General features: G+C 38.7%; 122 protein-coding genes and 6 pseudogenes (2 of these 128 cut by a window edge). 95 read left to right on the top strand and 33 right to left on the bottom strand.

From position 1 onward, the window contains the following. Positions 1 to 770, top strand: the end of a protein-coding gene (locus MUN87_RS12550; protein ID WP_244740584.1) for a DEAD/DEAH box helicase. Its footprint begins 2,050 nt before the window's first position; the window shows 770 of its 2,820 coding nt (coding positions 2,051–2,820); the start codon falls outside the window, past its left edge; the stop codon is at positions 768 to 770. A 63-nt stretch (positions 771 to 833) separates the two neighbouring features. Here MUN87_RS12550 and MUN87_RS12545 read toward each other — a convergent pair whose 3' ends face one another. Next, positions 834 to 1,244, bottom strand: a complete 411-nt coding sequence (locus MUN87_RS12545; protein ID WP_244740582.1) for a (deoxy)nucleoside triphosphate pyrophosphohydrolase — start codon at positions 1,242 to 1,244, stop codon at positions 834 to 836. 449 nt (positions 1,245 to 1,693) lie between these two features. On the opposite strand from MUN87_RS12545, the gene MUN87_RS12540 reads away from it, so the two are divergent. Both MUN87_RS12540 and MUN87_RS12535 read left to right on the top strand, forming a co-directional pair. Further along, on the top strand, positions 1,694 to 2,416 hold the full coding sequence (locus MUN87_RS12540; protein ID WP_244740580.1) for a 3-ketoacyl-ACP reductase: 723 nt from the start codon (positions 1,694 to 1,696) through the stop codon (positions 2,414 to 2,416). Positions 2,417 to 2,846: 430 nt separating this feature from the next. Continuing rightward, positions 2,847 to 3,517: pseudogene (locus MUN87_RS12535) on the top strand (aldo/keto reductase). Between the two features lie 481 nt (positions 3,518 to 3,998). On the opposite strand, the gene MUN87_RS12530 reads toward MUN87_RS12535, so the two are convergent. The 7 genes from MUN87_RS12530 to MUN87_RS12505 form a co-directional block, all read right to left on the bottom strand. Continuing rightward, complete coding sequence (locus MUN87_RS12530) at positions 3,999 to 4,970, bottom strand: aromatic acid exporter family protein (RefSeq protein ID WP_244740579.1); 972 nt, start codon at positions 4,968 to 4,970, stop codon at positions 3,999 to 4,001. A gap of 182 nt (positions 4,971 to 5,152) precedes the next feature. Further along, positions 5,153 to 5,656, bottom strand: coding sequence for a hypothetical protein (locus tag MUN87_RS12525; protein ID WP_244740577.1), 504 nt, complete (start codon positions 5,654 to 5,656; stop codon positions 5,153 to 5,155). Then, positions 5,640 to 6,320 carry a pectin acetylesterase-family hydrolase gene (locus tag MUN87_RS12520; protein ID WP_244740576.1) on the bottom strand — a complete coding sequence of 227 codons (681 nt, stop codon included), beginning with the start codon at positions 6,318 to 6,320 and terminating at the stop codon, positions 5,640 to 5,642. The genes MUN87_RS12525 and MUN87_RS12520 overlap by 17 nt, the downstream gene beginning before the upstream one ends. A 44-nt stretch (positions 6,321 to 6,364) precedes the next feature. Beyond that, positions 6,365 to 7,762 carry an alpha/beta hydrolase gene (locus tag MUN87_RS12515; RefSeq protein WP_244740574.1) on the bottom strand — a complete coding sequence of 466 codons (1,398 nt, stop codon included), beginning with the start codon at positions 7,760 to 7,762 and terminating at the stop codon, positions 6,365 to 6,367. Between the two features lie 161 nt (positions 7,763 to 7,923). After that, positions 7,924 to 8,058, bottom strand: coding sequence for a hypothetical protein (locus MUN87_RS22305; protein ID WP_255840629.1), 135 nt, complete (start codon positions 8,056 to 8,058; stop codon positions 7,924 to 7,926). A gap of 71 nt (positions 8,059 to 8,129) precedes the next feature. Next, on the bottom strand, positions 8,130 to 9,107 hold the full coding sequence (locus MUN87_RS12510; protein ID WP_244740572.1) for an alpha/beta hydrolase: 978 nt from the start codon (positions 9,105 to 9,107) through the stop codon (positions 8,130 to 8,132). Continuing rightward, positions 9,104 to 9,244 (bottom strand): hypothetical protein, encoded by a 141-nt coding sequence (locus MUN87_RS12505; protein ID WP_244740571.1) that lies wholly within the window; start codon positions 9,242 to 9,244, stop codon positions 9,104 to 9,106. Before MUN87_RS12505 ends, MUN87_RS12510 begins: the two co-directional genes overlap by 4 nt. A gap of 159 nt (positions 9,245 to 9,403) precedes the next feature. Between MUN87_RS12505 and MUN87_RS12500 the strand changes: the two genes are divergently transcribed. Then, positions 9,404 to 9,910 (top strand): TetR/AcrR family transcriptional regulator, encoded by a 507-nt coding sequence (locus MUN87_RS12500; protein ID WP_244740569.1) that lies wholly within the window; start codon positions 9,404 to 9,406, stop codon positions 9,908 to 9,910. A 90-nt stretch (positions 9,911 to 10,000) separates the two neighbouring features. After that, positions 10,001 to 10,198 (top strand): DUF6440 family protein, encoded by a 198-nt coding sequence (locus tag MUN87_RS12495; protein WP_244740567.1) that lies wholly within the window; start codon positions 10,001 to 10,003, stop codon positions 10,196 to 10,198. Positions 10,199 to 10,325: 127 nt separating this feature from the next. Here the strand turns inward: MUN87_RS12495 and MUN87_RS12490 are convergent, their stop codons facing one another. Further along, entirely contained in the window at positions 10,326 to 11,243 is a 918-nt protein-coding gene (locus MUN87_RS12490; protein WP_244747966.1) for a LysR family transcriptional regulator, read from the bottom strand. 151 nt (positions 11,244 to 11,394) lie between these two features. On the opposite strand from MUN87_RS12490, the gene MUN87_RS12485 reads away from it, so the two are divergent. The 3 genes from MUN87_RS12485 (at position 11,395) to MUN87_RS12475 (ending at position 13,876) form a co-directional block, all read left to right on the top strand. Next, entirely contained in the window at positions 11,395 to 12,417 is a 1,023-nt protein-coding gene (locus MUN87_RS12485) for an alpha/beta fold hydrolase (protein ID WP_244740566.1), read from the top strand. A 389-nt stretch (positions 12,418 to 12,806) separates the two neighbouring features. Further along, entirely contained in the window at positions 12,807 to 13,472 is a 666-nt protein-coding gene (locus MUN87_RS12480; RefSeq protein ID WP_244740565.1) for a PadR family transcriptional regulator, read from the top strand. 29 nt (positions 13,473 to 13,501) lie between these two features. Then, positions 13,502 to 13,876 carry a VOC family protein gene (locus MUN87_RS12475; RefSeq protein WP_244740563.1) on the top strand — a complete coding sequence of 125 codons (375 nt, stop codon included), beginning with the start codon at positions 13,502 to 13,504 and terminating at the stop codon, positions 13,874 to 13,876. Between the two features lie 286 nt (positions 13,877 to 14,162). On the opposite strand, the gene MUN87_RS12470 is transcribed toward MUN87_RS12475, so the two are convergent. Both MUN87_RS12470 and MUN87_RS12465 read right to left on the bottom strand, forming a co-directional pair. After that, a complete protein-coding gene (locus tag MUN87_RS12470; RefSeq protein WP_244740561.1) occupies positions 14,163 to 16,796 on the bottom strand; it encodes a UvrD-helicase domain-containing protein in 2,634 nt (877 codons plus the stop codon). Between the two features lie 1,116 nt (positions 16,797 to 17,912). After that, complete coding sequence (locus tag MUN87_RS12465) at positions 17,913 to 18,482, bottom strand: lysozyme inhibitor LprI family protein (protein WP_244740560.1); 570 nt, start codon at positions 18,480 to 18,482, stop codon at positions 17,913 to 17,915. Between the two features lie 247 nt (positions 18,483 to 18,729). Here MUN87_RS12465 and adh point away from each other — a divergent pair, with 247 nt between their 5' ends. The 11 genes from adh to MUN87_RS12410 all read left to right on the top strand — a co-directional run bounded on the left by adh (position 18,730) and on the right by MUN87_RS12410 (position 33,074). After that, positions 18,730 to 20,250 (top strand): aldehyde dehydrogenase, encoded by a 1,521-nt coding sequence (adh, locus tag MUN87_RS12460; protein ID WP_244740558.1) that lies wholly within the window; start codon positions 18,730 to 18,732, stop codon positions 20,248 to 20,250. 165 nt (positions 20,251 to 20,415) lie between these two features. Beyond that, positions 20,416 to 20,751: a DUF779 domain-containing protein gene (locus MUN87_RS12455; protein WP_244740556.1), complete on the top strand. Its 336-nt coding sequence runs from the start codon at positions 20,416 to 20,418 to the stop codon at positions 20,749 to 20,751. A gap of 527 nt (positions 20,752 to 21,278) precedes the next feature. Then, the gene (locus MUN87_RS12450) at positions 21,279 to 22,640 is read left to right on the top strand and encodes an IS4 family transposase (RefSeq protein ID WP_244740141.1); all 1,362 of its coding nucleotides are present in this window, start codon (positions 21,279 to 21,281) and stop codon (positions 22,638 to 22,640) included. A gap of 238 nt (positions 22,641 to 22,878) precedes the next feature. Further along, positions 22,879 to 23,634 (top strand): HIRAN domain-containing protein, encoded by a 756-nt coding sequence (locus MUN87_RS12445; RefSeq protein WP_244740555.1) that lies wholly within the window; start codon positions 22,879 to 22,881, stop codon positions 23,632 to 23,634. Between the two features lie 161 nt (positions 23,635 to 23,795). Then, positions 23,796 to 25,268, top strand: a complete 1,473-nt coding sequence (locus MUN87_RS12440) for a TIGR02677 family protein (protein ID WP_244740554.1) — start codon at positions 23,796 to 23,798, stop codon at positions 25,266 to 25,268. 3 nt (positions 25,269 to 25,271) lie between these two features. Continuing rightward, a complete protein-coding gene (locus MUN87_RS12435) occupies positions 25,272 to 26,438 on the top strand; it encodes a TIGR02678 family protein (protein ID WP_244740552.1) in 1,167 nt (388 codons plus the stop codon). Then, entirely contained in the window at positions 26,431 to 30,540 is a 4,110-nt protein-coding gene (locus MUN87_RS12430; protein ID WP_244740550.1) for a TIGR02680 family protein, read from the top strand. The genes MUN87_RS12435 and MUN87_RS12430 overlap by 8 nt, the downstream gene beginning before the upstream one ends. A 13-nt stretch (positions 30,541 to 30,553) precedes the next feature. Next, a complete protein-coding gene (locus MUN87_RS12425) occupies positions 30,554 to 31,819 on the top strand; it encodes a TIGR02679 family protein (RefSeq protein WP_244740549.1) in 1,266 nt (421 codons plus the stop codon). Positions 31,820 to 31,881: 62 nt separating this feature from the next. Beyond that, positions 31,882 to 32,187 carry a hypothetical protein gene (locus tag MUN87_RS12420; protein ID WP_244740547.1) on the top strand — a complete coding sequence of 102 codons (306 nt, stop codon included), beginning with the start codon at positions 31,882 to 31,884 and terminating at the stop codon, positions 32,185 to 32,187. Between the two features lie 438 nt (positions 32,188 to 32,625). Then, positions 32,626 to 32,829 carry a hypothetical protein gene (locus MUN87_RS12415; RefSeq protein ID WP_244740545.1) on the top strand — a complete coding sequence of 68 codons (204 nt, stop codon included), beginning with the start codon at positions 32,626 to 32,628 and terminating at the stop codon, positions 32,827 to 32,829. 59 nt (positions 32,830 to 32,888) lie between these two features. Beyond that, complete coding sequence (locus tag MUN87_RS12410) at positions 32,889 to 33,074, top strand: hypothetical protein (protein WP_244740543.1); 186 nt, start codon at positions 32,889 to 32,891, stop codon at positions 33,072 to 33,074. Positions 33,075 to 33,293: 219 nt separating this feature from the next. On the opposite strand, the gene MUN87_RS12405 is transcribed toward MUN87_RS12410, so the two are convergent. From MUN87_RS12405 to MUN87_RS12395, 3 genes are all read right to left on the bottom strand, one after another. Next, on the bottom strand, positions 33,294 to 34,058 hold the full coding sequence (locus MUN87_RS12405) for an alpha/beta hydrolase family protein (protein WP_244740541.1): 765 nt from the start codon (positions 34,056 to 34,058) through the stop codon (positions 33,294 to 33,296). Between the two features lie 61 nt (positions 34,059 to 34,119). Next, entirely contained in the window at positions 34,120 to 34,539 is a 420-nt protein-coding gene (locus MUN87_RS12400; protein ID WP_244740540.1) for a DUF3237 family protein, read from the bottom strand. Positions 34,540 to 34,689: 150 nt separating this feature from the next. Beyond that, positions 34,690 to 34,989 carry a hypothetical protein gene (locus tag MUN87_RS12395; protein ID WP_244740538.1) on the bottom strand — a complete coding sequence of 100 codons (300 nt, stop codon included), beginning with the start codon at positions 34,987 to 34,989 and terminating at the stop codon, positions 34,690 to 34,692. Positions 34,990 to 35,999: 1,010 nt separating this feature from the next. On the opposite strand from MUN87_RS12395, the gene MUN87_RS12390 reads away from it, so the two are divergent. The 26 genes and pseudogenes from MUN87_RS12390 to MUN87_RS12265 all read left to right on the top strand — a co-directional run bounded on the left by MUN87_RS12390 (position 36,000) and on the right by MUN87_RS12265 (position 53,031). Continuing rightward, positions 36,000 to 36,938, top strand: a complete 939-nt coding sequence (locus MUN87_RS12390) for a metal ABC transporter solute-binding protein, Zn/Mn family (protein ID WP_244740536.1) — start codon at positions 36,000 to 36,002, stop codon at positions 36,936 to 36,938. Position 36,939: 1 nt separating this feature from the next. Next, on the top strand, positions 36,940 to 37,710 hold the full coding sequence (locus MUN87_RS12385) for a metal ABC transporter ATP-binding protein (protein WP_244740534.1): 771 nt from the start codon (positions 36,940 to 36,942) through the stop codon (positions 37,708 to 37,710). Then, positions 37,685 to 38,611, top strand: coding sequence for a metal ABC transporter permease (locus MUN87_RS12380; protein WP_244740532.1), 927 nt, complete (start codon positions 37,685 to 37,687; stop codon positions 38,609 to 38,611). The genes MUN87_RS12385 and MUN87_RS12380 overlap by 26 nt, the downstream gene beginning before the upstream one ends. Beyond that, on the top strand, positions 38,608 to 39,498 hold the full coding sequence (locus MUN87_RS12375) for a metal ABC transporter permease (RefSeq protein ID WP_244740530.1): 891 nt from the start codon (positions 38,608 to 38,610) through the stop codon (positions 39,496 to 39,498). The genes MUN87_RS12380 and MUN87_RS12375 overlap by 4 nt, the downstream gene beginning before the upstream one ends. Positions 39,499 to 40,260: 762 nt before the next feature. Continuing rightward, positions 40,261 to 40,593: a DUF3221 domain-containing protein gene (locus MUN87_RS12370; protein ID WP_244740529.1), complete on the top strand. Its 333-nt coding sequence runs from the start codon at positions 40,261 to 40,263 to the stop codon at positions 40,591 to 40,593. Positions 40,594 to 40,875: 282 nt separating this feature from the next. Beyond that, positions 40,876 to 40,980: a putative holin-like toxin gene (locus MUN87_RS12365; RefSeq protein WP_369413927.1), complete on the top strand. Its 105-nt coding sequence runs from the start codon at positions 40,876 to 40,878 to the stop codon at positions 40,978 to 40,980. Positions 40,981 to 41,345: 365 nt separating this feature from the next. Further along, on the top strand, positions 41,346 to 41,678 hold the full coding sequence (locus MUN87_RS12360) for a MazG nucleotide pyrophosphohydrolase domain-containing protein (RefSeq protein ID WP_244740525.1): 333 nt from the start codon (positions 41,346 to 41,348) through the stop codon (positions 41,676 to 41,678). A 112-nt stretch (positions 41,679 to 41,790) separates the two neighbouring features. Next, entirely contained in the window at positions 41,791 to 42,012 is a 222-nt protein-coding gene (locus MUN87_RS12355) for a DUF3953 domain-containing protein (RefSeq protein ID WP_244740524.1), read from the top strand. A gap of 364 nt (positions 42,013 to 42,376) precedes the next feature. Beyond that, positions 42,377 to 42,673: a YolC/YozM family protein gene (locus MUN87_RS12350; protein WP_244740522.1), complete on the top strand. Its 297-nt coding sequence runs from the start codon at positions 42,377 to 42,379 to the stop codon at positions 42,671 to 42,673. A 43-nt stretch (positions 42,674 to 42,716) separates the two neighbouring features. Further along, complete coding sequence (locus tag MUN87_RS22450; RefSeq protein WP_369413926.1) at positions 42,717 to 42,980, top strand: P-loop NTPase family protein; 264 nt, start codon at positions 42,717 to 42,719, stop codon at positions 42,978 to 42,980. Between the two features lie 329 nt (positions 42,981 to 43,309). Further along, positions 43,310 to 43,717 carry a hypothetical protein gene (locus MUN87_RS12340; protein ID WP_244740520.1) on the top strand — a complete coding sequence of 136 codons (408 nt, stop codon included), beginning with the start codon at positions 43,310 to 43,312 and terminating at the stop codon, positions 43,715 to 43,717. A gap of 251 nt (positions 43,718 to 43,968) precedes the next feature. After that, entirely contained in the window at positions 43,969 to 44,751 is a 783-nt protein-coding gene (locus tag MUN87_RS12335; RefSeq protein WP_244740518.1) for a helix-turn-helix domain-containing protein, read from the top strand. 177 nt (positions 44,752 to 44,928) lie between these two features. Further along, positions 44,929 to 45,210, top strand: a complete 282-nt coding sequence (locus MUN87_RS12330) for a hypothetical protein (protein ID WP_244740517.1) — start codon at positions 44,929 to 44,931, stop codon at positions 45,208 to 45,210. A 207-nt stretch (positions 45,211 to 45,417) separates the two neighbouring features. Next, positions 45,418 to 45,603, top strand: coding sequence for a hypothetical protein (locus MUN87_RS12325; RefSeq protein WP_244740515.1), 186 nt, complete (start codon positions 45,418 to 45,420; stop codon positions 45,601 to 45,603). 122 nt (positions 45,604 to 45,725) lie between these two features. Further along, positions 45,726 to 46,628, top strand: a complete 903-nt coding sequence (locus MUN87_RS12320; protein ID WP_244740513.1) for a M23 family metallopeptidase — start codon at positions 45,726 to 45,728, stop codon at positions 46,626 to 46,628. A gap of 258 nt (positions 46,629 to 46,886) precedes the next feature. Beyond that, positions 46,887 to 47,189: pseudogene (locus MUN87_RS12315) on the top strand (cytidine deaminase); the annotation flags it as partial. A gap of 284 nt (positions 47,190 to 47,473) precedes the next feature. Beyond that, positions 47,474 to 47,890, top strand: coding sequence for a hypothetical protein (locus MUN87_RS12310; protein WP_244740512.1), 417 nt, complete (start codon positions 47,474 to 47,476; stop codon positions 47,888 to 47,890). 114 nt (positions 47,891 to 48,004) lie between these two features. After that, entirely contained in the window at positions 48,005 to 48,547 is a 543-nt protein-coding gene (locus MUN87_RS12305; RefSeq protein WP_244740510.1) for a hypothetical protein, read from the top strand. A gap of 107 nt (positions 48,548 to 48,654) precedes the next feature. Continuing rightward, on the top strand, positions 48,655 to 49,500 hold the full coding sequence (locus tag MUN87_RS12300; RefSeq protein WP_244740508.1) for an SDR family oxidoreductase: 846 nt from the start codon (positions 48,655 to 48,657) through the stop codon (positions 49,498 to 49,500). A 79-nt stretch (positions 49,501 to 49,579) separates the two neighbouring features. After that, positions 49,580 to 49,852, top strand: coding sequence for a DUF4190 domain-containing protein (locus MUN87_RS12295; RefSeq protein ID WP_244740507.1), 273 nt, complete (start codon positions 49,580 to 49,582; stop codon positions 49,850 to 49,852). A 51-nt stretch (positions 49,853 to 49,903) separates the two neighbouring features. After that, the gene (locus MUN87_RS12290; protein ID WP_244740505.1) at positions 49,904 to 50,329 is read left to right on the top strand and encodes a YrvL family regulatory protein; all 426 of its coding nucleotides are present in this window, start codon (positions 49,904 to 49,906) and stop codon (positions 50,327 to 50,329) included. A gap of 440 nt (positions 50,330 to 50,769) precedes the next feature. Continuing rightward, complete coding sequence (locus MUN87_RS12285; protein WP_244740503.1) at positions 50,770 to 51,177, top strand: hypothetical protein; 408 nt, start codon at positions 50,770 to 50,772, stop codon at positions 51,175 to 51,177. Between the two features lie 75 nt (positions 51,178 to 51,252). Continuing rightward, positions 51,253 to 51,486 (top strand): hypothetical protein, encoded by a 234-nt coding sequence (locus MUN87_RS12280; protein WP_244740502.1) that lies wholly within the window; start codon positions 51,253 to 51,255, stop codon positions 51,484 to 51,486. Between the two features lie 76 nt (positions 51,487 to 51,562). After that, on the top strand, positions 51,563 to 51,787 hold the full coding sequence (locus MUN87_RS12275) for a DUF3953 domain-containing protein (protein WP_244740500.1): 225 nt from the start codon (positions 51,563 to 51,565) through the stop codon (positions 51,785 to 51,787). Positions 51,788 to 51,852: 65 nt separating this feature from the next. Then, positions 51,853 to 52,251 carry a disulfide bond formation protein DsbD gene (locus tag MUN87_RS12270; protein WP_244740498.1) on the top strand — a complete coding sequence of 133 codons (399 nt, stop codon included), beginning with the start codon at positions 51,853 to 51,855 and terminating at the stop codon, positions 52,249 to 52,251. 126 nt (positions 52,252 to 52,377) lie between these two features. Continuing rightward, positions 52,378 to 53,031 (top strand): YesK family protein, encoded by a 654-nt coding sequence (locus tag MUN87_RS12265; RefSeq protein WP_244740496.1) that lies wholly within the window; start codon positions 52,378 to 52,380, stop codon positions 53,029 to 53,031. A gap of 62 nt (positions 53,032 to 53,093) precedes the next feature. On the opposite strand, the gene MUN87_RS12260 is transcribed toward MUN87_RS12265, so the two are convergent. Next, entirely contained in the window at positions 53,094 to 53,729 is a 636-nt protein-coding gene (locus MUN87_RS12260; RefSeq protein WP_244740494.1) for an alpha/beta fold hydrolase, read from the bottom strand. A 222-nt stretch (positions 53,730 to 53,951) separates the two neighbouring features. On the opposite strand from MUN87_RS12260, the gene MUN87_RS12255 reads away from it, so the two are divergent. From MUN87_RS12255 to MUN87_RS12190, 13 genes and pseudogenes are all read left to right on the top strand, one after another. Then, positions 53,952 to 54,374 (top strand): hypothetical protein, encoded by a 423-nt coding sequence (locus tag MUN87_RS12255; protein WP_244740492.1) that lies wholly within the window; start codon positions 53,952 to 53,954, stop codon positions 54,372 to 54,374. Between the two features lie 46 nt (positions 54,375 to 54,420). Beyond that, a complete protein-coding gene (locus MUN87_RS12250) occupies positions 54,421 to 55,026 on the top strand; it encodes a GNAT family N-acetyltransferase (protein WP_244740490.1) in 606 nt (201 codons plus the stop codon). Positions 55,027 to 55,029: 3 nt separating this feature from the next. Further along, complete coding sequence (locus tag MUN87_RS12245) at positions 55,030 to 55,317, top strand: hypothetical protein (RefSeq protein WP_244740488.1); 288 nt, start codon at positions 55,030 to 55,032, stop codon at positions 55,315 to 55,317. An 83-nt stretch (positions 55,318 to 55,400) separates the two neighbouring features. Beyond that, the gene (locus MUN87_RS12240; RefSeq protein WP_244740487.1) at positions 55,401 to 55,820 is read left to right on the top strand and encodes a hypothetical protein; all 420 of its coding nucleotides are present in this window, start codon (positions 55,401 to 55,403) and stop codon (positions 55,818 to 55,820) included. A 979-nt stretch (positions 55,821 to 56,799) separates the two neighbouring features. Further along, the gene (vanR, locus tag MUN87_RS12235; RefSeq protein ID WP_244740485.1) at positions 56,800 to 57,495 is read left to right on the top strand and encodes a vancomycin resistance response regulator transcription factor, VanR-F/VanR-M family; all 696 of its coding nucleotides are present in this window, start codon (positions 56,800 to 56,802) and stop codon (positions 57,493 to 57,495) included. Further along, positions 57,488 to 58,588 carry a sensor histidine kinase gene (locus MUN87_RS12230; protein ID WP_244740483.1) on the top strand — a complete coding sequence of 367 codons (1,101 nt, stop codon included), beginning with the start codon at positions 57,488 to 57,490 and terminating at the stop codon, positions 58,586 to 58,588. The genes vanR and MUN87_RS12230 overlap by 8 nt, the downstream gene beginning before the upstream one ends. Positions 58,589 to 58,717: 129 nt before the next feature. Further along, a complete protein-coding gene (gene vanY, locus MUN87_RS12225; protein WP_244740482.1) occupies positions 58,718 to 59,593 on the top strand; it encodes a VanY-A/VanY-F/VanY-M family D-Ala-D-Ala carboxypeptidase in 876 nt (291 codons plus the stop codon). Positions 59,594 to 59,855: 262 nt separating this feature from the next. Beyond that, positions 59,856 to 60,293, top strand: a complete 438-nt coding sequence (locus MUN87_RS12220; protein WP_244740480.1) for a VOC family protein — start codon at positions 59,856 to 59,858, stop codon at positions 60,291 to 60,293. Between the two features lie 470 nt (positions 60,294 to 60,763). Beyond that, positions 60,764 to 62,016 (top strand): annotated as a pseudogene (locus MUN87_RS12215) (aminopeptidase). 21 nt (positions 62,017 to 62,037) lie between these two features. Further along, positions 62,038 to 62,768, top strand: a pseudogene (locus tag MUN87_RS12205) (class I SAM-dependent methyltransferase). A 140-nt stretch (positions 62,769 to 62,908) separates the two neighbouring features. Next, positions 62,909 to 63,277, top strand: a complete 369-nt coding sequence (locus tag MUN87_RS12200; RefSeq protein ID WP_244740477.1) for a hypothetical protein — start codon at positions 62,909 to 62,911, stop codon at positions 63,275 to 63,277. Further along, positions 63,229 to 64,014 (top strand): membrane protein insertase YidC, encoded by a 786-nt coding sequence (yidC, locus tag MUN87_RS12195; protein WP_244740475.1) that lies wholly within the window; start codon positions 63,229 to 63,231, stop codon positions 64,012 to 64,014. The genes MUN87_RS12200 and yidC overlap by 49 nt, the downstream gene beginning before the upstream one ends. 354 nt (positions 64,015 to 64,368) lie before the next feature. Further along, positions 64,369 to 65,178: a CPBP family intramembrane glutamic endopeptidase gene (locus tag MUN87_RS12190; RefSeq protein WP_244740473.1), complete on the top strand. Its 810-nt coding sequence runs from the start codon at positions 64,369 to 64,371 to the stop codon at positions 65,176 to 65,178. Positions 65,179 to 65,210: 32 nt separating this feature from the next. Here the strand turns inward: MUN87_RS12190 and MUN87_RS12185 are convergent, their stop codons facing one another. From MUN87_RS12185 to MUN87_RS12175, 3 genes and pseudogenes are all read right to left on the bottom strand, one after another. Then, positions 65,211 to 65,675 carry a DMT family transporter gene (locus MUN87_RS12185; RefSeq protein WP_244740471.1) on the bottom strand — a complete coding sequence of 155 codons (465 nt, stop codon included), beginning with the start codon at positions 65,673 to 65,675 and terminating at the stop codon, positions 65,211 to 65,213. 11 nt (positions 65,676 to 65,686) lie between these two features. Further along, positions 65,687 to 66,117: pseudogene (locus MUN87_RS12180) on the bottom strand (DMT family transporter). A gap of 88 nt (positions 66,118 to 66,205) precedes the next feature. Continuing rightward, a complete protein-coding gene (locus MUN87_RS12175; RefSeq protein ID WP_244740470.1) occupies positions 66,206 to 66,520 on the bottom strand; it encodes an ArsR/SmtB family transcription factor in 315 nt (104 codons plus the stop codon). Between the two features lie 307 nt (positions 66,521 to 66,827). On the opposite strand from MUN87_RS12175, the gene MUN87_RS12170 reads away from it, so the two are divergent. From MUN87_RS12170 to MUN87_RS12135, 8 genes and pseudogenes are all read left to right on the top strand, one after another. After that, the gene (locus MUN87_RS12170) at positions 66,828 to 67,184 is read left to right on the top strand and encodes an MmcQ/YjbR family DNA-binding protein (protein ID WP_244740468.1); all 357 of its coding nucleotides are present in this window, start codon (positions 66,828 to 66,830) and stop codon (positions 67,182 to 67,184) included. Positions 67,185 to 67,290: 106 nt separating this feature from the next. Continuing rightward, on the top strand, positions 67,291 to 67,446 hold the full coding sequence (gene sspO / locus MUN87_RS12165; protein WP_244740466.1) for a small acid-soluble spore protein SspO: 156 nt from the start codon (positions 67,291 to 67,293) through the stop codon (positions 67,444 to 67,446). A 174-nt stretch (positions 67,447 to 67,620) separates the two neighbouring features. Then, positions 67,621 to 67,779 (top strand): VOC family protein, encoded by a 159-nt coding sequence (locus MUN87_RS12160; protein ID WP_369413924.1) that lies wholly within the window; start codon positions 67,621 to 67,623, stop codon positions 67,777 to 67,779. Positions 67,780 to 67,875: 96 nt separating this feature from the next. Next, positions 67,876 to 68,121 (top strand): annotated as a pseudogene (locus MUN87_RS12155) (VOC family protein); the annotation flags it as partial. Positions 68,122 to 68,461: 340 nt separating this feature from the next. Then, entirely contained in the window at positions 68,462 to 68,983 is a 522-nt protein-coding gene (locus tag MUN87_RS12150; protein WP_244740464.1) for a TetR/AcrR family transcriptional regulator, read from the top strand. A 324-nt stretch (positions 68,984 to 69,307) separates the two neighbouring features. Beyond that, complete coding sequence (locus MUN87_RS12145) at positions 69,308 to 70,258, top strand: SDR family oxidoreductase (protein WP_244740463.1); 951 nt, start codon at positions 69,308 to 69,310, stop codon at positions 70,256 to 70,258. A 213-nt stretch (positions 70,259 to 70,471) separates the two neighbouring features. Continuing rightward, on the top strand, positions 70,472 to 71,107 hold the full coding sequence (locus MUN87_RS12140) for a pentapeptide repeat-containing protein (RefSeq protein WP_244740461.1): 636 nt from the start codon (positions 70,472 to 70,474) through the stop codon (positions 71,105 to 71,107). A gap of 318 nt (positions 71,108 to 71,425) precedes the next feature. After that, positions 71,426 to 71,650, top strand: coding sequence for a DapH/DapD/GlmU-related protein (locus MUN87_RS12135; protein WP_439649628.1), 225 nt, complete (start codon positions 71,426 to 71,428; stop codon positions 71,648 to 71,650). A gap of 163 nt (positions 71,651 to 71,813) precedes the next feature. Here MUN87_RS12135 and MUN87_RS12130 read toward each other — a convergent pair whose 3' ends face one another. The 3 genes from MUN87_RS12130 to MUN87_RS12120 are packed head-to-tail and all read right to left on the bottom strand — an operon-like array spanning position 71,814 to position 75,236. Continuing rightward, a complete protein-coding gene (locus MUN87_RS12130; protein ID WP_244740459.1) occupies positions 71,814 to 72,440 on the bottom strand; it encodes a YesL family protein in 627 nt (208 codons plus the stop codon). Between the two features lie 15 nt (positions 72,441 to 72,455). Continuing rightward, positions 72,456 to 73,454 (bottom strand): response regulator, encoded by a 999-nt coding sequence (locus MUN87_RS12125; protein WP_244740458.1) that lies wholly within the window; start codon positions 73,452 to 73,454, stop codon positions 72,456 to 72,458. A gap of 39 nt (positions 73,455 to 73,493) precedes the next feature. Then, positions 73,494 to 75,236 (bottom strand): sensor histidine kinase, encoded by a 1,743-nt coding sequence (locus tag MUN87_RS12120; RefSeq protein ID WP_244740456.1) that lies wholly within the window; start codon positions 75,234 to 75,236, stop codon positions 73,494 to 73,496. A gap of 140 nt (positions 75,237 to 75,376) precedes the next feature. On the opposite strand from MUN87_RS12120, the gene MUN87_RS12115 reads away from it, so the two are divergent. The 5 genes from MUN87_RS12115 to MUN87_RS12095 all read left to right on the top strand — a co-directional run bounded on the left by MUN87_RS12115 (position 75,377) and on the right by MUN87_RS12095 (position 82,186). Continuing rightward, positions 75,377 to 76,672, top strand: a complete 1,296-nt coding sequence (locus MUN87_RS12115; RefSeq protein WP_244740454.1) for an ABC transporter substrate-binding protein — start codon at positions 75,377 to 75,379, stop codon at positions 76,670 to 76,672. A gap of 34 nt (positions 76,673 to 76,706) precedes the next feature. Continuing rightward, on the top strand, positions 76,707 to 77,576 hold the full coding sequence (locus tag MUN87_RS12110) for a carbohydrate ABC transporter permease (protein ID WP_244740452.1): 870 nt from the start codon (positions 76,707 to 76,709) through the stop codon (positions 77,574 to 77,576). A 16-nt stretch (positions 77,577 to 77,592) separates the two neighbouring features. Then, positions 77,593 to 78,474 carry a carbohydrate ABC transporter permease gene (locus tag MUN87_RS12105; RefSeq protein WP_244740450.1) on the top strand — a complete coding sequence of 294 codons (882 nt, stop codon included), beginning with the start codon at positions 77,593 to 77,595 and terminating at the stop codon, positions 78,472 to 78,474. Between the two features lie 25 nt (positions 78,475 to 78,499). Continuing rightward, the gene (locus MUN87_RS12100; RefSeq protein ID WP_244740448.1) at positions 78,500 to 80,854 is read left to right on the top strand and encodes a glycoside hydrolase family 2 TIM barrel-domain containing protein; all 2,355 of its coding nucleotides are present in this window, start codon (positions 78,500 to 78,502) and stop codon (positions 80,852 to 80,854) included. 711 nt (positions 80,855 to 81,565) lie between these two features. Next, positions 81,566 to 82,186: a DUF4352 domain-containing protein gene (locus tag MUN87_RS12095; protein WP_244740447.1), complete on the top strand. Its 621-nt coding sequence runs from the start codon at positions 81,566 to 81,568 to the stop codon at positions 82,184 to 82,186. A gap of 239 nt (positions 82,187 to 82,425) precedes the next feature. On the opposite strand, the gene MUN87_RS22445 is transcribed toward MUN87_RS12095, so the two are convergent. After that, positions 82,426 to 82,665, bottom strand: a complete 240-nt coding sequence (locus MUN87_RS22445) for a response regulator (protein WP_369413923.1) — start codon at positions 82,663 to 82,665, stop codon at positions 82,426 to 82,428. Between the two features lie 325 nt (positions 82,666 to 82,990). On the opposite strand from MUN87_RS22445, the gene MUN87_RS12090 reads away from it, so the two are divergent. The 4 genes from MUN87_RS12090 to MUN87_RS12075 all read left to right on the top strand — a co-directional run bounded on the left by MUN87_RS12090 (position 82,991) and on the right by MUN87_RS12075 (position 87,948). Then, complete coding sequence (locus MUN87_RS12090; protein WP_153403725.1) at positions 82,991 to 83,086, top strand: putative holin-like toxin; 96 nt, start codon at positions 82,991 to 82,993, stop codon at positions 83,084 to 83,086. A gap of 578 nt (positions 83,087 to 83,664) precedes the next feature. Next, positions 83,665 to 85,566 carry an endonuclease MutS2 gene (locus MUN87_RS12085; protein ID WP_244740445.1) on the top strand — a complete coding sequence of 634 codons (1,902 nt, stop codon included), beginning with the start codon at positions 83,665 to 83,667 and terminating at the stop codon, positions 85,564 to 85,566. Positions 85,567 to 86,361: 795 nt separating this feature from the next. Then, positions 86,362 to 87,153 carry a formate dehydrogenase accessory sulfurtransferase FdhD gene (gene fdhD, locus MUN87_RS12080; RefSeq protein ID WP_244740443.1) on the top strand — a complete coding sequence of 264 codons (792 nt, stop codon included), beginning with the start codon at positions 86,362 to 86,364 and terminating at the stop codon, positions 87,151 to 87,153. Positions 87,154 to 87,171: 18 nt separating this feature from the next. Beyond that, the gene (locus tag MUN87_RS12075; protein WP_244740442.1) at positions 87,172 to 87,948 is read left to right on the top strand and encodes a formate/nitrite transporter family protein; all 777 of its coding nucleotides are present in this window, start codon (positions 87,172 to 87,174) and stop codon (positions 87,946 to 87,948) included. Between the two features lie 194 nt (positions 87,949 to 88,142). On the opposite strand, the gene MUN87_RS22300 is transcribed toward MUN87_RS12075, so the two are convergent. Genes MUN87_RS22300 through fdhF form a run of 4 tightly spaced genes read right to left on the bottom strand, consistent with a single transcriptional unit; the run spans position 88,143 to position 91,998 of the window. Continuing rightward, positions 88,143 to 88,265 carry a hypothetical protein gene (locus tag MUN87_RS22300; protein WP_255840628.1) on the bottom strand — a complete coding sequence of 41 codons (123 nt, stop codon included), beginning with the start codon at positions 88,263 to 88,265 and terminating at the stop codon, positions 88,143 to 88,145. Positions 88,266 to 88,320: 55 nt separating this feature from the next. Further along, on the bottom strand, positions 88,321 to 88,539 hold the full coding sequence (locus MUN87_RS12070) for a heavy-metal-associated domain-containing protein (protein WP_244740440.1): 219 nt from the start codon (positions 88,537 to 88,539) through the stop codon (positions 88,321 to 88,323). Then, the gene (locus MUN87_RS12065) at positions 88,536 to 89,033 is read right to left on the bottom strand and encodes a helical membrane plugin domain-containing protein (protein WP_244740438.1); all 498 of its coding nucleotides are present in this window, start codon (positions 89,031 to 89,033) and stop codon (positions 88,536 to 88,538) included. The genes MUN87_RS12070 and MUN87_RS12065 overlap by 4 nt, the downstream gene beginning before the upstream one ends. Further along, positions 89,008 to 91,998, bottom strand: a complete 2,991-nt coding sequence (gene fdhF, locus MUN87_RS12060) for a formate dehydrogenase subunit alpha (protein ID WP_244740436.1) — start codon at positions 91,996 to 91,998, stop codon at positions 89,008 to 89,010. The genes MUN87_RS12065 and fdhF overlap by 26 nt, the downstream gene beginning before the upstream one ends. A 243-nt stretch (positions 91,999 to 92,241) precedes the next feature. On the opposite strand from fdhF, the gene MUN87_RS12055 reads away from it, so the two are divergent. From MUN87_RS12055 to MUN87_RS12040, 4 genes are all read left to right on the top strand, one after another. Continuing rightward, positions 92,242 to 93,087 (top strand): CPBP family intramembrane glutamic endopeptidase, encoded by an 846-nt coding sequence (locus MUN87_RS12055; RefSeq protein WP_244740434.1) that lies wholly within the window; start codon positions 92,242 to 92,244, stop codon positions 93,085 to 93,087. A gap of 150 nt (positions 93,088 to 93,237) precedes the next feature. After that, on the top strand, positions 93,238 to 93,954 hold the full coding sequence (locus MUN87_RS12050; protein WP_244740432.1) for a dihydropteridine reductase: 717 nt from the start codon (positions 93,238 to 93,240) through the stop codon (positions 93,952 to 93,954). Positions 93,955 to 94,600: 646 nt separating this feature from the next. Continuing rightward, positions 94,601 to 94,918, top strand: a complete 318-nt coding sequence (locus tag MUN87_RS12045; RefSeq protein WP_244740430.1) for an ArsR/SmtB family transcription factor — start codon at positions 94,601 to 94,603, stop codon at positions 94,916 to 94,918. A 140-nt stretch (positions 94,919 to 95,058) separates the two neighbouring features. Beyond that, positions 95,059 to 96,003: an alpha/beta hydrolase gene (locus MUN87_RS12040; RefSeq protein WP_244740428.1), complete on the top strand. Its 945-nt coding sequence runs from the start codon at positions 95,059 to 95,061 to the stop codon at positions 96,001 to 96,003. A 57-nt stretch (positions 96,004 to 96,060) separates the two neighbouring features. Here the strand turns inward: MUN87_RS12040 and MUN87_RS12035 are convergent, their stop codons facing one another. Then, positions 96,061 to 96,927 (bottom strand): AraC family transcriptional regulator, encoded by an 867-nt coding sequence (locus tag MUN87_RS12035; protein WP_244740426.1) that lies wholly within the window; start codon positions 96,925 to 96,927, stop codon positions 96,061 to 96,063. Positions 96,928 to 97,100: 173 nt separating this feature from the next. Then, complete coding sequence (locus tag MUN87_RS12030; protein ID WP_244740424.1) at positions 97,101 to 97,307, bottom strand: hypothetical protein; 207 nt, start codon at positions 97,305 to 97,307, stop codon at positions 97,101 to 97,103. Positions 97,308 to 97,497: 190 nt separating this feature from the next. Here MUN87_RS12030 and MUN87_RS12025 point away from each other — a divergent pair, with 190 nt between their 5' ends. Together MUN87_RS12025 and MUN87_RS12020 are read left to right on the top strand one after the other, a co-directional pair. Next, complete coding sequence (locus tag MUN87_RS12025; protein WP_244740422.1) at positions 97,498 to 97,689, top strand: DUF6933 domain-containing protein; 192 nt, start codon at positions 97,498 to 97,500, stop codon at positions 97,687 to 97,689. Further along, positions 97,686 to 98,621 (top strand): plasmid pRiA4b ORF-3 family protein, encoded by a 936-nt coding sequence (locus tag MUN87_RS12020; RefSeq protein ID WP_244740420.1) that lies wholly within the window; start codon positions 97,686 to 97,688, stop codon positions 98,619 to 98,621. The genes MUN87_RS12025 and MUN87_RS12020 overlap by 4 nt, the downstream gene beginning before the upstream one ends. Before the next feature lie 241 nt (positions 98,622 to 98,862). Here the strand turns inward: MUN87_RS12020 and MUN87_RS12015 are convergent, their stop codons facing one another. Beyond that, complete coding sequence (locus tag MUN87_RS12015) at positions 98,863 to 99,258, bottom strand: hypothetical protein (RefSeq protein ID WP_244740419.1); 396 nt, start codon at positions 99,256 to 99,258, stop codon at positions 98,863 to 98,865. A 354-nt stretch (positions 99,259 to 99,612) separates the two neighbouring features. On the opposite strand from MUN87_RS12015, the gene MUN87_RS22440 reads away from it, so the two are divergent. After that, positions 99,613 to 99,684 (top strand): DUF6440 family protein, encoded by a 72-nt coding sequence (locus tag MUN87_RS22440; protein ID WP_369414028.1) that lies wholly within the window; start codon positions 99,613 to 99,615, stop codon positions 99,682 to 99,684. A gap of 323 nt (positions 99,685 to 100,007) precedes the next feature. Here the strand turns inward: MUN87_RS22440 and MUN87_RS12010 are convergent, their stop codons facing one another. Next, positions 100,008 to 100,898, bottom strand: a complete 891-nt coding sequence (locus tag MUN87_RS12010; protein WP_244740417.1) for a LysR family transcriptional regulator — start codon at positions 100,896 to 100,898, stop codon at positions 100,008 to 100,010. 135 nt (positions 100,899 to 101,033) lie between these two features. On the opposite strand from MUN87_RS12010, the gene MUN87_RS12005 reads away from it, so the two are divergent. The 11 genes from MUN87_RS12005 to MUN87_RS11955 all read left to right on the top strand — a co-directional run bounded on the left by MUN87_RS12005 (position 101,034) and on the right by MUN87_RS11955 (position 111,832). Further along, a complete protein-coding gene (locus MUN87_RS12005; protein WP_244740415.1) occupies positions 101,034 to 101,207 on the top strand; it encodes a lysine biosynthesis protein LysW in 174 nt (57 codons plus the stop codon). Positions 101,208 to 101,211: 4 nt separating this feature from the next. After that, the gene (locus MUN87_RS12000; RefSeq protein WP_244740413.1) at positions 101,212 to 102,087 is read left to right on the top strand and encodes a RimK family alpha-L-glutamate ligase; all 876 of its coding nucleotides are present in this window, start codon (positions 101,212 to 101,214) and stop codon (positions 102,085 to 102,087) included. Continuing rightward, the gene (locus MUN87_RS11995) at positions 102,080 to 102,721 is read left to right on the top strand and encodes a degT/DnrJ/EryC1/StrS aminotransferase (RefSeq protein WP_244740411.1); all 642 of its coding nucleotides are present in this window, start codon (positions 102,080 to 102,082) and stop codon (positions 102,719 to 102,721) included. Before MUN87_RS12000 ends, MUN87_RS11995 begins: the two co-directional genes overlap by 8 nt. After that, a complete protein-coding gene (locus tag MUN87_RS11990) occupies positions 102,690 to 104,009 on the top strand; it encodes a DegT/DnrJ/EryC1/StrS aminotransferase family protein (RefSeq protein ID WP_244740410.1) in 1,320 nt (439 codons plus the stop codon). The genes MUN87_RS11995 and MUN87_RS11990 overlap by 32 nt, the downstream gene beginning before the upstream one ends. Beyond that, positions 104,006 to 105,046, top strand: coding sequence for an N-acetyl-gamma-glutamyl-phosphate reductase (gene argC, locus MUN87_RS11985; RefSeq protein WP_244740408.1), 1,041 nt, complete (start codon positions 104,006 to 104,008; stop codon positions 105,044 to 105,046). The genes MUN87_RS11990 and argC overlap by 4 nt, the downstream gene beginning before the upstream one ends. After that, positions 105,043 to 106,923: a M20/M25/M40 family metallo-hydrolase gene (locus MUN87_RS11980; RefSeq protein ID WP_244740406.1), complete on the top strand. Its 1,881-nt coding sequence runs from the start codon at positions 105,043 to 105,045 to the stop codon at positions 106,921 to 106,923. Before argC ends, MUN87_RS11980 begins: the two co-directional genes overlap by 4 nt. Continuing rightward, positions 106,895 to 107,710 (top strand): thiamine pyrophosphate-binding protein, encoded by an 816-nt coding sequence (locus tag MUN87_RS11975; RefSeq protein WP_244740404.1) that lies wholly within the window; start codon positions 106,895 to 106,897, stop codon positions 107,708 to 107,710. The genes MUN87_RS11980 and MUN87_RS11975 overlap by 29 nt, the downstream gene beginning before the upstream one ends. Beyond that, positions 107,707 to 108,636 (top strand): transketolase family protein, encoded by a 930-nt coding sequence (locus tag MUN87_RS11970; protein WP_244740403.1) that lies wholly within the window; start codon positions 107,707 to 107,709, stop codon positions 108,634 to 108,636. Before MUN87_RS11975 ends, MUN87_RS11970 begins: the two co-directional genes overlap by 4 nt. After that, the gene (locus tag MUN87_RS11965) at positions 108,630 to 109,865 is read left to right on the top strand and encodes an ATP-grasp domain-containing protein (RefSeq protein ID WP_244740401.1); all 1,236 of its coding nucleotides are present in this window, start codon (positions 108,630 to 108,632) and stop codon (positions 109,863 to 109,865) included. Before MUN87_RS11970 ends, MUN87_RS11965 begins: the two co-directional genes overlap by 7 nt. A gap of 182 nt (positions 109,866 to 110,047) precedes the next feature. Then, positions 110,048 to 111,262, top strand: coding sequence for an MFS transporter (locus tag MUN87_RS11960; protein WP_244740400.1), 1,215 nt, complete (start codon positions 110,048 to 110,050; stop codon positions 111,260 to 111,262). Next, positions 111,263 to 111,832 carry a flavodoxin family protein gene (locus MUN87_RS11955; protein WP_244740398.1) on the top strand — a complete coding sequence of 190 codons (570 nt, stop codon included), beginning with the start codon at positions 111,263 to 111,265 and terminating at the stop codon, positions 111,830 to 111,832. Positions 111,833 to 111,876: 44 nt separating this feature from the next. Here the strand turns inward: MUN87_RS11955 and MUN87_RS11950 are convergent, their stop codons facing one another. Further along, the gene (locus MUN87_RS11950) at positions 111,877 to 112,065 is read right to left on the bottom strand and encodes a hypothetical protein (RefSeq protein ID WP_244740396.1); all 189 of its coding nucleotides are present in this window, start codon (positions 112,063 to 112,065) and stop codon (positions 111,877 to 111,879) included. Positions 112,066 to 112,251: 186 nt separating this feature from the next. On the opposite strand from MUN87_RS11950, the gene MUN87_RS11945 reads away from it, so the two are divergent. Continuing rightward, positions 112,252 to 113,415, top strand: a complete 1,164-nt coding sequence (locus MUN87_RS11945; protein WP_244740394.1) for an SEC-C metal-binding domain-containing protein — start codon at positions 112,252 to 112,254, stop codon at positions 113,413 to 113,415. A gap of 375 nt (positions 113,416 to 113,790) precedes the next feature. Next, positions 113,791 to 114,597, top strand: coding sequence for a MurR/RpiR family transcriptional regulator (locus MUN87_RS11940; RefSeq protein WP_244740393.1), 807 nt, complete (start codon positions 113,791 to 113,793; stop codon positions 114,595 to 114,597). A gap of 29 nt (positions 114,598 to 114,626) precedes the next feature. On the opposite strand, the gene MUN87_RS11935 is transcribed toward MUN87_RS11940, so the two are convergent. Both MUN87_RS11935 and MUN87_RS11930 read right to left on the bottom strand, forming a co-directional pair. Then, entirely contained in the window at positions 114,627 to 115,319 is a 693-nt protein-coding gene (locus tag MUN87_RS11935) for an N-acetylmannosamine-6-phosphate 2-epimerase (protein WP_244740391.1), read from the bottom strand. 2 nt (positions 115,320 to 115,321) lie between these two features. Next, a protein-coding gene (locus tag MUN87_RS11930) for a PTS transporter subunit EIIC (RefSeq protein ID WP_244740389.1) crosses the window boundary here: on the bottom strand, positions 115,322 to 115,343 show its end. 1,529 nt of this gene lie beyond the right edge of the window; the window shows 22 of its 1,551 coding nt (coding positions 1,530–1,551); its start codon lies off the right edge, out of view; the stop codon is at positions 115,322 to 115,324.

Genomic DNA, 115,343 nt, shown 5'->3' with positions numbered 1-115,343 from the left:
TACGTTATTTGTTAACACATCATGAGATTTCGTTAGAAAGAGCTCAACATGAAATACAAAAAGAAATAGAGTATGTAGATGATGATAGTGTATTACATGCTTTCCAATGTTTAAATCAAGATTTTTATGATAGTGTGCAGATCAACAATCGCCCCAAATTATGTATGCATGAGAAACACATATTAAAGAGATCAGATCTTTTTCAAAGATTGATTACGGAAAACGAGCAAATGAGAAAATTCATAGAAGATGTTATTCACTATGGTATTTTCCGATACAGAAAAGAATTTCAAAATAAATATTATGGCGTGCCTTTCTTAAAGCTCTATGAACAATATAAAATGGTGGATACAGCAATATTATCGAATTTTCGAAAGATTCATAGTTCATTTAGGGGACAGGGTTTGCTAGCTAATGGAAGTGAGTTTTTCCTATTTATCGATTTACACAAAGAAGAAGATATAAAGGATAGTATTAAGTATAATGATAAGTTTATTGATCAGAAATATTTTCACTGGGAGACACAAAATAATACAAAGCAGTCCTCGGATCGTGGAAAAGATATTATTTTTAATCAAGAACGAGGGATTAATTTACATTTGTTTGTGCGAAAGTATAAGAATATTGAAAAAAGTAAAACAGAACCCTTCATTTACATTGGCAAAGGAAATACGGTAGATTATGAAGGAGAGCAACCTATTCAAGTAACGATTGAATTAGAGCAGGAAATACCAGCTAGACTATATACGGAATTCACAGAAAAAGTATAATATTCTCTCTGTGGGGAAAAATATTTACTTGAAAAGATAGCGTAACAGCAAAGAGCCATTCAATTACGAATGTGCTCTTTCTGTTTGTTTGATTAACGTTTCAACGGCTGGAATATCTGCAGGAGCCCAAATAACGGAATCAAGATTCTCCTTTGGTAACCAAATTAATTTGGCATGCTCGGTTGCTACTGGTGTTCCAGAGACAATATTGGCTTCCAGTGCAATTAAATTAATAATAAAGCTGTCATATTCATGTGTATGATCATAAATAACATTTTCCGCTTTAATATCACACCTCAACTCTTCCTGAATCTCACGCTCTAAAGCTTGTTGCAAATTCTCCCCTTCTTCTACCTTTCCACCAGGGAACTCCCATTTGTTTGGGATAGACATATCATGCGCTCTTAGTGCACAGAGTACTTCTTCTTGATTGTTTTCTATTACAGCTGCTACTACTTTTACTTTCTTTTTCATAGGAAACCTCCAACGTTTATGGTAGTAATTTAATTTTAGCATGGAAAGGGGAGATCGACTAGGGACATAGAATTTTCTTTATACTTATCTTAATGGTAATCTCATCTGCCATATTAATGAAAATTCGCTAATACGTGGTAAACTTGTGTTCTTATACATATTCTACTGTTAAATCTCTATCGGTTAATGAAAATGACTTTCTTAAAAAGTTAGCCCATATACTGTGTATAGCTTTGCCTCAACCACCATAAAAAATGCGTAATTTTCTACAAGACTACTTTAACGAATTGTTCATTTATAGAAGCGTATATCACAAACTTTAAAACAGTTTAACATCTTATGATGTAATCCACTTTAAACCAAAGTCACATCTCAAACCACTTTATTGGATTCCAAACGCATTCAACCCTACAATTAGGATAGAACCACTAATGAGGAGGATGTTTTGAATGGGACAAGAAATTAAAGAAAAAGTGGCCTACATTACTGGTGCAAGTAGCGGTATTGGCCGGGCTACTGCACTTGCTTTTGCTAAAGAAGGTATCCATGTAGGCTTAATGGCTCGAACGGAAAGCAAATTAAAAGAAGTGGCACAACAAGCAGAAGCGTTGGGTGTAAAAGTAGCAGTGGCACCAGTAGATGTAGCGGATATGGAAGCAGTAGACCAAGCTGTTACTGGGTTGGAAAAAGAGCTTGGACCAGCAGATATTTTAATCAACAATGCCGGAATGGGTTTAAAAGGAAGTTTACTGGAGATAGATCCTGCTGACTGGAAGCGTACGTTTGAAGTTAATGTGTATGGTACTTATCACGTGACACGTGCTGTATTACCACATATGGTTGCGAAAGATCGCGGAGACGTGATTAACATTTCGTCTAGTAATGGATTGAAGGCTACCGCGGGTTCCACCTCTTATAGTGCTAGTAAATTTGCTATTCAAGGCATGACAGAAGCATTGATGCAAGAAGTTCGTCGTAACAATATTCGTGTTTTCACCATGAACCCGAGCCTGGTTGCAACAGAAATGGGAATGGGTGACAAAGTCGAGGAATATGATAAAGAGAAATATATGCAACCAGAGGATCTTGCCGAATTTATGGTTGCTCAATTAAAACTTCATCAACGCATCTTCATTAAACAATCCTTGCAATGGGCGACAAACCCGTTCTAATAGAAGTATGGATTCGCAATACAGTACGTATCACCTCTTCAGATCGGAGAGGCGGTACGTACTTTTTTTTACTGCACAATTCTGGGCATAGTACCTCAATAAGAGAGATTCTAGACCCGGCTTGAGTGAACATGTGAGTGAAGATGTTTATAGCCCAAATAACATTCATTGATCTGTTTTCATATAGAGGATAAATTAGTGCTTATCTTTTTAACGTGTCTGTCACCTATGTTGCATTTTTAGAAAGTAATAAATATCTAGTGTGTTTCATTTATAGTTGGGACTCTCTGAGGTCTATACAATCGTTTGAATCAGGGATCAGACAATCAAATGTACTAAAATAAGAACCGCTGCACTCCTTCTCCATGTTTACCACAGCCCCAAAGCGGAAAAATATTAATATAGCATTAACAATCAAGGAGGAATTTCAATGAAGTCGCTAGAACAAGCACTTAAACATAAAGTAGGTCTCGGAACCGCACCATTAGGCAATATGTTCAGAAACGTTCCGGAAGAGGAAGCCCAGCAAACTATCCAAACTGCTTGGGATAAAGGAATTCGCTATTTTGATACGCTTTTCGTGTCTTAAGTCGCCTTCGTGAAGAAGGAGTGATTCAATCATGGGGACTTGGTGTCAATACAATAGAACCTATTGAACGAGTGATGGAATTGGAAGAAGCGCAGCCGGATGTATGCTTATCTGCTACACAATATACGCTTCTGCAACATGAGGATGCTTTACAGCGTATGCTGCCGAAAGCAGTGGGTAAAGGGATCGATATCATTGTAGGCAGTCCATTCAATTCTGGTGTGCTGCTCGGAGGAGATCATTATAATTATGCGAAAGCCGATAGTTATATAGTAAATAAAGTAAAACAACTCGAAGACATTGCGAAAAGTCATGATGTCAGCCTCAAAGCAGCAGCCTTACAATTCTCAACGGCACACTCAGCTGTGAAAGCTGTCATCCCAGGTTCCACACGACCGGAACATATTACAGAAGATGTAGAGATGATGAAGGAGGAGATCCCAGCATCCTTCTGGAATGAATTAGTGGAGAAAGGATTTATTTCAGCCCACGCGCCATTGCCAAGTAAATAACGGCAGGTTTTATTGCTCGAGACAGGTGCCGGACCCACCAAAAGACAGATGGTACCGATTTGTATAGGAGGAGAGAACAATGTAAGTGTAGTTGTTTTTTCTTCCTCAAGTTAAATGGATGAACGGTTTTCATACAGACGATAAAGTATTGCTTATGTCTTTTTAGAGGGTCTGCTCCCAATATGAATTAGAATATTTTTCTAATTTTATGTGTGCTTCTGAATAAACTGTAGTATAATATAAACAAAGTTGGCATAGCATATAAAAAACCGCAGACGCTCCAACGTCTACGGTTACAAGAGACCGAACCCCGATAAGAGGGGCGGGCGTTTAAGAGAATAACCCCTCAGAGCCGTGCAAAGCATATGAGGGGTTATTTTTTATTGTTTTTATCGGACATGATAAACGCCACCAGTGCTCCGAAAGAGTATTTCGACATCATTTTTAAATCGGTAATGCTTTAAGGGTCTGGCCCAATCTACTATAACCGCTTATTTCGCTTCGGATCCGGTCTAAACTTCTTCTTAATCGTCAAATAATTCTCCATCTCATACAATAAATGAAATAATGCCGATCGCACTTCAAACTCTCTTCTTGTATGCGGCAACTCCATTCCCCGAAATTCATCGGTCATTTCCTCTAACTTTTTCAAATAAGAGATGGCGGTATTGCCTGGATGAACGGCATGACTCAGTTCTTCCATAAATTCCGCTATTTTCTGACTTTGCATGACGGTGTAATCTAGCGTTGATATCAGCGGTAGCATGCGTTCCATAATGTCAAGCAGGCTTTCTCTCATTTTAAAATATTGATAAAAGTAATCATCATGGCGAAAGATATGGTTATCGGTTGCTCTTAATGCTTGTGCAAGTCCCTCATCAATTTTCTTAGAAGCGATGATGAGTTCCTCCCCGCTCCAATCGGTGCTATTTTCCCGTAAATAGCGTGCATATTCATACCAGACTTTTTGAAAACATTGCTCGATTTCTCCTTGGATGTTTCGCATTTGTTTTTCATTACTTGGCATATATGTATTCATGAGCAATGCCGCTCCAACCCCAATCACTAACAGCAGCATTTCATTGAGCAGAATGCTGACTGTCACATGTTCCAATGTGTATAGATGAAGGATGAATACCGTGCTTGTCACAATGCCTTTCTTTGCATTCACATACACGACGATCGGAATGAACAGCAGCAGTAACGCACAGAGCACGATCACGTTATAGCCGAGCAATTCGAACAGGACAGTCGCTAATGCCATTCCAATCACACAGGCAACGATTCTCTGCCAGGAAGCTAATAGAGAGTCTTTTCTTGTTACCGATATACAAAGTATTGCAGTAATACCTGCAGATACATAAAAATCAAGCTGCAGCTGCTCTGCGATGAATATGGCAAGTGCAGCACCTAGTGCCGTTTTTATGGTGCGATAACCAATGATGTTCAACATATGTACTTTCCTCTTTTCGTGAAATACAGTAGAGTTTTGTTTCTATTATAATTCAAATGAGGAAAAGTTTAAAACCGTTTAGAAAATGTATTGGGGTGACCGTTATTTTATTCTGCTCAAATAACGGACCACGGTATAAAGTAAAGGAAATGCTCTATCCACCGTAATGATTGTTGCATTATTTATTCTTCATCAGTCGAAGGGTACGCCTTGTCAACTAAATCGAGCCCGTAATCTTCCAACCTGCCATTAACGGCATTTATTGTCCAATCGCGAATGGACATATCTACATTTTCAAATTTGTTATGAAACTCAGGTGTTGCGATTATGGTATGCATGGTTAAATTTCGTGGATCGTCGTACCAAGGTAATCCATCCCAAATAAATAAATATGCCCCAGCTTGTTCTTTGAATTCCGGTATCGTTTCCTTTAACATCTGCTGATATATATCTGCTCTTTCTTCATCTGTCTCCATATTCCCTGTATCAAAATAATTTTGTACCTTTGCTAAATCTCCATCTCGGGTGGATGAGTCAAATAAAATAGTGACCTCATCTTCCCATTTTTCATGTAATGCAGTTAAACTGTCTAACGTGATATTATTAGATACTAATCTATCAGATAGATGTTTGGGTGATTGCCAAACATCTGTTGCAATACTATGCCAATCATTGCCAATCATCATTTAGAAGCAAAGATGAATCTGCTAAAACCGTCTTACTCTTTGCGTTTGGGAAATAATTGCTAAATACATCATCGGCAAGTAAAGATGCGCCAAATCCACCGGCACTGTAGCCTGTAACTAAAACCGAATCCGGATTATCGATACCGGCATGTTCCATAGCTTCTTTCATCGCACCTGTGAAATTGGTATATCCATTATGGTAGAGCGTTTTTTCATTTCCGTCTTTGTCTGTATACTTGAATTCTCCGGTTCCTGCATGAAAATCGCCTGTTGCATAAGGGAACGCAATAACAGTCCAGTCTTTAAAAGGATTATCATCTGTTGCGGTTGCGATTCCGCCCATGTTCATGGTGAAATTTGCCACAGCATCTATAAAGAATCGTTTTGTATTATAGGTTTCTTCCCTGGCCATTTCTTCATTAACGCTGACTCCGCCACCTGCGAAGTAAACCATCACTTTATTTTCACTGCCTTTTTTGAACAGTGCACGATACTTGCTTCCATCTGATGATTTCATTTCATCAGTTGTAATACGGTACCATTTGTCAACTTTTGGATCATTTTTTAATTCGGGATATTGCAAAACAAATAGATAAACACCCAACAAGACAACTAAAATGAGAGCCAGTATAACACTCAGGATTTTCAATACTTTTTTCATCATGATACCTCCAATAATTTTACAGGCATTATAGGTATCCAGATATTCTACTCCATACGTGCCTTTATTTCATTCCATACTTTTGTATATTGTTCTTTATCTGTGCTGATTGATAGTGCCTCCTGCATTGCAGAATCCATTTCTTCCAATGAATGATTTTCTACCCATGTACTTAGTTCATCAACGACTTCCTTCTGGTAGATGGCAAGAGAGCCATAGACCGTATCATCGATTCCCTTGTGTGCGGGCAACTGTTTGCTATTGCCTGCATACCTTTCTAATAACAAGAGCAGCTTCTCTGGAACTAGCTTTTCAGTATTTCTTAAAGTTTTATCCATCCTATCCTTTAAGTATGGCATGGTATCAAAGCCGCCTGTTGTAGTAGGTGCTGAATGACTTCCTTTTGCACTGATAGGACCGTCATCAATCACGTTGATGGTTAATAACTTTTCACTATATGGCATTTCGCCCGTTACTACGTTGTTCTCCAATTCATATTTATTAACGGACAATTCATTCGGGTCTGCTAATTCTTCAAGCGAAGAACTTAATATCCCCGGATAGTTGTCCTCTAGGCTGGCATTAAAACCTTTCGGCAATGTTCCGTCATTATCGTCATAGGTGTATTTCTTTGTTATTTGGTCGACAGGTACCAATATGTCAGCTGTATGATGGTTTATAACAACTGGACTGCTGAAGGCTTTCGCCATACTAACTGGAGATAATGCTTCCCATAAAGGGTCATTTTCATCTGTGAGAATGTTATTAATAGGCTGAAACGATTTTGATATCATGCCCTGAACAGGCATTCTGAAATCAAGTAATCCGGAGTTACGGTTAATCTCATCAGCCTTTGGAAAATAAACATGAGCATTAAAGTAAATATTTGCGATTGGTGCATTGGCAATCGAGGCAACCGTCCCCATGTGAAGTTGACTCAGCATTAAGGTCGTGTATCCTCCTGCGCTGCCTCCGACCATCGCTATTCTTTGCTTATCAATTCCATTCATAGTTCTCAGCGTATATAGTGCAGCATTATTGAAAACCAAATCATCTGTAGCTAATATTCCGTTATATTCATTCTTCACATTATACGGTGAAGCTGCAGCCCAGCCGTTTTTTATATAAGCTACAAAATCAGCAGTATTTTCATCTACTGCATAATGCGGAACAAATATAACGGGAACATCCCCTTGCGCATTTGCCGGCTTGTATAAAACAATCTGCCTTGTACCGATTTCGCCATTAGCTTTGATGTATTTAATATCAATGATTTCTTTTTGAATTTCATCGTCTGATAAAGTCTCGATGGCATCATTTCCTTGTAATGTAAATGCCGCAACCAGATCTTCACCAAAGATATCTTTGAATTTGGAAAAAGCAGATAATCCAAACACACAACAAAAAACAAACACACACAAAATAACCCATAAGAGCTTTTTCATAAAATTGCCCCCTTTATCACAGTGCTAACCGTCCGTAATACCCCCACTTCAAGATTCGAGAGATACATAAGAAGCTAAGTGGGGATAAACGGACGATAACTTCCTGATAAGTTTCACTAGCAATCAGTGGGGGTCAAAACCCCACTGATTGAAGTCTCACTTTATAGAAAAATGATTTTTAATAATGCTGGAACAGAGATTTGACCTAATATCCAAGCTGCTGCAATAATAACTGCCAATGTTACTATTGCTTTCTTTTTAGCCTGCAAAAACATTGTAACCTTATTCATGTTCAAGCTTGGCATCCTCCTTTAGCCTGTGCTCCCTTTTTAATTTATCGCGGCGCTAACCCGTCCATACTACCCTCTCATTTTATCGGCATATAAGTATCCAGATATTCTTCCACTGTCTCCATATACTTGACATACAGGTCATTATCATTTTGAAGTGCATGTCCTGAATGCGGAAATTCAATGTACTCATGCGGTACGTTGTTTTCTTCTAATGCATGGATCAAATGTTTCACTGTATCAAACGGGGCCACTTTGTCATATACACCATAGGCGGCGACAGTAGGTACCGAATTCTCATTTACCCACCTATATGCTGAAATTGGTTTGATTGCCTCTTCATAAGCTTCCGTGCCGAACATGTCCACCGTAATTTCAGTACCGGACATGACGGAAAATAAATCGGCTGCTGCTTCCGGATTCTGATCGAGACCGTATGGAGACCAGTCTTCCGGATAGAAACTCGACGGTCCTACAGCTTCAAACAGCATCTTCACTGGAATAGGTGATTCATCCGCATCACGGTATGCATAGAGCATTGCCAGTGTTCCACCTGCAGAGCCTCCGGATATTGCCATAGAATCGAGGTTGTATCCTAATTCTTCAGCTTTTTCGACAACAACGGGGATACTGCTTTTAATGTCCATGGACTGTGAATAAACACTAGCCTCAGGGTGCTCGTCATCGCGCAGTGTGTAATTGATTCCTGCTGCTACATAACCTTTAGAAGCAAGCCACTGCAGCATGCCGGCATCATCCGATTTATCACCCGTCGTGAACCCTCCCGCATGGAGGTATACGACAAGACCATATGTTTCTTTTGTATCATCAGCAGGTACATATAAATCGAATTTATTTGCTTCGCCGTCTCCGTAAGCAATATCGGTATAAGTCGTCCCGATCTCATCGTTCCAGTCTACCGAATATTCTTTTAATGCTGGTGAAGTATAGTTCATTTTGAAGATAGCTGATCCTGCAAAAGAAACGATAAACGCCCCTACACACAGCAGAATAAACATGCCTGCTTTGTTTCTTTTCTTTTTATCTTTTCTCATAGGAAATTGCCTCCGAACAATGATCCGCCGACCATCAGATTAATAAACATTCGTACGGCCATTCTTCCTAAAAGCAGGCCGGCAATAATTACTATAACGAGAATAATCTTTCGTTTCATCGTAAGAAAATTCATCATATGTTGCTCCTTTATCTCTTTATTTTCAAGTGGCATCATTGTCCCTTGACAAACGATTGCAACAAGTATACGTTAATGATGTAACAAATGTATCAGCTCTTTTCTGTAAGATCAATATCCACTAGAAAAATGGTACAAATAAGGAGGGAATGTACCATCATGAATAACGAAGAAAAAAATACGTTTGTAATGGACCAGATTACCGAAGCTACCATAAAACTATTAAAGGAATATCGACTTTCTCAAATAACAATAAGTCAAATAACCACCAAAGCGCAGGTGAGCAGAAATTCTTTCTACCGGAATTATGTCGATAAAGAGGATATCTTACTAAAACATATTAACCATCTAATTTCGAGGTGGGATGCGGATTATCAACTAGTAAATAATGAATCTAATGCAGAACTGTTTGGCAGCTTGTTTAAACACTTAAAAGAACATAGCGATTTTTATCTTATGTTAAAAAAACAAAATTTATTTCATCTGTTTTTAAGCGTTTTTATCGAGCTTTATGGTGCCAAAACCGAACATGACAATATGGCTGCCTATGTTACATCTTTTATAACCTATGGAACGTACGGCTGGATTGAAGAGTGGATTGGTCGAGGTATGCAAGAATCAGCCGAATCTATGTCGGCACTCCTTTCGTCACATGGGATGAAATAACCGGAAAATTCACCGGCTAGAATGGACACGCAGTATAATTTGATCATTAAAGGAAAATTTAAATGAAGTATTTATAAGGAGTGGTTAATAATGTTCAATAAAAAAGATGATAACCGTTTTGATGAAAAGTTGATACAAACTTCTCAACAGGGGAGCCTCATATCTATATGGGTTGATCGCCAAACAGGTGTTAACTATTTATACACATGGAGTGCGCAAGGGTGCGCTCTCACACCATTGTTAGATGAGAATGGTAAAGTAATAGTGGAACAGATAGAAGCTAATTAATGATTTTACGTCTAAAGCAACCATTCATTAAGTGAAAATTAAGAAGACGATTACGTTCATCAAGTGATCGTCTCTTTCTTCGTATTTGAGTAAATACGAAGAAGTAATAACGATTGGACGATTCACGTTAATTAGCAGACCATTTTGACACATTGTCTTCTTTAGCTAGTACCTCTCTTGCTGCTTCAATGAAAGATAATATAATCGGTGAAAGCCATTTGTCTTTATGCCATGCCATATGTGTATACACATCCAAGTTTGGAAACCGCCATGGAAGAGCAACAAGATCGCCACGTTCCACTTCGACTGCGGTTACTATTTTCGGAAGAAAGGCAATTCCGATTCCTGACATTGCGCATTGTTTAATGGCTTCTGCACTTTGAAACTCTAAAGGTGAAATACTATCAATGTCTCCATTATTAAACGTTCGATCAAACATTGTTCGATAGGGACAACCCTTTTCGTTAATCAGGAAGACTTCACCATAAAAATCTTCAAGCTGTAATGTCGTTTGGTTAGCAAGTGGATGGTCTGGAGCAACGAAAAAGCGAAAATTTTCTTCTGTCAATGGCTCCACTGCAAGTCCTGTTGATTTAATGTGTTCGTCGAGTATAAAGGTGACATCTGAGGTTCCCTCTAAGAGTGTTTGTTTGAGTTGCAGATTTGGAACTGAACGAAAGATAAGACGAACACCCGGATACCGCGAACGAAAAAGCTTAAAGACATCTGGAAGTCGATAGGCGCAAACAACTTCGTTAGCACTAATCGTTAAGGTACCACTTAAAATTTCATTGTCATGAACAACGCTGCGAGCTTCGTCCAATTTGTTTAGAATATCCTGGACGTGAGTTAAAAAACGTTTGCCCGCAGTTGTGAGAACAAGCTGCTTTCCCAAACGATCAAAGAGACGAACATCTAGTTCTTCCTCCAATGCTTTTATTTGCATCGTGACATTGGAGGGGACGTAGTTTAGTGCTTCAGCAGCTCGACTGAAATTTAATGTTGTTGCCACTGTGTTGAACGTATTCAGCTGGCGCAATTCCACCATCATTCACCCCTTCTTTTTACTTTCAATTATATTGAATGCTATGTTCTGTTTTCTTCACTTTTATTGAAAGTAACACGACTTTATACTTAATACAAGAAATGCATTCTTAAATGTTTGTGTTTCATTTAAAAAAGGAGGGACATACGCAATGGATCAGTATGAGATTTTTAATTTAGGTGATATAACCCTGCAACAAGGGAGGACGTTACCAAACGCATTCCTTGCTTACAAGACTTATGGGGAATTGAATGAAAGTAAAGATAATGTTGTCATTTACCACACCGCTTTTGGTGATCAGCATGTTAATAATGAATGGTTGATTGGAGACGGTATGGCACTAGATCCGCAAAAATATTTTATTATCGTTCCAAATCTAATAGGGAACGGCTTATCTTCGTCTCCAAGCAATACTCCTGCACCATTCGATAAAGCTAATTTTCCTCAGGTAACCATCTATGACAACGTTCAATTGCAATATCGGCTGGTGACTGAGAAATTCGGCATTCAGAAAATCGCTCTTGTAGTTGGATGGTCAATGGGAGGTCTTCAAGCCTTCCAATGGGGGACCAGTTATCCTGACATGGTGGATCGAATTGCCTCTTTCTGTGGAAATGCAAAGACTTGGCCGCAAACCTATGTGGTCCTCGATGGTATGAAGGCTGCGCTCATGGCTTCCATTGGCTCGGACCCTGCTAAAATAAATCAGTTGTCTTCTGAAGACATGCGTGCAGTGGGCCGTGTCTATGCCGGATGGGGATTATCACAAACCTTTTATAAAGAGGAGCTTTATCGTGAAATGGGATTCGAGGAATTGGAAGATTTTATGATCGGAGTTTGGGAAAATAGCTTTATGAATATGGATCCCCACAATGTTCTAGCCATGTTATGGACAGGCCAGCATGCAGATATTAGTGCAAACGCAGCATTTGATGGAGCGTTTGATGAGGCGCTCAAAAGCATTAAAGCGATTACCTGTATCATGCCAGGAAGTACCGATCTCTTCTGTACAGCAGAAAGTAATGAATATGAATCCAAGCTTGTGCCTAAAGCTGAATATCTACCTATCAAATCCGTATGGGGTCATTTTGCCGGTCGTGGAATTAACAGTACCGACAATGCATGTATTAATGAGAATCTAAAACGTTTATTGAAACAGGTAGGCTGTTTGTGATATGTCATAAATGTCGAGTGGATAACCGGAAATAAATTTATTCATTTTCAATGTAAGTAAAATAAAGAAATTTAATAACTACTCCCCAAGTCGAACATGATTCAGGGCTTATGGTATACTTTCGTTAAAATGTTGGCAGTTCCACTCTTGTAATTACATGTTAAAGTCAAAGTTACCCTACAAACAGGCGCTATCCTTGAATAAGGATAAGCGCTTATTTTTCATTATAGGGCCTGAATAAGAGAAGGCATTATTCTAAATAAAGCGTGTTATAGGTAAGATGAACTGAAGAAAATATATTCACCATCTTGACAGTTAACGATATATCGGTTATTCTGAATTAACGATATATCGCTATTTTAGAATAAAATCAACAGGAGGTTGTGAATATGTACAAAAGACCCGATATGCCCCAATATCCTTTTTTAAAAGGACAAGGTCATTTTTATCATCATGGTGTTTTTAAAGGCGACAGATTCGACGCGGAATTTGGGATGGAAAACGGTAATTTTGACGGGCAAGGCGGACCTCATATATTCGCAGGCAAAGAATCTGATGGGGATAATAGTGGTGAACGGTTTTTCGGGCGTGGTGATCTCAAGATTGTCTTATTAAAATTGTTACAAGAACAATCAAGACATGGATATGGATTAATTAAAGAGCTTGAGGAAAGGTTTAAGGGGTTTTATTCGCCTAGTCCTGGTTCCGTTTATCCTATTCTACAGATGCTTGAGGATCAAGATCTAGTTAATGTAATCAAAGAGGGGCGGAAAAAAGTTTATCATCTTACAGATGAGGGGCAAGCCTTTTTGAAAAAAAACCAAGATGAAGATCCTTTCACCTCAAGGATGAATTTGCTTGAAAATGTGAATCTAGACGAAATTCAGACTTTAAGATCTGACATTCAGGGTTTATTCCATGAATTTTTCAAGGTGGGCCGTCAAGCTATAGAAAAGCCTGAAAAAAAGGAACAACTACAAAAGCTTCTCGAAAAAACACGGGCAGAGCTTTTGAAAATAGGTGATGACGAAGAGAAAAACTCAGATGGACAATAATTCTTAAAAATATAAAAGGAGACTTTAAATTGACAATTACACTTGACCACACAGTGGTATTCGCTAAAGATAATGATAAAGCTGCACACGAATTTGCAGAGAATATGGGCCTTAAACTTGATGGTTATGAAGGGATAGACAATAAGTTTGCGGAAGTGCAAGTTAATGACGATCTTTCTGTTTTCTTTATGACAATCGAGGACGATACTCCACAACAGCATTTGGCTTTCAGTGTTGATGGACATACTTTTGACCAGATTCTTGACCGACTTTGTAAAAGGAATGTCGCCTTCGGGAACAGCCCGTTTGAAACAGACAATCAACGCACAGATCACCCTTTTGCTTCCCGTGGGGTGTTTTGGACAAATTTAGATGGTTGCCTATTTGAAGTTATGACTGATTAGCTATAACCAATGTTGATAAAAACGTTGAATATTGCGAATATGGACACTATGGTTCTGCCGCAATCGGGCGCGTTTGTTGAATAAGTAAGATGGTAAACAGGTGGAAGACAAGTGTATAAAACCGCGGCAACTGCTGGTAAAAGCACGATGTGTTACGTTCTTGTGGCTGTACTCTGACGGAATGCAAGGACCTTATCTAAGAGTAGCTATACTAATGACGCCTGTCACTCCCCAAAAATTGCTGATTTCCTTAATAAAAATCAACAAAATCAGGGAGTGACAGCCACTACCGCTTCACCGTCACCTCTTTTTCCCCCTTCTCCATCACCTCACCACAAACCGGGCACTGCTTTTCTTCCAGTAGGCTCTCTTCATGTGACGTAATCCGTACCCAGGCAGGACAGGAGGTACTTGTGCAATCCCATGCTAATACCGTTGCGGTTTGTTTCGTTACCGTACTCGTCGATTTATTCTCTTTCGGTGAGGCAGGCTTTTTGTTAATGGCCACCCTTTTTCTCTGAGCTTGTTGTTCCTGATTCGAGAATACTTCCTTCATAAATCTGGACACATCTGCTTTACCACCTCTATAGGTAGCGGGTGAACTGACATATAATACTTGTTCTGCTCTGGTGATGGCTACATAAGCAAGGCGCCGTTCTCCTTCGATGCCCTCGTCGTCCGTGACAGAGCTGTGTGGTAAGATTTTTTCAGAAGCGCCTATCAGATAGACAACAGGGAATTCTAATCCTTTCGCTTTATGAATCGTCATCAGTCGAATGGCGTCTGCTTCAGGGTCTTTGCGGATTTCTTCCATCCGCTTGTTCTTTGCGATAATTTCATCTACAAAGGCTAAAAAAGCGGCAATCGTGTCAAAACGTTTTGCTGCGGATTCGATTTCCAACAAGGTTTCCTTCAGCATTTCTTTATGAACGGTCATGTTCTTGCGCGGATTGGCTTCTATATACTTGTCATATACGGTACGGATTGCTCGGACTGCCTGCACGGGCTTCATCTCTTTCAATTTCTGGATAAGCTTGATCCGGTCAACAATCTGAGCCTTTTGAAATGCTTTTAAGTTTGGATAATCGATCGCATGCATTAATACCCTTTTCTTAGGATTTGCTTGTTCTTTTTGTTGAATAAAGCTGGTCACTCTCTCGCGATTCAAATAGAGAGAAGGTAACAATCCCTGGACCGCTTCGATATCTGTACCATCCATGGCTACTCGTAAGTGATCAATGACCGGCTTCACAATCGATTGTTCATAGAAAGTATTGGCATTCCCATACGTAATAAAAGGGATCTCCTTTAACACCAATTGATCAAAAATGGCACGGTTGTAACTATGGGTGCGGTAAAGGATCGCATAATCGCTGAATTGACGCTTTCCTTGTTGCACAGCAAGCAGCATGTTCTCGATAATAATTTCTGCCTCTTCATCCGATGAATCTGGCCGGATAAAGCTAGGGGCATGGCTGCTTTCTTTTGTTGCGGTTAACTTTTTTTGATACCGCTTGTTGTTAAACGCGATGACTTTGTTTGCTAGCCCGACAATACTGGTTGTCGAACGGTAATTGATAGGTAAATGAAACGTTTCTGCTTTCGGATAATCCTTCGTAAAGTTTAAAATGATCGAGGAATCGGCACCATTGAATTCATAGATGGTTTGATCATCATCCCCGACGACAAATAAATGATTCTGCGGCTTTGCGATCATCCGCACCAATTGATATTGGATAGGATTCGTGTCCTGCCATTCATCACATAATACAAAGGCGAATCTTTGTTGAAGCAATGATAGATAGTTAGGATGCTGTTGTAGAAAAAAATAAGCATCGAGCAGGATATCGTCAAAATCCATAAAGCCATTCGCTCGTTTCATTTGTTCATATCGTTGCAAGATATCTTTTACTTCCTTGTCATTGGCTGAATGAACCGGGATCTCCTCAACAGGAGTCATGTTATTTTTATGATGCGACAGGATTTCCAGTAAAGACTCTGGCTCATAGTCATCGATTCCCATTTCTTTCATTATGATTTTCAAGGAAGTGTGCTGGTGCTTTTCCGCTGTTATGATCCTTCTCGTATCTCCTTGACTTCTTAGTATTTTGAGGAAGATAGAATGATAGGTACCACTGGTCATCCTGCCTGCCATTGCTGGTGTAAGGCCAGGTAATCCCGACATTCTTTCTTTCATTTCCCCTGCCGCTTTTTTGGTAAAGGTCAGCAGCAAGATCTGTTTGGGATTGACCTTATGAACAGAAATCAAATAGCCAGCTCTTGTAGAAAGAACCCTAGTTTTACCACTTCCGGCCCCTGCTAAGACTAAACAGGAACCTTGAAAATGGCGAACCGCATCCAGCTGAGGCTGGTTCAACTTTATACCTTCCTGCTCGAGAGCCCTGAAATAATATCTGTCTGGTTCATCGTCTGCTACCAATTCTACCGTTGTTTTCGAATCGGCTATTGGTGCTTTTGCTATCTCTTTTTTACTGGCACCGACTGGAAAAGTAGGCAGCGAAGATGGTGTCCCGCTTGCTATCAGAGCGGACCACTTCTTTGCAATATGTGCAGCGATAGACTGGTTGTAATCTTTCGGATCTTGTTCTTGGATGGATGCCATTAACGCTACATCCTGTTCGGTAATCTCGTCTATGTTCAACGGTAACGCATGGATCGCCTTTAACGTGTATTGACGTACTTGAGACTTTTCCGATGATAGATTTTGCAAAAGAAAAGGAAGAGCCTGCTTACATGCAGTTGAAAATGGCTTGGCGAGCTTTTCAATCGCTGATGCTGCTAATCTCTTTTCATTGTCTTTTCCTTCTTGTAAATAGGTTAATAGAAAGGGAATCGCTTCCTGATCGTTCGTTTCTCCTAATTCATATGGTGTTAATGTAGAAAAATCTGGTGTGTTCAAGGTAATCCTCCTGGGACTTTAGGATATCATCCATATTAACACGATTTGTTGGTGACGGGATAGCTTCATTTGGTTAGGGGGGAGAATTTCTTTTTCTGGCTTTATTTGATACTTATCCTGTCATAAGTGTTTAAAAAATTTTGAAGATCAAGTATAGAAGAACCATTAATTAATATTGAAAAACGATTGAGAGTTTCAGCAGCATGCATATCAATACTATAAGAATCACTATCAAATTAATGAAAGTACAATTAAAGAACTCAACTTTCGCAGGCTAAAATAGGCAGGTAAGCCCTAATATAGTTGGATAAGCCTACAATTCAGTGTTGGACGTTGATTTTTGATTAGTTTGCTGTGTTTCAAGGCATCTTCAAGAAGCTCAATTACGAACGGCCGTGTAATTATTTTTGGAGTATGTATATGGAGGATAGGGAAGATGTATGTTTAATATTTTCTTTCATTTTTCATACTTTTTCTACAGAAGGCAAAAGGGGGAATGATAAATGACAATGACGAAAGATGAAGCCAAAAACTTGGCCAAAAAAGGGATAGAGCATAGCAAAAAATACGGAATACCGTTAAATAAGAAAAAATGAAGAAGGCTTAATGATTCTAAGTAAAAGATTATCCAATTTATTGTGTCGTTTTGAGAAAATGTGGTATAATATAAATAGAGTTGGCGTACCATATAAAAAACCGCAGACGCTCCAACGTCTACGGTGACAATAGACCGAACCCCATAAGAGGGGCGGCATTTCAGAGAGATAATCCCTCAGAGCCTGTCCAAAGCATATGAGGGGTTATTTTTTGTTGTTTTTGTCGGACATGATAAACGCCACCAATGCTCCGAAGGAAATCATCAGTGTTAATACGTTCTCGATATCCATAGGCGTCACCTCCCTCCCGGAAAGTCTCACGATAAGACTAACGGCAGGACAACAGTGCGCCACCCCTCATATGAAGTCGATCTATTGCTATGCCTATTATAGCATGTATATACGCTCAATAGAGTATTTCGACATAGTTTTTATTGTTATCATTAAATTATTTCTTATCGCTGTAGCAAAGACTGCCAGTTGAATCATGTTAAGCAAAGACCTGTGAGGACAACTGCACCTATTCCATATATCCTTCAACAAGCTCATAACATCTATCTTTTGTCAGATCTGCAAGAACCGTCACATACTCCAATTGCTCCATCGTACCACCCTCATACTTCAGTGACGCTTCCTTCGCCGTTTCATCTCTAACTGCTATCCAATCACGCTGTGCCTCTCTTAATTGTGTCATCTCTTCAGCAGCTAGCTGTTCTGCCAAAACGCCATAAATCTCGTTTAATAATTTATCCCACGTCTCATACTGTTTATGTGCGACATCCTTTAAAGCATAGGTAGAACTGTCCGTTGCTTCGATATTTTCTGTTTTTTTCGTTGTCTCGTTCAATTTGTTCAGGTATGTTTCTTTTAGCTGGCCCTCTGTATCGTCAGCCGGTGTTTGTTCCACTTCTTCTGATTCCTGATCGGCACTCTTATTCGTTTCTGTTGCATCTTCCTTACTAGCGATTTCTCTATTGGAACTATGATGTAATTGGCTGTCTCCATTATTACTCGCTTCGGCTGATGAATCATCGCAAGCTGCCAGCATCATCAGGCACACCAAAATAAAAATAGATGTATACTTTTTCATAGTTATTCCCCCTATTCTATTAACCTAATACTAACATAATTTTCCTTATGTGAGAATAAGCGCACCAGTATACATGGTTGATCGTATCGCTAAAACCTAGTAACCTATACGTATAACATCTTCCAAAATCCACCTTTTATAACCGTCATATTTTCCATTGCTAGTTAGTATAGTATAAATAGGTGTAAGTCAAATGCGCAATCAATTGTAAGCGCTTTTAAAAAATAAGGTTAGGGGAGGAATAAGTATGAAATACGAAGCACCCAATCAACCAGGTTCGCTAGTCAACTTCAAGGAAAAATACGACAATTATATTGGCGGGGAGTGGACGCCGCCGGTAAAAGGGCAATATTTTGAAAATGTCACACCGGTTACAGGACAAGTTTTTTGTGAGATTGCCCGTTCTACTGCTGAGGATGTCGAGCTTGCACTGGATGCTGCCCACAAAGCGGCTCCGGCATGGGGAAAAACATCGCCAGCGGAACGAGCCAATATGCTAAATAAAATAGCCGATCGTATCGAAGAAAACCTGGAAATGCTAGCTGTCGCAGAATCATGGGATAATGGAAAAGCAGTACGGGAAACGTTAGCGGCAGACATGCCATTGGCGGTTGATCATTTCCGTTATTTTGCTGCAACGATTCGGGCGCAAGAAGGCTCTATCAGTCAGCTCGATGAGGATACTGTCGCTTATCACTTTCATGAGCCCCTTGGCGTTGTCGGACAAATCATTCCGTGGAACTTTCCAATATTAATGGCAACGTGGAAACTTGCACCGGCACTTGCTGCAGGTAATGCGGTGGTCATCAAGCCGGCGGAACAAACTCCTGCATCGATTCATGTTTTACTGGAACTTGTCCACGATTTACTGCCGCCTGGTGTACTGAACGTTGTAAATGGATTTGGCTTGGAAGCAGGTAAACCGTTAGCGTCAAGCAGTCGTATTTCCAAAATTGCATTCACTGGTGAAACCACAACAGGACGCCTTATTATGCAATATGCTTCTGAGAACATTATTCCCGTAACATTAGAGCTAGGTGGAAAATCACCTAATATTTTCTTCAAAGACGTCATGGCAGAAGACGATGACTTTTTAGATAAAGCGATTGAAGGGATGGTCATGTTCGCCTTAAACCAAGGGGAAGTTTGTACATGTCCGTCGCGTGCGTTGATTCATGAGGATATTTATGAGGCATTTATCGAGCGAGCGACAGAGCGAGTGAAAGCGATAAAGATTGGCCACCCATTAGACACAGAAACGATGATGGGCGCGCAGGCATCGGCAGAGCAATTGGAAAAAATCTCATCCTATTTAGATATTGGGAAACAAGAAGGAGCAGAGGTGCTCATTGGCGGGGAACAGAACCAATTGGACGGAGAGCTTTCCAATGGCTATTATGTTCAGCCAACAATGTTCAAAGGTCATAATAAAATGAGAATTTTCCAAGAGGAGATTTTTGGTCCGGTTCTTGCTGTTTCCACCTTTAAAGATGACGAAGAAGTGCTGGATATTGCCAATGACACGTTATATGGATTAGGTGCAGGTATCTGGACACGTGATTTTCATAAGGCTTATCGCTTCGGTCGTGGTATTCAGGCGGGACGTGTATGGACCAATACCTATCACGATTACCCAGCACATGCTGCCTTTGGTGGTTATAAGAAATCAGGTATTGGAAGAGAAAATCATCTCATGATGCTATCTCATTATCAACAAACGAAGAACTTACTCGTAAGCTACAGTACGCAGCCAAAAGGATTCTTTTAATCACGGTGCTAACCGTCTGTAAGATTTCCACTTCAAGCTTCGAGTATCACAAGTAGGAGTAGTAAACAGACGCTAACACCCTGATAAGTTTCACTAATGATCAGTTGGGGTCAAAAACCCCCACTGATCAAAGTCTCACTTTATCCAAAGAAAGGAGGCGGGTGCATGACGCAACAGGAGAAAGTCTTAGCAACGGATGAAGCAGTGGCGTTAATGGATCTGTTAAAAGAGAAGCATGGTCCTTTAATGTTCCATCAGTCTGGTGGCTGCTGTGACGGAAGTTCGCCGATGTGCTATCCAAAGGGAGAATTTCGAACCGGTCAATCAGATGTTTTACTAGGCTATGTCAATGATGCCCCTTTCTACATGTCGAAGGATCAATATGAGTACTGGAAGCATACCCAGCTGATTATTGATGTGGTAGAAGGCCGCGGTGGGATGTTCTCGCTTGAAAATCCGGAGGGGAAGCGGTTTTTGATTCGATCGCGGGTGTTTGGGTAAGTTGGTTACGGGGAAATGGAGATGACTCGTTTCTTTAGAGGATGTTAAACCATAACATTTTTATATGCTGAATTGGAAAGCCATTGGTGTGAACTGGTGGCTTCTTTTTTTACATATCTACTTAAAATCAACGTTTCTTTTAAACGGAATATTTATTCACTAGTAAATTACAATAAAAGCTTACCAGTCAAGTTCAGCGTGCGAAAGTTGAATAATTACGAAACCTAACAAGTATAAAGGACGTCTATTATATAATTAATTACTTACCTATCCTAAGCCCTATTCACAGTTTTTTATGTTTGTTGCAGTGATTGGCAAAGCTTTTACGTTGCCATATTTTATTTCTTTAAAAAATACTAACTCAACTTTCGCAGCTAGAAAAAAGCACTCAATATAACTAGCTGCAAAGCTTATTACTGTTCAAATATGGTCATTGACAATCGAATTAGGTATAAAAAAACACCTCAACATTTGGTATAGTGTAATTGACGAGAAAACACTACCAATACAGAAGAGGTGTCTCCTATATGATAGCGAATAATGACCTAAATAAGCAACTACCAAATGAATTAAAATCAACATTTAGAGAATTGGACGTGTTTAAACATCTTAGAAAAGCTGGTATTACAAAGTCTGTAGGCTTTACTTGTGCCTATCTTTTTCAATTGATTTTTTGTTTGATCTTTGAAAATAAGAACTGGTATCAAGTACTTCAAAGTACCAAAGCGAATGATTGTCCAGAAAAGAATGCCGTCTATCGTTTTTTAAACAAGTCAACATTTGCTTGGAGAAGGTTTTTACTGTTTCTAAGTGCTCATACCATTGGAAAAGTAACCAACTTAACGAGTCATGATCGCCCGAAAGTATTGATTGTAGATGATTCTTCGTATGATCGTAATCGCAGTAAATCGGTTGAATTATTAGCGCGCTGTTTTGACCATGCATCCCAAAAAATGCGCTTCTATAAAGGGTTTCGTATGCTGACTCTTGGCTGGTCAGATGGTGCCACATTCATTCCAGTGGACTTTTCTTTATTGAGCTCGAAGAAAAGCCAAATTAATGGTATATCATCAAAAGTTGATAAGCGTAGTTCCGGTTATAAACGCAGAGTAGAAGCATTACAAACCGCACCTGAGCAACTACCAGGTATGGTTAAACGCGCAATGAATGCCGGTATTGATGCTTCCTATGTGCTGATGGACTCTTGGTTCACGTATCAGCCTCTCGTTAAGGAAATAAAAGAGCAAGGACTTGAGGTCATTGGCATGGTAAAGAACTTGAAGCAGCGTTACCTTGTGAATGGCCAACGTGTAAGCTTAAAGGAACTTTATCGTTTTGCGAAACCAACAGGTGGAAAGAAAAGCATTCTTCGTTCGATTCATACGACACAAGCGAATGGCGTGCCTATTAAAGTGGTCTTTGTGCGTAATCGAAATAAAAAAAGCGAATGGTTAGCTATTTTAAGCACCGACTGTACCCTAAGTGATCAAGAAATCATTCGTATTTATGGGATACGCTGGGACATTGAAGTTTTTTTCAAAACAACAAAGTCTCTTTTGAAACTCCAAAAAGAGTTCCAAAGTCGTTCATATGACGGCTTAATTAGTCATACGACCATCGTATTCGCACGATATATTATTCTCTCGTGGCAAAACCGATGTAGCACAGATGAGAGAACACTTGGCGGCATGTTTTATGAATTAAGTGATGAAGTTCATGATCTTGATTGGGCTGTGGCACTTCAGCAGTTGATCGAGCTTCTTGAAGATGCCTTGAAACAGAGCAACAAGAAGGTACAAAAATTAATCAAAAGTCAAGTCCAACACTGGATCGCAGGCTTACCCAACTATATCAGGGCTTACCTGCCTATTTCAGTGTGCGAAAGTTGAGATACTAAAATAAAGGTTGGAGCAATAGCGATATCATTTGTGTTAGGGTTTCTAATAATATTGTTTACTTCATTTAACATGTAAATCATAGTTTTATTTTGAACTTCCTTATACTATTATCTATAGTAAATGATATTTCAAATGATATAATGGGCGAGTTAGACAAAGAGTGGGTGATCCGTTTTTTACTTTATCGAAAGGAATGGATCTTAAATTGGTTTGGAGGGAGTGTAAAAGCATGAGTGAGAGACCGTTTGAGCTGTGGTTGATCTGGCAAAATGTGGAGACGCGACAACGATACCATATTGGCAGGTTGCTTCATGAAGATGGCGTCTATACATTTTCATATGAAACAAAAGGATATAGACGAAAATTGGCAGAGGCTATGGACAATGGCTATCGACCTCATTTAGCATTTCCGGATACCAATAGGACATATACTTCCAAAAATCTATTTGGTCCGTTTGCACGTCGTCTACCAGACTCGCGAAGGCCGGACTATTCATCGGTACTTGGGGAATTAGGCCTTTCGGCAGAGTGTACAGAAATGGATGTTCTACGTGTCACAGGCGGAATTTTAGCGACAGATTCTTATGAGTTTGTTTCACCAATCTTGATTGAGAACAACACATTTGATTTGGATTTCTTTGTTGCAGGATGGCGTTATTATAAGGGGGAACAGGTAGTTGACCAGCTCCAAGTTGGTGACATTGTAGAATTTTCTTTGGACCCCGAAAACGATCATGACAATAAAGCAATCGTAGTTAAGTCTGTTGATGGAGAGAAGCTAGGATTTATTCCGGCTTTTTATAGTGGTTGGATGTATGAAGTGATCGAGAGAAGATGTAACTATCAAGCGAAAGTATGGGCAGTTAATCCACAAGCGGTTCCGCATCGGAAAGTCAATATTACGATTGTTGGCGAGATAAATCAATTTATGGACATTCAGGAATTGTTAAATGATAAAGAAGAATTACGGCTAGTGATGTGTTAAAGAGATTGAATCATTCATAGAATCAAATATCAGATGAATTTATGAGACCTTCCTTTTTGGGGAAGGTCTTTTTATATTACCAATTTAACAATACTGCAGGCAGTAATCAGCACAATGAATATGTTAAAATAAAGCTAGAATCATAGGCAGAGGTGTAAATCATGTTTAAACGTGTAAAAGAAGCAACCTATTTAACCGCAGAGAAGGCTTGGAGCTATCGGGCAATTCTGCGTTATTTTTATATTCAGCATGAGCGGATGAGAGAATTCTTGTTCCCTGAAGAGATTTATGATTATCTAATTCAATCAGAAGAATTTAGCAATTATACATTGGAAATGCTCCACATTGACCTGGATGCACTTGTAAAGTGGGGGAATCTGATCGCACGTCAGGAGCTGGGGAAATCCAAAACAATTGATGAATTTAAGAAGAAACGCTTTCGTTATCAGTGCACACCCTACACGGTTGAATTCGAGCGAATGTTACTGGAGCTTGAAGGCATTGGCGAAACATTTGGCGGTTCACTTGAACGCACTCAATTTGAAAGGTTATACGAAGCTTTAGTCAAGATCGAACAAATCGCCTCTGGCAAAAGGAAAGAAAAGCGGGAAGAAAGTGCCCAGATCTGGGAGGATGTGCTTTTATACTTCCGCCAAATCACTCAGAACACCTCCGATTACATTGCTTATATTAACAGTGAGGATGTAGAAGAGCGAATGCAGACGGAAGCGTTCTTAGTATATAAAGATCAGTTCACCACGTATTTACGAGATTTTATTATCGCCTTGCAAGCGACGGCTCTGCAGATACAAGGATTAGTAGATAGTCTTAACAAGCAGTTGCTGCGTGGCTTTTTTGATCAGGTTATGCAACACGATCAGCAAGTGTTTCGTTTTGATGAAAAGGAAACAGCTGATCCATATTTGGAATATGAAGAAAAATGGAACAGCATGAAAGCTTGGTTTCTTGGAAATGAACATGGAACAAGTGAATATGAAATGCTCCAGCAGCGCACCAACGAATCGATTAGGCGGATCACACGAGTGGTACAGCGGTTAGGAGAGCGGCATCAGTTTTTTCGAAGTCGTAAGAAAGACTACCTCCATCTTGCCAAATGGTTTGATGCAATCGATACGGTTGAAGAGGCGCATCAGTTGTCTTCAGTAGCATTCGGAATCTTTCATACACGACATTTTCATGTTGACCATAGTCCGACAGACGATATTTATACGGATGTATGGGAAGAGGCGCCGATGGAGCACGAGACAAAACCGATTGTCCGCCATTACCGTGAGAAGGTAAGAGCAAGTGCAATGACGAATAATCAGGATAAGAAAGAGGAAATGAAACGACGCTATTTAGAAGAGCGCAGGCAGGAAAGAGCCAAGATTGAACAGTATATAAGGGATAATCAAATTGTTGTGTCAGAACTGGCGGTTGTAGAGACTTCAGTAAGGAAATTATTATTAGTCTGGTTAGGTAAAGCAATGGCAAGTAAGGATCGAACGGTTAAAACAGAACTAGGTAAACGAGTCCAGGTGATCATCGGAGATGGGCGTGTTACGTTGGAATCGGAAGATGGTTTTTTAGAAATGCCAAATGTCACTTTTCATTTCATAGAAGACGAGGTGTAAAGAATGGTTCAATCGGAATGGAACGAGCAGACACAGGAAGCACTATCGATCCTGTTTGAACAATTTTGGGTATTAAGGGCAGAGGATCCTTCGGCATACCAGCTGATCAGAGAGCGTGAAAAAGCACTGAAACGATATCTGTCAGATAAATTTGGTTTTGATTTAATTATTCATCAGCATTTTATTAAATTGGAGAAAATCCCGGTTGATCCTAAATCCTGGATGGGCATACAGGATTTTACCGAGCCAAGGGATTATGCGATCTTTTGCTGCGGTTTAGCATTTACAGAACAGAAATCAATCGATGAGCAGTTCCTTTTATCGGATATTGCAGAGGATATTCAGGACATATTCCCCGGGGAATTTTCGTTGGACTGGACGAATTATCAGCATCGGAAATCATTAGTCCGGACCTTGAAGAAAATGGTTGATCTTCGTCTGATTCATGCGATTGATGGCGATGTGGACTTGTTTGCAACAGATGAAGAGCAGGAAGTTTTATACGAAGTCACCGTCTATGCCCGTTATTTTATGCGTTCTTATCCTGATGACCTTTTCCGTTATCGGACAATGCGGGAGATATTGGACAGTGAATGGGAACGACATCGTGAAGACATGCGGAGAAAAAGGGTGTATCGCAAGCTGTTATTCTCGCCGGCTGTTTATCGCGAGAGTGAAGAAGATCCTGATTTCGCCTATATCCGTAATTATCGTAATCGACTGCGCGATGATTTAGAAGAGAATACGCCTTTTCAACTGGAGGTATTCAAAAATACAGCTATGCTGGTATTACCAGAGCGAAAGCAACGGTACACACTCTTCCCTGATCAGAAAGCAATCAGTCAAATTGCTTTGCATTTCCAGACATATTTACGGGATAATTTTCCGGCGGATAGCATTGATCCGATGGGTGAGGTGAAAGTAACCAATGCAGATTTTAAGCAAATGGTGGAAGAAATCAAATCCGTCTATGGGGAAGGCTGGGGTAAACGTTACCGCGATATGACTGCCGCGAGTATTGCCGCTGAACTATTGCAACTATACCAGGAATGGGAGCTGGCAGAAGTAGAACCCGATACAGGGATGCTTGTCTTAAAGCCGGCTATTGCACGAATGGTTGGGCATTATCCCGACGACTTTACTACGGAGGTGAATAACAAAGATGAATAAATGGAAAATGAATCGAGCAGGCTTGCTAAATTTCTGGTATTACGATGAAGAGACCTTCACGTTTGCAGACGGGAAACTTTTGCTGCGTGGAAGCAATGGATCAGGGAAATCTGTCACGATGCAAAGTTTCTTACCTGTTTTATTGGACGGGCGAACGTCACCAGACCGCTTGGATCCATTTGGGTCTAAGGCACGTCGCATGGAAGATTATTTGCTGGGCGAGAAGGAAATCGTCAATCGCGATGAGCGGACAGGTTACCTTTTTCTTGAATGCAAAAGAGAGGAAACCAATCAATATGTAACGGTCGGTATCGGACTGCAGGCGAAGCGGAACAAGCAAATGAAATTCTGGGGTTTTGTTATTACCGACAATCGAAGAATCGGAGAGGATATCTTTTTATATAAAGAAGAGAATAGTGCGGGGAAAAAGCAAAAGATTCCACTCTCCCGGATGGAACTCGAGAACCGTTTGGCTGACGGTGGACAAGTTGTGCAGACAAAAACAGAATATATGAAGTTAGTAAACAAATACTTATTTGGCTTTGAAACAACAGAGGCGTATGAAGATTTAATTAAGCTGCTCATTCAATTACGAAGCCCTAAGCTATCCAAGGATTTCCGGCCGACGGTTATTTATGACATTCTGGAAGCGGCATTACCGCCATTGACCGATGAAGATCTTCGGCATTTGTCGGATACCATTGAGCAGATGGATCAGACCAAACAACAGATCGAGCAATTAGATCGCGAAGTAAATGCCCTGAAGAGCTTAAACCATGTATATGATATGTATAATCAACGTATCTTGTATGACCAGGCAAGCGGTTATCTGTCATCTAACAGAAAAAGGAAACAGGAAGAGAGACAATTCGAGCAACAGAATGAGGAGCAGCAGCGATTACAACAAGACATTGATCAGCTTTATGCGGATACGCAGGATTTACAAATCAGGGAAGAAACGAATCGTAAACAAGAAGAACGCCTCCGATCGCATAAAGTCTGGAATCTGGAGAAAGAGCGCAGAAGTGAAGCAGACAAGCTGGCACAGCATCAGACAGCTTTTAACAAGAAAGAAGACCAATGGCAAGATCGTCGTCGCAAGGAGCAACGTCTTCTGTCTGACCAGCAAAAGCTCGAAGAACAGTTGCATGAGCGGGAGCAAATGATGGAAGACAGCTTAATGGATTTGGCTAATGACGCGGAAGAAGCAGCTTTTGCCGATACTCATGCTATCAACCAACAAGATTTTGTCCGCCATCAAAAACAACGATTTGACTTTCAAGTTTGGCAAAAAGAAACCGATCAGCATATTCACTCCCTGGAAGAGATAACCGAGGATTTACGAACGTTTGATCAGCTGAAAAGAAAATATCAGGACAAAGATAAAGAGTTAGCGGATGAAAATAAGCTGTTAGATGAAGCTAGCTATCAAGAGCAAGAATGGACGCGACTATTTGAAGAGGATAAAGAGAAGAAGCTGAACGAAATTCATACATGGATCCAGACAAATGAATGGCTGGAGATACCAGAAGAATTAAAGCAAGAAACAGCAAGGCAATTGCGCTCCTTATACGAACCAGTCATCTATGACCAGCTGAAAGAGCCTTATCGCACGGCTACATTTGCATTCGAACAATCGAAGGGGAAGCGGTTATCTCAACTAAATTTTGAAAAAGAGCAGCTTGATCATGCTTTAAATAAGAAAAAGGAGGAAATTTTCGAATGGAAGGCCAAAACGGACCCAGAGCCGTGGATGGATGAGCAAACGAAGACAGCCAGACAAGCATTAGCTGCAAAAGGGGTTACACATCTGCCTTTATATGCAGCCATTGAATTTCAGGAACATGTGAAGCCGGAGGTAAAAAGGCGGATAGAAGCTGCTTTGATTGACAGTCAGTTGCTCGATGCTTTAATTACAGAGGATGCGATTTCTGTTACACATGATCGCATTTTAATGCCACAGCCAAATATGATGGCACATACTTTAGCAGATTATGTCGATCCGGACGTACCAGATGACAGTACCATTTCTTCACAAGCAGTAGATGACATCTTACGCAGTATTGTCATGGGAGACGATGCGTCATCCTCTATGTCCATCACAGAAACTGGGGGTTATCAGCTTGGTTTATTAAAAGGGCATGCTGTGGAAATAGAAGAAGTTCGTTACGTCGGCAAGAATGCAAGAGCAAGATTCCGCGAAGAACAGATTGCTAGATTGGAGCAGGAATATCAGGATTTAACGGCGCAGCAAGAGGTAACCATCCAAGCTGTACGGGAGGTCAAAGAGGCCATCTCACAAGCGAAGGATGCCTTAGAGCAATTCCCGAATGATCATGATTTGCAAGAAAGCTTCCGCCAAATTCAGGGTCTCAGGTTTGATATTACTAAGCACCAATCTACCGTACAAAAGTTGTCTGATGAGCTGAAGCAGATTCATTTGGAATATAGCCAGATCAAACATCAGCTTGATCAAAAAACGCGGGAATATTCATTGGAATTATCTTTACAAGCTTACCAGACAGCAGTGTCGGTAATGAAAAGGTATGAGAAGGATTTATCAGGCTTAGAGAAAACACACCTGCAGTTTAGCCATGATCATGAACGCTTGACAGAAGTGAAGGAAAGATTGGCTGAAATAGAAGAAGAAATACTCGAATTTCAGGGAGAACTCAATGTGGAGGAAGCTCAGATCACGACACTGAAGCAGAATATTGCGCAGATTGAACAACAATTGGAGCAGGAAGGTGCTCAGGATATTCAGCAACAAATTGTGGAGGTACAGCATGAACTGGAAGAGCTTGCAAAAGAGTTAAAACAAAAAGAAAAGGAATTAACCAGAAAAGAGACCGAGACAGGTCATCTAAACGAACGATTAGTAGAAAGTCAAAAGAAATTGAATTTCTGGAAGCAGTTATCTAATATCTGGCGAGTTTCTTTGAAGGAAGAAGCGGAGCGTGGATTTGTGGTGAAAGAGGCTTACGAAGATATGGATATGTTAGCCAAACAAGTAACCGAATCCTATCATTCTTCAGGAAAAGATAAAGATCGCAGTAAACTGACTTCGCAATTGTCACAGGAATATTATAAACAGCTAAGCGACCTGATGGAATACAGTATGACGAGCTTTGTCGCTCCCTATCACATTCCTGAGTGGATGAACGAGATAGAGGAGGAAGATTTTAAGCCACATGTGGAGAGATGGCACCAAACGATGTCCCGACAAGTGATTGAAATGAATTTCCAAGGTAAACAGACTACACCTTATCTCGTACAAGAGCAGATTGAATTAGAACAAGCTCGACAGGAAAGCTTTTTGGATGAGCAGGATAAGTCATTGTATGAAGAAATACTGTTCCATTCGGTTGGACAGAAGCTGCGAGCGCGTATTCGCAGGGCCGAGCAATGGGTGAATAAAATGAAAGACTTAATGGAATCACGTGATACCTCATCGGGGCTATCTTTTTCGATCAAGTGGAAACCGCGTACAGCAGATACTGAGACAGAATTAGATACCATGGATTTAGTCAAATTATTACGTCAGGATCCGAAGTTGTTAAAAGAAGAAGACTTAGATAGCATCACCATGCATTTCCGAACCAAGATTCAGAAGGCGAAAGACATGATGGAGGGGAGTAATGAAATGCAGACATTACTCCAAGTATTAAAAGAAGTGCTGGATTATCGTAAATGGTTCTCTTTTGTTCTGTACTTTCAGCGGGAAGGTGAGCAAAAAAGGGAGTTAAACAACAACCAGTTTTATAAATTCAGTGGTGGTGAGAAAGCGATGGCGATGTACATCCCATTGTTTACGGCCTGCTATTCCAGATATTTAGAAGCCGATCCAGAGGCTCCATATATTATTTCGCTTGATGAAGCATTTGCGGGAGTTGATGAGCGAAATATTCGTCAAATGTTTGAAGTGGTGGAGCAACTGGGTTTCAATTATATTATGAACTCTCAGATACTGTGGGGAGACTATGATACCGTAAATAAGCTGGCGGTCAGTGAATTAATCCGACCAAAAAATGCCGATTATGTTAGTGTTCTTAACTATCGATGGAATGGTAAGAGCTGGCATGTAGAAAACCCCGTAGAATAGAGGAAGTGTTAATGTGAAAAGCGATGCAGTAAAATATTTTAAACAGGAGCCTGTGTACAATCAATTATTTGAATTGTTTAAGAAAAAATACGAATCTTTAGGGAGAATTGGTGGTACTGTAAAACTGAACCAATTCACGGCAGAGGATCTGGAAGTCATTGCGCGATTTTATGGACAAACCGCCGACTCGTTAAATAAAAAAGGAAAGCTGTCATTAGAAGCGTTTGAAATTCAGTTACAAAAAACCAGGTTTGCACCACTTGATTTGAAGACATTGCTCGAGGCTTTTTTTGATCAATTGCTAATTTCGAAAAAAGAACAGAAACAGCTGGACTATCACAACCAGCTTCGTGTATTAGAAGAATTGGAACGTACCTATCCTAATCTGGGAGATTGGCTGACTGCGCTCAAAGCAAAAACACCAGATACGTATTGGATCTATCGCTTGATTGGGCTGTCACATGAGGCGTTTAAACAGATGGCAGTCCCTCTCTCCACCGCATTAGCTAACATGCCGACGGAATATGAACGATTACCCATGTTCAGTCAGCGGGTTACTCGTAATCCGCATGCGTTTGATTTAAACACAAATGTTGGCAGGCTCTGGATCCACCTGCTGTCGGTACATTATGCAGTAGAGATGCCGTCAAGTACAGAGGCCATTAATGATCTGCTGTTAAAAGCGCACATCATGCGTGATGATATTACCAACTTTGTTACATGTGCTAATGTAATAGCAGAGACAGACAAAGGAATCCACCCAATGTGGCAGTCTGCGAATGAGGCCGGCAGTGTGATGAATGTTCCATTAAGAGAGCTTGTATCTCTGAAGAGCGTTTATCCTGCAGATAACAGGAAACAGGTCTATATTGTCGAGAATTCAGGTGTGTATTCCAGTATATTGGACAGGGTCCCGGATGCCCCGTTAATATGCACTCATGGACAGTTCAAACTGGCAGGGTTAATGTTATTCGATTTACTAGAAAAAGCAGGATGTACGCTTCATTATGCCGGTGATTTTGATCCGGAAGGGATAAAGATGGCACAGCGATTACTGGAACGACATCCCGATCATGCAAAACTTTGGAAAATGGATGTCTTTTCGTATCATAAGGCCTTGTCAATGGAATCTATGTTGTCAGAAGAAAGGTTGAACAAGCTGCAAGCTGATATGTCCGAACTATTTATTCCTGTGATTAAGATGATGAACAGGGTTAAGCGGGCAGGCTACCAGGAGGCGCTTGTAGATGACATGGTGCAGGAGCTAAAGGAAAGATAACGGCATATTCTTAATTCGAGGGATTCAATCATGTATTCAGTGGAAAGGTGGAGGGTCTTTTTATGAAAAGCATTATATTGTTTGTCCTATTAGCTGTATTAACCTTTTTATCCATAAAATATATTGATTTCGATGCTGCATATTTTCAAGGTATGATGTTTGTACTAGCAAGTTGTATTTATACATTTTTGCTTTTTAGAACAGGATTTAGTGGGCCAAAACTAGTGGTTGGCAGCTTAGTTCTGTTAGTGGTATTAATTTTAATTGCATTTACTACGGAGATAGAAATAGGAATTGTTGGATTAATTATATTTTTGCTTTTTTTTAGTGAGGGTATGAGGGCCAGATCCCGCAAGAATACAGCATGAGCGTGTAAGGGCAGTTTTATCAAGCTGCCCATTTTACTTTAGCAGTCACAAATTACAGTTAGACGATAAAAACTAAACGAGTACTATATTTTATGTTAGTCAAGGTGTCTGCGAAGGTTATTATAATTAGTTCTATATAAGAAATCCTTGTGTAACTTTTTATAAAGTTTTCACGTCATTTACATAGAAAATACTATTTACTAACAATCAATTTTTGGTGGAGCCATTAAAAAAGAACTGTATTAACTTTTTTAACTGTCTCTGGTAATGGGGGAGTAGTTCAATGAATGTAAGGTGGACCTCTTGTGAAAAAATCAATAGTTCTCGTTGGTGCACAGCACTGCAATAGAAAATGATCTTCCGCAATCGGGTGCAATTCCTAAATAGTGGGCAGCGCCTATATTGCATATAAGGGCTAGATTGCAAGGAGGGATTTTTTTGATTGGTTTATTAGAGAATATATATCAAATATCTGGTGTTGTGCTTCTCCTATGTGCCGTTTATTATTATTTTCATTTCAGAAGAATCAAGAGAAAAAGGAAATTAACAAAGGTTGAATTCTCCTTTTATATAATTACCCAAATAGCATTTTTACTTTGTGCAGGCAGTTATTTACTTATGATTTTAGATAAGGTTTCTTAAACAAAAGAGCGTTCTTCCCGACAAGGGCTGGCGCTACTATCGTGTAAGGGGTGAGGTAATTGAAATATATAAATGGATTGTATATATCGCTTGTATTGATCATGGCAGTTATTCTGATTAATACTACAGTATTTAACGATAAGTATTCAGGAATAGCAATGTTTGTTTCTTTGGGTATATTCATAGTTGGGAACGCATTTTTTATAAGTGCAAGACAGTTGAAAGGCAACGAAAAAGAAGAATAATACGAGGGATCTTCCTCATTTGTAGGTGTTAAAATCATAGTCCTATTCGCTACGCAGTACAAATATGCTATGCAATAGAATATCAAAAATATGTCCATTTAAGTGCGTTAATATCTTGGTGAAGCCAAAACATACATGATTTTATGCATTAAAATGTATATTTTGGCACTTTGTTATGTATCTTTAGGTACAAAGTGTATGACTATCACGTCAATAAGTTCAAGATAGGGAGATATTTGCTTTTACAAATTCATATGTCATCTCCGCAACTTTTTTATTACCTGCTTCTGAAAAACCATGGCCTTCTCCCGGGAAAACTTCCATTCTAGCATGTGGATATGCCATTTCTGCTCTCTTCCCATAATCAATGGATACTATTTCATCCTGATCTCCATGAAGAATCAGAACGTTTTTGTTGAATTGTCCAATATGATCGAAAATATCATAATCATGAATCGATTCAAAATATATTCTACCTAACCGAACTCCCCATAACTCATGTGTATCTGGGATGCTGTTAAGTGTTGGATACTTTTGATTCCAGTCATCTGCAATACATAAGGCTGGATAAAGCAATAAGAGCCCTTTAATATCCGTTATATATTCTTCTGCTACTAATGCGGATACTAATCCTCCTTGGCTGCCTCCAAATAAAAAGATTTGATCAGGATCAATATCTTTCCAATTTTTAATTGTTTCTATAACAGCAGACAGGTCATCTTTTTCTGTAAATATAGACATCTCTTCCGTCTTGAGATCACTCTTTGAATAGATCGAGCCACCACAAAAATCGAAGCAAACGGCGCCTATACCATGTTTGGCTAAATAGTCACTGTGCATAGCAAAGTCTTGATTCGTTCCATTAAAACCGTGGCTGAAGATGACGACAGGGTGCTTTCCCTCACGACCAGGCATGTAAGAGATACCATGAATTTCTCTCCCCTGATGTTTTATCTTCACCATTTCTTTTTGATAACTGCTCATTGTTAAACCTCCATGTTTTAGGAATTACATATCCGGTTAGCCAAACTGGATAACCTGAGCTTTATTTTATTCTGTATATGTTAATATCTAAACCGGACGCTGTTGATTGACCTTCTGCAACTAACATGTCATCATTCAAAAAAGCTAATGCCTTACTATTCGTTATGATTTTTGGATAGGATCTAAATAATCCGTTTAGCAACTTGTTGTTTATACTACCGTTATTCTCAATATATATTTTGCAAGGTTTCCCTGTATAATCCGTTCCTTCCAGCATATATCTGGCCGATAGCGTATGGCGATCATCAAACCTTCCGATGATCTGCGTGTCGACGCCTCCGTCAAGGATCTCTCCTTTAAAGTAATCGCCCGTTACATGGCCTTGAAACGTAATCATCGTGACGGAATCACCATCATTATTATTTAGTGCGATCGTATTCTCTATTTGAACATGTACCGTAAGTATTTCTTCGACATCCATTTTTCCAATCCTCCTTTGTAAACGTCACATTTTTTGAAATCTGATGTCGTGCCCCTTCACAAAACAAACGGCATGATTTGGTTTGTACGGGGGAAGAGGACGGTTAGAAGATAAATAGTTTAGATGGGTGTTCGGAATAATTTAATAGATTTAAGTTGCCTTACGATGAGATACTTTAATCTTACTAATAATTCCCCAAATAACAAGCAGAATACCTAAAAAGCCTGAGAGCGGTCCAAAGGTCCAATAGATAACTTTGAATAAAATAGGAGCAATAAACTCTGCTAGTTTAAGAACGAGGAAGATGAAGGTAAGTATACTACCCGTAATCATTTTCGTAATTGCTTGCTTGTTTTTCATAAACAAAATGAAAAACACACAAACCAGGATCGTAATAATAAGAATGGTCCCACCGAAGATCAGAAGGACTAGAGCACCAAGTGTCAGCAAGGAAAAGCTCCCCTTTCCTTAGTATGTATACAGGAATTATTGATTATTTAATTCTTAACAGATCGATTGAATGATGTCAATAATTTCCTGTTAAGTAGCTCTTCCTTCTATTCTTGATCACCTCCCTCTGTGGGAACCGCTACTCCATAATCCGTAGTGACCGCTGCGGGTTATTTTTGTGCATTTTTTACTGGAACTATAGCATAAACCGTATGGGAGGTTACACTTGCGAGAAAGGGACCAAAAGTGGAAAGCAGTAGCCAGAGATTTGTATCGTTTAGCAAGAAAGGAACCAAAAGTGGAAGGGAGCAGCCCAAGATTTGTATCGCTTAGCAAGAAAGGAACCAAAAGTGAAAAGCAGAAGCGAGAGATTTGTATCGTTTAGCGAGAAAGGGACCAAAAGTGAAAAGCAACAGCCCAAGATTTGTATCGTTTAAAAAGAAAGAAGACAAATGATGGTGTTCTCAGACTGGTTTCGTCTCCTTAAAGAGTCTGTACCATAGCGCGGACCGACACATTGACTCCCGCAGGACGAAAAAGTGATTGGATTTCAAGATGACCGCTATGGCCCACTTAACTACAGGTGTATCACGGCGCTAACCGTCCGTAATACCCCCCTTCAAGATTTGAGAGATAACTAAGAAGCTAAGTGGAGGATAAACGGACGATAACTTCCTGATAAGTTTAGCTAGCAATCATTGGGGGTCACAAAAACCCCAAATGATTGAAGTCTCACTTTATGTTAGAACCGGGTGCGCTTGGCTTCCCAAGCTCGTCTCATACCTAACGAACCTCTGCTTGATCGCCCTTCGTCTATCACTATGTCTCATTCATCATATGAAAAAAGTGTCACAAATATGGGCTATGTGCTTATAATGAAAAGACCTAAAAAGTTTCCTTGAAGAAATAAAATAATACTTACGAAAAACACTTGACAATAGGAAAGAATTGCGTTATTTTTTTGATATCACAAAAAAAGTTAGACGAGGGAAAACGAGAGGAGATTAGCAATGAAAAAAATAATGAGTTTTATTTTGGTTGTAGGTGTTGCACTCTTTTTAACAGCATGTGGCGCAAACGAGGGTTCGTCAAGTGAAGCAGACAGTAACGATAAAGTGAAAGTGGTAACAACTATTGCTCAAATAGGAGAACCATTATCTGTTATTGGTGGCGATCGTATCGAAGTAGAGAGTTTAATGGGGCCATCCGTAGATCCGCACTTATATAATCCGACCCAGAGTGATGTTGCGACGGTTGATGGGGCAGATGTTATCTTGTATAGTGGCTTACATTTAGAAGCAAATATGATCGAGATGTTTAATAAAATAAGCGAATCAAAGCCAGTTCTGGCAGTAGGTAGTGTAATACCAGAAGAATCATTATTAGCGGATGCGGAAGGTGTAGTAGATCCACATATTTGGTTTGATATCGATCTTTGGAAACAAGCCCTTGACGCTGCAGTAGAGGAATTAAAAGATTATTCCCCTGATGATGCAGATTATTTTGAAGAGAATAAACAAGCATATTTTGCGAAATTAGATGAATTGAAAGAAGAAGCAGAAGTACTGCAAGATATCCCGGAAGAGCAACGGGTTCTTGTAACAGCACATGATGCATTTGGTTATTTCGGTCAGATGCATAATATGGAGGTTATTGGACTGCAGGGGTTAAGTACAGAAGATGAAATTGGTGTTTCGGACATTAATGACACGATTGAAACGATACAAGAATATTCTGTCCCAGCGATATTTGTCGAAAGCAGTATTAATCCTGATTCGATCGAGGCGGTTATTGAAGGAGCACAGGATCAAGGGGTAGATGTATCATTAGGTGGAGAGCTTTATTCTGATGCAATGGGAGATCCAGACTCAGAAGAGGGGACCTATATTGGCATGTACCGTCATAATCTAGAGACTATTTATCAATCATTAACAGAAGGAGATGAGTAATGTGACAAAACCAGCACTGAAAATCGAGAATTTAGCCGCATCATACCGAAAAAATAATGTATTATACGATGTTAATTTCGATGTAGAAGCTGGATCATTAACAGGTGTTGTTGGTCCTAACGGTGCAGGTAAGTCTACATTAATCAAAACCATTCTAGATCTTCATCCAGCTTTAACAGGTAACGTCGAATTTTTTGGCTTACCATTTAAAAAGGCAAAGAAGAAAATTGGATATGTACCACAACGCGGTTCCGTTGATTGGGACTTTCCAACAAATGCGTTGGATGTAGTCACGATGGGCTTATATGGCAAAATCGGTTGGTTAAAACGTCCTTCTCGGAAGGATAAAGCAAAAGCCTTCGAATCCTTAGAAAAAATGGGAATGGAAGGCTATGCAGATCGTCAAATAAGTGAACTTTCCGGTGGCCAGCAACAACGGGTATTCTTAGCGCGGGCATTAGTGCAGGATGCTGCATTGTATTTTATGGATGAGCCATTAGCAGGTGTAGATGCAGCGACAGAAAAAGCAATCATGAACATTCTGCAGGAACTAAAAAGCTCCGGTAAAACAGTAATGGTTGTCCATCATGATCTGCAAACGGTGGAGGAATATTTTGACCATGTGCTTCTATTAAATAAGACCGTTAAGCACCATGGAAGAACAGAAACGACCTTTACCCCCGATCACATCGCAGATACTTACGGTGGAAATATGCGCTGGATTAACGCAAGAAAGGATGACAAACATGTGGTCGGCTCTGTTAACAAGTAATACACAATGGGTGCTTGTCAGTACGATGGTGTTAGGGATTGCGGCAGGTGCAATCGGATGTTTAGCTTATTGGAAGAAGCAGAGCTTAATGAGTGACTCGTTGGCTCATGCTTCCCTTCCAGGGGTGGTCATTGCCTATTTATTATTTGCAGAAAAAGATTTATATATTTTAATTGCAGGTGCTGCGGTTAGTGCATTAATTGGAGCGGTGTTTATTCAATGGATACGCCAAACGACAAGAATAACAGAAGATACGGCGATGGGGATGATTCTCTCCGTTTTCTATGGTCTTGGCATTATGCTGCTGACGATTGCGAATCGCTCAGCTGGAGGAAATCAGGCTGGCTTGGATAGTTTTATCTACGGGCAAGCAGCCGCAATGGTCCGTTCCGATGTCTGGACGATGCTTATTCTGGCACTTGTCTCCATTCTCATTGTCGTGATTGGTTTTAAAGAGTGGAAGCTGTATCTGTTTGATCCCGATTTTGCTAAAGGGATCGGTCTATCATTAAAAGGGATGAACATTTTATATACTGTAGCCCTCGTAACGACAATTGTTATTGGTATTCAAGCTGTCGGGGTTATTTTGATTGCTGCATTAATTATTATTCCTTCCGTAAGTGCCCGATATTGGACACAATCCTTTAGATTAATGATAATTCTGTCCGCGTTGTTCGGCGGAGTGGCAGGTGCAGCAGGGACTGCCATAAGTGTGGTAGGAAACGGCTGGCCAACAGGTCCGTTCATTGTCATTTGTGCTTCTGCACTGTTCATTATTTCCCTTGTCTTTGGTAAACAAAAAGGGATTTTAGTCCGTCATCTGCAATTTAAAAAACGTCAAAAGTTAGCGAAAATACAAAATAGCAATACGACAATGGAAATGCAGGGGGTGAGCAAATGACGTATACAGCATGGATCATCTTAACTGCTTGTCTGGTTGGTGCAACGTCGGGATTAATTGGGGTCTTTTTAATATTAAGAAAGATGGCAATGATGGCGGATGCGATTAGTCATACGGTTTTGTTAGGTATTGTTGTTGCTTTTATCATTACTCGTGAATTAAGTGGACCTCATATGCTAATTGGTGCAATAGTTGCCGGTTTATTGACGACATTCTTAGTACAATGGCTTCACACTCTGGACATAGAGCAACATGCTTCGATGGGAATAGTTTTCACAACCTTGTTTGCGATAGGGGTTATATTAAATGCTACGTCGATTGGAAATGCCCATCTGGATGTAAAACACTCGCTAATGGGAGAAATCACCTTTATTCCGTGGAATACGATGACATTGCCATTACTGGGAGATGTACCAGTGGCGACGACTATGCTGGGCTTTGCCTTTATTATTGTGCTATTTTTTATTATTGCTTTTTATAAGGAATGGAAAATTACTTCCTTTGATCCAGCCCTTGCAGCCAGTTTAGGTATTCCAGTGCTAGTTATGCATTATGTATTTATGAGTCTTGTGTCGATTACGACAGTTGCAGCTTTTGATGCGGTTGGAGCTATTATGGTGGTAGCAATGTTAATTACCCCAGCTGCTTCTGCTTATCTCTGGACAGATAAATTATCTGTCATGCTTCTTATCAGCAGTTTGATGGGGATTCTACCTGCTGTACTAGGTTACTTGATTGCGACCTGGATCGATACGTCGATATCAGGATCAATGGCTTTCGCGACAGGGATTATCTTTATTATCAGCTTTTTCTTTTCACCAAAACATGGCCTTATTTCAAAGTATTTAAAGCCGGCAAAAACGGATATATTGGCGAAGGATGTATAAGGGAGCAGATGTAACCGTGGAGTTGGGGTTTTTATGGAGTATGGGGAGTGAATGATTTTTCGTGCTATAAAAATAGACCTCCCTCATAATCATCTAAAGTAGTAGGAGAAGTCTAGCCTTTTGGTTAGCAGATTCCTTTGTGGGAATCGCTTATCTAACCCGTAGTTCCAGCTGCGGGTTTTTAGTATACGCATTTCTTACTGACATTATGGCATAAAATGAAAAAAAGTCACAATATCAGTTGGCTTTCTAGTGTTTATGTAGGTCTAGTCAAAGAGGTGCTGCTCATAGTCGTCAGCCTAAAATAGTATTTAAATCGTCTTACATGTTCTCTCCTATCGTATAATCCATTCTTATGGACAGTTGAGAAAGAAAAGAGTAAAAGTCGTCCATAAGAGTCAATTGTATGACCACCCAAGGATATCAAAGGGACTCTTGTGCTAATACTTGTGTAGTTTCGAAACCGACAATACTGCAAGGAATAGCTTTTATAAATGGTTTCCTATCTTTTGCCACGGCGCTAACCGTCCGTAATAGTCACACTGATTGAAGAAGCCTCACTTTACCAAACTCATAAAAAGTTCCCTGCCCATAGGTAATCTCTATTATTTTTAAAAAGCCTTAGTTTAACTTAAAGACTATAGGGGTGCTGCTTTAGTCCGTCACCATTATTACATAAAACTTAGAACAACAAATGAATCAAATAATGAAACCAAATAATGCTAAATTCGTCTTATCCTATAAAGGGAAGGAGTGCATCGAATGAAAAGAAAATTAATTACTGCTTTTACTGTTATCTTGTTCAGCATTTCAATCGCAGGGTGTGGCAATGCTGATATGGAAGGTATTATTTTAGAAGTAACAGAGAATGAGATAGTACTTTCAAAGAATCTTTCTCTGGACAAGTATGAAGAGATACAAGATAAATCCATTTCAGAGATACAGGAAGAGGAAAAAGGTATTTCTTTGATATTTTTAACATATGACCATGCAGAGGAATGGTCGAAAGGGGATGAAGTGAAAGTATGGATTGATGGAGATGTACTTGCTTCCTATCCTGAGCAAGCTAAGGCTAAGAAGGTCCAATCTAAATAATAAGCTTCTCTACATTCCCATTTGAAACAAAATGAAGCTCAGGATTCAGATCTGAGCTTTTTTGTGATGGTTATCTATAAATACGCTCTTTTTTAACAGGTGAAGTACATTTCGTTCTGTTTGAGCTCTCTCTCAAACCCTGGTGTGGTAACCAAATATGCAGCATAGATTTTTATTGTGAGAAACGCTTGAAAAAGGCATAATTGTTTGTATTTGTTATGTTATACTAAATATGGATAATGTTTTCAAGGAAAGGTCGACTAAATCCCCTTAACGGAAGGAATGATAGCTATGAGTCTAGCTGAAAGTTTTTCCCTATTATTTAGTTTTGGAGCTTTCTTGATCGCATTGCTCGCTTTGGTCATTTCTTTGGTGAAAAGGAAATAGATCATTCTTTTAAAAACTGCTTTTCTGTAGCCCGTGGTGTTTTGCTGCGGGTTACAGTGGCTTGTTTTTCTTGGGAGACAGTATTATAGAATGAAAAACCAATTACATACGCTATGTCTATTAACGTGCTTGCGGATGAAAAAGAGTTGTAACCGCTTAATAGATTAACGCAGTTTTTTGCTTGTTAATATGAGATACATTTTTTTCAGTTGCAATCATAATAATTATATTGGTGATAAGGTTGGAAAAAGCAATGAAGCGTGTATATGGCGTTATTTTTATGCCTATTTAAGGAGAAGTTTCTATTCATCAAACGGGCCATTTTGTGGCATAGTGGATAAAAAATATTAAAAGTGAGGGCTAACATGGATCAATTAACATTGCACGAGTTACAGAACTACCTAGCATTAAAATATAAAGAAGGACGTAATTCAACTGGGTTGTTTATAAAACTAGTAGAAGAAATTGGTGAGGTAGCAGAGGTGTTAAATAAATTGGAGGGACGAAAGAAAAATGCAGGAAATACTTCCTTAGAAAATGAGTTAGTCGACGTCATACATTATGCAGTGGCTATTGCAAGCATAAATAACATTGATTTAACAAAAGCCATTATTTATAAAGACAAACAAGCAGCAATCAAATATAATCAATCTCCCAATTTAGAGGAATTTATAACAGTTCAAAATAAAGAAGATTAGCCTTAAAAGTTCCGCAAACGGGCGCATACCCATAATAAAGAACAGCGCCCATCCTATATATAAGATCCATAGTATAGAGTATTTGAATGTATTTCTTTGAGGAGGAGCACTGGTGAAAATACTTAGAATCATTTTGGCTATTGTTGTAGTTTCTTTCTCCTGTTATGGTTTAATAGTTGGCGAAAATGGAAATGTATTGCCATTCACTTTACTTTTAGCAGGGTTAATGCTCTTTTTTGTGGGCGTTGTTGAATTTAAAGAACGAAAACCAATCGCTTTTACTACCTTTCTTGCAGCTGGATTTAGTCTTTTCGTTGGAATTTATACATTGTAAAGCTATCGGGTGATTTTCTTAAAAAGATCTGCGTATATATTAATATTGTGCATAGCCCATTTTGTGGGAAACGGAATGATAATGTTTTAATCAAGCAGTAAAAAAAGGAAGTGTTGATATCCTAAGCTTCATTATTTCAATTATTGTTGTATTGCTTGTAACTATTATTAGTTCAGTTATTTTCAAAGGAGAAAATAAAGTAGATAAAGGTTTTAAAATTAACTACTTCAGACTATCTTAACTGACGTACTGAAATCCGAATAGAAATAAATTAAAATAAAACCAAAAATTATCATGGGTAGACTTATTACGCAAAATTAAAAAATAAATAAACAAGTTACGGAAAAGCAAAGGAGTTGGAAGAATGGCTGTAAAGATTAAGTGGGGAATGTTTATTTTTGTTGTAGCTGCTGTATTAACGTTTGGGTTATCGTCGCACCACGTAGAATCATATAGTACAGAAAGCGCTATACAGTCTGTGTGGGAAAAGTATGATGTGCAAAGTACTATGATAGGTGAATCCGATTCTGTAATTTGGGTGGATGTTTACGATAAAAAAGAAATACCAGAAATTAAAGAGTACTTACAAAACCGATTATCAAAAAAAGATATGGAAAAATATAAAATAGAAGTGTTTTCTAATAAAGGAATAACTTATTAAATCCGTATTTCACAAGAGGGCAAATTGGGAGTTGTTCAGTACAATGAATCGCATTATGGTGATTGGAGTTTCAGCAGGTGTAGGGAAGTCTACATTTGCAGCTGATCAGAAGAAAATTGTAACTTTAGATCAATGGATTTTTGAGGGCAATTATAGTAATACATATGACATTCGAGTTCAGAATGCAAATATGATTATTTATTTGGAACTTCCTTTAAATCTATGTGGTAACGCGTTATTAAACGCTGGATTCTTAACATTGGGAAAACGAGATCTGACATGGGGAAAGGGTGCAAGGAAAAATTAGAATACAAATTTCTTAAGTTTATCTGTACTACTTACTATTCTCGCAAGAAAAAAATAATGAGAACCAGACTTCAAGGAATGAGTTCTCAAAAAAACATTATTAAATTGACGAATAAGAAAGAAATCCAATCGTATTTACAAGCTTTAACTAATTAAATTTTTTAATTCCCTAGAAAAAGGAAGGGGTCGGATTGTGGAGCTGGAATATATAAGAGACTATGCGATGTACACAGCGATTTTCGGTATGTTTAGTTTTGTTTGGTTCGGTTCGGTTGGGCTCAGGAGAATCCTAGAAAAAAATGGCGCAAGTATATTGGGATTGCTTCCGGAATGGCGATGTTAGTATGCTTGATTGGCGTATACTTAAGCGTGACACACTGGGATGCGGCTAGTACCTTGTCAGAAAAGGACACGTTCACTACCTACTTAATTGTTTTCTACACTGAAATTATTATAGCGGGCCTTGGTGCTTTTTTGTTGATCCGAATTAAAAAAAAGGATTATGTTGCGCCGTGGATTGCATTTATCGTAGGTACTCACTTTTTCTGGCTGGTAGATATCTTTAAAGATCCCAGTCTGTATATGTTAGCGATACTTATAATAGCAATTACGGTAATATCCCCATGGCTCTCCAAAAAATGGGGAGTTGCCAACAGTGCAATCACTGGTATAGGATCTGGCACGGTTTTATTTTGTTTTGCCATATTGGGACTGATTCGCTACTTATTGGCATCTTAGAGATTCAGGTTTACCTTCATCCATTGATTATAATATTCCATTAAATAAAAAGGGAGATGTTTTTCATCTCCCTTTTTATGCAAACGCAAATTTCGAACAAATTATTTTCAAAGATACATAAGAAAAAGGCTTTAAAAGCATGGTATATCAATAATGCAATCACAAGTTGACAATGTGCATTCGCTGCGTGATAGAAAGAAAAGAAATGCTTTTATACACTATAACTATCAAAATGAAAGGAGTTGAAATGAATGGAATTTGGTGAAAAACTTTTTAAGCTTAGAAAAGAAAAAGGATTCTCTCAAGAAATTTTAGCTGAAAAAATAAACACTTCAAGACAAGCAATAAGCAAATGGGAAAATGGTCAAGGATTTCCCGAAACAGAAAAGCTCTTAATGATTGGAAATATCTTTGAAGTATCTATTGATTACTTATTGAAGGATTCTGTTGAGAACAATGAAGGAAATGAAGAAGGTTATTATGTAAGCAGGGAAATGACAGAAGGCTTTTTGTTAAGTACACAAAAAACGGCTAAACATATTGGGTTAGGATTTGGGCTATTGGCATTGGCGTTTGAACCGTATTTAATTATGGGGACAAATTCAATGTTAGGGGTCCTCCTGATCATTGTCATTGCCACATTAGGGGTCATTTCTTTTGCTACATTAGGTTTTGATACAGGGCAATATACAATTCTCAAGAAAGAAGTATTATTGTTTGATTCAAATTACCTTAAAGAGCTAAAGATGAGATACGAGGGCTTTAAAAGAAAAAATTCAGGAATAATGGTAATTGGAGCTTGTTTACTGGCGGTGGGATTTTTAGCTTTTGCCCTGGAGAACAAAATAGAGATGGGAATCTTGGTTCCATATTATCCGATTTTTGTGCTTTTAATAGCTGTTGGTCTATATATGTCAGTGTATACTCTTACCATTCTATCTGCGTATCAACTGTTGGTAAATAATGATAATCATACAAGTCGATTTAGTTTTAGACTTAAGCAAAAGGTAATGAAAAAATTCGATGATTTTTAAAGATAAATATTTTCACAATATGGTATGTTCTGTGCCTTTTTTATTGGGCGCTATAGTTCAGTAACTCTACTATCTAAGAGGAGTCTTTTATATTGGCTCCTCGTTATTCCCTATTCACGTACGAAATTTAGATTAGGATTAATATATGGTAAAAGGCCGAAAAATGGAGGAATAGTTATGTGGATCATATTAGGAGTTATTGCAATAATAGTAACTTTTATAAATCTTTATATGTATACGGCAGGAAAGGATTATAAACTTGCAATGGCGCTGGGATTATCATTTACAGCATTAACACTTTGTGCAGAATACAGTCTTGTATCAGAATGGGCAATAAAGGAAGATTGGGCAGCTTTAAGAGAAGTACCTAACTACGAAAGGGTATTATGGTTTGTGACAATTGTTTCTATCCTGCTGAATATAGCACCTGTACTTTTAGAACGAAAAAGTAAAAAATAACAACTTATTGACACATCATTTATCACGCTTACAACCGTCCGTAATACCCCACTGATTGAAGTCTCACTTTATCTAGATATTTTCCTATTTGTTAAAATCTGACATCCTTGATTAAAAGGTGCGCGTCCTTAAGAGAATCCGAGTATGAAACCTTCTGGCAGATGTAAACGTATTAGTATAATGATAGCATTATTGAGGTGGATTAATATGAACATAGGAAACATTGACCGGGCTTTGTTTGCAGGTTTATTTGTAGCAACGATCATTTTTATTTCTGAATTCTTTTTTCCTGAAACCAATTCTTTTATATCAATATTAATAGGAGCACTAGCAGCATTGTTCGGCTATTTGATTGGAGATAAATTATTCCTAAAAGAAAAAGAGGAAAAGTAAGGAAACGAGATGCATAGAAAAAGGGAGCTACTCCGGAAAGGTCTTTTTTGTTTTCTAGCGCAATTTAGCGGTATAAATAGGAACTGATCAGTTTCTAGACCAAAAGAAAGAAGGTGAATGAAGTGACGTTGGCAATTATACAGCTGGTTATTTTTCAGTTGATTTTACCAATTATATTTATCCTTTCTCTGCTGAGAGGCAAATTTAAAGGGAAAACGGATTGGGCTTTGCAAGCTTTCATGTATAGCCTTTATATCTCTTGGGTGTTTTTCTCTGGAAGATGGGATTGGACCATTTATTATTTGCGTTTTTTGTGGCCGGTATTATTGATGATCGCCCTGTACATTAGTTGGCGCGGAATTCGGTCAAAACCATTGGAAAGGTCATATACAGGGAAAGACAAGTTGTCTTTTGCCTTCTGCTCCTTGCTGGCATTAGTATTTGCTTTCTACCATGTTCCGATTTTTGCAGGTTATTCCACGAATGATAAAGCAATTGAACTGGAATTCCCGTTGCAAAACGGCACTTTTTATGTTGGACACGGCGGGGCTTCCACGCAGATTAATTACCATCACGCACATCCAGAGCAGCAATACGCGGTGGATATGGTCCAATTGAACATGCTGGGTGTAAGAACGGCGGGAGTTTATCCTGAAGAGTTGGAGCGCTATGAAATCTATGGTGCAAAGTTGGTTAGCCCTTGTTCAGGAGAGGTGGTGGACGTACGAACGGATATGTCCGATTTGAATCCACCTGAAACAGATTCGGAACAGCCAAAGGGTAATTATGTTCAGATTCAGTGTGAGGAGGATGAGGTCAACGTCTTCATCGCTCACATGCAGGAAGACAGTGCAACCGTCGAGTCTGGCAATATGGTGGAGGCAGGCCAACCAATCGGTCTCGTAGGAAATTCAGGCAATACCTCAGAGCCTCACCTGCATATCCACGCAGTGAAAAATGGACAGGGTGTGCCTATTACATTTGACGGCCGGTTTCTTGTGCGGAATAGCTTAGTATGGAATTGAAGCAGATGGTGACCAAAATCGAAAAAGGAGGTAAAGAGTGAACAAATCAAAAAAGAAAATCCCTAAGTGGTTGAGTACTACATTGGGAGTTGTCCTTGGAATTGCTATTTATCAAATCGTAAAAAGTGTGTTTTTTTAAGGTGATAATCTACTATTCACCGATCAGGTGCCATTCTTGAATAATGATCACACTCAAATATACATCTAAACGGCGCTTTTACCTAATGCTACAAATCTTATTTACTAAGGGGAATAACAATGGATATAGAAAACAAATTATACGATTCAGCAGTTGAATTAATCAAAGAAAAATATCCTTCTGATTGGGGCGGTGCCGCAGCAGTTTCATTAGAAGATGGTACCATTCTAACAAGTATAGCACCTGAAGTCATTGTTGCTTCCTCTGAACTCTGTATAGAAACAGGTGCCATTCTTGAAGCACATAAAATAGGAAGAAAAGTAACACATTCAATATGCGTAGTACGTAATAATGAACATTCAGAATTCAAAGTATTGTCCCCGTGTGGAGTATGCCAGGAAAGGTTATTTTACTGGGGACCGAATGGATAGGCCCAAGCGGAAATGATTTTGTGTTGGAATGGAAAGAAACAAATATAATTGAAATTAACAATTTAACATCATCAATTCCTGCTCTTACATTAAATGTAAAACATGATAAATATGATTTTAGAGAAGGTCTTTTTTTAAATGGGACGGTTGAGGAGTAACTGCTACGCTTCAATTGCACAAGACTATGAATCAATTTATCCTTCTAAATTAGATATTTAAAATAAAAGATAAAGATAAAGTTGTAATATAAAGGTAATAAAGGAGGGGAGACAAATATGCCCCTGAAGCTCTTGGTATTATTGGTAAGCTCATTACTATTGCTAGCAGCCTGTGGTGTAAGTGACTCCACAATGTTTCGTTTTTCTGAAGAGACAGAAAACTGGTCCGCCCAATTAAAAGTTACTCAAACCAGTGATGATTATGAAACGCAGGATTTTGTACTTGAATACATGGGTGATGATGTTGACGCCATTGGAGAGATTACCTATAGCGTCGATAGTGTTGGAAGCTTTGCGAGAAGTGGTGTGTCATTAGCGGAAGATGGTACGCTCAGGGATAGTAATAAAACAAATACAACGAATGCAAAAGTTACCGAAAATACAGAAGTCAAGGTAACCGTGAAAAGAAATGGTAATACAGAAAGTTTTAAATTAGACATGGATGTGCAATCAGAAATTAGGCGAAAGAAGTAAGGTATGCGGTGTGTTTATTCTTACTTTATTATGTGGAACTAACGGACGCAGTGGGGGAGTGACAGACGCTCTTCAAAAAGGCCATTATATCGAGAAATAAAGGAGAGGAGTCAGATGTTTCAACCTAAAGCTTTATTTGAATCTGGTTTGAAAATTATCGGAGTTCTTACGATTATTTGGAGTTTCACTCAAATTACTCCAGTGGTTTTTCAATTTTTTTCTGTTTATAATCAACCAGATATGATGTCGAATAACAATCTGAGTTATTATCGATTTTCTCTTATCTTTCGAGTAGTGTATCCGATCATACTTTTTATTATTGGAATGTATTTGCTTAAAGGTGGAAAGGCCATTGTTGAATTGGCTTTCCGCGAAATGTATCCGAAAAATGAAGACAAGATGGGTTGGTTGTTCTTCTTATTTATGAAAATGGCAGGGTTAGTTTTAGTTATCTATGCCCTCCCAAAAGCATTTCAACTGATATCCAATATAATGTTCACTTCATCCGTTAACGCGATAGACACAAGTGAACAAACAAAATTTATTGTTCAGAATCTCGTTACAACCGTTATTAATTTAGTGTTAGGTTTCTATTTACTAACGAGCGGTAAGCTTTTTTACAAACTGGGATTCAGTAATACTAACGATGTAGAATGATGGGAGTCTAGGGCAAGGAACGGTCCCCTGTCCCATGTTTTTTAAAAAAAGATGAAAATGGGACACAAAAACCGTCCCCTGTCTCAAAACAGAAAGGTGGTTATTAGTTGAAACAAAAAACAGCAATCGTAACGGGAGCGAATTCAGGAATGGGTCTCTCAACGACCATGGAATTAGCGCAAAAAGGCTACCACGTCATCATGGCGTGCCGAAATAGTGAACGTGGGGAAAAAGCATTGCAGCATGTCAAACAGCAAAGCCAAACGAATAGTGTGGAATTAATGACATGTGATTTGGGATCTTTGGAGAATATTCGCAGCTTCGCCGATCAATTTAAGCAGCGTTATCAAACACTTGATGTGCTGGTCAATAATGCTGGGGTGGTCAGCCTGAAACGTGAAACCACGTCTGATGGATTTGAGAGTATGATCGGCGTTAATCATCTCGGTCACTTCCTTCTGACTAATCTGCTTCTGGAACCATTGAAAAATGCGGAACAAGGGAGAATTGTCACGGTTTCCTCAGGTGCCTACAAAGCAGGAAACATTCATTTTAAAGATCCTCATTTAACCAAAAGATTCAACGTGGTCAAGGGCTATAGTCAATCTAAGCTGGCAAACATTTTATTTACCCGTGAGCTAGCCGATCGTCTTCAAAACACATCAGTGACAGCAAATTGTCTTCACCCTGGTGCAGTGTCAACAGATCTGGGCGTTAATCGCAAGAACGGATTTGGTAAAACTGTTCATGCCATGTTACGGCCGTTTTTTCTCACCGCTGCAGAGGGCTCTGACACAGCTGTTTATCTAGCAACAAGCCCTGATGTGACCGATATCAGCGGGGAATATTTTTATAAAAGGCAAATCGCGTCCATCCCAGCGAAGGCAAAGGACAAAGCGCTTGCTGAAAAGCTTTGGAAGTGGAGCGAGCAGGAGGTTGGCGGGTTATCTTAAGAATTGAACGTGAATGCAAAAGTATTGTACTGAATCGGGCGAAATTATCGATAGAATTAGAGGGAGAGGGCGAGACAAAATGACTGCGGTAACGGAAACTAATAGTAATTCGACAATATCATTAACATTAGGTATACTTTCTATCGTGCTACCAGTTATTGGAATAATGCTTGGTGTTATCGGAATAGTATATGCTAGAAAAGCAAAAAGGGTCAATGTTAACACAAATGAGGGTGGTAAAGGATTGGCAACAGCTGGAATAATCTGTAGTGTGACAGGGATTAATATTCAACTTTTTATTCTGCTCCTTGTTATATCAAACATAATAGCCTCTTCTTTTCTATTTTCCTAATACCGCGTTAAGACGGTGGAGCTGTTAAAGGAGTGGGGGATTAATCAATCCATGAATGAAAAAACAAAGAACATAATCGGAATAACAATCTTCTCTATATGTATAATGGGAATTTTAATGGGGGTTTATTTCCTGGTAATAACCGGACTTTTTGAAATATTTAATGTCCAGTATTCATCAATCTGGTCATTACTTCTTTTTGTGATAAGTATCTGTATTTTGGGTTTGCCGGTTGATTTGATTTTTGGTGCTATGGCTGATATATCTGTTGAAAAAATGCGCGGAAAGGTTCCGGCATTTGTTATACAGTTCATTTTTGGATTTGTGACAAATTTACTCGTTATTTCTATAGTGGATGCATTTATGAGCGGCATTAATCTTTCACCCGGAGCAAAGTTTGTCATCATAATAATATTAACCTTAATTGAGTCGGTATTTGAAGATGGAAAAAATAAAGACAAAGAAGCAGCGGCTTGAGAAGTTTTTATGAATAACTGGCAAGGTTACCTATTAAGAAGCTTGAATCAAAAACAGGAGCTACATTGTTGAACAAACACGTTTCTTAGCTTGGATGAGGTAAATAAATGCTTAAAAATTTCTTGTTTTTCTTAGCAATATTAGTTGTTTTGTTGATCATGAACCTCACACTACCGTTCTATGATCAGTACATATTAGAGATATTAGGTATTTCAGTCATTGCTACATTTTTTAATTGGTTTATTAGATTGCCAGCTCTTAAGAAATCGGGGGGAAACTAATCGTTTTTCTAGACGCCCAATGCTGAAAAAGCCAAGGGCTAACTCTGGCTTTTCTTCAACGCTAATTCTATATTAACAAACTAATATTTGGATAAATATGTTAAAGTATAGGGGGGGATAATAGTTTCTTATTAGCCATCTTATAGAAGGAGATTTAATTTGAAGAGAATAATTTTTTTCGTCTTCCTATTGTTATTACTATTACTAACATATTGCACCCTGAATAAAGTGCCCCATAATGAAGAATTAAGGGAATCGGTTTTTTTTATAGTGAAAGATAAAAGTAATACTGAAATTAGTATGAATACTTTAACTGACTTTGACTGGGATAAAGGTTTTCTGATCCCGCCTTATAGTTCTCAAGAAAGCATAGATAAACAATTAGGTGTTCATTTTAGTGACCCAAGTAGTATAGATTTTAGAGATGATATATATTTGTTCGTTTTCATGAAAGATAATGAAGTTGTTCAATACGTAGAAATGGATGTTCAAGATGCTAAATTTACATTAGGGGGAAGGAAGTATCTTACACCTTTAGATGATGTAATCATTATTGAAAGGTATTAAACGTATCTTTGCTTAATCTACGATAAAAAGACGCTAATGAAAGTGAAACAATTTATTGAATTAGAGGTGATTTCAATGGAAAAACGTATAGTGAAAACTGGAATATATACTTTTATTGTTTCGTTCTTTTTGTTGTTTGCACTTAAACCGAGGAGCTGGAATACGACGGATGTAAATGGCATGACTTCGAGTGTAATTATTCCCTATCCTGAATTTTTCTTCACCATAACTCGTTATTCCATTATAATTTCGATTGTTGCAATTATCGTTATGTATTTTATTCAACGTTTTAACAAAGTTAAAGAATAGCAGATGTATGTAATTTGTTTCAGACTTAGGTGTTTTTTCTAAACAATTCAAGATTTCAAAGGTAGGGGATTGTATATTGTTGTTGAACATAATAATAGCCCTTTCGTCCATTGCAGTGATTTCCGGATCGATTTATAGTTTACTAGCTGGTGAATATGGAATTCAGCCTTATCTCAACTTACTTTTAGGTTTAACGATTTTAGCTTTGGGAATAAAAAATTTCCAAAAGAATAGGGCAATTGCTGCTTTTTGTTTTCTTGCAGCTGGATTTAGTCTATTCGTTGGCACTTATATGTTATAAAGCGTTAGGCGCGGTAACTGATTAATGGACGAACTGAATATCCATTTGTTTATGGGAGTGGTTAAGTGAATAAAAAAATCTTTCATATATTCGGCTGGGTCCTGCTTTTGGGAATGGCTGTGTCGTGGATAGGGTTTGGCTATTCCAGCTGGTACCTATTATTAATCCCGATGGCGTCTGTTTCTTTTTCCATTAACGATGGCAGCATTAAAAAAATACAGAAGATAAAACAAATGTCCATACGTCAAATGCTTCTAATCCTGTTTGCATTTGTTGTGTCAGTAGGCATCGCATTTACTCTTATTCAATTAGCTAATTATTTAATAAACGATCTCTTACACCTAACGGGAGGGATAAAGACATTCATCGCGTTTATTGCTGTGATTCTTTCCATATATCCTGTTAAGTTTACCTTCGGCAGTGTGGTTTATAAAGTAACAAGGGATTTGAACGTTATAAAATAGAAAAGTGTGACGTTTGAACGTCAGATACCCATGCGCAAGTGATCTCTCTTATCATCGATGCGATTATTATTTTGTTTATGGACCGTTTGGTAACACTTTTCATCTAACAAACGCGGGGGTGTGTCTATGTTGTTTGTAATTATTTTCTTTGGAATGTTTTTTGGACTAATCATTTTTGTTTTTACTTTGATTGCGTCTAAGAAAAAAGGTAAATTCTATTTAGCACCAATCGTTACCTTCTTAACTTGTCTAGGAGTAACAGCTTATGGGCTTATTAAAGTTGGCGGATTTGAAGGAATGGCTTACGGCATATTAGGAGCAGGTATTCTAATTATAGCAGTCATTGGAACCGTAGTCCTCCCATTTATCGTTAATAAAATAGGTGATAAACAATGGAACAAGAAAGATAAAGGGATTTTAGTCATAGCACCGGTGATTCTTTTTGCAACTATAGGATTGGTTTTATACACTGATGATAATTATTGGGTGGTTGATGAAGGCTTTACATCTAGTGAAAATCAATCTTTTGAGAGCTACTATAAAGTTTCCACCATATCTGAAGGTAAAAAACAAATTCACATTAATTTAGGTAAAGCGTTTACAGGAAAAGAAGTTGAAGTGGAAAATGTTGATACGATAGGAAGTACTGAAATCACTTTGGAAATAGTTGACGGTGGTGAAAGTAATCACATACCCTACATTCAAATAGGCGTCGATCAAATAGTTGAGCCATTAAAAGTCCAAACAACGGAAGGAGAAGTTATCGATTCTTATAATTAGAAACATTATCATAAGGACCTTCACGTACAATAACATCAGTGTGAAAGGGCATTGAAAAATCACTAGTTTTTATGACAGTCTGTTCCCCAAAATTCAGTAACAAGTTCCGCAAGCTTGCCAGGATTATCTGTGTTTAATTCGTGTCCCGCATCTTCTACCACGACAAAACGAGCACCTTCGATCGTTTGACTTAAATTTTTTGCTGCGCGTTTATTGGCGAAATCCTTTTCTCCACACATTATGAAGGAATCGCATTGTATATCTGCTAATCTATTGGTGAAATCCAATTGTTTCATAGATTTGATTAATCCGATAAATTGCTGCTTATTAGTCCCCATGTTAAGGAAAACAGATTTAGGTATAAAATAAAACATAAGGTTTTGGATGGTTAGTAGTAGCTTAGGCATTTTATATTGTGCAGCAATTAAGACCAGTGAGTTTACTTTATCTGGTCGATCGATCGCATAATGTAGAGATAGAATGGCACCTAAAGAAAGGCCGCATAAATTAATGGGGTCTTGGAAATTTTCGCAATATGCGTAAAAAGATTGATACAAGTTGTGATAGGTAGGCTCATCTGTACCTAGAAGAGAGAATAAATCTGGGCAGTACACGTTTGAAGCAAAATCCAAATGATCAGTGGTACTATTCCAACTCGACCAATTTTGACCAAGTCCATGGACAAATATATAATTCATTCGCAACACGCTCCGTCATTTATCACGGCGCTAACCGTCCGTAATACCCCCACTTCAAGTTTCGGAGAGATAAGTAAGATGCTAAGTGGGGATAAACGGCCGATAACTTCCTGATAAGTTTCGCTAGCAATCAGTGAGGGTCAAACCCCCCACTGATTGAAGTCTCACTTTATGAAATGATAGTTTTATTCTACCATAATAAGCTAAAAAAGGAGTACTCTCATGCCCGCACCACTTCGTCTGTTCTTACCCATATTAATCGTGCTTGAACTTCTTTATGCGAGTATACCTGCCATCATGATAATGAATCTTGATTTTCTACGAACTGTGATCGTTCAAAGCAAGCCCACACTTTCCAACAAAGATATCGAATTTGCTGTACCTATAGTAGGTATTTTCGTAGCAGGAATTCACACACTTTTTATAGGATTGACGATCTGGCTGTCTGTCATGATACGCAGTCGTGGCAAATGGGCTCGTGTTGGATTAACGTTGGTGCTGTTGATCGCCACACTGGGGAGTTTTGCTTCATGGACAGCTGGTCCGATGTTCTATGGCATTATTATAGTTACTAATATTGTTCATGTCATATTGGTTGGGCTGCTGTGGTTACCTCAGTCTGTGCGTAACTTTTTTTCTGCATGATGAGAACGGGTGGTAATGCAAGTTATATGATAAGGAGACAAAATCTATGAAAATGGAAACTAACATAGTTCTGGAAGGTAAATATATTTCTCTTGAGCCACTTGAATGGAAGCATAAGGATGTATTGTTTGAAGCGTTAAAAAGTCCAGAAGTATGGAATTATACCTGGAGAAACGTTAGAACAATAGATGATTTAGAACGAATAGTAACGGATGCTGTTAATAAGAAAAAGGAAAAGGAACAAATACCTTTTGTTGTTAAGGACAAACAGACAGGCAAAGTAATAGGAACAACTAGAATTGGTGATATTGATTTTGGTAATCGTAATGTGGAGATAGGCTGGACGTGGCTCTCACCATCAGTTTGGAAAACCAAGGTCAATACCGAATGTAAATTATTATTACTGCAGTATTGTTTTGAAGAACTGCAAGTCATTCGTGTCCAATTTTCAGTTAGTGGACAAAATTTACGTTCTCAACACGCGCTTGAACGGATCGGGGCGGTGAAAGAAGGAACTTTTCGTAAACATAGAGTCAAGGAGAGCGGTTCTATTCATGATAATATATTTTACAGTATTATTGACTCGGAATGGGAATCAGTAAAAGAGAGAGTGATCGCTTTATTAGAAAAAAGATATGGAGAAAGGAGATAAAAAATGCAAGCATTCATACAAACATTCTTGGAGGATGAAGTATCGGATCAGGAATTTTATGACGGTATCATTGATTTTATCTACTCTTTCAATATTAGGTGTGGAGAATATGAAGGTAATCGATTTGTTATAAAAAAGATGGACCACTTAAACTTTATTATTTATGATGAATATGAAATAGATGGAAAAAGAGAGATTCATCATTCCAAATCCATACATAAGAATACATTAATAAAGCTGGTCAATGATTATGCAAAGCGTCAAGGGATTATATTAACCCCTTTTTGTTAAACGATTGCGACTTATATGGAATAAGTGGCTCATTTTGCAGAAGAGTCCAATTAAAAATATAAAATGAAGGTAGGAGGAGCATCTTGAAACAATTATCTCTGATTCTATTCTTATCTATTTGTTTTTTACCATTGGTTTCCTGTCAATCGGCCAACGAGGAGATGACATTATTAGATAATGTTTCTTCGGTCTCCATCTCAGAATCTGATGGCTATGGCGGTTTGAATGAACATTATTTTACGACAATCGAGCAGGGAGAGCTTACGTCGGAATTTGAAGAAGTAATAAAACATGCAAACAGCCAAACACAAGCTGTATCTAATCAACCAGACTACGACATATTGGTACGTTATGAGAACGGGGAGACGCACGGGTTACATCTTATACTTGGAAATGAAGGGCAGGAAAGTACTTTGATGTATATTGGTCATGAAAGCGAGGGCTATATTGTTTCTTCTGAAAGTACAGAAGTGTTGAGAAAGATGCTAGATGAATTTAAGTAACAATAGTATGTATTTATGCAAGAATCGATGCCGTTTCGGACTGTAATGTCAGAGGATAGAAGGTGTGGAGCTGTGTCACAAACGGGGACAGCTTAATTATATACCGATCATATGTTCGTTTATCATTATTTTGCAACTATTTTGAGATTCGTACGTAAATAGATATATGAACGAACATGAGGAGGAAACGGTATGAAAGTAAATCCTGAGAATTTTATCGCACTTTGGCATGAAGACGAATACATATCAATATAATGAGGCGACATCAGAGGAGTTTAAAGGACTCGTCACTATAGAGCAGTTCACTGAAATGGGGGAAAGATTTTAACGAAGGGGTTGAAAGATACTTCTAAGGCTCATTTCCAGGGATTAACTCGAACGGTAAGATGGAATTAAAAAAGAAAGCGGGCCATAGGAAATAATGAAGAAAACAAAAAAGAAATATTTAAGTCCAGAAATTTTTTTACCGAATTTACATTGGACTCGTTATAAGGAAATAAGCAAAGAGGTTAGTGAACTTACAGAATCATTTGCTACTGGTCAATAACATAAATGGGAAACCCCTCCTCTTCAATTAACGGGCGCAAAAATGGAATGCGAAGTACGCCCGTCGTGCATTCATTGGGCTATATTGTAAGCTAGCACTTGAAGAAAAAAACGGTATTTGTCGATAATATGGTTAAGGATTTGTAATGAAGATAAGGGATGTTTAGTTGAAGAGCTGTGTTTATTTAAGCCCTACAATAAGTCCATTTTTTTTTGGAAAAAGTAAAGTTATAATAGAAAAGGAATAGTACCTGTATACGAAACTTTATCACGGCGCTAACCGTCCGTAATACCCCCACTTTAAGATTCGAGAGACAAATAAGAAGCTAAGTGGGGGATAAACGGACGATAACTTCCTGATAAGTTTCGCTAGCAATCAATGGGGGTCAAACCCCCCACTGATTGAAGTCTCACTTTATTTAGGGGTGTAAATATGAAGAATATTTCCATATTAATTGCTGATGATGAGGAGGAAATTGCTGATCTAATTGCTTTTCATTTGGAAAAAGAAGGGTACCAGTGTCTTAAAGCATCGAATGGACAAGAGGCTGTTCGTATTGTCGGGAATCAGGTCATTGAATTGCTGATTTTGGATATTATGATGCCAAAAATGGATGGTTATGAAGTTGCCCGTCGCATTCGCGAACAGCATAATATGCCTATCATATTTTTGAGTGCTAAAACTTCTGATTTTGATAAAGTACAGGGTCTGGTAATTGGAGCAGATGATTATATGACTAAACCATTCACCCCGATTGAATTGGTTGCTCGAGTAAATGCTCAATTGCGACGCTTTCTAAACCTTAATCAACCCCAAAAGGATAATAAAACGCAACTGGATTTTGGCGGATTAGTGATTTCCCCTGATCAACGCACGGTTACACTATATGATGAGGACATTGAGCTAACGCCAAAAGAGTTTGATATTTTGTATCTGCTGGCCAGTCATCCCAAGAAGGTTTACAGTGTGGAAAATATTTTTCAGCAGGTGTGGGACGAAGCATATTTTGAGGATGGGAATACCGTTATGGTCCATGTTCGTACAATAAGAAAAAAGCTAAAAGAGGATAAACGAACACACAAATGGATTAAAACTGTGTGGGGCGTGGGGTATTCATTCAATGGTTAAATTCACAAAAAGTTTTCGTTCCAAAATGATTATAACACTAGGCTTAAGTATGCTTCTGTCGGGTTCTATCACGTATATCATTTATAAAACTCTTCAATATTTTTATTACAAGGTTGTTGATTATAAAAGTCCATTAGCCAATTTCCGTCAAATTATTAGAGAAATTGGAGACATTAACTTTTTTTTACTAATATTTATCCCACTTTCGATATTGTTTTTCTTTTTACTCACGAAGCGCTACGTGACCTATTTTAATAATATTTCTACCGGAATTCACCATCTTGCACAAGGCGACTTTAATCACCGTGTTCAAATCCTTTCAGATGATGAATTCAGCGATATTGCGCAGGATATTAATTTAGCTAGTGAAAAATTGAAACAGGCAACTGAAAAAGGGGAATTCTCGGAAAGCAGTAAAGATCAGTTAGTTGTCAATTTAGCTCATGATCTGCGTACACCGCTCACCTCTGTATTAGGCTATTTGGATTTAATCCTTAAGGATGAAAATTTGACGAATGAGCAAGTTAAACATTTTTTAACAATTGCTTTTACCAAATCTCAACGTTTAGAAGGTCTTGTTGATGAATTATTTGAAATAACGAGAATGAACTACGGCATGCTGCCAATTGATCAAAATAACATTAATTTACGTGACCTTCTTAATCAATTGAAAGAAGAATTATATCCTGTCTTCACAAAAAATGATTTGATCGCTCGCATGAATATGACTCCTAACTTACCTATTACCGGTGACGGAGAGCTGCTAGCACGTGTGTTTGAGAATCTTTTGATCAATGCGGCTCGGCATGGATACGATGGTCAGTTTGTAGATGTTAACGGCTATATGGAGTCGGGGGAAGTGGTTGTACAAGTTGTGAATTATGGAGATAGTATTCCTCCGAAAGAACTCCCACATCTCTTTGATATGTTCTATACTGGAGACAAAGCAAGAACTCTACAGAAAAATAGCACTGGCCTTGGATTGTTCATTGCGAAGAATATTGTGGAGCAACACAGTGGATCAATTACTGCTCAAAGCAGTCTACTACAGACAGTATTTGAAGTTCGATTACCAAAGAGAGGTGAAACTTAACGAAATAATGAAGATAGAATAACTTCAGATACTTGATTTAAGAAAAATTTAAAATTTACCCCACTCTTTTTTTAAGAAGTTTTCGCTATTCTTTTAAGCAAAGAGAAATAAATAGGAGGAAGCTAAATAATGAAGAAGTGGGGATGTTTAATTTTATTACTAGTGAGCTTGTGTGTCGTTTTCGTAAATAGAGGTTCTTTTGAATCAAGAGAAGATATACCAAGCGTAGAAGTACAAGGGTATGATCAGGAAGAGGATAGAAGTGCTTATGATAATATCCAAAAACTTAAAGTTATCGAAGAACAAATCTATCAAGGTAATCTGCTTTTAGTCAATAGTGAATATCCTGTTCGCCAAGAAGGTGTTAAATCAGATGTCGTCAATCTTTTTAAGCACAATGAATTGGTAAAGGGATACGGATTGTTATATAACGATACGTATTTGTCAGAGGATATAGCACGTGAATTTTCGGAATTGGTTGCTGCTGCAGACAAAGGTGGAGTTGATAATTTCTGGATTACCAGTGGCTATCGGGACTTTGATGAGCAAAGGCAGCTTTATCAAGAAAAGGGCTCTGGTACAGCTTTGCCAGCAGGATATAGCGAACATAATTTGGGCTTATCGCTTGATGTAGGAAACACTCAAACACCGATGGCTAAAGCACCTGAAGGGGAGTGGATAGAAGAAAATGCTTGGGAATACGGGTTCATTTTACGCTATCCAGAGGATAAAACGGACATTACTGGCATTCAATATGAACCGTGGCATATCCGCTATGTTGGTTTGCCGCACAGTGCGATTATGAAAGAAAAGAATTTCGTTCTAGAAGAATATTTGGATTACTTAAAAGAAGAAAAAGTCATTTCTGTTAGTGTGAAAGGGAAAAAATATCAGATCTCTTATTATGCTGTTCATAAAAATATGACCATTCAGGTACCTTCCAAACTTCATTATGAGATATCAGGCAACAATATGGATGGTGTGATTGTGACAGTGTTTCTCTGATAGGCGTGCAATAGTAACGGCACTAAGTTGATTTCAATATCAATCACCATCTTTATTTAATTATATCAGATTGGTGGTGGAGTTATAATATTTATTGCCTTTCCATCAGAGTTCATCAAACGGGTGCTTATCTGGAATAAGAGGCGCCCTTTTCCTTGTAAAGTATTATCAATATCAAAGAAAGTTTGCACCCAAAAAAGGAAAGTTTATTTGTTTGTCGAACTCTTTTCTAATGAGCATACTTAAAGGAGTGGATGTCTGTATGAATAGAATTAATCTCATTACTTTAGGCGTAAGAGATATTAGAAAATCACTTAAATTTTACCGCGACATCGGTTTTGAAGGATCGGTCACAGGTGATGAGGAAAAACCCGTTATTGTGTTCTTTAATAATGAGGGATCAAAGTTAGAGTTATTTCCAATCGAAGAATTGGCAAAGGATATCAATGAGGAAAATCCTCCCGAATTATCAAAAGGAGGCTTCTCGGGTATGACTCTTGCTTATAATGCGAAATCTGAAACGGAGGTTGATGATATTCTTCAATCAGTTAAAAAAATTGGTGCCCAGGTTGTTAAGGAACCGCAAAAACTCTCATGGGGAGGGTATGGAGGATATTTCATTGATCCTGATGGGTATTATTGGGAGGTTGCTTACGGATCGAATTGGGAATTCGATGACTCAAACATGTTGATCATTTAAGCTTCAATTAAAGGGCGCTTTAACGGAACATCGGTGCTCCAGAATATGAGTTATTTTATAGAACAAGAAGAGGTGAAAAATGCCTACCTGCGAAATTTGCAATAATATATGGAGTTGGAAACAAACAGTTAAAAAGACATCTACCTTGAACCCAGCGATGATTTGCCAATAATGTGGAAAAAAGCAATATCAAACGCAGAAGTCAAAAAATAAAGGTGGTCTTTTAACGGCCATTGTTACTTTTTTTATGATTTTCATACCCAATATATTTGATTTATCCTTAACAGCAGCGCTTTGTTTATTGCCTGTTCTGATTGCTATTCTTTTACTTATCTATCCGCTTTTAGTGAAGTTGAGTAGCACAGAGGAATATATAAACTTTTTTAAAGACAAGTAAGGTTGAAGAAAAGAGTATTACAGAATCAGACGAAGTTGCCAAGGGCCGGATAAAGTTAGGAGTTAAATGTGTAATGATGAAAGAAATAGATGAACTTGTTAGCGAAGAACAATTGAAAAAGTATGCAGAACTTGCTGTACGAGCTGGTGTCAATGTGCAAAAGAATCAATTAGTGATTATCCATAGTGATATAAAAAATGTAATGTTTGCCCGTCTCGTTCAAACGGCAGCCTATGAGGCGGGGGCCTCCAATGTAGTTATCGATTGGACAGATGAACAGTCTACCAAAGAATTTTATTTGCATGCAGCAGAGGAGGCCATCGATCACGTTCCTGACTGGCAGAATGCTCGCTTTAAGGAGTGGGACGATGAGGGTGCTGCTTACATCCATATTATTTCTGAGAATTTAGATGTCTTTAAGGATGTTTCCACAGAACGGATAAGCCGATTTCAAAAGGCTTCCCGCAGCAAATTGAAGGTTCATCATGCAAAGATTAGATCTCACGAGGTACGCTGGTGTCTTCTAGCTGTTCCGTATTTCGCATGGGCAACCAACGTATTTCCTGATTTAAGTAAAGAAGAAGCGCTGCAAGCATTATGGCAATTAATTTTACGTGGAGCGCGGGCAGACGGAGAAAATCCTATAAAAGACTGGGAAGCTCATGACAGAGCCTTCGAGTCCCGGAAAAAGTTTCTAAACGACAGCCAGTTTGAAGCCCTGCATTTTACAAATAGCCGAGGAACGGATTTATTAATCGGCATGCCTAAGAATCACTGCTATATCGGCGGGGGTGTTACAGACAAAATGGGAATACCATTCTTTCCGAACATTCCCACGGAAGAAATATTTTCTGCTCCCCATAAAAATAAGGTGAATGGCAAATTAGTTGCCACTAAACCGCTAATCTATGGGGAAGTGTTATCGATGATTTTTACTTAACCTTTAAAGAGGGACGGATTACTGATTATGATGCCGCCACAGGGCAAGAAGCGTTACAAAGTCTCATCGAAACAGACGAAGGTTCACATTATCTAGGTGAAATTGCTTTGGTCTCCAACGATTCCCCTCTTTCTCAGACGGATACGCTCTTTTACAACACCTTATTTGATGAAAATACGGCCTGCCATATTGGGATCGGAAACGCCTCTCCTTCCAACCTTCAACATGGCAGCGACCTGTCGGTAAAAGAGTTGATGGAAGCAGGACTCAATACTTCCCTCCTGTTAGTCAATGTGACTTTTGGCACCGAAGATATGAACGTAGTAGGTATCAAAGAAGGTGGGACGAAAGTCCTGTTAATGGAAAATGGTGAATTCCTATTCTAATGAAGAGGAGATGCATGAACAGTGAAACAGAATAAATATGATAATCCAGCTTTCTTCTCTGCGTATGAACAAATGCCACGTTCTGTTAAAGGACTTGAAGGCGCTGGAGAATGGCATATATTAAAAGAACTACTGCCGAAATTAAAAGGTAAAGAGGTACTTGATTTAGGTTGTGGTTTTGGTTGGCATTGTCGATACGCACGTGAACAGCAAGCGAGTTCTGTCGTAGGTGTAGATATATCCGAAAATATGATACAAAGAGCCCAGGAAATAACAAGTGATTCCTTCATTTCATACGTCAAAGCACCTATCGAGGACTTTGCTTTTCCAGAATCCCAATATGATGTAGTAATCAGCTCGCTTGCTTTTCACTATATAGAGTCATTTAAGTCCATTTGTGAAAAAGTTTATCATTCTTTAAGGCCTGGGGGAGCTTTGTTTTTTCTGTTGAGCATCCCATTTTTACGTCACGGAAAGAACAAGATTGGTACTATGACGAACACAATAATCGTCTGCATTGGCCAGTGGATCATTATCAAAAAGAAGGAGTTCGTGATGCATTATTTCTAAATGAAAATGTTTTAAAATACCATCGTACGATTGCAACATATATGAATGACTTAATTGACTCCGGCTTCATTATTGGTACAGTGAAAGAATCATTTCCTTCTGATGGAATGGTAAAAAATGATCCTCAAATGGAGGATGAAAATAGAAGACCGATGTTTTTACTGATAGCAGCAAGCAAATAACGAAAGTCAATCTTCTGTTATAGGACGCAGTTGTTTGTAGCAATTTGTCATATTAGTATAATTTGTATGGTTCATTTGCTATAATCAATAATAAGAATTACTTATTACAATAACGTTACATGTCAAGGAGGTGAGTAAGTATGTTTTTTGAGATAATACAAAGTATCTTTTTTGATACCACTTTCTTTTATCTGTATTTAGGGCTAGCTATGATTACATTTGTAGTCATTTTAGTTAACCAGCTTTACAGTAATCATTTCATGGAAAGTAAACATTTGATTGGTGATAAGTACGAAACGACAAAGGTCAATCTTGGAATGATAGAGAGGCCATTGATCATTAATCATTCTTTTGTCAATTGGTTAATCATTGCCTTTAAAAGAATAGACGAAAAAGATGATAAAGAAGACAGTTTCTCCTCTTATTTTAAAAGTGAGTTTAAAATAAGAGGAGGAGAAAGATGGAACAAAAAAACATACTTACAGCCTTACGAAAATATAGATTTATAGTATTAATTATAAGTGTTTTATTAGTTACGGGTTGTAGTGGGGACTATACAGATATCGATGCATCAACCCCAGGTTTTTTTAATGAATATATGGTTTATCCATTTTCTTTATTAATTAAATGGATTGCGGAGGAACTCAGCGGAAGTTACGGTTTATCCATTATTGTTATTACCATCGCTTTAAGACTGGTTATACTGCCATTTATGGTGAAACAGCAAAAACAGGGCCAAGAAACGCAAGAAATGATGAAAATAATAAAGCCCGAGATGGACGCAATTCAAGAAAAATATAAAGACAAACAGGATAGCGATAAACAATTGAAAATGCAGAAGGAATTAAGTGAGCTTTATAAGAAATATAATGTTAACCCAATAAAATCGATGGCAGGATGTTTTCCGATGCTTATTCAAATGCCGTTTTTAATTGGCTTTTATTATGCGATTCGCCGGACACCTGAAATTGCCGAACATTCGTTTTTATGGTTTAATTTGGGAGAAGTTAATATATTAATCGCTCTGATTGCTGTACTAACTTATTATCTTCAAGGACGTGTGGGTTTGATTGGTAGTAATCAAACGAATAAAGGCCCGATGTCGCTGATGCTGTATGTATCACCGATTATGATCGGGATGATGTCATTTGTTATGCCAGCAGCACTTCCTTTATATTGGACAATAGGCGGTCTGTTTATGATTGTACAAACCGTCATTACTAAAAAATACATCTTAACAACGTAACTGTTAACCAGTAATCTCTTCTTAGACACGCTAATGTGAATGAGGAGAGATTTTTTTAAAGAATTGTTAATACTGAGGAACGGTCCCAAGTACATAAACTTACATGAGAGCCTGTCCCTCACCTCCATCATTTGGATTCATTTCATGTGAGATGCCGTGTGAACCTTTTAATAATTCATCGACATACGTTTTCTTATCTCGAATCCCTATTGCGACAAGGTTTAGTTCATCTGAAGATATCCTCCTCATTGTGAAGAAAGGGTGCTTAAACTAACGAGGAGGGGGTGTAAAAGGAGAATGGCTTAGTAGGAAATTAAAATCTAAAGAGTGAGAGCGGTGAGGAAAGTGAATGGGATGAAAAATTATAAAATGAAAGACATAATCATAAGGATTGCTGCAGTGTTGGCTTCTGCTATTATCATTTGGAATTTTATAACCTACCTTAGTGACACGTTTATCAGTCAAGAATATAGTTCTCTTAGCCACTTCGTAATAGCTCTAATCACAACTGTTTTAACCATAATTCTTTTACAAGTTGCACTTAAAATTGACAACACTTCATGGAACCAGCTTGGGCAAGCAACTGTAAAAAAGAATATTCTTTCCTTTCTCTTTGGCTTTTTTCTCTGGACAATTCCTGCAGCTATTGGTATATATATTTGTTTAATGCTCGGGTGGGTGGAATTAAAAGTTTATACAGATTTGAGTTACCTATTGTTAAGTATGTTGATTTTATTTATAACTGTATTTTTTATAGAAGCCTTGCCCGAAGAACTTATTTTTAGGGGATATATTTATCGTTATTTAAATGCGTTATTCCCTCATTGGGGCACCATCCTTTTACAAGCATTGTTGTTCTCGTTATTTGCCTATTTTATAGGGGCGATATATTCTGTTGAACAGCTTCAATTTATCCCTGGTTTTGCAATTATTCTAGGTGTGTTTAGGGCGATATCGGGAAGTATGTGGACATCAATTGGATTCCATGCTGCAATTATGACAGCAACGCAAATATTAGGACCGATTCATGGACATTTTGACGTGGCGGGGATGTTCACACTTCAATTTTTCTCCTTTATTTTGCTGCCAAGTGTTGTCGGAGCGACTGTACTGTCCTTTATTTATGCAAACCACGATTGGAGAAGAAAAATACCTTTTCATTAAAAGGTGTTTTTCTTCAACTATCGGGCGCCTATCTAAGAATAGCTTTCTGCGATAGATCGTTTATTTCCTTTGTAGATAAAATAAACAGCAATAATCATAAATAGTAGTGCAACAAGCCGCTTCCAGTCTAAAGGTATTACTAAACTATCAAACCAGCCAAAGTGATCAATAATCATACTAATCGACAGCTGTCCGCTAATAACTGCAACATTGGTCGCTATGACGCCAATTTTTGGAACAGCTATGACAGAGAGAAGTAAGAACCCCGTACCTAAAAATGCAGCGCTTAACTGCCATGATGGTGCCGAAAGGACCCCAAGTACATCACCTTTACCGAAAAATATAATAATAATTGTCAGAAACACTAACCCAGTTAGCATGGTTAAAAATGTCGTTTCAATTGTTCCAGCTTTGCGGCTGAAGGTTCCGTGGACGGATGATTGTGCACTTAATGTGATACCACCTAATAAGGTGAAAAAAATCATTAATATATCCATTAGTAGACCTCCTAATTAATTAGTATAAGGGCAATTGCCATGGAAATAATTGCAAATACTTTTTCTTTATTAATTTTGGTTTGTGTACTACCAAGCCAACCATAGTGTTCAATAACCATACTCATAATCAATTGGCCGATAATTACTGTAACCATCGTTATACCAACACCTACAAAAGGTACACTGATAACGATAGCTGTTAAATAGATGACTCCTAAGATTCCTCCAAGTAGTGACCATTTTGGTGCTTCCACCGCATAGGAAAGCTTCTCCCTTTACCAAAGAATAACCATAACAATCCCATGATGAGAGTGCCCATAAAGAAGTTATAAAAACTGGTTTCTAGCTCTCCTATTGTTTCCCCAAGTTGACCGTATATTGCGCTTTCGAAGCTAAGTGCTGTTCCTGCTAACACCGCTAAAATATATGCCAAGTAACGCATGAAATAACAACCTCCTACATTATGATATTTAAATATCTAGAATAACCGATATAATAATGTGTTAAAAAAACAGAAATCAACAATCAATTTAGATTTCTGTTTTAAAATATTCAACTAACTGAGAAAGGGTTTCTTCGTTTCGTCTATAATAAGTCCATTGACCATAACGGACAGATTCCAGTAGACCTGCATTCTGCATCATATTAAGGTATTGGGAAACCGTAGATTGAGAAGCTTTAGCTTTTTCCTGAATATCGCCTACACATACTCCTCCTTTGATACTTACCCCTTTTGGTAGATGAGCGCCTTGTTTAGGGAAATGCTTCTCGGGTTCCTTTAACCATTTTAGAATGTTAAGTCGAGTTTCATTTGATAACGCCTTAAATACATCAATCGGTTCCATGGCTATCATTATATCGAGATTTTACGATATGTCAACCGTTTTGTGTGAAAATGTATGAAGTGAAAAAATGTACGTTAACTAATGGTATCCGCTTTGTTGAATAAACTTTTTTACCACCCAAAAGTCGTTGGTTTTCAATTATACAGGCTTTTCTATAAGAAGGATGAAACTGACAGTCTTTTTTCTATAAATGGACAAATTTCCGGAAAAAAGATTATGCTTTTACTATCATTGAAAGTGATTAGGTTAAAATAAGAAAAAGGCTTCAAAGGTCTTTTTTACAAAATACAAAGGAGGAACTATCCATATGATCACAAGAAATGAGATCTTCCAACACGCCCAAGAAAAATACGGTACCTCACCTGATTATCCATTTCAAAAATTCCCAACCTACGCCGCCTTAAGACATGCCTCTAGTAAAAAATGGTACGCTCTGATCATGAATGTTCTCCCTGAAAAAGTGGGACTGGAAGGCACGGAGGAAATTGATATTATAAATCTGAAATGCCCTCCTGAAATCAGTGCCAGTTTAAGAAATGAAGATAATATTTTACCTGGATACCATATGAATAAAGAAAACTGGATCTCCGTAGTGTTGCATCGTACGGATCCAGAGGGAGATATGTATAACTTGATGGAACAGAGTTATGATTTGACGAAGTAGTAATAGATGGTTCGTCAAGTCATAATAGTCATACTCTCGGAAGGCATGATTCGTCGAGCATAAATCACGTTGATTGAGCCAGACTATCAGCGTGGAGGTGATAAGGATGGGTAAAGAGCGCAAAAAAAGGCGAGAAACTGCTGCGAGTGATGAACAGGCTGTCCGAAAAGATATGTCCAGGAATTTTGATCATGAATTTGCCAATGAACCACTGACTCCAGCTGAAAGAGCGAACAACAAGAAGACGAAAAAACGTCAGTAATGAAAACATAAAGTATGATTTGTACTGAAGGTGAGAACAGTGCAAATCATGCTATTTTTTTGCCGGAAACCTAGAATCCCTTTTCATCGTAAAAGGAGCATGTTAAAATCCAAAGAAAAGAAGGACTATTTGTCATGGTTGTAGAAATGATTAGTAACAGGAGGGAGGAGAAGAATGAAAGTCAAACGAATCGTAGCCAATGTCGAAGCAAGGGATATCTCCAAGGCTAAGTATTTCTATGGCGAGGTGCTCGGACTTGATCTATTAATGAATCTTGATTTTATCACAGCGCTAACCGTCCGTAATACCCCCACTTCAAGATTAGAGAGATAACTAAGAAGCTAAGTGGGGGATAAACGGACGATAACTTCCTGATAAGTTTCGCTAGCAATCAGTGGGGGTCAAAACCCCCACTGATTGAAGTCTCACTTTATTGCAACCTACGGATCACATGAGAAAATGGAGACGCAAATTAATTTCCTTTCTGAAGGTGGATCGGGGACACCGGTACCTGATTTGTCTATAGAAGTGGATGATCTTGACCATGCACTCGAACGCATCGAAAATGCGGGAATTCCGATTGAATATGGACCAGCAGAGGAACCATGGGGTGTACGGCGGTTTTTCGTTAGAGATCCGTTTGGAAGGCTTATTAATATTTTGGTTCATCTGTAAATGAATGCGTTGACAGGGGAATGTAAGGAGTAAGGGACTAGCAGAATCTCGGCGTTGTGCTGCCTGTTTTTTCAAAGGAGCGGAGGTTGTTTCATGATAAGATATAGAAGATAGGAACAGAATTTAAAAAATAGGGTGTGAGTATAGATGTCAATCAGGAAAAAAACAGAAACTGTATTTCTGTATTGATGAAGGATTTCCAGTCTTTTCTCTACTTCAGAGGTTCTCTTTTATGCTTTTTCTTATCCAGATTTATCTATACTATCACACGTTATTTGACCTGTTTTATGGAATTGGTTATAATGTTATTGATCAATAAATAAATAAGTGGGTGTCCGTCATGGCTAGGTCTAGTAAGGAAAATCGCAAAGAAGAGATTCTTGAAGCTGGATTAGAAGTATTTGCAAAAAGAGGTTACTACAATACAACTACCGCACACATTGCAGAAAAAGCAGGCATATCACAGCCATATGTCTTTCGATTTTTTAAAACAAAGGAAGAATTGTTTATTGCAGCTTTAGAGCGAGCATTTGAAAGGATTCTTCAAACTTTTAAAAATGTGGATGCTGCTCCTGAACAACTTGTTGAAGAGATGATTGCAGCATATGAAGAGCTTTCTGCATTATATCCTAATGAAATCGCATTACAGGTAATAGGAATATCTGTAACAGAAAACGCTGTCCGTAGTGCAACGAAAAAAGGATTGTCGAGTATCCAAAGCTATACCGTTGATCGATTTAAAGCAGCAGGGATCGAGAATGTGGAAAGGGAAGTTACTACATTTCTAGCAAGAGGGATATTATGTAATATTTCGTATTTTATAGATCTCCCTGAGCTGATTGATGATCAAAAAAATAAATAATCGAGTTGTTGATTATTTATTTTTTTGATCATTATTTATTGATCAATCACTAAATAATGAAAGGAGGTTAAAATATGAGATTAGCCAAGGTGGACTACGTTACAATTGGCATAATTGTGGTTTGTATCATTAGTTGGTGGGACTAAATTTAAATGGGAGGTGTTACAGATGAATAAAAATAGTAAGGAGAATTCTATTTCCCCATTTTCCATGTTATTAGGGGTTATAGCTATTGTGGTCGTATTGTTCACATGTTGGGATTAAGATACATTAATTTTTATTATTTTTGTTATTGATTGATCACTAACTAAAGGAGTGTTGGAAATGAAATCAGCGATTGTATTAGGAGCAACTGGCGGGACAGGACAGGTTATTGTTTCAGAATTATTGGATAGAGGAATAGAAGTTATTGCTTTCGGCCGATCCCAAAGTAAATTGAATACACTGATGGCGGAACATGATCATAATCCCAGATTAACGTATAAACTGGGGGATATATTCGATTATCAGACAATTATTAAAGCGGCTGAAGACGCAGAAGTCATTTTTCAATGTGCGAATGTAAAGTACCAAGAGATGAAGGATAAACTCCTGCTACTTGGAGAAAGTGTGATGAAAGCAGCAAATACTCTAGGGAAGAAGATCGTTATTGTAGATGGAATTTATGTGTATGGACATCAGGTCGCAAAGGGAGATGAAAGTCATCCGCACCAGCCACATACCAAAAAAGGTAGAATAAGAGTGGAATTCGAGCAGTTGATATTCAGTCCCAAATGGAACAGAGCGAAAGCATTAATTGTCCGGTTACCGGATTATTATGGTCCTACTTCACAAAATTCTTATTTGCAGCCTACTCTAGAAGGAATGGCAGCCAATAAAATTTCGATTTTTATTGGAAACCTGAAAACACCTCGGGAATACGTCTATTTGCCAGATGCAGCTAGAATGATTGTAAATATAGCTGTGGAAGACGATTCTTATGGGGAGAATTGGAATATACCAGGCACAGCATTGATTTCTGGTAACGAAATTATCAAAATTGCTCGTCAAGTAACAGGAAGTCGAAAGCCTATCATTCCACTGACTAAAAGTGCTATTCGCTTCATTGGCTTGTTCGATGTATTTATGAGAGAAATTGTTGAAATTATGTACCTCACTAAAGAAGGGTTTATTCTGAGTGGCGAAAAATATGAAAAACGAATCGGACCCATTCCAACAACATCTTTTAAAAAAGGACTCGAAGAAACATTAACACGATTGATGCGTGAAGATTAATTGAGCTGTACTGTACTATCTTCAGAATGAAGGTTATCCTATAGATAGGGAGTAAAACCCTCTGTATCGACAATTGTCTATTCAGAGGGCCATCCAATATTCCGATTAACCAATTTAGTATACATATCAAGGATATCATTACACGAAACGTTTGTTCATTTGTGTTTGTATCTCGAAGTGAATTAAATAACTTTGAAAGTAGGTGGGTTTACAATGAAGATTGACACACCCAAGATACCTGAAGAGCTGAAGGATAGAAGATTTACAGATCTTTTTTACGAAGAAGATCCAGAATTTGAAATGTGTATGGTTACCGATTCAGATTTTGCCAACGAAGCACTGGATCGAGTGCGACTATATAAAACCGTGATTAGGAATTGTAATTTCACAAATACGGATTTTAAACGAATTGACCTTACCGATGTGGTTTTTGAGAATTGTGATTTATCTAATGCTGATTTGGGGAATGCCTCCATGAATCGAGTTGAGTTTCGTAATTGTAAGTTGTTAGGTAGCAACCTGACAGAGTCTTATATCGGAAATACAAGATTTAAAGAATCCATTCTTAATATGGTTGCGTTCGGGGACTCAAAACTTGAAAAGGTGATTTTTGATGGGGCTGCGTTAGAAAGCGCCGACTTTTTTGACTGTAAGCTTAAAAAAGTAGAATTTCTTACATGCAATCTTAATGGCGCGAGCTTTGAAGATACACCATTAAAAGGAATTGATATCAGCTCATCCAATTTTGATTCTTTAATTGTTTCTATAGAAAACTTAAATGGATGTACAGTATCAACGTCTCAAGCGATCCAATTTGCAGCGTTATTAGGTCTGAAAATTAAACAGTAGTAATATCGTTTAATCCCCTTTAACTTCGTACATTGATTTTAAGTGGTTTTGTGCAAAGTCTTATATATGCTGTTTTACCAGCAATGTCAGAATTCCCTCTCACGACGAAAGCGCTGATAACCAGGCATAAATCGCGATGATTATGTCAGACTTATCAGCGTGGAGGTGATAACGATAGGTAAAGAGCGAACAATAAGAAGACGAAAAAACGTCAGTGATCTGTCAGTTGCTTAGGAGACCATCCTGCAAAAAAACAGTATGATGTTGTACGGAAGCGCAAATCATACTGTTTTTTTGTAATCGTTGTAGAAATAAATAGTGGTAATTGAAGAAAATGTTTGGATTGGTGCAGGTGCCTTTATCTTACCTGGGGTGCGTATTGGGGCGAATACAGTAATCGGTGCTGGCAGTTTCGTAACCAAGGATATTCCAGATAACGTAATCACAATAGGAAGCCCTTGCAGGGTAATGCGGGAAATTAACGAGAACGACATGAAGTACTATTATAAAGACATGAAAATTGAGGAAGAGGATTTATATTAAATTTGAACAGGTCTTAAAGGCGTGTTTTTAGTAAATGCCAAGGAATAATGGCAAACATAGTTATCTTGAAAAGCGTGAATAACGGGTACACGTTGAGCTCAACACCCTAATCCCTCAATAAAATGATGAAGGGATTAGGTTTTCTTACTAATAAGAGAACATACTAACTCCTTCTAATAGCAGCGAGATGCCCTTGCTCTGCTTTCTTCCTATCCTCAACACCCATAAAAGCTCTCCTGCAAGACAAAAGAACAAAATAAGCCCCGATACAGCAGCTTACAAATATAGTAGCAGGATGGATGAAAAATAACACCGCCACTCCAGCAACAATACAAAGGTTCAAAACAGAATAAGGAAGGAACCCTAGAGCATAAAACAAAGCATTTCTAAATAATGTCATCCTCTTTACGTGATGTGTAATCTGTATGGGAAAAACAAATGTCATCATGGCAAATAGTAACAAGCCAAGCAAGGAAAAACCAGTTAGAAATAGAACGTTTTCGGTTCCTGCGATAACCATAAAGTTTACAATCAATGCAAAGGCAAGAAATGACAGAACAAGCCCAACAAATAGGCTTGACTTAAAAGATTTCTTAAAGTAACTGAAATAGGGTCTTGCGACGCTTGTTTCCTTGTTCTCTACATAATGAAGTAATACTTGATACATAGCATGAGTGGCCGGACCTATCGTAATAATGGGAATCGAACATAACAACCAAAGCCCATTTAGTATGATAATATTGATGACTAATTCTATTATCTTATATACTTTGCTCTCTAATATGTTCACAATACTGCACCCTTTCTACCTAAGTTTTTGCGTCTTTCGATATTGGTTAGGGCTTACCCCAATAACCTGTTTGAATTTGTCACGAAAGTTTTGCGCATCATGATAACCACATTGCTGGGCAACATCTTTAATTTTAATACGTGTATCTTTCAATAATGCTTTTGCTTTTTCCATGCGTAATCGGGATACATATTTACTAAAGGCTTCACCGGTTTTCTCTTTAAAATAATCACTGAAATAGTTTGGGTTAAGGTGTACAGCATCAGAGACCTCCACGAGCGTTGGTGGTTTATGAAGGTTATCCTTAATATAACGCTTGGCGATATCTATTATCGTTTCCTCTTTGGTATTGGCCTGTAAAGTATCCATTAGCTGATGGGTAATCTGCACAGCCTGCATGGCATTTACTGGTTGATTCTGAAATAGATAATCAACGCCTGATATATTTCTCTTAATTGCAAATGAATTGATAATTCGCTGGAGTTCATGGCATAAGATACGCTTATCTTCCATCTCTTCATATATTTCTAAGATTAATGTCTCAATCGCTTGTTTATCGAGTGCTTCAAGCGAATTATGAATTCGGAATTCAAATTGTTCAAATGAGCTTCTAGTTGTTTCGGGGATTTCTTTGCCCTCGAGATAAACAGAGAAATCCAGGCATGAATGAACAATTGTCTTTAATTCTTCTCCATTTATCGGCTTAAGGATATAGTCGATTGCGCGATATTTTATGGCTTGTTGTACTAATGTAAATTCCTCTAATCCTGTCAGGAAAATAAAAGGTATTTGATAGTTTTTGCTTACTAGTTCCCTGGCAAAATCCATGCCGTCCATGACAGGCATCTTGATGTCAGAAATGATCAGATCAATTTTTTGAGACTCGACGACATCTAACGCAGTTTTTCCGTTATCTGCTAATAAACATTGGTGTCCCGGCAGTAATCTGTTTAACATAGCGTGAATACCTTCCCTGATTAATTTTTCATCATCAACAATTAGGACATGAGCCATACTTAATCTTCCTTTCCTGTTCATTCTCTTTGCTAGTATTCAAGGCATATATGGAATGGTAACAATCATGGTAGTGCCCTTATGCCATTCACTTTCAATCCGTAGTCCATATTGGTTTCCGTAAGTCATTTTAATACGAGAATCCACGTTATTTAAGCCGATACCTAATTGCTTATGGTTATAATTGTTTTCGGCTAAAGCATCGTTGATTTGTTTAACAAGTGATGCCTCCATGCCTTTTCCGTTATCTATTACTTTAATGATAAGGTCATGGTTCCTGAATGTACCCTCTATTGTAATGATTCTGTCATACAGCTTCTCCTCCAATCCGTGTTGGATAGCGTTTTCAACTAAAGGTTGTAAAATGAGCGGAATTGTTCTGCTGTTTAGAATAAAAGGTTCCAGGTTATAGCGAATATCTAGATTGCCGAATCGTCGCTGTTGAATGTTGATATAATTATTCACTTGGTTGAACTCATCTTTTAGGAAAACAAAATCATGACCTTGTTTGATACTATAACGAAGAAATGCCCCAAGTGACGAACTCATATCCACAATTTCCAAATTCCCCTTTATTTCAGCCAGTGCACGGATAGACTCTAGCGTATTATAAAGAAAGTGGGGGCGGATTTGGTATTTGAGGTTGTTTAACTCTGCTTCTTTCTGTTTATATCTGCCCTCTAATACTTGGTTAATTAACTCGTCCATATGGGATTGCATATCATTAAAAGTACTTGCTACATCACCAATCTCGTCATTCCGTATGTCTGTCATGGCGATACTATAATTGCCTTTTTTTACTTCCTTCATGAGCCTCTTTAAATGAGACAATGGCTGTGTAATGCGGTGGGACACAAAGATACAAGCACCGGTAATGAGTATGATCGTTACTATGGAGATAATTAAAATCAGTCGTTGGATTGTATTTAATTCAGAGAATATTTCTTGTTTGGAAACGACAGCAATGATCTTCCAGCCTGAGATATCAGACGTTGAATAAGCGGATATCATCGAGTCATTATCTAATTCCAGTTGCTGTACGGAAGGATTATGAAAGTTGATCTCATCCATTGCCTGCAGATATTGTTGATTCTTGCTCATAATTAGGTTATTATTTTCGTCAACGATTAGGATATTGGATTTTTGACCGATATCGACGGTATTAACTAAACTTTCGAGTCCGCTGAAATTAATGTCAATGACCATAGCTGCCATACTTGGCTCATCAAATAGATTGATCCCTTTTGCAACGGAAAATGCCCGGGAAGGCCTGTTATTGACGCCATCTCTATTTAATTCATTAATGAAAAATTCTGACTTTCTTAGTTTCATAATATGGTGGTACCAGTCACTATTTAAATAGTCTTTATTAGAGTCAATGGTAACTCTGTAACGTGATTTGGAAAAGGTGGTACCGTCATTCCTGTAGAAATAGACGCCTTGAATATCCTCTCTTAGTGTAGTAAGGATCGTATATAATTCTTCATCCATGATGGTATTCTGTTCGATTGGTGACAAATTTCCGTCATTCTCTAGAACGTTTAAGATACTATCATTATAGTAAGGACTCTCTGTCAAATGAATGATATCATTTAAATACGTATCCAAATGCAGGTTTACTTGTTTAAGTGTTTCATTTACTAGTCTTTCATAGGAGTTCTGGAGTGATTTGCTGTAAAGAACAAAAGCAGATGCTGAAATGATGAGTAAGGCAATAATGGTTAAAGGTATAAATGTTAAGATCATTTTCTTTTTTATAGTGTACCGCTTTTTTTGTATCACTTTAATACTTCCTCTCAAATATCTGTAGAAATACTACCCCTTCTGAATTATTACCTTCTTTTTATCTGAGATCTTGTTAGATACACTATAAATGTAAACGCTTCAACTTTCAGTAGGATTATGAAGGGGAGGAAATTGTAATGAATAGAAAAAAAGGTTTTATCGTTCTGATTGCTGGATTATTCTTATTTTTACTCATTGGTTGCAGTAATACCGACTCAAATGGATCAGCGGATAATGGTGAGGAGAGCTCAGATGTTGTCACGTTAAACTATTTTGATTGGTTTGATGAAGAGAACTATATGACAGAGGTTATCGCGAAATTCGAGGAAGAGAACCCAGATATAAAAATTAATGCTACATTTGTACCGACGAATGAATATGAACAGAAATTATTAGTGAATATGTCTTCTGGCGAGGGGATGGATGTATTCGCACTTGCTACTGCTGGTGCAATGTCTACGTATCAAAGCAAGGGGCAATTGCTTGAAATCAGCGAATATGTGGATACCGAAGCGTTAGATAACATTTCCAGTTTAATAGAGCAAGTGAAGATCGATGACGGCTTATACAGTCTGCCATATCGTTCGGGTGCATGGGCCTTATATTATAACAAAGATATCTTTGATGAGGCAGGGGTAGATTATCCTGATGAGACCTGGACGTGGGAAACGTATAGAGAGATGGCGAAGAAGCTGACTTACGAAGGGGAAAATGGTAAAGTGTGGGGCTCGTTAAATTATGAACCATCCTCAACCTGGTGGAGAATTCCGGCCAATACATCGGGTCATATTAATCCAAATGATCCAGAAGACTTGGCGAAATTTAAAGAAGCAGCTAAGTACAATTATGACCTAGCATATGAAGATCAAACACAAGAACCATACAGTGAACTGGTTGGCGAAGCCGGTAAGGACTATACTGGTCGATTCCTTCAAGGGAATTACGCAATGCTGTTCAACGGTGAGTGGTTAGTCGAAATGCTGAACAGTGCGATGGAAGATGGCGGTAATCAGGTCAATTATGATGTTGCGCCAATTCCTTATACGGAAGGAGAGGAACCAACATCAGTAGGAGCAATGGCAGTAGCAATGGTTTCAAAAAACACGGACCATCCAGAAGAAGCTGTGCGATTTCTTAGCTATTTAGCATCAGAAGAAGCCGGCGAAATTATGGCAAGTCATGGTGTGTTACCAGCTTGGCAATCCGATGCTACCACACAGGCCTTTGTGGAACGACTGGATCAGCCGGAGAATGCGGAAGTTTTCTTTGAACGCTCGATTATAAATCAAGTTCCTGTGGATGACCCATTGTATACGGAAGGAATGGAGATTATGAAAGAGGAAGCTTCCCTGTATTTGTTGAAGGAGAAAGAGTTGGATGAAACATTTAATACAATACAGGAACGGATTGATGCAGAAGTGTTAGATAAATAGCTTGTGCAACAACATGTAAGAAAGGAGTGAAGTGATGGGCATATTGAAAAAGAAATACCTGGTTGCGTTTATGTTCCTTTTGCCGAGCTTGATTGGATTAACGATATTTGTTCTGTATCCGATCGTTTCATCCTTTGTGATGAGTTTTACGAATTGGGATGGACTGTCGCCAATGGCGTTTAAGGGATTAGATAATTATATTCAATTATGGAGTGACGAAACGTTCAGAATCTCGCTTCTTAACAATTTCTATTACACGGGAGTATCAGTTCCATTAACGATTATTTTCTCGATACTGTTAGCGGTGATGATGAATGTCAAAATAAATGGCATTGGCTTTTTTCGAGTGCTGTACTTCCTTCCGAATGTAACAGCAGCTATAGCTGTCGGTGTTATTTGGTCGTCGATGTTTACAAGAGAAGGTCCGGTTAATCAGCTGATGACTTTCATAGTGGAAGATCCGCCTAATTGGCTTGGATCTTCTCTATGGGCTATGCCTGCGATTATCATTGTGTCAGTGTGGAAAGGAGTTGGCTATTTCGCTATTATTCTGCTTGCCGGTTTGCAGGGGATACCTCATCATTTGTATGAAGCAGCGACCATTGATGGCGCCAATCGATGGAAACAATTCATTCATGTGACGATTCCTGTGCTATCTCCTGTTATCTTCTTTTGTACCATCATGGCCATGATTAGTTCGTTCCAGGTATTTGATACGATTGTAGCCATGACAGAAGGCGGACCTGGTCGCTCTACAAATGTATTAGTCTACCATATCTATAATACTGCTTTTATGGATTTTGAGTTTGGTTATGCATCGGCTATGTCTTATATTTTGTTCATCATTATCTTGATAGTTACGATTATTCAATTCCGTAGCCAGAAACGATGGGTACATTTCTAGGGAGGTGTGACAGAAAATGAAAGGAACGAACGCAATAGAAAATAAGATGGTATCTGCCAAAGCAAAAGATATCAAAATGAAAAAATCATTGTTCACGATTTTTACGTACGTGATGCTCATTCTGGTTGCTATGGTGATGGTCATGCCTTTCGTTTGGATGGTATCTGGCTCGTTGAAGGATGCGGCGACAATTTTTCAGGACAGCATGAACATCATTCCAGAGAATCCGAATTGGGATAATTATCCGAAGGTGTGGGGCAGTGTTCCTTTTGCGATGTTTTATTGGAATACAACGAAGGTTGCGGTTCTGACTACGCTGGGCACGGTGTTAACTTCTGCGCTAGCAGCGTATGCATTCGCGAAGTTAGAATTCCCGGGACGTGAGAAAATTTTCTTTTTGTATATTGCGACAATGATGATACCAGATCAAGTAACGATGATTCCTCAGTTTGTATTGATGAGGGATCTTGGGTTACTGAATACACATACTGCACTGATTCTTGTGAAATTGTTTCACCCTTTCGGTGTCTTCTTGTTAAGACAGTTTTTCCTAACGATTCCAAATGAATTAAGTGACTCAGCACGGATAGATGGTTGTTCAGAGTTCCGAATATTTTGGAATATCATATTGCCTTTATCGAAGGCAGCGCTCGGCACACTGGTTATTTTTACATTATTAAATAGCTGGAATGACTTTATCAATCCACTTATTTACTTAAGTGAACAGTCTTTATTTACATTACAAATTGGGATTCGTTATTTCCAACAGTTATATGGTGCGGATTATCATTTGATTATGGCAGCCACAACGCTTTCATTAATTCCAATTGTAATCGTTTATTTATTTGCCCAAAAATATTTTATCGAAGGTATTTCTACAACTGGACTGAAAGGATAAAATTAATAGAAAAGGCGGGAGTATTATGGATATTGTAAGAAATATCATGGACTTTGATAAGAATTGGCTTTTTCATAAAGGAGATACAGCTGATGCATATCAAGTATCTTATGATGATGCCAATTGGAGACGATTAAACGTTCCGCATGATTGGAGTGTGGAAGGGGATATTGCCAGAGATAACGAGAGTGGACAAAGTGGTGGATTCGTTCCAACTGGCATTGGCTGGTACCGAAAGTATTTTCAAACAACAGATGTAAACAAAAAAGTATACATCTATTTTGATGGTGTCTATCAAAATAGTGAAGTGTGGTGTAATGGTCATTATCTAGCTAAACATCCCTATGGATTTACTCCTTTTTATTATGATATCACGCCCTATGTTATCGATGGCCAAGAGAATGTGATTGCGGTAAGAGTTGATAACTCAGATCAGCCAAATTGTAGATGGTATACAGGTTCAGGGATATATAGACATGTAACGTTAATGATGTGCAATTTATTACATGTTGATCATTGCGGTACGTATGTGACAACAAATATAACATCAGCGGAGAGAGCGGATGTGAATATCGAAACAACGGTGGTTAATGATCATACTTCTGATCAAGCTTTTTATCTGGAGACAGTGATTTTGGATGAACACGACAGAGAGCTGGTGGAAGATAGACAAGAGGTCTTTTTGAAAGAACATGCAAAGTCGGTGATTCACCAGACACTTCAAGTAGATGATCCACAATTATGGTCACCAGACTCCCCTAAATTATACAAAGCCAAAAGCAGAATCATCTGTGAGGGGCAGCAGGTAGATGAATACGATACCACATTTGGTATTAGAGAAATTACATTATCTAATAAAAATGGCATGCAAGTAAATGGCGAATCCATTCAGTTAAAAGGAGTAAATCTACATCATGATGCCGGCAGTGTAGGTGCTGCTGTTCCAGATAACCTGTTAAGAAGCAGATTGGAAACGTTGAAAGAGGTGGGCTGTAATGCGATTAGGTGTAGTCATAACCCCCCTGCAATAGAATTGCTAGACATGTGTGATGAAATGGGCTTCCTTGTTATTGATGAAGTGTTTGATAAATGGTGGTCAGGCAGTTATGGCAAGATCTTTGAGAATTGGTGGCAAAAGGATCTGGAGACAATGATACTAAGAGATCGTAATCATCCGTCTATTTTTATGTGGAGTGTAGGAAATGAAGTTGAAGATCAAGGTTCTAAGCGCACACTTGAAACGTTAGAAATGCTGGTTGAACATACACGAGAACTAGAGCCGACCAGACCGATAACTTGTGCTATTCGTCCACCAGGAGAAGTGGATGGTATAACAGATTTAGAAGAAAAACTAGATGTGATTATCAGTATGGTGGAACTGATGGATGTAGCCAGCTTAAATTATCAGGAGCAATGGTACGAGGATATTAAAAATCGCAAACCAGATGTGATCATTATTGGAAGTGAAACCTATCCTTTTTTTAGAGGTGATCGGGACTTTTTCAAAGGTTATAAACCAATTAATCCATGGTTTGACGTGGAAGAGAATGATTATGTAATTGGCCAATTTATCTGGGCGGGTATCGATTACCTGGGTGAAAGCATGAGGTGGCCAAGCAAGGGATGGGCCGCTTGTTTAATTGATACGAGTGGAGTACGCAAACCGATTTCCTATTTACAACAAAGCTTGTGGACAAATGAGCCTATGGTTCAGATTGCTGTATTTGATGATGCTAAGAGAGAGCCCTCTACGAAAATGCACTGGAATGCGCCGAAAATGGCATCACATTGGACATTCCCGCATTACGAAAATGAGCTGATCAGATTTGTGACGTTTACCAATTGTGAAAAGGTAGAGATCTACATGAATGATCAATTAAAGGGATACCATTATTTATCCGAATTCCCGGATAAAATGATGGTTTGGTATATGCCGTATGAAGCTGGGAAGATCAAGGCAGTTGGCTATAATCATGGGACCAAAGTGTGTGAGCAGGAACTCTGTACGGCAGGTGCTCCCGAGAAGCTTGAACTAGTTCCGTTACGTGCGGAAATTACGGCAGATGGTAAGGATATTTCCATAGTAGATGTGCAGATCACAGATGAGAATGGTGTACTCGTTCCGAACGCGGATCGAACGATTAGCTTTGAAATGGAAGGGCAAGGCTCTATCATTGGAGTAGATAATGGTGATTTAGATAGTCCGGAGCCTTATAAAGCGAAGAAAAGAGCAACCTTTCACGGAAGGTGCAGAGTGATTGTGCAAAGTACGGAGCAGGAAGGGACTGTGCTGCTAACAGCGAAGTCGCAGGGATTAGGCAAAGGTATTGCTGAAATACGAACGGTTCATCAGGATTTGTATGTTTATAATGGTGTGTGAAGAGTTTATTTTTGAATAATAGGAGTTTGCTGTAAAATACAATGACGTATCAAAAAATCGCTACCTTTATGTAAGGTAGCGATTTATATCATTGAAAACAGGAACTTGGTATGTCATCGCACTCCCATATTTTCGAAAAAAGAAAATGCAGTAATTAAATAATACTATTCATAAAGCTTCAACTGATGATACTGATAAAACAAACTTAAATATGTTCTTCGATAAAAAAGCGCAAGTATAATTTTAATTATCATTTTAACCACATGCATAATAGCGTCTGTTTACATTAGTATTTGCGATATTAGCATCACAAATTGCGTGTCTACCTCTACGCTACCTTTAAACCAAAATATATTTACCACTGGTGGATAATTGGTCCTTTATAATCACTCCTTATATACAATCCAAATGATATATACTTATTTGTTTGTGTTTTGATTGGTTTCTCCTTTAGTCCCGATTGGGAGGTAGTAATTGCGGTATTACAGTATTTGTTATGTTATACTAAAAATGTTTAATATTGTTTTTGTGGGGCGACTAATCGAATTAAAGAAATGATATTTATGAATCTGGCTAAAACTTTGCTTACGGAAATGTGAAAAATTATATGCGTGTATCTGTCAATGCTTATGTTTAGATGGGCATATTGCATTTGGGTTGGTGACGTTGAATCAAACATTATGAAGGTAAATCATCATTGGAGGGATATAGTTGAAGAAAAAATTTATATTAGTTTCAACAATATTTTTAAGTATTTTGTTCATTAGTGCTTGCGGTAATTCAACAGAAGATGAAGAGGTAAGCGAAGCCCTTGATCCAGAGGAAACCACGACTGCCTCTTCAGAAAGTGAAGATAAAGCGGAAAATGACAATAGTGACAGTTTATTCGGAGACCTTGATTTACCTGAAGATCAGCTTGGATTATCTATTGGCGATACGGCTCATTATAAATATGGTTATCAGGACATTATAAGAGAATTTGAAATCACATTAAATTCTGTTGAGATTTCGGATACTGCGGGAGACCAGCCAAGTGAGGAAGGAAACTATGTCATCGTGAATGTAACACTAAAAAACTTAAGTGAAGTGCCAGTTATCGCTGAAGATGGATTAAGCCTTAGTTTAGAAAATGAAAACGTCGGCAGTTTACCTTGGTTCTACATAGAAGGTGTTGCGGAAGAGTGGCCAGGTGAGATTGAACCTGATGAATCCCAGACAGGGGTACTATTATACGATTCACCTGTTGGCACTTCTTATTCATTAATTAGTGGTGATTCCTCCGCTAATGCAAATACCATTTCATTTGAATTCGCAGAGGATGAGGCCGAATAGGAGGGGGGGCAGACCCCGCAAATCATGCTGTTTTTTTAGTAGGGGTTTTGTGGTGCTACATCTATAAGTGGAAGTTGCCGACCTGCTAAATTTCATTGAACTGTACGTAAATAGAACGAAAGGAAAGCGTTTTGCCACTTTATGGGGTCTGGCCCTTTACCATTAGTTAGTCTACAATGATTTCCCCATTAAAGTCTTATGAGAGAGTTGGGAGGTAAATGTTAAATTCAAACTTCTCATTAGAATTTGAAACAGAAACAGTTCCTTGATGTCGTTTCACAATTTCCTTGGCGATAGCTAATTACTCGGGCGACCATTTCTATTGGAATAAATAGTTTTGTAATGTAATCATCTGCCCCAAGAGTTAGTCTGGTAATTTTATCGGTCTCCTCTATCATTGCTGTAAGCATTATAACAGGATAATGATAATTTTCCCTGATTCGCTGGCATAAGGTAAAGCCATCTGCTTCTAAAAGCATAATATCTATTAATGCTATATCAAAAGCAGTAGTCTGAATGCACTTTAATGCATCTTTTCCTATGATGTTCTATCAATGTCAAACCCTTCATTTGTAAGGTATACTTCAATTAAACTTGCAATTTCCTCTATAAGAAAAGATACTGTTTTTTCCACGATTATTTTTCCGGGATAGACCAAATAACATGTTGTGGAGAGACACTCTTGGATATAATAGATTAACAAAAAGGGAATGTAAGTTCGTGTTTGCTGTGTTATACTAGAGAAGGATAACGTTCTTTTAGGGCAAGGTCGGCTAATCCCCTTAATGGAAGGGGGTGATGCCTATGAGTATGTATGAGAGTTTTATGGTACTATTTAGTTTTGGTACTTTCTTAATTGCATTGCTCGCTTTGATCGTTTCTCTGATCAAACGAAAATAGACCTCCCTATTTGCCCTAAGAAGTAATTAGGAGAGGTCTACCACCTTGTGATAGCCGATCCCTCTGGGGGAACCGCTTATCCATAACCCGTAGTTAGTGCTACGGGTTATTATTATATGCATTTCTTATTGAAATTATATCATAAAAGGGGATTTAAGTCACTTATCGATGGCAGTATCATATCCTCCAAGTTAAAATTTACTTTTTGATAAGCGCATGTTATATTAAAAGTAGATTTCAATGAAAGTAACGATAAATAAATAAGAGGTGCTTTTTGTGAGTGCGATAGGTTCTAAATAGGAAAAATATCTAACAGAATAAAGATGTTGTCTAAAAAAGGGAATGATGTCCTTTTATTTGTTATGTCTTATTCTGAAACCTATGAAGATACCTACAGAGCAATTACAAAGCGTGTAATGGCAAGGAAATTATTTTTGCTGCCTGTTACACGTATCTTGTGAATGTGAAAAACTGCGGTATCCCCGCAGTTTTTTTATTTATTTTTGTCGAAGTTTCATTGAAATCTAATCGGTAGGTATCTTCTATTATGAAAAAATCATAATGAGGAGCATCCAAAAATGAATGAAACAACGTACGAGAAGATTCAATATAATGAATTAAAACAAATAATAAAATCCTATTGTGTAAGTGGATTAGGTAAACAATTATTAGATAAATTAAAACCAAGTACAGATCTGAACGTAGTAAGAAACCGTTTGAATGAAACAACAGAAGCACGAACCATCTTAGATGCAGGGAGCCGTGTACCATTTTTAGGCGTATCTAATATCGACAATATGATACAAAATCTTGAAAAAGGTATCATGCTGGATCCAAGCGAATTAACCAGTGTAGCAGACTTTTTAAGAGGCTGCAGAAAAATTAAAAAGTTTATGAACGAGAAAGGATTTTTCGCACCGGTACTAGCTTCGTATGCCAATTCAATGACCGAATTTCACCATTTGGAAGAGGAAATTGATTTTTCGATTAAAGGGAACAAAGTAGCTTCCGCTGCAAGTAAAGAATTAAGAAGAATCCGCAATAGCATTCAAGCAACCGAGGAAAAAATAAATGACCGATTAAATAAATTTTTAAATAACGGTACAAATAAGAAGTATATCCAGGAGTACTTTATTAGTAAGAAGGATGACCGCTTTACGATTCCGGTTAAGGCTTCTTACAAAAATCAGGTGCCAGGTACTATCATCGAGGTTTCTTCTAAAGGCTCCACCGTGTTTATCGAACCAGCTGCCGTTACAAAATTAGGTGGGGAGCTTGCCAGTCTGAAAGCGGAAGAGGCGATGGAAGAATACCAGATATTAGCTGCATTAACAGGAATGCTTTTAGAGAACCTCTATGACATCAAGATAAACATGGAGCTCATTAGCCAATATGATATGGTATTTGCAAAAGCGAAATTTAGTAAACAAATTGGCGGTATCGAACCGAAGTTAAACGATTATGGCTATATAAAATTAGTGAGTTGTAAGCATCCGCTTTTAACAGGGGACGCTGTACCACTTGATTTTGAAATAGGAAACGATTATCGAAGCTTAATTATTACGGGACCTAATGCTGGCGGGAAAACCATTGTATTAAAAACAATCGGATTATTAACGTTAGCAGCTATGTCAGGTTTTCATATTATCGCAAATAAGGAAACAGAAATCTCCGTATTTGAGAACATCTTCGTCGATATCGGGGATAACCAAAGTATAGAGAATGCACTAAGTACATTTTCCTCTCATATGAAAAATATCTCAGAGATTATGCGTTCCTCCAATAATAATACCCTTTTGCTATTTGATGAAATAGGAAGTGGTACAGAACCGAATGAAGGAGCGGCACTTGCCATTTCGATTTTAGAGGAATTTTACTACATGGGATGTATGACAGTAGCGACAACCCATTACGGTGAAATCAAACGTTTTTCAGAAATGCATGAGGACTTTATGAATGCAGCCATGCAATTCGACAGTAATACATTGGAACCTATGTATCAATTAGTGATAGGGGAATCAGGCGAAAGTAACGCTCTTTGGATTTCTGAAAAAATGAATGTTCGGGAGCATGTACTGCAACGGGCGAAGCAATATATGGAGCATAAAGGATACCGGATGGAACGTGTTCATGAGAGTAAAATACGGAAACCTAAGCTAAAAAAAGCGGAACGTATGTCGTACCATGATTATAAAAAAGGCGATCGTGTCAAACTGTTGGACCGCGATGACGTTGGGATTGTCTATAGAGAAATGGATAATTTTTATAATGTTGAGGTGTTCTATGATGGAGATATTGAGCAGATAAATGTAAAAAGAATTTCCTTGGAAATATCCGCGCAGGAATTATATCCAGCGGGGTACGATATCGATTCATTGTTTACAGATTTCAAAACTCGAAAAATGCAGCATGATATCGAGCGCGGTTCCAAAAAAGCACTACGAAACATACAAAAAGAAATGAAAAAGAATAGAGAATGAACTAACAAGCATCCATTTTGAAAATTAATCACAATGGATGCTTTTTTTATTATCAGTTAAGAAAAGTGCAGCTACAGAAGTAATCATATGGGGCATGAAGTTGAGTTCCTATAATATGGATGATGTTAACTAAAGCTGTATGGCAAAACGGTCATTTTGAAATATTTTATCTGCATTGCAAAGCTCCGGAAATAGGCTCCGCGTCCTGTGGGCACGGCTTCAGCTAGGCTACTACTTGAAAATGCTTCTTTGCTGCCTTGTGCCGAGGAAGCTTACTTCAAAGAGATACTGGCAGACGCAGGCACAAACCAAGTGGATCTTCAGCTCGCGCTGATTCCACGGGAGTCTCCGCCTATTTCCTACGCTGAATGGAAGTGTTACAACGTATGGAACAGCAAAAAGCAGTGGTTCTAAGCATTTTTCAATAGCTATTATATATGCATAAGATCAATATACTAGCTATTACAAAAATTGTAGAGCCCCCATCTTAGCGTAGGCCAACCACGGAGACTCCCGCGGGATTGTGCAGGTGCTGGAGCTAACTTTGTGAAGCGTTCTTCTTCACAAAGTTAGCTCCAGCCGTGCCCCGCAGGACGCGGAGTGGTTGGACGGAGCGGTATCCTAGCACATTAAATATCTCAATATGAATGCTTGGCTAGCGATGACATAATCCATATTTATAGGAAGTTACTAGAAGCCTTACAAAAGCTAGCGTCATTAAAAAATATCAATTCCCACCAATAAATTCTGCCATTTTAGGCAAAGTTAATAGTAAATGGATCGGGAGAGGTGTATATGCTAAACGTTGAGAAAATAAAAGTGGTGACGTTCGATGGTGACCGGCTGAACGAAACCGAAGATAATGCCGCGGTGGAATATCCGCTGACCATACAATTGGACGGGGAAGAGTTTGCGACGATGGTTTGCTCACCGGATTACTTGAAAGAGCTGGTCATCGGCTTCCTGGCTTCTGAAGGAATCATCCGCTCTATCAACCAATTGGCGGCATTACATATCGATCAGGACAAGGGTTTTGCTTATGTTGAATTAAAAAACAAAGAAATCAGGAATAAAAACACGGTTTCCAAACGGTTTATTGGTTCATGCTGTGGAAAGAGCAGACAATTTTACTTCCAGAATGATGTACTGACAGCAAAGACGATTATGACTGACATGCAAGTATCTGTGAAGCAATGCTTGGACTTAATGAATCAGATGCAGGAACAATCCACTCTTTTCCGTTTAACAGGTGGTTTTCACAACGCAGCCCTTGGGACAAAAGAACAACTGCTACTCTCCCGTACCGATATCGGCAGGCACAATGCGTTAGACAAAATCTATGGACATTGCCTTGAAAATCGCATTCCATTGGCAGATAAGGTGATTGTCTTTAGTGGCAGAATCTCATCTGAAATTGTCTTAAAAGTTGCTAAAATTGGTGTCGGCCTGCTCTTATCAAAATCAGCCCCGACATCATTAGCTTTGAAACTTGCAGATGACTTAGGGATTACTGCAGTTGGTTTTATTCGAAATGAACGATTAAATATTTACACACACCCGCAACGTATTACGCAAAGCGAAACATAACAGAAAGCAGGTGAGATAATGGCATTCCATGCACCGAGAAAAACAGCACAAATAGCGATGGAAAATGGAGAAAAAAAGGTACACCTGCCCCTTACGACTACGATTATCTTAGGTTTTTTAGCAGGCGCTTTTATTTCATTTGGTTTTTTGCTCGACATAAGAGTAACAGGAAATCTACCTGAAGAAATCTGGGGATCGATGTCTGCCTTGATTGGTGGAGCTGTGTTCCCAGTCGGACTCGTCTTTGTCTTAATTGCCGGGGGCGAACTGCTGACAGGAAACATGATGGCCGTAGCAACCGCCAGATTTGCTGGCAAAATTAAGACCATTCATATCGTGAAAAACTGGTCGATCGTTACGGTCAGTAATTTTATCGGTTCGATCTTTGTTGCCTATTTTTTTGGACATTATTTAGGATTAACGGAAACAGGAGCGTACTTAGAAAGGACCGTTGCCATTGCAGAACATAAAGTGGATGCTTCGTTTTCAGAAGCCTTTGTCTCTGGCATCGGAGCAAACTGGCTCGTATGTTTAGCCGTTTGGCTCTGCTACAGTGCCGATGATGTTGCAGGCAAAATTCTGGGCATCTGGTTTCCGATTATGGCGTTTGTAGCCATTGGCTTTCAGCACGTTGTAGCAAACATGTTTGTGATCCCAGCCGCTATCTTTGCCGGTTACTTTAGCTGGTGGGAATACGTTGTGAATTTTGTTGCCGTATTCCTTGGAAACGCTGTTGGGGGAGCCATCTTTGTCGGTCTCTTCTACTGGATGGCCTATTTGCGGGAAAAAGTATAGGACTACTATATCAAAGAAAGAACCGAACAGCCTCTTGCTGTTCGGTTCTTGTTTTTATGGCCACTTTTCGCGTCTTTATGGCCACTTTTGTGCATTTAATGGTCACTTTTATTGTTTTTATGGCCACTTTCGCATCTTTAATGGCCACTTTTTACACTTTTATGGCCACTTCAGCAAATTCACAGCTTCTGGTGTTACTCCTCAATCTGCTGTACGACATGTTGCGTACAGTCTTCGCAAACGTCAAGGATATCGTAGACGAGTTGTTCTTCTTCCCTATCCTCTTGACGTCCGCATACCTCACAGATTCTTGCCATAGAAACACCCTCCTTTATCACGGGGCTAACCGTCCGTAATAACCCGCTGATTGAATCAGTCGCCTTTTGGTACATGGGCATCATATCCAACGTCTTTGATGGCTTGCTGGAAGTCGTGTAATGCACCGGCATTCTCATTGTAAGAAACAATTGCTTCCTGGGTGTGTACGTTAATGTCTACACTTTGCACTCCCCATACATCATGCAATGCTTCGGATATTTTTGCTTCGTCTTCTTTTTTTAGATTTGGAATCGACAGTTTACGGGTATTCATTGCTTCACATCCTGACTTTCTGCTAATCCTTCACCCATGCCATGCAAAAATTGAATCATCATGTTTAGTGACCTTTTGACATTGGGGTCATTCGTCGCCTTCATTAACCCGAACAGACCGATGTCTTCGTTGTGTTCTGTACTTTTCGCTGCTTTTTCAATTCCTTGGTTTAATCCTCCAGTCAGCTGATCTAACTTGGCGGTGTCGATTGCTGCGAGCAGCTGCAGCATGGCCATACCATTTTTGATAATGTTATGCATGCCTGGTTGATTAAGTTGTTCGACAGCGAGGACACCTACTTCTTGCCTTGTTTTTAAAAAGGACTTAAGCGCTGGCAGTACCTCCGCTTTGTGAAGCTCCTCAACAATGATTAAACATTCTTCAATGGCTTCTCGATTGTCCGCAACCTTGGTCAAAATGGCGGACAGATCATCCGCCTTTATTTCTTCGGCACTACGTTCGATTCGCTCAATTTGTTTGATCGCTCGGCCCATGGTAAACCCCCTCGTTTTTTAATGTTTCCGGAACCGGAGTGAAATTAGGACGTTTCCATTTTTTCTCCACTTCAACCCCAATATGTGGCTGTGGGTTGCCGAATCGGAAATTGTGGCGTGGTAACGGTGACTCCCCTTTTTGTTCCAACGGCTCCATTTTTACTTTTGCCTCTTTATAGTTTGGTGTATGCGTATCTTTGTCATAATAACTGCTTGTTAATTTATTTACTGCCTTCTCATTATCGACCGTATTCATTGGCAGGTATAATTCTTTTCCTGTCACTCTGTCTGTGACAAGCACACGAATTTTCACTTTGCCATAAGGAGACAGTAAACGAACAAGTGAACCAGTCTCGAGGTTGCGTTCCTCTGCTAATTGTTCGGAAACCTCTAACCATGGACCTGGAGCGATGTGGTGGATTCCCTCCGAGCGATCCGTCATATTGCCTTCATGGAATTGTTCGAGCAGTCGTCCATTGTTTAAATGCAGGTCAAATTCGTCATCATAGGCCATTGGTGGAGTCCAGTCAACAGGGAATAGTCTGGCTTTTCCGTCTAAAAAATTAAATTTTTCTTTGTATAAAAGTGGTGCATCTTCACCGTTTGCTTTTACTGGCCAGACTTGACTGTTCCAACCTTCTAATCGGTCATAATTGACACCAGCAAAGAACGGAGCAAGTTTTGCCACTTCATCCATAATTTCTGATGGATGATCATACTGCCAGTTAGCACCCAGCTTATTCGCAAAGTCACGGAATATCTCCCAATCAGGTTTGCTATCCCCAAGTGGCTCCAATGCTTTGTAAAAACGTTGGATTCTTCGTTCTGTATTGGTAAATGTACCTTCTTTCTCTAAACTTGGTGCTGCTGGTAAGACAACATCTGCAAATTGTGCTGTCTTGGAAAAGAAGATGTCCTGGACCACGAAGAATTCAAGCTTTTCAAAGGCTTCGTGGACATAGTTGATATTAGAGTCAACAAGTCCCATCTCTTCGCCGAAAAGATACATTCCTTTTACTTGTCCATCGGTAATGGCTTCGACGATTTGGTGATTGTTTAATCCCGGTTTTTTCGGAATCGTCGTATTCCAGGCTTTTTCATATCTTGAACGAATTTCATCATTCTCAACCGGTTGATACCCTGGCAGCCAGTTAGGCATTGTTCCGAAATCACTTGCTCCTTGGACATTGTTATGGCCACGAAGCGGAAAGGCACCGGCACCTAGTTTTCCGAAATTACCTGTTACTAACAGCAGGTTACTGATCGCCGTACTGGTGTCTGTTCCACCTATGTGCTGGGTGACACCCATCGCCCAAAGAATACATGTCCCATTAGATTCGTGGATCATTTCTGCCACTTGGATCAGTGTATCTTTGGATAATCCGGATACTTCTTCTGCGTAGTCTAATGTGAACTTCTCCAATGATTGCTTGTATTCTTCTACTTGATTCACACGATCCTGGAGAAATCTCTCATCCTCCCAGCCTTGGTCCAAAATATATTTGGTTACAGCGGATAACCAAACGAGATCGGTACCAGGGTTAGGGTGAATAAATAAATCAGCACGCTCTGCCAGGTCATGTTTGCGCAGATCGGATACAAGTAACTTTTGGCCATGAAGCTTGTGTGCGCGTCTAATTCTGGTGGACAGGACCGGGTGTGATTCGGCAGGATTAGCCCCTACTACCATGATCAGTTCCGCAGTCGCAATATCCTCCATGGTGCCGGAATCCCCGCCAATTCCAACCGTTCGCATTAAACCAGCTGATGCCGGTGTTTGGCAGTACCTTGAACAGTTGTCAATGTTATTCGTCTGGAATACTGAACGGGCAAGCTTTTGAAATAAATAATTCTCTTCATTTGAACACTTAGAGGAGGCGATAAAACCAAGGGAATCTGCTCCCTCTCTTTCTTTAATGTCCATGAATTTTTCCGCCATCAGGTTAAGAGCTTCCTCCCATGTCGCTTCATAGAATTTGTCTCCTTTTCGTATCAGTGGCTTCGTCAATCGGTCCTCACTATTAACAAAATCCCAGCCGAATTTCCCTTTGACACAGGTGGAAATTCCATTAACAGGTGCATCTTTTTGTGGTTGGACACGCAAAATATCTCTCCCTTTCGTCCAAACTTCAAAGCTGCATCCAACCCCGCAATAGGTACAGACGGTTTTAGTTTTTTCAATTCGATCTTCACGCATCGTCGCTTCTACATTGGAAATGGCAAATATCTCCTTATAGCCAGGCTCCACCTCTTTGGTGACATCTATCAATGGTTCGAGCATGTTTTTTGCCATGCCTGTCAGGAATCCAGCCTCCCCAATCATTGATTTTTCCATCAGGGCATTACATGGGCACACGGTTACACAATGCCCGCAGGACACACAGGATGATTCATCGATTGGGACATCGTTATCCCAAATAACTCTTGGTTCCTCCCGCTCCCAGTCAATACTCAGCACCTCACTAACTTGCAGGTCCTGACAGGCTTCGACACACAGTCCACAGAGGATACATTGATCAGGCTCATAGCGGTAAAAGGGGTGAGAGTTGTCCGGCGGGTACGGTTTAGCTGTAAATTCGTATTTCTGATGCTCAATCTCTAAATATTCTGCCGTGTTATGTACGACACAGTTCCCGTTGTTATTGTCACACACCGTACAATAGAGCTCATGGTTTTCCAGAATCCGCGACATCCCTTCCAATTGCGCCTCTCTGGCCACATCAGAAACGGAATTGACGACCATATCAGGTTTCGCAGGCGTCGAACAAGCCCGCTTCAATTCCCCGTCCACCTCGACATAACAGGTGTCACAGGTTTGGATAACGCCAATTCCCAGATCAGGCTGTGTGGAACAAATTCCTGGAATGTAGACGTCACTTGCTAAAGCAGCTTCTAAAATGGTCTGGCCTTGCTTTGCCTGAATATCATTGTCATTCACCTTGAGGGTAAAGCTTGTCTCTTGCATGCTCCCCCACCTCCTTAAATATTGGATATATTATAAGTATTGACTATTAAGCCAACTGTATTACATATTATTGTAAAATTTTCTTGGAGAGCTTTTTTTAAGCAATGAAGGGAGGTGGGTTCAATTTCTGGTTTATTTATCATCAGCGGTTGTTTGAACGCATTCCTGCAAAAAGTTGAAACGATGAACTCGGTTGATACGTATGTATATTAATACCAAATTTTTTGGGAAAGGGGCACTGCTATGGATTCGTCGAAATTCAGGTTTAGTCGGCTGCTTTGCTACTTTGTACTCGTATCATTATTTCTGTTTGTATCAGGCAATCTTGGACAATATTTGATAGAAAATCAAGGTGCGAATCGACAAATAGCGATGCTGTTACAAGGAGTAATCTTTACTGGTGCAACGCTTTTTGTACTTTTTATTCTTAATAAAAGAAATCCGGGAATTATTAGAAATATTGGACTGAAGGGGTCAAACTCATCAGCTAAACGAATCGTCGGCATATCGTTACCTTTTATTTTACTTGTATCAGGTGTCTTAACAGCTTATGTAGCTGGTGGAATTGAAAATGTCAGCTTACATGTAACTCCAAGTGTGATAATAGCCATTTTAATCAACACATTGACAGCTTTTATGTATGAAGCTTTTCCAGAAGAAATCTTTATCCGTGGACTTATAGTTGATGAGCTGCAAAAGAAATATCGCTTTATTATTTCGCTGTTTCTGCAGCCATTCATCTTTATTTGTGTGCCCATTACGGTAATGTCATTGGAGTCAATATTCTTTAGTAAGCCATTTGCGTTAACTATCGATTACTTTATATTGCTTTTCGCCTTTGGGATAGCTCTGCAGCTTTATAGAAAATATACAGGGACATTGTGGATGAGCATTATCTTCCATATTGTTTATCTTGAAGTAGCTAGATATATTTCCATGGGCGGTGTGTATGATCCGGATGTGGCAATTTTAACATTTGATGAGATGTTTGCAGGGTTTATGTCGCTATACTTGTCATTTCTGTTCATTGTAGTCTTGAGTATTGTGGTGTTGTCTGTTTTATTAATAATTGATAAAAGAAAAAATTAATCATTTTGTTGAGAAGTATAATTCTTCAGCACTAATCGGAAAGTAGACTGTGTAAAAATAGTGAAAAATCCACCCATTTAATTGAGAATTGTTATCACTTACTGTATAATAGCTAGTAACGATACTAAATTAGGGTAAGGAGAATGATTCATGCAAATTTACTGGACAAAGATAAATAAGATTATTGATGAAACGCCTGAGGTTAAAACATACATGCTCGACTGTCCGAAAGACTTTACATGGGAAGAAGGCTCCCACACGCACTTCGCAATGGAAGGCTTCAATGCCGGAGAAAAGCCAAACCGCAGCCTGGTTCGCCACATGTCGATCTCCACTTTGCCACATGAAGATTCTATCGGTATCACAACGCGTATTAAAGAGCAGTGCTCGGAGTTCAAAACGATTTTACGCAACCTGGAGGTCGGCAGTGACGTTGCATTATTTAAAACCCATTCGAATGTACCATTGAAACGAGAAGACAAAAATGTTTATCTGCTGTCATCCGGCGTCGGCCTGGCAACATTCAGACCACTTGTGCTGGATTATCTCGATCGTGCCGATAACGTCAATCAAATTCATTCCTTGAACATCGATTCCTCAAAGGATTTCTTATTCACGGATGTCTTTGCATCAGCACCTGATAAAAAGTTCACTTCGCAGTTTGTCGATAATCGTAAAGACTACTATAAAGAAGTAGAAAATCTTGCGGCAGACAAGGACGGCCTTTTTTACGTTGTTGGCAGTGACGAGTTCCTCGTTCAAAATATCGCCGTACTGCGCGAGCAAGGGGTGAAGCCGGAACAGATTATGCTCGACAAGCATCCACATATGATGCCTGAGTTTTTATCTGTTGATGTGGTAAAGTAAATGGAAGCTTTGCAGCGTTATAGGGCGATGGATTGTGTTGGATGAAGGGTAGAGCGACGAATGGAGATTTGTCTCATTTAAGCAGGAAAGGGAACAAAAAAGGTCAGCGGTGCCCAGAGATTTGTCTCGTTTAAGCGGAAAAGGGAACAAAAGAGGTCAGCAGTACCATGGGATTTGTCTCGTTAAGCGGAAAAGGGAACAAAAGAGGTCAGCGGTGCCCAGAGATTTGTCTCGTTTAGCAGAGAAGGGAACAAAAGTGTTTAGCAGTACCCAAAGATTTGTCTTGTTTAAGCAGTAAAGGAAACAAAAGCGGTCAGCACTGCATCGAGATTTGTATCATTTAAAAGAAAGAAGATAAATAAAAGGTGCCCCAGCCAGCATACCCACTATATTAAAATGGTCGCGATATTAAAGGAGCTTATCTACATAGAAAACCGGGCGAGTCTATGCCCGGTTTTCTAATTGTTTGCTGTACTCGGCCTGCTGATAGTATCGATAAAATAATAGAATCAGTCAGCCAACCTTCACCAAAAGGTAAAAACAGGATTTTCAAAACTCTACATAGTTGAATAAAAAGAAAAACACCGGTATACTAATTCATAATATATCAAACGTTCGAACTGACGAACATAAAGGAAGATGCGCAATGAGTCAACGCACGATGGAGCTTTTAAGAGAATGTACTCCGGTTTTCAATATTTTACGAGATACGAATAGGCAAGAGATTTTGATGCTGCTTTTTGATGAAGGGGCGATGTCGGTCAATCAGATTGCGGAGCGTTTAACACTTTCGAGGCCTGCTATCTCTCATCATTTAAAACATTTACTTGATGCAAAAGTAGTGACGGTAGAAAAGAGTGCTACGATAAGATATTATAATCTATCACTCGACAATTCGATTATGTTGTTACGGGAGCTTATCCAATCATTAGAGGTTGATCAGCATAATCAGGAAAAATCTTAACGCCTGTCTGGCAATAAGATTTTTTCTTCCTCTATATCACGGCGCTACCCGTCCGTAATACCACAGCTGATCGACGTCACACTTTATGTTCGAGTGTTCGAACGCTTTGATATTAATGAAAAACGTAGGAGGATATAACATTGACATATAATCAGCAAAAAGAATGGTGCGAAATCATGGAGAAACTACCTGAAACGTATCATTTCGCAGGAGATTATCATCCAGTTGAAGAGTGGTGGGACTGGAAAGGGCATCAAGTCCACCTCGATTGTTTCCGTAACGAAGCAGCGCCGGCTAAAGTGATTCTGCTTCATGGTGTCGGAACGAATGGCAGACAGATGTCTATGATTCTCGGGGGCCCTCTATCAAAGGATGGCTTGGAGACTATTGCAATTGACATGCCAACTTACGGGGTAACCAAGGTAAAGAATAGCGAAGTGGTAACGTATGATGACTGGGTTAATCTGGCTTGTGATTATATCGAGTATGAGTCAAAGCGCGATGATAGACCAATTGTCCTTTACGGATTAAGCGCAGGGGGAATGGAAGCCTATCATATAGCAAGCAAAACCAAGAATGTAAAAGGTATTATCGGGATGACATTTTTGGATCAACGAATTCAGCAGGTGCGGGATGAAACAACAAGAAATCTTTTTATGAGCCGTGTGGGGATTCCAATGGCAACTGTTGCTTGTAAAATAGGACTTGATCGCTTTAATATGAAAATGAGTATTGCCGCCAAAATGAGTGCCTTATGCAATGATAAAGATGTCATGGAAATATTCAATCGTGACACGACATCTGCTGCCAATAAGGCAAGTATGAAATTTTTAGATAGTTATTCTAATTACATTCCAGCGATGGAGCCAGAAGATTTTGATGTATGTCCAGTGCTTTTGACACAGCCGGCTGAAGATCGATGGACACCGTTACATTTGAGTAAATTAGTATTAGACAGAATGAAAAAAGTCGATGTAGAGATCGTTCATTTAGAGAATGGAAGTCATTATCCTGTTGAACAGCCAGCGTTAGATCAAATGCATGATGCTGTACTGGCGTTTATTAAGAAGGTTATTAAACAGTAAGGGTAATCAGCCTGCAGTAAGAGTCCCCCCATAGCGACCACTATGGGGGAACACAACTTATTTATGCTTCTTAACAGGGAGCCAAATTTCGCTGTAAGCATAGTCTTTTTTATCTGGATCCATCTTGGTAAAAGAAAAGGTAGGAGCATTGATGACTTCATAATCGGAAGCAGGCAGCCATTCTGAATAGGTTTTTGCCATTGTTTCTTGTAAAGTCGATGGAAACGGCCCTTCATTCGGAAAGATTGCCCAGGTATACGCTTCGACTGGAACAAGATCGAGCTGATCACTTACATGACTGTTCGTGGTTAATACACCAATCAAGTGAGTTAAATCGCCTTCTTCCTTTTCAAAATGAGCGTCCGCATTGTAGGACGCATTCACCACCTCAAAGGGTTCTATATTTTGCAACGCGTGCATTTCCACTTTTTGTTCCTTTGTAATGCTTTCGGCAAGTTTGACAATGTCGTTATTCACCCCTTCAAATTGCATGGGAACACGTTTACTGACACCTGCTAAATAAAAAGCGGGTTTTTCTTCAATTCTACATTCCATAGTCGTTCCTCCTTTAACAGTTATGACGAATGAAAGCTTGGGATAGGATTTTATCAACCCTTTTTTTACAACATCGGAGGGAAGGAATCCACTCCATTTTTTGAATGCCCGAGTAAAGCCATCCACCGATTGATACCCATATTTAAATGCAATATCTGTCACTTTCTCACCATTCAATAAATGCTTGTTCGCTTCTGCCATTTTTCGGTTCTTGATATATTCATTTAGCGTTAAGCCAGCAAGGTAAAAAAATATCTTCCGAAAGTGAAAGTCGGAAACGCCGGCATACTCGGAGATCTTTTCCAGAGACAGTTCATCTGTTAAATGATCTTCAATGTAGTCGATCACCAGGTTTAATTCCTTTAACAAACTACCCCTCCTTTCCATATCTTCATCTTTCTAATACCCCCACTGATGGGAGTCTCTCTTTATCATAGCAAAGCTTTTTTTACTATACTCGACATTTTTAATAGGAAATATATCGATTTTGACTCAAAAGATATCAAAAAAACGCTACCTTATGCCAGGTAACGTTTTTTAAATTATTCTCCACTATCATCCGGTTTTATAATCACTTTTCGAACAAACCAGACAGCTGCTGCTACAAATACTAATGTAGTGATGACAACCACCACGGCAAGCAGCGTTCCTTCCAGGTTTATCATCGTGTAAGTGTATAGCAGGGTTAAATAGATGATCGCGAGTAGCAGTAATTTTAACGCGTTATTTACCTTTTTTGATTTAAACATGTTACCACCTTTTTTTGATTGGTTTATTTCTGTTGATGTAAATAGGCTAGTGATACACTATTACCCTGATAGATGGAAGGTAAAACACGGATTGAACAATAGCTATAATGATGAGTATTCTCTTTATGATTATACAATGATGATGTTATACTGTTCACAGACATTCCTAATCAGAACGGAGTTTGTAAACATGTTAATCCATTCCACAAAAGCTTTGCAGAAATATTTAAAAGTAAATCCTGAGACAAAAGAGGAACAAGGCGAATCATCATCAGCATGGCATGCACACTTTAAAAAACTGAATCGCAAAAACACCATCATTCTTATGCATGACAGCAGTCTGTATACGGTCGTGTTGTATGGGGTGAGGCGAAAGATTTGAAGCATGTCGAGCAGTTCTTAAAGCAAGCGATCGTCGACACATTAATTGCGGATGGTTTTAATGAACAAGTCGTACGAGACGAGCTATTAGCTGATGAAATATCCTTTACTTCGACCATGGATCGTAAAACAGTCGGTAGTTTAAATCAGACAATACAAGAGATTGAGATTTTTATGGATAAGGCTAACGACAATTCCGTTATTCAATTAGGAGTAAGTAATAAAGCAAATCGTATGCTTAAAAAGTCACCACAGACAAGAGACTATATATGGCCAATAGAAGAAATGCAGTCTCTTTTGGAGGATAAGATTGGTCCAGGAGCTTTTCAACAAGCAGCCATTCAAATAAAAGTAAGCTTAAGACTGGAGACAGAGCAACCAGTATGGCGTCGACTGATTGTACCGTTGAATTGTACGTTTTTTGATCTGCACCACATTTTGCAAAAAGCCTTTAATTGGGAGGATTCGCATCTTCATGAGTTTCACCTTTATCAGCAAGAAACATCTCTATTAGATAATTATTATTTACCAAAGGCTGATTACCTGCTCGTATCCAATGAGGAAGCTTTTGATTATCAACAAGATGGACAACGTATGGAATGTGTCGATCAGGTTGTATTAGGAGAAGTCTTGGGACAATTTAAGAGCATTGCTTATAATTATGACTTAGGAGATGACTGGCAGCATATCATCGAAGTCGAAAAGCGGATTGAAGCGTTTGATTCTCGTTACCCAGTCTGTTTGGATGGTGAAGGAGCAGCACCTCCAGAAGATGTAGGTGGAATGCCTGGCTATAGTGAGTTTTTAGAAATAATCACGTCTGATGATCATCCGGACAAGGTAAGGATGTTAAGCTGGGCAGAATCTGCGGGGTATCGACCTTTTGAACAGCTTCATCAAGCTGGTAGAATTCGACAGGCTAATCCATTATGATGAGAAATTCTTATCAACGCTTTTATCAAGGCGCTAACTGTCCGTAATACCCCACTGATTGAAGTCTCACTTTATGTAACTAGAAGTGACAGTCATTTAATAAATGGAAATCAATTCTTTACTTTGAAAATAGGCTGAAGCGTTTGAAATCGATATTTTAATGAAGGGTGTTTCAAACGCTCAGTGATGGAGAAATAAGAATGTGGTACTGTGTTTAGTGAGTGAATGAACATTCACTATTTTAGTTGTTATGTTGTTGTTGTGACTTAAGCTTATATATTTCTTCATCATGCTTAAAAACTAGCTCTTTCAGATACTTGATATCATCGGATGAAGCCATATTCTTTAATCGAATGGTCGTTTCAGCGTGATATTCACTTAATTTCGCAGTTTGCTCTTGAACAGCATCTGTTTTTAACTCTAATTGACTTAAACGTTCATCAATGACTTTATAGTTCTCATCGATTTGATTAAAGCGATCATCAATAGCCACAAAGCGCTCATCGATTTGATCAAAGTGTTCATCAATTGCTATAAAACGTTCATCCATTCGATCAAGTCTTTGGTTTGTACTCTTCTGTTCATCTTTTAATCCGTGAATTTCATCTAAGATCTGCAATAAAAGTTTTTCGGACATTTAACAGCATCTCCTTAGTAATTATGATTTGATTATAGCATACAAAATCGATGTTTGGACACAGCATTCATGGAGTGATCTGGTATGATTGCTCTTTTTTTTTATGGTAGTCTAGGAAGTTTTTAGAGGGAAAACGAAGAAATTATAAAATGGCCTTGGCATCACCTTCTTTATAAAATGGTGACAATTAAAGGGAATGTATGTTCTTATTTTATTATACCTCCAACTACATCAAAGAGCAAGTATTTTCCTGTGAAAAGTACATGTTCAAAAAGTCAGATAACAGGAGATACATAAAGAAAAATCAAACGTTGCTGGCTGTAATGTATTAGTAGATCTTCAGACAGGGGTACATTGTTTAGTTGGGATCGTTATTCAGGCGGGCTAACTCCTATATTAGATCAGGATGGATCTGTTCTTGTTTAAAGAGTTGAATAAAGTGAGACTTCAATCAGTGGGGGGTATTACGGACGGTTATCGCCGTGATAAAAAGGCAACACAAACATCAAAAAACGCACTGGCTAAGTGAAATGGTTGTGGAGACAGAGAAGCCTTTAAGCATAGATCATTTCCTGAATTGAATATTAAAGGGTCCAGTGAATGTGCGTATCGGAGAAACTGTTGTCTATTATTATAGTTTCTCTGGCAACAACAGCAACCATAAGTCGCAAATAAAAAATAGACCTTGCTACATCCGGTAGTGAGGTCTATTATTATACAGAAAATGGAGGGCATCTTCATTCGTATAATCAAAAAACGTTCTGGCTAAGTGAAATAAAGGTATTTAAAAGAGGTGTAAGTTTTTTATCTTTATGCCATGAAAGAAAGTGGGAAATCTCATGATGTTTCACTTGTGATAATGGAATAATCTTTAATTCGTTGTTATCCACTTCTCTTTTCACTACTTCATAAGGTAGTAAAGCAATGCCTAGGTCTGACTTCACACAATTTTTTAAGGTTTCTATATTCGTGATTTCGAAAGTGGAGTTAAATTTAATTTGGGAGGTGTCAAGCATACCTTCTAATAAATTTCTGTATGAACATCCTTTTTCTGTTAAAATGAGCGTCTCTTCAATTAAGTCTTCCAGTTTAGGGTTTTCAATGTACGTGGCTTTATTGGTGGGAGAAGCTACTAAAACTAAGTGCCCCTTGGATAGTTTGGAAACCTGCATGTTATTTCTTTCCTCAATATCGTCTCCGAATATAAAAGCAAAATCCATTTCTCCAGATTGTAATTCAGACTGAATATCCGATAATTTATGAACTGGTTTGATGATTACCTTCACATTTGGAAATAACAATTTTAGTTCTTTTAGAACGTCAGGCATTTTATACGTACATTGACTTTCCGTTGCTCCTACAACGATAGTACTTGTCATGTTCTTATCGTAATTAATTTCTTCCATTGCTGACTGGTACTGGGTAATGATTGCATCCGAATACACTCTGAATCTCTCTCCAAATGGGGTTAACACTAATTTGTTTCCCAGGCGCTCAAATAGGTTAACACCGAGTTCTGTTTCTAAGCTTTTGATATGGGACGTTACACTTGATTGCGCATAATTTAAAATTTCAGCACTTTTGGTGAAATTTAACGTTTCACTGGCAACCTGAAATGTCGATAATTGCTTCATATCCATCGAATTTTCCCTCCTATCATCATTTCCGATTCATACCATCGATTTTTTCATCTGGTGTACAGATTCATATTACCATAAAATGTAGTTGCACACACAAAATGTGTAAAAATTAATAAAAAATAGGAGGAATGTACGATGAAGAATGCTAATTGTCTGGTATGTCAGTCTGCTATTGAGATCGAAAATGATGTGTTTGTGGGGGAAATTGTTGAATGCTCTGATTGTGGAGAAGAGCATGAAGTGATGGAAGCGAACGGATTGTTAACACTTGAGCTAGCGCCTGAAATTGAAGAATCATGGGGTGAATAATGACATGGAAATCTTAATGTGTGTGACGAGATTGAGAGAAGAAGAAAAATTAATGATCAGTGAATTAAACAGAAAAAATATAGAGGTCAAAGTAATCTTAGATTCTATGAGTCTGCCTTTGGACGATATATTCAACCAAAGGTACGATCTTGCTATTATCCGTTGTTTATCTCAAGTAGAAGCAAAGAAAAGGGCCCATATTTTAGAAAAAGCTGGATTAAAAACAATCAATACCTCTGCTTCCATCAATGTATGCACAGATAAGATTCTGCAAGCATTATTATTTCAAAAGCATGATATCCCTCAACCAAATTATAAAGTTGCCTTTCAGCCCAGAGATTTAACAGATAGTCATAATGGATTCGGTGATACTTTTTTAATTAAACCAGCAACGTCTTCTTGGGGAAGGGGTATTTGTCTGATCGAAAATCAAAGATGTTTAGATGCCTGGATAGCAGCACGAGAATCATTAGATGTCAAAAACAAAGAGTTTCCCGTGATTGTGCAAGAATTCATAAATAAAGGAAATTTTGATATAAGAGTAGTCATTATTGGATCTTTTCCTGTCGTTGCTTTTAAGAGAGTATCTAATGAATCTTGGAAAACGAATACACATTTAGGAGCATCTGTGGTACCGATAGCCATCGATAAAGAGATTTATGAAATAGTAACCAAAGTGATAAGTGCGATGGATTCAGGTGTATATGGATTAGATTTATTGTATGACTTTACGCATGAGAAATATTTAGTATGTGAAATTAATCAAAATCCGGAATTTGCTCAATCATTTAAAGAGCATAAAGTCAACATCCCGTATTTACTTGCTGGTTACGTAGAAGATGTTATTACCCAAGATCGAAAGGAGAAAGTATATGGATAAAAGCACTCGATTTCAAATCTCTTTTGTTTTATCTAGGGTCTTAAACTCTGGAATTATAATGAGTATCGAAAAGAATGAAAAGGAAATCAAAGGTCTCGAAAGCGCTATTACAAAAATCACGAAGTTGCCTTATGTATCCACCTTTAATAGTTATACAGGCGCTCTTCATGGAGCCTTGCAAGGTAACGATATTGGACATGGAGACTCTGTGACATTATCCAATACGACAGATCAGGAAGAAAAATTTATCGATTGGCTTGGTATAAGTAATCAATATGTAATAGAACAGGATAGCTTTGAACGATTTTCGGTAAATTGGCAGAATATCGGAAGCTTCGAAGAGGAACTTCAACAACCATCCACTTTAGTTTTGGATTTCACAGAATTAGGATTTGGACCGTGTGCGTTAATGGCAACGCAGGACAACAGAATTTGGGAGAAGGCGGAAAGATTAAAAATTTTCGGTGCTTTTGACCTGAGAACGATGTGGACACAAGAGGAGAGTCACCCTGATTTACAGCCTGGTATTCAGTTTAATTATCGAATTAGTCCGCTAGTAGCTGCCTGTGCTAAATTATCATTATTAAAAAGAGGTGAGATGGTTGAGAACAGATTTTTTGCAAAAACCACTTGATTTCCCGTCTGAAGAAATGGTTTTCGAGAGTCTGGCTTATTTTGGGGGTGAACCAGTATTACCGTATGATAATCGGAAGACTAACTTCCCGTACATTACGAAAGAAGATATGATGCAAATGCTAATCTCCATACAACATGATCCGAATAAAGTAATTAATGAGTTTGCAGAAAAGTATAGAAAGTACGTTGGCGCAAATTATGCCATTCCGACCGCAAGTGGAACTTCGAGCTTACACCTTGCTTTAGTTGGAGCTGGGGTGGAGCCGGGAGACGAAGTGATTATTCCTAATTTTACTTTCATCGCGACAGCGCAGGCTGTTTTAGCAGCTAAAGCTATACCAGTATTTACAGATATTGATCCGAATTCTTATTGCATGGATGTTTCTCAAGTAGAGGCACTCATAACTGATAGAACAAAGGTAATTATGCCTGTTCATGTTCACGGTCTGCCAGCTGATTTAGCTGCCTTGCAACAGATCTGTGATAAATATGAGTTGAAGCTTGTGGAAGATGCTTCTCATGCCCATTCTGCTTCGATCCACGATGAGATTTGTGGCTCCATAGGAGATGCAGCAGGACAAAGCTTAATGGCTGATAAGAATTTTCCTGTAGGAGGAGAAGGTGGTATTTCCTTCTTTAAAAAGGAAGAAGACTATCAGCGTGCTTTAGCATTTTTAGACGAATCTGGGATTGATTATAGCATGTCTTGGATTGCTGCTGCTTTTGGAATTAGTCAGTTAGAAAGATTGCCCTATTATGATGCAGTAAGAGCACGTAACGCAAAGTTTTTAAGTGACGCGTTAGCTGATACAGAATTATTCAGCCCTCCATATGTTCCGGAAGGTTGTAAACACAGCTATAATATGTATCGTATCAAGCTAAATCCTGCAATGAAAGGGTTGGATGATCTCGAAGATTATAAAGTAAAAGAAGCGATACAACAATTGATAATGGAGGAAGGTGTTTTTGCGAGAGAATGGCAAAATCGACCGATACCAGGTCATCTTCCGTTTCAAAATAAGAAAGGATTTGGAAATCAGTACCCATTCTGTCTAAATGATACAGATCGAAATTATCAGATCGAGGACTATCCGAATACGTTAGCTATGTTCAGAAACACCTTAACGATTTGTCGCGAGCTGCGATCCCCTATAGAGTATGAAAGAATTCAATCTTATGCATTAGCATTCCAAAAAATTGACAAAAATCCAGATAAGGTTAGAAAAGTTGTAGAAGAATTAGGTGCTATTCAACCTCCATATGAAAGGGATGCAAGGTTAGGATGAAAACGAAAATCAAAGTTGCTATTTTAGGTGGCAGTGGATTTGTTGGTATGGAAATCTATCGAATATTAAAAAATCAACCTGAAGTATCCATCGAATTTGTTTCTTCTGAATCTTTAGCTGGTCAATCGGTAGAGAAATATTATCGTGTTTTGAATGGTGAAAATCGACAGTTGAGATTTAAGCCTGTTCATGAACTTGAGAACGGATTTGATGTCATATTTTCGTGCCTACCAACTGGAGTATTACCTTCTTATATTGAAGACATCAAAGCCAAGGCTTTAGTCATTTTTAATGTAAGTGGAGATTTTAGACTGAAAGAGGTTCATCAACTTGAGAAGTATTATCCCCAATCACTTAAATCAGACAGTTATTTAGCATCACAATACTACATTCCTGAATTCCATAAAATAGATCGAACCGCAAAAATTATTAATTTGCCAGGCTGCATGGCCGTAGCGAGTATCTATTCTCTCTATCCTCTGGTGAAGCATCAATTAATTGAAAAGAGAGTAGTCATTGATGCGAAAACAGGATCAAGTGGAGGAGGTAAGAAATCCTCTGAAACGCATGCAGAGAGGGCACACAATATACGTCCTCATAAGGTTCATGGTCATAGGCACCAGCCTGAGATTGTTCATGCCTTTCGTGATATGTGCGGAGCAGATTTGGAACTGCAATTTTCTACATACAGCTTAGATTTACCTAGAGGAATCATGGTTACCGCATATTCACAATTAAGAGAGAATATTTCAGAATTAGATGTCAAACGGTCATTTTACCGTGATTTTAAGCAATTAACTTTTATCGATTATTTAAAAGAAAGCGGTGGACGATTTAATCCGATGATTAAGTCCACAGCCGGCACGAACAGAGTGGAAGTGGCAGCCTACGTAGATGGAAACAACTGTGTATCTATCTGTACGTTGGATAACATGATCAAAGGAGCTGCCGGACAGGCAATTCAAGCCTTCAATCAATATTTTGACTACCCAGAGTATCAATCACTTCATTTTCAGAATGAAGGGATGTGGCCATGATTAGTCCATTGTATGTCATAAAGATAGGAAGCAGTACTGTACTTTCTTCAGATCATGCAGTATACAAGGAAATCAGAAGACTATCAAAGAAAGGAAATAAGATTTTGCTTGTTGCAGGAGGAGCTAAAGGGATTGAGGAATACTATCAAACGATACAGAGAGAGGTCACTTTTTTAGATTTGAACAATGGAAGTCAAGCCAGATACTGTACCGCGGAAGAAATGGATCATATTTACAAAGCTTATCATCAAGTAATGATTCCAGCTCTAGCAAAAGGATTGCAAGAGGAAGGATTAAAAACTTTTGTACAATGTGCAGGTGAACAAGGTCTTGTCGTAGGGAAACAAGGACCTCCCCTTAAAGTGATAAAAGATGGGAAAAAAGGTATCGTGAGGGATTCCTTGTATGGCAGTTACCATTCTTGTGACGAGAAGTTGATTGAATCATTGCTAAGTCACTATGATGTCGTATGTGTAACACCGCCAATACAGAATGGAAGTCACTCTAAACAGTACCTCAATATTGATGCGGATATGCTTGCCGCTCATCTAGCTATAGAAATGAACGCCCATCATTTGCGTTTTGTTACAGGAACGAATGGATTACTTCGGGATGTAGAGGATCCTGATTCTACGGTTAAGGATATATATTTGAACGATCCTGTGGATTATGTACAAGGGAGAATGAAACAAAAAGTTAGAGCTGCTCAATCAGCTATCCATTTAGGTGTCTGTGATGTAGCGATAATGGGATCATCTATGTCACATGCTCAATCTTCATGGTTTTGGGATATGGGGGACGCCGATAATAGCTATGCTTTATTGAATAAAGTCGTTCAGATCCCTTCCGTGTCTCATAACGAAGAGGAGCTCACTAAATATTTATTGCAGCACATTCAAATTCCTGGTGTCACTAACACAGTAGATCCAGCAGGAAACATTGTCTTTGAAAAAGGGGACGGTGATCATACTCTGTTGTTATTAGGACACGTAGATACAGTTCCGCATATATGGAAGGTGAAAAGCGATGAGACAACGATCTCAGGAAGAGGGGTTGTTGACGCCAAGGGGTGTTTTGTGAATTTTGTGCACATGCTGAAGGATGTACAGGTTCCAAATAACTGCAAATTAAAAGTGATTGGCGCTGTTGAAGAAGAAGTATCCTCCTCAGCTGGTGCCTATTATGTGAGGGATCATCACGCAGCAGATGCCGTCATTATTGGTGAACCGAGCGGGCAAAATAATCTGACATTAGGCTACCATGGGTTGCTTAAGTTAGGAATCTCGATAAACAAGGGCCAAAAACATAGTGCTTCGAGAGATAATGTGAGTGTTGCAGATCAGTTTGTTCTGATTAAGAAAGAATTAGAAAGCAGGATGAAGGAAATAGATCCTGATCATGTGGCTACTACCACAAGGATTAACCAATATAAAGAAGAGGACAGGGATGTTTTAGAAGCGATTTTAAATTTCAGAATATCCCCAGGTGTACAAGAGGATTATGTCCGTCAATTGGATTTACTTGTTTCGGAAGAGGTTACGATAGATGTTCTTAGAGCAACACCAGGGTTTATGAACAAACGAAACTGCTCTTTAGTAAAAGCATTTACAAAGAGTTTTATCAGCCAAGAGGTAAGGTGTAAATATTTAAAGAAGACTGGAACCAGTGATATGAATACCCTTGCTACAACATGGACGGATGTACCGATCATAGCGTATGGACCTGGGGATTCTAATCTTGACCATACCAACCAAGAGTTTCAATCTTACAGTGAAATCGATCAATCCAGGGTTTTATTAAAAGGTGCAATAGAAAATTGGTTTACAAGCGTGATGGAGGTGGAGAAGCGTGCTCATCGACAAAGAGTTAGCCAATAATGTGTCCAAGACAGAAGAAAGGCTTGAGACTCTTTCGAAGAAGACGAGAGAAGCCATTATCGATATTGCTGCAACAGAAACGGGGTGTCATATAGGAGGAAGCTTATCAGTTACTGATCTGCTAATTGCACTATTTGAAAAGTATATAGGAGATAGTCGCAATCAAATTGTACTTAGCAAAGGGCATGCCGCTGCTGCATTGTATGCCGTTCTTTATGCACTTGGGATCATGGAAAAGAATCCGGCGGAGGGTTATGGAAGAAGTGATTCCTTATTAACAGGTCACCCTAACCATAAAATAAAGGGAATCCCTTACTCCACAGGGAGCCTCGGTCATGGTATTCCCTACGCTGCGGGGTGGGCATTGTCTCAGAAACTAAAAGGCTCTACAGGGATAGGGGTAGCTGTTTGTGGAGATGGCGAACTCCAGGAAGGTCTTTGCTGGGAAACATTCCAAGTTGTTCAAGCAAAACAGATTGATAATTTTTTATGTGTAGTTGATCGTAATGGCGGTCAAAATGATGGGTTCGTTCATCATATTTCACCGATAGATGATGTAAGAGCAAGGTTCGAATCATTTGGATTTCAAACTGTTGAAATTAATGGTCATGATTTCAAGGAGATAAGTGAGGCTTTACTTGGATTTGAGGCTTCCTCTAAGCCTTTTGCTATTATTGCCAATACGGTAAAAGGTAAAGGAGTACCGGATATTGAAGGAAATCCGAAGGCTCATTATGCCAAAATCCCAAATCGATTAAAAAATAAGTGGAAAAGGAGTATGGTATGACGTTATCAGGTCGTGATACTTACCGAGATGAATTGACCAAAATAGCAGAAGAAAATGATCGTATATTATGTTTAGAAGCAGACTTGGGAGGAAAGAACCACCAGTTTGAGTCTCAATTTCCGGATCGTTTTTTCAATATGGGGATTGCGGAAATGACTAGTATTGATATGGCTGCCGGATTGGCGGAAGCAGGGTTTATCCCTTTCTTCTCAACTTTTGCTACTTTTGCCTCTCTACGTTCAGCGGAAAGTATAAAGTTGGCAATGGGATATATGGAAAAGAACATTAAAATAATCGCTCCATACGGAGGTGTTTCCGGCGGCTGGTTTGGAACAACTCACCATTCATTAGAAGACATTGGCGTAGTAAGGACCTTTCCTAATATTAAGATTGCGTGCCCATATGGAGAAGCGGATACCAGACGGGTTATTCGGGAGGCTGTTCTTTCTCCTTCTCCTTATTATGTCCGGTTGTCACGAAATGAGTCTTTCGTAAGTTTGGATAGAGATGATGAGCAAGCTACTATGCCTCTCGTGAACCAGAAAGGAAACGGGAATCTTTGTTTACTATCTATTGGTGAACAAGGAACAGAATTATGTAAAAGCATACAGGAAGTATATCCTGAAATATCTCATGTCCATCTATGTTATATCGATCAAGAAAGTTTGAGAAATAGTATGGACCAGTTAGAAGAGCATGGAAAAACATTCTTAGTGGTGGAAGAACACCGATTGGCTGGTGGGACTGCTTCTTTACTAGCTATTCTGATGCCGAATAACCGTGTCTATTCTTTCGATTGTGGAGTAGAATGGCCGATTTATGGTGGATCGCATCAGGAAACACTAAAATATCTAGCGTTTGACTATGAAACGCTAGAGGAAAAAGTGAAAAATCTATTAAATGAAGGAGCTGAAGTGAATTGGTAGATCAAAAGGTGGTAGCTTTTGTAGAACCAAGCTTCTATGGAGTTGATTTTGTGGAGCGCACACACAGAAAAGGATGCAAAGTAATCGCAATAGGGTCATCTCTCGATAATCCTAAGAAATATAACTATGAAACTTTCTATGATGATTTTTTGATTGCGGATATTCGAGATCCGCAGTCGATTTATCAGGCTATCAAGCAATCGCCTTACTATGGGAAGCTAGATGCTTTGATTCCAGCGACTGACTATGCTTCTCACTACACAGCAGAAGTGGCGGAGTGGTTATCGTTACCAACGATTCCCTCCTTTGCTGCACACAATGCCAGAAATAAAGATTTAGCACGTAAAGCATATAGCGACAACCATGTGCCAAGCGCGCAATATGCTAAAGTAGCGAACTATGAAGAAGCGTGTCAAGCTGCTTCTCAAATTGGCTATCCTGTTGTCGTCAAGCCTACTAATTGTGCGAGTAGTCAGGGGGTCTTTTTTATTAACAAAGAAGAGGAATTCCTAACTGCTTTTCAGAAACTAAGAGCGTTCAAAAAAACGTATATGGGCTTTGATGTAAGTACGGACTATTTAGTAGAGGAATACCTAGAAGGACCTGAATTTAGTGTGGAGCTATTTCTGAAGGATAAAGAAGTGGTTTTTTCATCCGTCACAGAGAAAATTACTTCTGATTTACCTTATTTCGTGGAAATTTCCCATACCGCTCCTACTTCCAGTCAGGAGGACAAAGTAGATGAAATGATTAATGTGAGTGTTCAGGCTATGTTAGCAATCGGCATCGATAATGGCCCTAGTCATGTGGAGATAAGGTTAACTGATACAGGTCCAAAGATTATAGAGGTGAATGGCCGGCCAGGTGGTGATAATATCGCTTCTCAATTACTTTTTAACACATATGGCCTTGATATTTTTGAAGAAACGGTTAATTTTTATTTGAACTTACCAATTAAAGATGATTTCCCTGTCCAAAAGGCAACATCGATTGCATTTCTCACCTCAAGACAAAACGGACAAATCTCCTCAATAGAGGGAATCGAGATAATAAAGAATGACGACTCCGTCATTAAGTTCGACATTAGCGTAAATCCCGGGGACACAGTGAAAATTCCTGAAAGTTCAGATGATCGATTGGGTTATGTGATTACATCAGGAGAAGATGCGAAAGAGGCAAAAAGGAAGGCAATGGATTTAATTAATTCCATTCAATTAGTATATCAGTAGTGGTATCAAAACCCCAGAGAACGTGGGGTTTTTCTATTTTATGTTTCGTCCCCGATTTTCCATCGTATTTTCCGATGGTAGCGATTTGGATTTTCCGTTTTATGGAAGAGTTTGACTGTGATAGTATTTTTTATACGTTAGCAAAAGATAACGTTTCACAAACTAAATGAAGAGGTGATGAGATGTCGGTGTTATTTAGGAAAAGTTTCTTATTCTTTTTCCTGGCAGATGTTATATCTGGCTTTGGAGTAGGAATGAGTACAATCGGTGCAAATTGGTATCTCCTGGACGAAACTGGTTCTACAGGGGCTGTAGGCTTGATGTTAGCTCTTAATGTTGTTTCCGGTTTTTTAGTTTCACCACTAACAGGGATTCTGACCGACAAATTTAATAGAAAAGTGGTCATTCAATTAACATTTATTCTGAGAGCAGTGTCGATCGGATTGCTGACAGCTGTCTTTTTTGTTGATGGATTTGCGCTTGCGTATATTTATCTATTCGCGATCATTAATGGAATTGGATGGAGTATTTACATGTCAGCTTCGCGAAGTCTTATCCAAGAATTATTACCGGAAGATGAATTGTCAAAAGGGAATTCATTAATTGAAATCAGTTTACAAGTAGGGATGTTTATGGCAGGGGCAGCTTCGGGCTTCATATACAAGTTTGCTGGGTTTGAAACGATCCTGCTCATTAATTCCTCGATGTTTGTAATAAGTAGCCTATTAATGATTTTTGTGAAGTATCAATCTATCCTGTTAGAAGACAAAGGAGAAGGGTATGTTCAATCCTTTAAAAAAGGTATTCACTATTTAGCTTCTCATCGTTTAACGTTCCTCATTGGGTTAGTAGCCATTGTGCCGTTAGTAACAACCATGATTTTTAATGTCGTGCTTCCTGAATATGTAAGTGGTACATTGAAGGCAGATTCGATTGTTTTTGGATTTTCGGATATGGCTTATGGAATTGGAGGCTTAATGTCTGGATTTATAGCAGCCCCTCTTGCGAAAAAAATGACAGAAAACAAAACGATTACGCTTATTTTTGGCTTATCAGTAATCACGCTAATGGGGTTATCTATTAACGTATTTGTTATCTTTATATTTGTGGGTAGTTTCTTAATTGGTTTTTCCAATTCATCGATACGAATTATCATGAATACAATGCTTATGGAGATTGTTCCTAAGCCTTTAATGGGAAGAGCGATGTCAGTATGGATGGGGATTGCCTTATTACTACAAACTGTCTTTGCTGGAGGACTGGGCTTATTGATTGATATTTTTTCACCGAATGTAGGTTTCGTCTGTATGGGAAGTTTAATGCTTTGCGGATTAGTATTACACGTTAGTGTATCCAGAAGTAAAAAGAAAGAAAAATATAGCTATGAGGTGGTTTAAATGAAAGTTGGCGTTATCTACGGAAGTATGAGAGAGAACGGAAACACGGCACGTCTAACGGAAGAAGTCATTAAACAGGTACCAGATGTCACCACCGTTGATCTGAAAAATTATGATTTCAAAGATATTATTGATCAAAGGCATGACAAAGGCGGTTTTGACCGAGTCGATGATGACTATGATCGTATTATTGATCAAATCATTGATTGTGATGTGTTACTTTTTGCCACGCCGATTTATTGGTATGGCATGACTGCAGTGATGAAACGGTTTATTGATCGCTGGTCGCAAACGGTACGGGATGATAAGTATTCGGATTTCAAGGAGAAAATGGGGCAAAAACAGGCCTATATTATTGCGGTCGGAGGAGACAATCCCCGTGAGAAAGGTCTTCCACTCGTGCAGCAGTTTACGTATATCTGCCAATTTATCGGATTGCAGTATAAGGGATATTTGCTGGGAAAAGCTGCGAAGCCTGATGATATCCTGGAAGACGAGGAAGCGCTCGAGGATGCTCGGAAGCTGGGAGAGTTGTTGCGGAAGCGGGCTGAAGTAGGGAATTATTTATAAGATCGATGGAAAAACACAAGCGGATTAGCGTTTGTGTTTTTCTGTTAGTGCTTCGTTTTTCTCTTCTTCCTCTCCACATAAAAAACAACACCACAAACCCCAATAAAGCCAATTCCTCCCATAATGAGTGCGACGATATCCGGACTGGAAGGTTGAAAACTAAGAAGAAGGGTTATCATGTTTACCGATACGACAAATAATAAAATCCAGTGAATATTGCGAACGATGTTCAAGCGTAAGACCTCCCATACAGTATGTCATTATTTTCCTTAAAAACATGAGGATTGTCAAGGTTCTATGAACATAGTAGAATGGTAAATCTGATCAATAGAAATGACTGCCAAAATATCGTATGGTTATAATAGAGAATAAAATTGAAGCGCATCAAACTATTTAGCAGAAAGAAAGGATGAGAACAAATGATAGAAGATACACCTATTCGTAAACCAATCGAAAAAATGAGACAGCATGCTGATGAAATTCTTTCACCTTCCATGTCATTAGCAGAAATTCTGAACAAGTATCCTAAGAAGGATTTAGATAAAATAAGAAACAGCTGGAATTTGACGGGCCTCAGCCAATTGAAAAAAGGCGAATTAGTTGAGGTGTTAGCAGAAAAAATCCCGGAAATGTTCTGGCAGAAAGCTTATTCATGGGACGAGGACCTGATGAAGCGTTTGAAGAAAGTAATCACTTTTAAAGGAAAAAAAGATTTAGTGGGCATGCCATTTTTTGCAGAACGTTATCTCTGTACGCATGGGATTATTTTTCCTGAAGTAGTGAATGGGGAAGAAGTGCTTATCTTGCCGGAACAGCTGGAGCAATTCGTTGAAGCATTGCTTGTAGATCCTGAAATTCGTGAGATTCATAAGAGAAATAAAGAATGGCGACAACTCACATACGGTTTATTACATTTTTACGGTACATTAGATGCCGCGCAGCTGTATAAAATGCTGGAGAACTATACCAACACAAAGGTTGACGCTTATGAGCTGGTATCTGTTCTTCCAGAAATGAATGCCTTTCATGACGACTTCATTATGGATGAACATGGCTTGTCAGATATGCTGGTGCAGGATCCGGAGTGGGTGAAGGCAGAGCATAACAGGCGGCCAGATGTGGATTTCTATCCATTTTCCAAGGCGAAATTGATAGAGGCGAACAAACCATTCTATACGGAAACTAATCAAAGTTATCGCAAGTTTGTCAGTTTTATCACCAAACATTATGATATTGATAAATTAGATGCAGCTGAAATCGTTGATGAATGTGTCGTCCAAATCAATTATGGCAAGAGTCTCGGTGAAGTGATGGAGTTTTTATCTGAAGCTTTCGAATTTGAGGGCAGAGATTCCCTGCAATCATTCACCGCTCAAGTTGTGCAGCTGATGAACAACACGAGACAATGGATATTGAAAGGCCATACGCCGATGGAACTGCGGGGTAAAGATGACCCAACCATCATCCCTTTCTCTCAGAAAAAAGCAAAGAATAACAAAACAGTCACCAAAACGAAAGTAGGAAGAAATGACCCATGCCCATGCGGCAGTGGCAAAAAATATAAGAAGTGTTGTGGACGATAGAAATTCCGATCATCTTTTATGGGTGATCGGGATTTTTTTATAGGGGAGGAAAGCGTTTAGCGAGAAAGGAACCAAAAGTGGAGAGCGGTCATCAGGGATTTGTATCGTTTAGATTTATTCCAATAGTCATCCTAACTCGCCCCGCTTTAAAGCGCTGATTGGGATCCCGCAGACTTTTGCTATTGATTTCAGATTCCCCAATGATTTTACAGTGGAAGTGAATCTATTTTTCGATAGGAATGCGGCTTATAATTTTTTGCGCCGGTGAAGAGGTTGATTCTGATTTGGCTTGATGCATGCACCCTCTTAATGATGACACAAGCTGGTAAAAAGCTTATAATATAGTGAGATTTAGTAGTTTGGAGGCTTTCTTCTATGCATACCATTTTGAATGAGATCCAGCTTAAACATCAGACGTTGACTGAAACAGAGAAGAAGATTGCGGATTATGTGGTTCGTCACAACGAGCATTTACTCAATATACATATAAAAGAATTAGCCGGTCAAATTGATGTGTCTGTCGCAGCAATCACTCGATTTTGCAAAAAAATTGGCGTGGGTAGTTTTGTTGAATTTAAAATTCTGTTAAGGGATGCCGTCAAAGAAAAAGAGGAAGTACATGATGCGATTCATGAAGTACATCAAATATATAATTCCGTTATTAATTCCACCAATTCCTTAACGAACATTGCGGATTATCAGCTGGCTAGCGAATGGATTCTCGAAGCTAAAAGAATCCATGTTTATGGCTTGGGAAGTTCAGGTCTATCGGCGGAAGAACTGAAATTTCGCCTAAGTAGAATGGGGTTGAATATTAATACCCATCTTGATTCCCATTCGATGATCATTGCTTCTTCGATTTTGAATAAAGACGATGTGGTCATTGCCATTTCCAGTTCAGGACAGACGAAAGAAGTGGTGGATGCCATGGAATTGGCCAGCCGCAGAGAGGCAAAAATTATTTCGATTACGGATTATTCAGAATCCTCCTTAACGAAAAGCTCAGATCTGATGTTATACACGTCAAGTGTGAAATCGTATCATGCACAAGGATTTCTCAACAGCCAATTATCGATTCTGTACACGCTGGATATTCTCAGTATGCTTCTGGCGGAACATCAGCATTCTATGGAAACTTATCAGAAGACGCTGCAGGCTTTGGATGAGTATAAAAAAATATAGAACTGAAGGATTTCCTCCAGTTCTATTACTTAAAAGCGCTTGTTAATTGCATCTACAAATGTTTTGCCAATAAGCTGTGGCCGTGTGATGGCGCTGCCGACTACTGCAAAGTCTGCTCCAACTTCCAGCACTCTTGCTGCCTTTTCAGGTGTATCCACTCTTCCTTCCGCAATAACAGGAATCGAAACGGCTTCCTTGATTTTCTTCAGCACTGCAAAATCGTTATCAGCAAGGTTAGATCCTTTTGTTTCTTTTGTATAGCCAATAAGCGTGGTCGACACACAGTCAAACCCTAGTTGTTCTGCTTGGATGGCTTCTTCAATAGTGGAAACGTCAGCCATCAGAGCTATGTGCTGCTTGTTTTCTTTCACATAGTTCACAATCTCAGCCAATTTTTCATCATTTGGACGTTTACGATCTGTTCCGTCCATGGCGATGATGTTAGGTTCGATAGCCATTAAAGCTTTTACTTCTTTTATAGTAGGCGTGATAAAAACCTCACTGTCAGCGTAATCTTGCTTAATTAATCCGATAATCGGAAGATCTACTTGCTGTTTGATTTCCTTAATATCTGCCACAGAGTTTGCTCGGATGCCTGAGGCGCCTGCTTCCTGTGCGGCTATTGCCATCCTTCCCATGATAAAAGGGGAATGCAATGGTTCATGTTCTAAAGCCTGACAAGATATAACGAGTTTTTTTTCTAGTTGTTTAAATAATTCCATTTTTAATCTACTCCTAATGCCTCT

The sequence above is a fragment of the Gracilibacillus salinarum genome, assembly GCF_022919575.1.
GTDB classification, from domain to species: domain Bacteria; phylum Bacillota; class Bacilli; order Bacillales; family Amphibacillaceae; genus Gracilibacillus; species Gracilibacillus salinarum.
Note: the sequence above shows the minus strand (reverse complement) of the source record. Positions and strands in the feature narration are given on the sequence as shown.

What these genes read in the sequence shown, in the direction of transcription:
- MUN87_RS12545 (WP_244740582.1), bottom strand. Translation starts at nt 1,244, where the DNA reads ATGAAAAAGAAAGTAAAAGTAGTAGCAGCTGTAATAGAAAACAATCAA.
- MUN87_RS12540 (WP_244740580.1), top strand. Translation starts at nt 1,694, where the DNA reads ATGGGACAAGAAATTAAAGAAAAAGTGGCCTACATTACTGGTGCAAGT.
- MUN87_RS12530 (WP_244740579.1), bottom strand. Translation starts at nt 4,970, where the DNA reads ATGTTGAACATCATTGGTTATCGCACCATAAAAACGGCACTAGGTGCT.
- MUN87_RS12525 (WP_244740577.1), bottom strand. Translation starts at nt 5,656, where the DNA reads ATGATGATTGGCAATGATTGGCATAGTATTGCAACAGATGTTTGGCAA.
- MUN87_RS12520 (WP_244740576.1), bottom strand. Translation starts at nt 6,320, where the DNA reads ATGATGAAAAAAGTATTGAAAATCCTGAGTGTTATACTGGCTCTCATT.
- MUN87_RS12515 (WP_244740574.1), bottom strand. Translation starts at nt 7,762, where the DNA reads ATGAAAAAGCTCTTATGGGTTATTTTGTGTGTGTTTGTTTTTTGTTGT.
- MUN87_RS12510 (WP_244740572.1), bottom strand. Translation starts at nt 9,107, where the DNA reads ATGAGAAAAGATAAAAAGAAAAGAAACAAAGCAGGCATGTTTATTCTG.
- MUN87_RS12505 (WP_244740571.1), bottom strand. Translation starts at nt 9,244, where the DNA reads ATGATGAATTTTCTTACGATGAAACGAAAGATTATTCTCGTTATAGTA.
- MUN87_RS12500 (WP_244740569.1), top strand. Translation starts at nt 9,404, where the DNA reads ATGAATAACGAAGAAAAAAATACGTTTGTAATGGACCAGATTACCGAA.
- MUN87_RS12495 (WP_244740567.1), top strand. Translation starts at nt 10,001, where the DNA reads ATGTTCAATAAAAAAGATGATAACCGTTTTGATGAAAAGTTGATACAA.
- MUN87_RS12485 (WP_244740566.1), top strand. Translation starts at nt 11,395, where the DNA reads ATGGATCAGTATGAGATTTTTAATTTAGGTGATATAACCCTGCAACAA.
- MUN87_RS12480 (WP_244740565.1), top strand. Translation starts at nt 12,807, where the DNA reads ATGTACAAAAGACCCGATATGCCCCAATATCCTTTTTTAAAAGGACAA.
- MUN87_RS12465 (WP_244740560.1), bottom strand. Translation starts at nt 18,482, where the DNA reads ATGAAAAAGTATACATCTATTTTTATTTTGGTGTGCCTGATGATGCTG.
- adh (WP_244740558.1), top strand. Translation starts at nt 18,730, where the DNA reads ATGAAATACGAAGCACCCAATCAACCAGGTTCGCTAGTCAACTTCAAG.
- MUN87_RS12455 (WP_244740556.1), top strand. Translation starts at nt 20,416, where the DNA reads ATGACGCAACAGGAGAAAGTCTTAGCAACGGATGAAGCAGTGGCGTTA.
- MUN87_RS12450 (WP_244740141.1), top strand. Translation starts at nt 21,279, where the DNA reads ATGATAGCGAATAATGACCTAAATAAGCAACTACCAAATGAATTAAAA.
- MUN87_RS12445 (WP_244740555.1), top strand. Translation starts at nt 22,879, where the DNA reads ATGAGTGAGAGACCGTTTGAGCTGTGGTTGATCTGGCAAAATGTGGAG.
- MUN87_RS12440 (WP_244740554.1), top strand. Translation starts at nt 23,796, where the DNA reads ATGTTTAAACGTGTAAAAGAAGCAACCTATTTAACCGCAGAGAAGGCT.
- MUN87_RS12435 (WP_244740552.1), top strand. Translation starts at nt 25,272, where the DNA reads ATGGTTCAATCGGAATGGAACGAGCAGACACAGGAAGCACTATCGATC.
- MUN87_RS12430 (WP_244740550.1), top strand. Translation starts at nt 26,431, where the DNA reads ATGAATAAATGGAAAATGAATCGAGCAGGCTTGCTAAATTTCTGGTAT.
- MUN87_RS12420 (WP_244740547.1), top strand. Translation starts at nt 31,882, where the DNA reads ATGAAAAGCATTATATTGTTTGTCCTATTAGCTGTATTAACCTTTTTA.
- MUN87_RS12405 (WP_244740541.1), bottom strand. Translation starts at nt 34,058, where the DNA reads ATGAGCAGTTATCAAAAAGAAATGGTGAAGATAAAACATCAGGGGAGA.
- MUN87_RS12400 (WP_244740540.1), bottom strand. Translation starts at nt 34,539, where the DNA reads ATGGATGTCGAAGAAATACTTACGGTACATGTTCAAATAGAGAATACG.
- MUN87_RS12390 (WP_244740536.1), top strand. Translation starts at nt 36,000, where the DNA reads ATGAAAAAAATAATGAGTTTTATTTTGGTTGTAGGTGTTGCACTCTTT.
- MUN87_RS12380 (WP_244740532.1), top strand. Translation starts at nt 37,685, where the DNA reads ATGTGGTCGGCTCTGTTAACAAGTAATACACAATGGGTGCTTGTCAGT.
- MUN87_RS12375 (WP_244740530.1), top strand. Translation starts at nt 38,608, where the DNA reads ATGACGTATACAGCATGGATCATCTTAACTGCTTGTCTGGTTGGTGCA.
- MUN87_RS12370 (WP_244740529.1), top strand. Translation starts at nt 40,261, where the DNA reads ATGAAAAGAAAATTAATTACTGCTTTTACTGTTATCTTGTTCAGCATT.
- MUN87_RS12365 (WP_369413927.1), top strand. Translation starts at nt 40,876, where the DNA reads ATGATAGCTATGAGTCTAGCTGAAAGTTTTTCCCTATTATTTAGTTTT.
- MUN87_RS12360 (WP_244740525.1), top strand. Translation starts at nt 41,346, where the DNA reads ATGGATCAATTAACATTGCACGAGTTACAGAACTACCTAGCATTAAAA.
- MUN87_RS12350 (WP_244740522.1), top strand. Translation starts at nt 42,377, where the DNA reads ATGGCTGTAAAGATTAAGTGGGGAATGTTTATTTTTGTTGTAGCTGCT.
- MUN87_RS22450 (WP_369413926.1), top strand. Translation starts at nt 42,717, where the DNA reads ATGAATCGCATTATGGTGATTGGAGTTTCAGCAGGTGTAGGGAAGTCT.
- MUN87_RS12340 (WP_244740520.1), top strand. Translation starts at nt 43,310, where the DNA reads ATGGCGATGTTAGTATGCTTGATTGGCGTATACTTAAGCGTGACACAC.
- MUN87_RS12335 (WP_244740518.1), top strand. Translation starts at nt 43,969, where the DNA reads ATGGAATTTGGTGAAAAACTTTTTAAGCTTAGAAAAGAAAAAGGATTC.
- MUN87_RS12330 (WP_244740517.1), top strand. Translation starts at nt 44,929, where the DNA reads ATGTGGATCATATTAGGAGTTATTGCAATAATAGTAACTTTTATAAAT.
- MUN87_RS12325 (WP_244740515.1), top strand. Translation starts at nt 45,418, where the DNA reads ATGAACATAGGAAACATTGACCGGGCTTTGTTTGCAGGTTTATTTGTA.
- MUN87_RS12310 (WP_244740512.1), top strand. Translation starts at nt 47,474, where the DNA reads ATGCCCCTGAAGCTCTTGGTATTATTGGTAAGCTCATTACTATTGCTA.
- MUN87_RS12305 (WP_244740510.1), top strand. Translation starts at nt 48,005, where the DNA reads ATGTTTCAACCTAAAGCTTTATTTGAATCTGGTTTGAAAATTATCGGA.
- MUN87_RS12295 (WP_244740507.1), top strand. Translation starts at nt 49,580, where the DNA reads ATGACTGCGGTAACGGAAACTAATAGTAATTCGACAATATCATTAACA.
- MUN87_RS12290 (WP_244740505.1), top strand. Translation starts at nt 49,904, where the DNA reads ATGAATGAAAAAACAAAGAACATAATCGGAATAACAATCTTCTCTATA.
- MUN87_RS12280 (WP_244740502.1), top strand. Translation starts at nt 51,253, where the DNA reads ATGGAAAAACGTATAGTGAAAACTGGAATATATACTTTTATTGTTTCG.
- MUN87_RS12265 (WP_244740496.1), top strand. Translation starts at nt 52,378, where the DNA reads ATGTTGTTTGTAATTATTTTCTTTGGAATGTTTTTTGGACTAATCATT.
- MUN87_RS12260 (WP_244740494.1), bottom strand. Translation starts at nt 53,729, where the DNA reads ATGAATTATATATTTGTCCATGGACTTGGTCAAAATTGGTCGAGTTGG.
- MUN87_RS12255 (WP_244740492.1), top strand. Translation starts at nt 53,952, where the DNA reads ATGCCCGCACCACTTCGTCTGTTCTTACCCATATTAATCGTGCTTGAA.
- MUN87_RS12250 (WP_244740490.1), top strand. Translation starts at nt 54,421, where the DNA reads ATGAAAATGGAAACTAACATAGTTCTGGAAGGTAAATATATTTCTCTT.
- MUN87_RS12245 (WP_244740488.1), top strand. Translation starts at nt 55,030, where the DNA reads ATGCAAGCATTCATACAAACATTCTTGGAGGATGAAGTATCGGATCAG.
- vanR (WP_244740485.1), top strand. Translation starts at nt 56,800, where the DNA reads ATGAAGAATATTTCCATATTAATTGCTGATGATGAGGAGGAAATTGCT.
- MUN87_RS12230 (WP_244740483.1), top strand. Translation starts at nt 57,488, where the DNA reads ATGGTTAAATTCACAAAAAGTTTTCGTTCCAAAATGATTATAACACTA.
- vanY (WP_244740482.1), top strand. Translation starts at nt 58,718, where the DNA reads ATGAAGAAGTGGGGATGTTTAATTTTATTACTAGTGAGCTTGTGTGTC.
- MUN87_RS12220 (WP_244740480.1), top strand. Translation starts at nt 59,856, where the DNA reads ATGAATAGAATTAATCTCATTACTTTAGGCGTAAGAGATATTAGAAAA.
- MUN87_RS12200 (WP_244740477.1), top strand. Translation starts at nt 62,909, where the DNA reads ATGTTTTTTGAGATAATACAAAGTATCTTTTTTGATACCACTTTCTTT.
- yidC (WP_244740475.1), top strand. Translation starts at nt 63,229, where the DNA reads ATGGAACAAAAAAACATACTTACAGCCTTACGAAAATATAGATTTATA.
- MUN87_RS12190 (WP_244740473.1), top strand. Translation starts at nt 64,369, where the DNA reads ATGAAAAATTATAAAATGAAAGACATAATCATAAGGATTGCTGCAGTG.
- MUN87_RS12185 (WP_244740471.1), bottom strand. Translation starts at nt 65,675, where the DNA reads ATGGATATATTAATGATTTTTTTCACCTTATTAGGTGGTATCACATTA.
- MUN87_RS12175 (WP_244740470.1), bottom strand. Translation starts at nt 66,520, where the DNA reads ATGGAACCGATTGATGTATTTAAGGCGTTATCAAATGAAACTCGACTT.
- MUN87_RS12170 (WP_244740468.1), top strand. Translation starts at nt 66,828, where the DNA reads ATGATCACAAGAAATGAGATCTTCCAACACGCCCAAGAAAAATACGGT.
- sspO (WP_244740466.1), top strand. Translation starts at nt 67,291, where the DNA reads ATGGGTAAAGAGCGCAAAAAAAGGCGAGAAACTGCTGCGAGTGATGAA.
- MUN87_RS12160 (WP_369413924.1), top strand. Translation starts at nt 67,621, where the DNA reads ATGAAAGTCAAACGAATCGTAGCCAATGTCGAAGCAAGGGATATCTCC.
- MUN87_RS12150 (WP_244740464.1), top strand. Translation starts at nt 68,462, where the DNA reads ATGGCTAGGTCTAGTAAGGAAAATCGCAAAGAAGAGATTCTTGAAGCT.
- MUN87_RS12145 (WP_244740463.1), top strand. Translation starts at nt 69,308, where the DNA reads ATGAAATCAGCGATTGTATTAGGAGCAACTGGCGGGACAGGACAGGTT.
- MUN87_RS12140 (WP_244740461.1), top strand. Translation starts at nt 70,472, where the DNA reads ATGAAGATTGACACACCCAAGATACCTGAAGAGCTGAAGGATAGAAGA.
- MUN87_RS12125 (WP_244740458.1), bottom strand. Translation starts at nt 73,454, where the DNA reads ATGGCTCATGTCCTAATTGTTGATGATGAAAAATTAATCAGGGAAGGT.
- MUN87_RS12115 (WP_244740454.1), top strand. Translation starts at nt 75,377, where the DNA reads ATGAATAGAAAAAAAGGTTTTATCGTTCTGATTGCTGGATTATTCTTA.
- MUN87_RS12110 (WP_244740452.1), top strand. Translation starts at nt 76,707, where the DNA reads ATGGGCATATTGAAAAAGAAATACCTGGTTGCGTTTATGTTCCTTTTG.
- MUN87_RS12105 (WP_244740450.1), top strand. Translation starts at nt 77,593, where the DNA reads ATGAAAGGAACGAACGCAATAGAAAATAAGATGGTATCTGCCAAAGCA.
- MUN87_RS12100 (WP_244740448.1), top strand. Translation starts at nt 78,500, where the DNA reads ATGGATATTGTAAGAAATATCATGGACTTTGATAAGAATTGGCTTTTT.
- MUN87_RS22445 (WP_369413923.1), bottom strand. Translation starts at nt 82,665, where the DNA reads ATGCTTTTAGAAGCAGATGGCTTTACCTTATGCCAGCGAATCAGGGAA.
- MUN87_RS12090 (WP_153403725.1), top strand. Translation starts at nt 82,991, where the DNA reads ATGAGTATGTATGAGAGTTTTATGGTACTATTTAGTTTTGGTACTTTC.
- MUN87_RS12085 (WP_244740445.1), top strand. Translation starts at nt 83,665, where the DNA reads ATGAATGAAACAACGTACGAGAAGATTCAATATAATGAATTAAAACAA.
- fdhD (WP_244740443.1), top strand. Translation starts at nt 86,362, where the DNA reads ATGCTAAACGTTGAGAAAATAAAAGTGGTGACGTTCGATGGTGACCGG.
- MUN87_RS12075 (WP_244740442.1), top strand. Translation starts at nt 87,172, where the DNA reads ATGGCATTCCATGCACCGAGAAAAACAGCACAAATAGCGATGGAAAAT.
- MUN87_RS22300 (WP_255840628.1), bottom strand. Translation starts at nt 88,265, where the DNA reads ATGGCAAGAATCTGTGAGGTATGCGGACGTCAAGAGGATAGGGAAGAA.
- MUN87_RS12070 (WP_244740440.1), bottom strand. Translation starts at nt 88,539, where the DNA reads ATGAATACCCGTAAACTGTCGATTCCAAATCTAAAAAAAGAAGACGAA.
- MUN87_RS12065 (WP_244740438.1), bottom strand. Translation starts at nt 89,033, where the DNA reads ATGGGCCGAGCGATCAAACAAATTGAGCGAATCGAACGTAGTGCCGAA.
- fdhF (WP_244740436.1), bottom strand. Translation starts at nt 91,998, where the DNA reads ATGCAAGAGACAAGCTTTACCCTCAAGGTGAATGACAATGATATTCAG.
- MUN87_RS12055 (WP_244740434.1), top strand. Translation starts at nt 92,242, where the DNA reads ATGGATTCGTCGAAATTCAGGTTTAGTCGGCTGCTTTGCTACTTTGTA.
- MUN87_RS12050 (WP_244740432.1), top strand. Translation starts at nt 93,238, where the DNA reads ATGCAAATTTACTGGACAAAGATAAATAAGATTATTGATGAAACGCCT.
- MUN87_RS12045 (WP_244740430.1), top strand. Translation starts at nt 94,601, where the DNA reads ATGAGTCAACGCACGATGGAGCTTTTAAGAGAATGTACTCCGGTTTTC.
- MUN87_RS12030 (WP_244740424.1), bottom strand. Translation starts at nt 97,307, where the DNA reads ATGTTTAAATCAAAAAAGGTAAATAACGCGTTAAAATTACTGCTACTC.
- MUN87_RS12025 (WP_244740422.1), top strand. Translation starts at nt 97,498, where the DNA reads ATGTTAATCCATTCCACAAAAGCTTTGCAGAAATATTTAAAAGTAAAT.
- MUN87_RS12015 (WP_244740419.1), bottom strand. Translation starts at nt 99,258, where the DNA reads ATGTCCGAAAAACTTTTATTGCAGATCTTAGATGAAATTCACGGATTA.
- MUN87_RS12010 (WP_244740417.1), bottom strand. Translation starts at nt 100,898, where the DNA reads ATGGATATGAAGCAATTATCGACATTTCAGGTTGCCAGTGAAACGTTA.
- MUN87_RS12005 (WP_244740415.1), top strand. Translation starts at nt 101,034, where the DNA reads ATGAAGAATGCTAATTGTCTGGTATGTCAGTCTGCTATTGAGATCGAA.
- MUN87_RS12000 (WP_244740413.1), top strand. Translation starts at nt 101,212, where the DNA reads ATGGAAATCTTAATGTGTGTGACGAGATTGAGAGAAGAAGAAAAATTA.
- MUN87_RS11995 (WP_244740411.1), top strand. Translation starts at nt 102,080, where the DNA reads ATGGATAAAAGCACTCGATTTCAAATCTCTTTTGTTTTATCTAGGGTC.
- argC (WP_244740408.1), top strand. Translation starts at nt 104,006, where the DNA reads ATGAAAACGAAAATCAAAGTTGCTATTTTAGGTGGCAGTGGATTTGTT.
- MUN87_RS11980 (WP_244740406.1), top strand. Translation starts at nt 105,043, where the DNA reads ATGATTAGTCCATTGTATGTCATAAAGATAGGAAGCAGTACTGTACTT.
- MUN87_RS11970 (WP_244740403.1), top strand. Translation starts at nt 107,707, where the DNA reads ATGACGTTATCAGGTCGTGATACTTACCGAGATGAATTGACCAAAATA.
- MUN87_RS11960 (WP_244740400.1), top strand. Translation starts at nt 110,048, where the DNA reads ATGTCGGTGTTATTTAGGAAAAGTTTCTTATTCTTTTTCCTGGCAGAT.
- MUN87_RS11955 (WP_244740398.1), top strand. Translation starts at nt 111,263, where the DNA reads ATGAAAGTTGGCGTTATCTACGGAAGTATGAGAGAGAACGGAAACACG.
- MUN87_RS11945 (WP_244740394.1), top strand. Translation starts at nt 112,252, where the DNA reads ATGATAGAAGATACACCTATTCGTAAACCAATCGAAAAAATGAGACAG.
- MUN87_RS11940 (WP_244740393.1), top strand. Translation starts at nt 113,791, where the DNA reads ATGCATACCATTTTGAATGAGATCCAGCTTAAACATCAGACGTTGACT.
- MUN87_RS11935 (WP_244740391.1), bottom strand. Translation starts at nt 115,319, where the DNA reads ATGGAATTATTTAAACAACTAGAAAAAAAACTCGTTATATCTTGTCAG.